The sequence below is a fragment of the Candidatus Paceibacterota bacterium genome (assembly GCA_035452965.1).
In the GTDB taxonomy this organism is placed as follows: domain Bacteria; phylum Verrucomicrobiota; class Verrucomicrobiia; order Limisphaerales; family UBA8199; genus UBA8199.
Genome location: DAOTCE010000001.1, coordinates 403,700 through 519,042, shown reverse-complemented (window position 1 = coordinate 519,042; position 115,343 = coordinate 403,700). Strand labels below are relative to the sequence as shown.

Sequence of the window (115,343 nt, the reverse complement as noted above, 5' to 3'; positions counted from 1 at the left end):
TGCCCGATTTTCCAGTTGCCCGGCTCCGTGAGGTAGTTGAACCTCGCCGCCATGTTCGAGCTGCTCAAGACCGATGCGACCTGCAAGGCGCGCCTGGGCCGGTTGACCACGCCCCACGGCGTCGTGGACACACCGGTTTTCATGTCTGTCGGCACGCAGGGCAGCGTCAAGGCCATTGACCCGCGCGAGCTGCGGGAGATGGGGACCCAGATCATCCTTGGCAATACGTACCACCTTAACATCCGGCCCGGGCTGGACATCATCCGCGCCGCGGGCGGGCTGCACCGGTTTATCAACTGGCCGGGGCCGATCCTGACCGACAGCGGCGGGTTCCAGGTGTTCAGCCTGGCGACCATTCGCAAGATCCAGGCCCACGGCGTCGAGTTCCGGTCGCACCTGGACGGCTCCCTGCTGTTTCTCGGGCCCAAAGAAGCAATGGCGATTCAGGCGGCGCTCGGCTCGGACATCGCGATGGTGTTCGACGACTGCCCGCCGCACACCAGCACGCCGCGCGAGCTGCGCGCCGCCGTGGAGCGGACCATGCGCTGGGCCGCGGAATGTCGCGAACAGCCGCGCGCGCCGGGCCAGCAGGTCTTTGGCATCGTGCAAGGCGGCACCAATCCGGTGATGCGCGAGGAGTGCGCCAGGGCCCTGGTGGCCTTAAAGTTCGACGGCTACGCCATCGGCGGCGTCAGTGTCGGCGAACCGGAGCCCGAGATGTTGCGCGCGGTCGAGATGACCGAGCCTTTCCTGCCGGCCAGGCAGCCGCGCTATGCGATGGGCCTGGGCACGCCGGCGCAAATGGTAGAGCTGGTCGCGCGCGGGGTGGACATGTTTGACTGTGTCCTGCCAACGCGGGTGGCGCGCAACGGCACCGCCTTCACCCGGAAGGGCACCATCAGCATCAAGGCCGGCGCCTGCAAGGCCGACTTCCGGCCCATCGAGGATTACTGCGACTGCTTCGCCTGTTGCCACTTCACCCGCGCCTACCTGCGGCACCTTCTCAACGTGAACGAAATCCTGGGGCTCCGAATGTTAAGCGTCCACAACACACGGATGTATCTGCGGACGATGGCCCAAATGCGCGAGGCGATTGCGGCGGGGACCTTTGCCGAATTCCGGCGTGAGTTTGTAGCCCGCTACGTCCCGACGAAGAAGGTCTTGTTGGCCCGCGCCGCTGAAGCCGAGCGGTAGGCTTGGCGCCAGGAAAGGCGCAAGACGGGCCACCGGGGCGGCAGCGCGGCGGACAAAGCAGGGTAGGCGTCCTCTCGCCCGCCGGTTCGCCGGGCGTCCCGCCCGGTGATTCCAGAAATTTGGCGGCAGAACGCCGGCATTTCATGTTGACACTCCCGGCAGGGGCACGATAATCGCGCCCTCACTTGCAGTGTTATGAAACGTTCCGGCTTGGTCGTGGTGGTTTTGCTGGCGCTGGCGGTGCGCCCAGCGCAGGCGGATTTCGTCTATTACAGCGGCGGTTTCCAGAACGGGGGGCTGATCCCGGATGGGAATGAGTCCGGGTGGGCGGACACGCGGTCGGTGAGTGGCCAGGTGGGGACAATCGCGGGCCTGAGCGTGGCGCTGACCTTGACCGGGGGGTGGAATGGGGACCTCTATGCCTCCCTGGTGCATAACAGCGGGTTCTCAGTGCTGCTGAACCGGGTTGGCAGTTCCTCCGGCAACGACACGGGCTACGGGAATCCCGGGATGAATGTGGTGTTCAATGATGCGGGCGCTGGCGGGAACATTCACTGGTATGGCGGAGGGAGTGTGCCGACGGGGCCTTACGCGCCGGACGGGCGCAACATTGATCCAAAGTCTGGAGGCGGGACCATTGCCGGGACAACCCCGACGGCGCTGCTGAGCTCGTTCAACGGATTGGATGCCAACGGAAGTTGGACTTTGTTCATCTCGGACGTGTTGGGCGGGGATCAGAGCAGGGTGACACAGTGGGGACTGGATTTCGAACTCGCGGCGGTGCCGGAGCCCGGGAGTTTGGTGGAGGGGGCTATGGCGGTGCTGTTCTTGGGCGGAGTGATTGGTTTCTATCGGCTGAAGAGGCACAAGCTTCAGCCGGCGCCCGGCTGAGCCGGGTTTGTCTGATCGGCACACTTGTTCATCCGCACTCCTGCAGGCAGCAGGAAGCGACTGCGGATGGAATGTCGCCGCCTTGCTTCCTGTCAGTAAACCAAGACCTCTGCAAATCAACCCCCGCAGTTCGCTGAGTCCGCCTTCGGCTGGGTGTTCGGTGCCATATTACCTCAATCCATCAACGCAAACCCCTATTCCAGGACCGAATAGCCGTCTTAATGGATACCTGCGCCATGTCCACTCTCAGATAGTGGTGGTTCCCAAGCACATCCGACCTCACGACCTTCCAAAACCGGAATTGCCGGTGTGACAACGGTGTGACACGCGTGGCCGGTTACACCTTGCTTGCGGCACAGGTCTTGAGTCCGCCTGCCCGGTAAGACGATTCTGACCGATACTGGCCAGAAGTGCTGGTTTGCCGAGGGAAGGCCGGATCGAGTTCCCTGAAACCGGGCAACAGGGCCTGTGGTGCGACCTGCCCAATTCCCTGGTCGGCCGCTTACTGCCTGACGCCACTCAAGGGCGGGAATCCTACCAGTTGTCGCCAATTGTGGTTGACGAAATTGGCTGATTTTGGTTCCCTATATGTTAAGAAAACCCGAATCGAGCAAGTGTTTGGTGCGGGCTGATTCTCAGGGCAATGACCGCAATCATGGAACACGCTCGGAACGAGGCGTTCTGGAGCAGTTTTATGCCCCGGCACAGGACGCTTGTAGTCGTCGCTGGGGCGTGGCTTGGCCTTGCGCTCATCCTCGCCACGCATGCCGAATTGCCTACAAATCAGTTGCCCGCAGGCCAATTGCTTCCAACGGGGGATACCAACACGGTCGCCACTTATGACGGCGGCAGCATCACTGCTGGCGACCTCGCCGAATACTCGGCCGAACCCCACTTCCTCGCCGACGCGGAGCGGAACGCGCCCACCAACGCGATCAGCCTGGACGAGAAGGTCGCCCGGCACCTGGCGGCGCTGCGCATCCTGGTCGGCGAGGCCCGGCAGCGGGGCCTGGACCAGGAGCCTGGGTGGAAGTTGCAGGCGAAGCTCATGGAGCAGCGCGTCCTGAGCCGGACCCTGATCGAAGAAATACGCCAGGGCGTGTTCTTGAGCGACAAGGAAGTCGCCGACTACTATGAGGCCAACAAGTTCAAGCTCCTGACCATCCAGGCGATCGAAGCCCGGCGGATCGGGATCAGCGCGCAGAAGCACGGGGACCAGGCGCTGGCGCGGGCGAAGGAGGCCCTGGCACTGATTCGCGGCGGACAGGACTTCGGCGCCGTCGCAAAGCGGTACTCCGACCTCGACCTGAAGACGGCGCAGACCAATACCTACCCCCCGGACCTCTGGGGGAAAGAAGGCGTAATGGCCCTGGCGGAACTCGGCGAGGGCAAGGTGAGCGATCCGCTGCCGGTAGCCGACGGATTTGAGTTGGTCAAGGTCGTGCAGATGCAACTCCCGGCGAATATCAGCCGGGAAGAGGCCATGCACTTCGCACGTCAAGTGCTCGCCGGAGAATTGGCCGGGCGGCGCATGGAGGAGATGATGAAGGCTGCGGAGACTGCATTCCCCTTCGTAAACGTCCAGACCAATCCGCCGTCCTCAAATCCCAACCATCAACTATCAACTCCTCACCTATCAACTAACGGGGTGTTGCGTTGCGGTCAGTTCGTCCTCACGGAGGAAGACATTGGTGCGTTGGCCGGGGAGCGTGCCTCTCTCGGCATGCCCACTCAGGAACTGCTGGAGATGATCAAGCGGGACCACGGCCAGCAGATCCAACTCGGCGAAATGGCGCGGGGCATGGGGCTGGACAAGCGGCCGGGCTTCCAGCAGCGGCTGCGTTACGAGCTGAATAAGCGGCTGGCCTACCAGTCAACGATGGCCCTCATCCCCGAATACCTGGCCGGCCTGCAGTTTGAGGAGTCGCGCCTGGCGGACCATTACCAGGACCAGTGGAAGGGAACGGTGGACGCGAGGCTTGATTACGACGTGCTCGTGGTGCCGCTGGGTGTTGCCGCTGACGCTTCGGCCGAGGACCGGGAAACGGCCCGGACCAACGCGCTGGCAAAGGCGAAAACACTGATCGCCCGGTTTTGGGAAGGCACGGCGTTCGAGCAACTGGCCGGCGGCGACGCGAGCCTGCAGTTGATCACCGGCCAGAGCCGCCTGTTTCAGGCCGGCTCGATGCTCGAGCCGCTGGTGGCCGGTTTGCAGCCGGGCCAGATTGCCCTGGAGCCCTTTGAAGATTTTGGCGGTTATTGCGTGATCCGCGTCAACAAGTACGAGGCGAGCCGCAAGACGCCCTACGAGATGGCACGGCCCTACATCGCCGAACATTTCCGCCGCCAGGTTGAGATGGACCTTCGACGCGATTTCGAGCCGTTCCTCTTGGAGCAGAAGCATTTCAAGTTCAAACCTGCGGCCGCCGGCCCGGCGGCCTCCGATCCAAAACCAATGGGCGAAAGTGGGAAGTGAGCAGTTGATATGATTATTCGACACTCAATAAGAACACCCATCACTGCTGCCTTGGCAGGGATTTTGGCGCTGAACGCGACGCCGGCATCGGCATGGACGCACGATACGGGTGAAGTGGATCCTGAACTCGGCGGCTCCTGGTATGCGTGCGGCACGGCATACGCCACCGCTGCCGGCACTGACTCCGGGAAGTATGCCAGGTGGTATCCGGCATGGGATTTCCGCGGACGTTTCCGAATGGATATCAGAGTCCCATGCGCGACGAACGACCGCGGTAAGGACGTAAAGCATCATGTTCGACGGGTGGATGGCACGGAATATCAAGCCGTCACCTTCACCCAGTGCGGTCGGTCTGGGTGGTATAATCTGTTCCCTGATACCAATTGGAACGGTGATGCGGATAGATACAGCCGTGTATATTTTTATGCATTTAATGATACTGTGTATCCAAACTGCTACAGTGGCTACAACGCTGTGACGGCTGGCGAGGGTCGTACCTACGGCGAGAAGTGGGATTACATCAACGATTGGGTCTGCCTGGGCGGTTACAGCGGCGTGATCGGTGACAACGCCACCGGCTGGACGGAATCCGACATCTATCTTTACCCGGCGGTGGACACCACCCACGGCAACGTCTTCAACTACGGCGGGAAGGTACCGGGCCGGGTCCAGACCGGGGACTGCAACTGGGAGAACAAGCTGGATTGGAAGGGCAACGCGGCCAGTTACGGAAACTGCGACAACTGTTACTCTTTCGGGTTTGCATGGATGTATTCTCCCAGCGGAGCGAGCCCCAAGTTCCTGATTGGGGCAGACGATGACCAGAGGACCTATGTGAATGGCACGCTGATCTCGTCGGGCACCAGTTGCTGCAACCGGGATAACTTCGAGACCGGAGGAATCAGCATGCCGAGTGGCTGGAGCCGGATTCTATTCAAGGTGCGCAACGGTGGTGGCGGCTTCAACGGCACGGTGAGCCTGCGCAACGGGGGCGACCGGGGATGGAATGAAGGCAGCGTGACGCGCTACAGCAGCAGCTACGGCCTGGGCTACGAACAGGACGACTGGTACCCGCGCATTGACGTGTCTAACTTCTATGGCGGCAGCAATCCTCAGCCCAATGGGAACTACTACGGCAATAGCACGACGGTGGCAGCCAGCGGGACCGCCTCGGTGACGGGGCCTGTGCCGCTCTGGAAGGTGATGTTCTTTGACTGGGGTTACGGCATCAGCGAGCGCAATTATACGGACGTCAGCTCCAGCGGAGTTTCCTGGTCACACACGCAGACGGGGGTGACGGGTCACCGGCGGTTCCACTTCTTCTCCGTCAGCAAGTCCAAGCGGTGCTCGTTCCAGAACAGCGGGGTGACCGGTGGCTGGAACTTTGCGGATGGGGGGGCGGCCAACTACATGGACGTGTACGTGGACAACGTGGCGCCGCAGAATCCCAGTTTTTCCAGCGTAGCGGCGGCCAGCACCACCCAGATCAACCTGGCCTGGGCGATGCCGCTGGACCAGGGCGTTGGAATTGCGGCCGGTTCGACTGAGGCGGCTGACGAAGCGTCTGCCACATCCGCCAATTACTACCGCCGCGGCGACGTGGGGATGAAGATTTATCGGGGGGGCTCGACTACAGTCTATGATTGGGGCACTGAAACCTCGGCTAACGATACAGGACTGACGGCCAACACCGCCTACACCTACACGATTGAGGCGCGAGATAACACGGGTAGCGGACGCGGATCCTGGCACAATTATACTGGCCAAAAGGATTCCCGGGTAGTCTGGACCTTGTCGGTGCCACCAACAACCAGCACAGTGACGCGCGATGCTTCATTCATTTGCGCCCCGGGCACGGCTGTGAATTGGACAGCGGTGGGTGGTTTTGGCCCCGGCAAAGTCCAGTATTACCGCTATGTTTGGAATCAGTCGCCCACGCATAGTTGGGCGGACAACGAAACGCAGTGGACCACGGGGGCACTTGCCACCACGCCGACAAGCGGAGGAACCTGGTATCTGCACCTTAAGGGCTACAACGGGGCCAATGCGGGGAATGGCACGCTGGACTATCCGGTTGTGGTGGCTAATGGCACAGAGAAATGGATTGGCGGCAACGGACCCTGGGACACCACTACTCCGGGTTTCTGGGAGGACGCTACGCCCAATGCCGCCAATTACTGTGACGGGCATGATGTGCTTTTCGATGATAGCCCTTGCAGCAGCTTGAATCCCCTTGCGCTCCAGGCGGCTATCTCTCCGGCGAGCTTGGTCAATAACTCCACAAGCAATGACCCGGTTCCCGGTGAAGACCGGAGCTCCTCCTCGACTCGGCCAATCAGGGAGAGCAGCATCATGCGGACTACTCCGGGTGGTCACACCGTCAACACGGTGGCAATCGCCGACAGGCGGGCTCCGGGCGGCGCGGCCACTACCGCTACTGACCCGACCACTGCGGTCGCCATGAGCGTGACCTCCACCTTGTCCACTGACACCGGCGGCTCCGCCTTGGCCGGCAACCAGACCCCGTTCGGCACAGGCACCACTGACTTGGTTGCCCCCCGCGCCGCGGGTGCAGCGGCAACACCGGAAACGCTGACGGCCAATACCAAGGTCACTCTCGTTGATAGTGCCAAGACAGGAAACATCGAGCCCGGCAGCGACCTCGCCGGCTTGCAGCAGGGTGGCCTGTCCGCTCCCGCTCAGCCCGAAGTCTATGACCCGATAGCGGCGTTGGAAGCACTGGCAACCCCGGCGCCTGCCAACGCGAGTGGCCAGGCACTTGAGTTGGGAGTGCTGACGGGAACCAAAGTTCTGGCGTTGCAGACCGAGGGGGACACCACGACTGTGGAGTTTTCGCAGGACATCCTCGGCAGCGAGGAACTCGGCACCAAACTGGATGAGGCCCGGCTGACCCTGATTCTTAACCAGGTCAGGGCCACGCTGCGGCAGTTCGGATTGGACGGCAGCTTCCGGCTGCAAACCGGCGGGAAACTCTTGTGCACCTACCTGCCGCCCGCCACGCCGGTGGAGCCGGAGCCCGCTGTCAAAGCCGCCGCGCCCAGCCTTAAAGCCAGCAGCGGGCTGGGAGGGAGAAACATCTGTATTGGTCCCAGCCACGGCAGGTTTTGGAATGGGAGCGGCTGGTATTGGCAGCGGTCCGATCCCTGCGGATACGGGGAAGCGGTGCTGGAAGACCTCAACTCCATAAGACTCATGCAGTTCCTCTACCAATACCTCACGCAGGATGGGGCAACGGTTCATGTGCCCCGCGAGCTTAACGAGAGCAACTGCTGCAACGGCTACGAGGGACAGCCGTGGTGGAAAATGGCGGCGTATTCGTGGCTGCGGATAAACGGTCTTCCTACTTCTGTCTGGGCGAATGCCAGCGGCGTCGGCGGCGAGGAGACCGCCACCGGAAGGAGCAGCGACGACATCCGTGCCCGGCCGCGCTTTGCCGATTACCGCGGCTCGGAGATCTACATTGCCCATCACACCAACGCCGGGGGTGGCACCGGCACGGAGACGTTCCGTGATACGGCGATGGAATATCCGGCACATGAAACCGCGAGCTACAACCTCGCCCTGAACGTCCACAACAATACCATTGATGCGATCCGCGAAATGTATGACGGTAGCTGGGCGAACCGGGGGGTGAAGGACGCCGCCGGTGGCTTCGGCGAGATCCGCATCCCGAACCGCCCCGCCTGCCTGATCGAGTTGGCCTTCCACGACAAATGCGGCGGGGATGCCTCCTACCTCACGGACGATTTCTTCCGCTCGGTCGCGGAGTGGGGGCTCTACAAGGGTGTTTGTGCGTATTTCGGCACCAGCCCGACCTGGGACAAGTATTCTGACGAGTATGTAAGCGACACGATTCCCTCGACGATGAACGCCGGCCAGAGCTACAGCGTCAGCGTGACGTTCCGGAACCGCGGCGTGCTCTGGCGCGAAGGGCGGGCCTTCCGCCTGGGCGCCGCCGGCGATAGCGACCCGTTCACGCCGACTACCCGCCATACGATCTCGGGAGATGTGCGGCCCGGAAACACATACACGTTCACCTTCACGATGACCGCGCCGGCCACTCCCGGCACCTACACGACCGACTGGCGGATGATCCGCGAGGGGGTAACCTGGTTTGGTGCAACGCACAGCGAGCAGGTGACCGTTATCAGCACCGCTCCGACCATTACGCAGCAACCGGTCAGCGTGACCAAGGACCCCGGCCAAACCGCCACGTTCACTGTGGTGGCCAGCAGCACAACCACCCCAAGTTATCAGTGGAGGAAGAACGGGGTGAACATCTCCGGCGCGACCTCCTCGACCCTCACCCTGGCCAATGTGCAGTTGTCCGACGCCGCTTTCTATACCGTGGTCGTCAGCAACGACGGGGGCTCGGTCACCAGCAGCCAGGCCCAGTTGGTGGTGACAAGCTCGCCGGTGGCCGCCGGCACTGGCGACGGGCTCCAGGGCCAATACTTTGACAACCAGGATCTCACGAGCCCCGTGCTGACCCGCACCGATGCGACGATTGACTTTGCGTGGGGGGAGGGTTCTCCCGACGCCAGCATCGCCGTTGACACCTTCTCAGTGCGCTGGACCGGCCAGGTCGTGCCGCGCTACACTCAGGACTATACCTTTTACACCCGGACGGATGATGGGGTGCGCCTCTGGGTCAACGGTTTGCCGCTGGTTGACAGGTGGGTGGACCAGGGCCCAACCGAATGGAGCGGTTCGATCGCCCTGACGGCCGGGCAGGCTTATGACATCCAGATGGAGTATTATGAGAACGGCGGCGGGGCTACTGCGCAGTTGAGCTGGTCCAGCGCCAGCGAGGCCAAGGCGACGATTCCTCAGACGCAGCTTCATGTGACCGCTTCGCCCCTGATTGTCGTGCAGCCCCAGAACCAGTCGGTGGTCGTGGGTAACGGGGTGACGTTCAGTGTAACCGCGCAGGGAGTGCTGCCGTTGACTTATCAATGGCGGTTCAACGGCGCGGACATCTCCGGGGCGACACTCAGCAGTTACACGAAGAACCCGGTGCAGCCGGCGGACGCCGGCATCTACTCGGTGGTGGTCGCCAACGCCTACGGCAGCATCGTCAGTGCCGGCGCCACGCTCACGGTCCTTGTGCCGCCGAGCATCATAACCCAGCCCGCCAGCCAGACCGTGGATCAGGACGGCGCCGTTTCGTTCAGCGTGGCAGCAACCGGCACCGCGCCCCTGACCTACCAGTGGCGGTTCAACGACGCGAACATCTCGGGCGCGACGCTCAGCAGTTATACGAAGAGCAACGTGCAGCCGGCTGATGCCGGCGGCTACTCGGTGGTGGTAAACAACATCGCCGGCAGCGCGACCAGCGCCAATGCGCTGCTGACTGTGAGCCCGTCCCCCAGTATCACCACCCAGCCGCTGAGCCAACTGGTGGGGCTTGGGAGCACAGTCAACTTCGCCGTCGCGGCCACGGGCACCGGGCCGCTGACCTACCAGTGGCGTAAGAACGGCGTGGACTTGATCAATGATGGGATCTTCTCCGGGGTCACCACGACCACTCTGACCCTCACCGGGGTCCAACGAACGGACTCGGGCACTTACAGTGTGCTCGTTAGCAACCCCAACCGCTCCGTCGTGAGCGTGGACGCGTTGCTGACGGTAAGCTGCCCGGGTGAATCTATCGCTATTACGCTCGACAGCACCGTGGCGCCGAAGAGCGTGACCAACAACTCGGTCATAGACTACACGATCGCCGGCAATGGCAAGATCTCCGGGGCGGCTGGGCTGACCAAGGAGGGCAGCAGCACGTTGACCCTGAGCACCGCTAATGATTACAGCGGCGCGACAACGGTAATTGGCGGCAGGCTGCTGGTGAACGGTTCTATTGGCAGCGGGGCGGTCACGGTGGCCGATGCTGCCACCTTGGGCGGCAACGGAACGATTGGCGGCGCCATTACGGTTGAGAGCGGCGGCTTGCTCGCCCCGGGCGCCTCCATCGGGGCTATCGGGATGCTCACCGCGAGCGGCGACGTAACTCTCGCCAGCGGCAGCAAGACGGTAGTGGAGGTCAACCGCTCCGGCCCCAGCAGTGACCTGGTGACTGGCATCGGCACGTTGACAATGGGCGGCACGCTGCAGGTGGCCAACACCGGCGAGGCACTTGTGCCCGGAGATGCGTTCACCCTGTTCAACGCCACAACCAGGAGCGGTGGGTTCGCCGCGATTGGCCCGGCCAATCCGGACAACGATGAAGACCTGGCGTGGGACGTGCCGGCGCTCAACACGACCGGGGTGCTGCGGGTGCATCACAGCCCCGACGCGATCAACACCAACATCGTCCGTGGCTGGAACACGTCCCTGAAAATCCGGTGGAGTGCTTTATTCCCCAATAAGGACCGGGACAACGACCCGGTGGTGCTGGAGCGATGCAAGGCCAGCACCAAGGGCGCGACGATCACGACCAACGCCACCTATATCTTCTACACCCTGGCTGCCAACGAAAGCGACGATTTCGATTACGTGGTTGCGGACAACCGCGGGGGCAAGCGCACAAGGAAGGTTGCGATCACCGTGGTTCCTCAGGGGGGCCAAGTGCAGACTCCGACAGTGCCGCCGAGTGGACCCGTGACGGTGACATTTGCAGGGATCCCCACTTTTCCGTATCAAGCGCAGCGGGCGACCAACCTCGATTTCAGCGTTGGACTGTTGCGGACTTGGACAATCACCGCGCCGTCGACGGGGGTGTTCCAGATCGAGGATGATTTCAGCGACCTGGGCCTGCGACCTTCCGCGGCGTGGTATCGGCTGAAGTATAATCCGTGATCCTCGAGACAAGCATGCGGGAATGTTTGCCGGTCGGGGAACTCTGGTGGGAGGTGACACTTCCACAGGTTGGTATCGCCGCCCGCCTCGGCCTGTTGCAGCCCGTAGCAGCTCTGAGGCTGCCGGCATCAGGAACGCTCGCCCCGGCGCGTGATGACCGAAGCACTGCGGCGTTACCGGCGTAACGGGCGTTAGGCCGCCGTCGGCTGGGTCCTGAACCCAAGCGTTTCCTTAAGCCAGCGGAAGGCGGCGCGCAAGCCCGCCTCCCGGACGCCCGCAAGGCCGTAAATGGAAACCAGCGCCTCTTCGTGCCCGCGGTAACGCGGCGGCAAGAGCATCACCGCAGTGATTCTCCGGCCTTCCACCCTCAGGATCTGTGAGTAGAACATGCCCTTGCCGATGGCGTATTGTCCTTCAGGGAGCGTCAGCGCGCGTCTTGGCAGCACAAGCCAGGGACGATATTGCAACACCAGGCCGCCCTGGTCGTCCCGCCGCAGTGTGCCGTAGGTGCGGGCGGGAACACGATTGATCTCGCGGGCCAGCAGCATCCGGTTGGCCGCAGGATCAGGCAGGAAACGCTGGCTGCGCAGCGTGACGATGTCCCAGATGAAGACCAGCCCAAAGTGCGACAAGCGGAACGACCAGCCGGCGATGAAATAGGCAATCCCGATGATCACCAGCGCCCAGGCGGCGCCCAGCCACGGATTGAAATACGCGGTGGCTGGAATCGTCAGCAACACGAACAGCCGGAATCCCTTGAGCGCCGTGTCCACGACCGCGAAGGGACTGAGCAGAATGAGGATGTTGATGGCGTTGGAGGCCAGGAAGACCAGGAAGAAGGCGAGCATCGCCATGGGTATCAGCATGCCATTGCCCAGCCAGGAGAGGTCAATTGCGGCCAGAAAGCCATTTGTGCCCGACAAGGCAGCCTCGGGCGGAGCCGGCGGAGCGACGGCAATCACCAACGGCACGAAGGCGCCGGTGGCAAGCAGGCCGCTAATCTTGTGCTCGAGGGCATCGGCCACATCCAACGGCTTCTTCAAGAGCCTCGGCGCCGTGATGCCCAGAGTGTCCTTGAGAAAACAGACCGTGACCAGCACGAAGCCGGTAATCCAGAACCACGGTTGCGCAAACCAAGGCAGCCGCGCCCTTTGCTGCGGCGTCTTGGCGTGAAAATATCTCCAGGCCCCCACCGTGCTCACCCCCAGCAGCGGGGAGATCGCCACGCCCGTGATCTCCGAGACCGCATGCGCCAGCGCCACGCCCGGCACCGGGGCGTTCGTGAGCGCCGTCGCTTCTGCCGGCACCGCGGCGCGCGCTCCCCACGGACACCCGCAGCCGCTGATCAAAGCAATCATGCCGGCCAGCAAACTGAATCGTCTCATGCCCAGAGCCTCCGCCTTTTCCCGCCCGCTGTAAAGCAGGCTGTGAACGGCCAGTCGCGACTTCTCCGCCTTCCCTCGCGCAAGCTCCGTCACCCTTTGGTCAGGAGGCGGCCTGCCGCGACTTGCGCCGGCTGTAAACAAAGAAGAAGAACCCTGCCAGACCGAGAAAGAACGCGGTCCCGGCCGCCATCTTCACCTCATACCACAGCAGCGACGTGATGTGCCGCGCGGGAAAGAACGCCAGCATGATCCCCAGCAGAGTTGTGAGCAGCCCCCCGCCTCCGGCGAGCAAGAGCACCGGCCGGCTGTAGCGACTTTGCTCCCGCTCGTGGCGGAACGCGACTTTCAACAGCGCTACAAACATGTACACAAACGGCACCAGTTGCACCACCACCGCCATCGACAGCATCGTCTGGAACGCCTCCTGCACCCCCGCGCCGGCGAAGTTCATCACTACCAGCGCCAGAGAAACGCCGGCATGCACCAGGATTGCCGCATGCGGCGTCGCATACCTCGGATGCAACCGCCCCAGCCAGCTTGGCAGGTATGCGTCCAGTCCGGCCACGAACGGAATCCGCGCCGCCCCCCCCAGCCACGCCGAGCCGATCCCCGCAATGGACAAGCTCAGCATCAGCGCAAACCCGGGCACAATCCACCCGATGCCCGCTTCCCCAGCCATTTGGCCTACCGCCTGCATGATCCCTTGCAGCACGTTGATCTGGTCCTTGCCCACCGCCACGAGCAGCGTCAGCGTCGCCGCGATGTAGAGCACTCCGCAGATCACCCCGCCCGCGGCCACCGCGCCGGGCAGCGTCCGTCGCGGCTCCCGGATCTCCTCACCCATCACCGACGCCAGCTCGAGCCCCACCAGCGCAAAGCAGATCACGCCGAATGAGTTTAGCACGAACTGCGGGTCAGGCGGGATGCGGAAGTCCGCGCTGGTGAGGGTCGTCCCCGTCTTCGCCCATAACAGACAGCCCAGGACAATGAGCGTGCCGGCCGCGATCCCGGTGCCGATGCCGCCCACGTTATTGAGCCACTTGCCCACGCCCAGGCCCACCACGTTCAGGACGACCAGCACCGCCAGCAGGATCACCGACACCGTCAGGGCAAACCACTTGCTGTCCGCCAGGCCCTCGTGGCTCGGCCCCAGGACGTACACCGAGACCCCCACGAAGTAGAGCAGCACGGTTGGGATGTAGAGCATGTTTGTCGTCCAATAGCACCAGCCCGACAGGAAGCCGTGGAAATCGCCGAACTCCTTCTTGGCCCACAAGTAAACCCCGCCCTCGCCGGGATAGCGGTGCGACAGTTCGATCACGGCAACCCCTTGCGGCCAGAAAAACAGTGCGAGCGAGATCCACCACAACCAGACGGTAATCCCGCCGTTGGCCGCGATCGAAGGCACCACGTTCAGGTTGAACACGGCCACCACGAACAGCAGCACCAGGTCGCGTCGGCCCAGCACCCGCTTCAACTGCGGGTGGCTCACATCTTGTTTGTGGGCGGGTAACGCCCCTTCGCTCTTCACCATGGTCCGGGCGATTATGCTGTCCAGCAGATTGGCACCAAGCCCAAACTTGAAGTCGGGGTCCTTGAGGGCGCACCAGCACTGCCACCAGTCCGGGTAGTAGCGGCAGGCCCGGCAGGCTGTCCGTCGTCACAGGGACCGTGGTGTATGGATGCGCTCGGTTACCAGCGTCGCACGGCCTCGCTCCAACAGCGTTCGCAGATGCAGGCGCGGCGTTGGGCGTGTTCCGGCACCCGGTCCAGCAGCTCGCGCGGGAACCGCTTGGCGGCGCACCAGCATTGGGCGTTGCTGGAGACTCCCGCAGCCAGCTGGCATTCGTTCGGCGCCCCGCAAAGCGGGCAGCGCGTGGGATCAATCGCGTTCCCGTCGCCCGGAATCGCCGGCATGACCTGCGGGGCGGCGGCGTTCATGCACACGGGAGAGTGATGCGGTGGGATTGTTTCTGATACTTGCCGGCGCGTGCGGAATAGCTGGTCTGGCAGCGTTCGCCTTTGAGAAAAACCATCTGCACGATGCCTTCGCCGGCGTAGATGCGGCAGTCGGCGGCGCTGCTGTTGGAGAACTCCAGCGTCAGGTGCCCCTGCCAGCCGGCTTCGGCGGGCGTGACGTTGGCAATGATGCCGCAACGGGCGTAGGTGCTCTTGCCCAGGCACAGCGCGCTGACGTCTTCCGGCAGATGCAGATGTTCCACCGCCACCCCCAGGCCGTAGCTGCGTCCGGGCAGGATGAAGAAACGGCCGTGGGCTTCGCGATGCAGCCGGGCCGGCTCCAGGCTGGCAGGCGAGAAGCTCTTGGGATCTACCACCTTGCCTGGCACGTGGCGGAAGATTTTGAATTCCTTGGGCGATAGCCGCAGGTCGTAGCCAAAACTGCACAAGCCAAAGGAGAGCACCGGATGACCTGCGACGTGCCGCACCAGTTTCCTGGTGAAGGGCCGGATCATGCCCTTGCGGGCCAGCCGCGTGATTTGGAGATCATTCAGAATCATAAGCCGGGTGAACCATCGGCCGCGATCAGGCTCGCGCTGTGATCGCCCCCGCAAGGTTCCTGGGGCGGGCCGTCGGCGCGAACCGGACGGACCTCCTGCCGGATAGGCTCGGGCGCGCCCAATGCTCGAAGCTGCCGGCGCAATTCGTCGAAAGCTTGCTCGCTCAACGCGCCCGGTCCGACTGTCGTGCGCAACTGCAACGGGACTCCCGCAGCTCGCAACAGCTCCAGGCTGGCGAGCACTTTGGCCGCGCTCTGGCCGTCTCCCGTGAGCTGGGCGTAGCGTTTGTCCAATGGCGCTTTGACGTCGAGACCGACCCAATCGATCCACGGCAGGAGCAGTCGCAGGCGGTCCGGGAAGACACCCGCCGTGTGCAATCCGGTCAGCAGGTCTTTGCCGCGCACGGTTCGCAGGGCTGCTTCGAGCCCGCGATGCAGCGTGGGTTCGCCGCCACTGAACACGACGGCTTCCAGAAAGCCCCGCCGTTCCTCCAACAGCTCACACACCCGCCGCCAGCGCCAGGAAGTCGGCTGGTCAAGGGGCCTGAGTGCGGCGTTGTGGCAATAGCCGCAGCGCCATGGGCAGCCTTGCGTGAACACGGTCAGCGCCAGCCGGCTGGGGAAATCCACCGTGGTCAGTGGCGAGACCCCGGCCACGGGCAGGAGTTCATTCGCCGAAAGCCGCGCCGGCGCTTCCATGTCGAGCGCGGTGGTCATTTCGCAATTGCGAATTCGGCTTCCGCCGAAGCATTGGCGGGTTCGACGAAGAAGGTTCGCTCGCTGAATTCACTTTGCTTCCCCCGGTTGAACTGCGAATAGGGGCGATAGTAGCCCATCACCCGCGTCCAGATTTCGCAGGGCTGCCGGTGCGTTTCGCAGCGGGGACAGAACTCGTGTTCGCCGGTGAGATAGCCATGCTGCGGGCAGATGGAGAATGTCGGCGTGACGGTGATGTAGGGAATGCGGAAGCGCGTGAGCGCGCGACGCACGAGTTGCTTGCACGCCCGCGCGCTGGATATGCGCTCGCCCATGTAAAGATGGAACACCGTGCCCCCCGTGTAAAGCCGCTGAAACGGCTCCTGATGCGTCATGGCGGCAAACGGGTCGTCCGTGGCGCCCACCGGCAGTTGGGAGGAATTGGTATAGTAGGGCGCGTCGGGTGTGCCCGCCTGCAGCATGTCGGGGAAACGCTTCCGGTCCTCCCGCGCGAAACGATAGGTCGTCCCCTCGGCGGGCGTGGCTTCGAGGTTGAACAGGTGGCCGGTCTCCTGCTGGAACGCGACGATGCGGGCGCGGACGTGGTCCAGCAAGCGCAGGCCCAGTTCAACGCCGGCGGGCGTGGAGATGTTCTCCCGGTCGGAAGTAAGATTGCGGACGCATTCGTTGACGCCGTTGACGCCGATGGTGCTGAAGTGATTCCGCAGCGTGCCCAAATACCTCCGGGTATAGGGATACAACCCCGCCTGCATGCGCTCCTCGATCACGCGCCGTTTCATCTCGAGGCTTTGCTTGGCCAGCTCCAGCAAGCGGTCCAGCTCCACGAACAATCGCGTCTCGTCCTGCTTGTACTTGTAGCCCAGCCGCGCGCAGTTGATGGTGACGACGCCCACCGATCCGGTCTGTTCCGCCGAGCCAAAGAGGCCGTTGCCGCGCTTGAGCAGTTCGCGCAAATCCAACTGCAGCCGGCAGCACATCGAGCGCACCATCCCCGGCTGCAGCTCGGAGTTGATGAAATTCTGGAAATACGGCAGGCCGTATTTCGCGGTCATCTCGAACAATGGTTCGGTGTTGGGATGATCCCAATCGAAGTCGTTTGTGATGTTGTAGGTTGGAATCGGAAAGGTGAACAGCCGTCCTTTGGTGTCGCCCGCGGTCATCACCTCGATGAAGGCGCGGTTGATCAGGTCCATCTCCGCTTGCAGCTCCCCATAGCAGAACGGCATCTCTTCGCCGCCAATGATCGGCTGCTGCCCGCGCAAATCGGCGGGGCAGGTCCAGTCGAAGGTCAGGTTGGTGAACGGCGTCTGGGTGCCCCAGCGCGACGGGACGTTGAGGTTGTAGATGAATTCCTGGAGGCACTGGCGGATTTCCTCGTGGCTCAGCCCATCCTTGCGCACGAACGGCGCCAGGTAGGTGTCCACCGAGCTGAACGCCTGCGCCCCGGCCCATTCATTTTGCAGCGTGCCCAGGAAGTTCACCATCTGGCCCAGGGCGGTTCGCAGATGTTTCGCCGGCGCGGCTTCAACTTTGTTCGGCACACCATTGAATCCTTCCCACAACAACTGCCGCAACGACCAGCCCGCGCAGTAGCCCGCCAGCATGTCCAGATCGTGAATGTGAAAATCGCCCTCGCGATGCGCCCGCTCGATCTCGCCCCCATAGACATGATGCAGCCAGTAGTTGGCCGTCACCTTGCCCGCCACGTTCAGAATCAGCCCGCCCAGCGAGTAACCCTGGTTGGCATTGGCGTTCACCCGCCAGTCCGCCGCGCTCAGGTATTCCGCGATCGAGGACACCGTCGGGACGAGCGGCTCGCCCACGTCGCGCGCCAACCGCGCTTTGCGACGTTCCTCCCGAAACAGGATGTAGCCCTTGGCCACCTGATGTTGGCCCGCCTCCATGAGATGCGCTTCCACCAGGTCCTGGATGGACTCAATGCCCAACGCCTCGCCCCGGGCCGCGCGGGAGACCACTGCCTGCACCACCTCACTCGTGATCCGGAGGGCGGCGGCTTGCGCATCGGCGGGCAGGGCCTGGGCAGCCGCCAGTCCGGCGTCGGCCTTGAATGCGGCCTCGATGGCCAGCAGGATGCGGCTCTCCTCGAAGGGGACGACGCGTCCGTCGCGTTTGCGGACGGTGAAGTGCCGTCCCTGAAGCGGGTCGAGTTGCGCCAGCCGAAGCTGGCCGTCGAGTTGTTCGTGCAGCATATTGGGCAATGTCGTTGAGCGGCTGCCAGGCCGCGTCTTTTGTCGGAGGGAAGCTCGACTCGCGGTGAATGCGGGCATGAAAAACCCGACTTCACTCGCGAGGGAGTGAAGGCGGGCTGAAACACAAGCTCGACTTTTCCCTCATCCTGTCTTTGGCGATACAGTCGCCCGTGTCATCCGACACGGGACTTGATGAGCGTGAAAAAGCAGGTCTTCTGGCTTCGAGGTCAATCTATTTTGCCGGCCTTACCAATCCCGCTCGGCGGGATCAGTGGCCTCGCTGGCATTTCGTCGCTCGTTACAGCGGCGCTACCGCGCGGGATTCTCACCCGCTTCCCTATTCTCCCCAGCTCTTGCTTTGGGGCACTTTGTTCACATTTACCCACCAGTAATAGGTGGGTAGTTCAAAGAACTGCACAATTAGTAGCGGTTCGACGACAGGTGCGTCAAGCTCGACTTTTCAAAAGGTTTTTCGCGGATTTGCGCGGATTTCCCGGAAATTCCTATGGTGATCCACCGTCCCGGACGCCCCTTTTTGCCTCCAGCACCCTCACCGGACAGGCGAAGGCGCCTTTATCGTGGTGTCGCACCCCGTTTTGGGCTTGCGGCTGGCTGGAGGATGGCTTGTTAGTGCGGTCAGGATACGGTGTGGTTCCCATGGGGGTCGGGCCCCATGGGAACCACACCATGGCAGCACCATGCCGTCACCGTATACCCAAACCAAGAGTGCCGGGGTCAGCGGGAAATTGAGGGAACAGGACGGCGAGGCGGAATCCGTTGGGAGGCGGGGACGTGCTGCAGGGTGGAGTCGGGTGGGAATGTCATTCGAGGTCGTACAGGGAGTTGTCGGCGGAGAGGAACCCGGTGCCGGGCGCGACGTTGGCCGCACCGTCTTCGTTGTCGGTGAAACACTCGCGCAATGATCTGGCGTGGCCGTCGCAGAAGGCGGCGTTGCTTTTCTTCAGGTGACGAAAGCCCTGCGTGCCTGACCAGCGGCCGCGAAAGGAATCATCGCCGGGATTGGGCCACGGGGCGCGCATGAACTTGTTGGCGCCGGCCACATACTGGCCATCGCCAAAGACGAGCGTCTGGTTCGGGCGCCGCACCTCGGCCGCCTTGGCGGACGGTTGGATGTTCTCATATTCGCCGTGGCCGAGGTAGCTCGTGTTGTAGTTGTAGCCGGTGTAAGGGTCCACGAGCCAGTTGGCGCCTCTCGTGAGCGACGGGCATTGTTGAATCTGCTTGTTGCCCTGGCTCTGCCAAAGCAGGCCGGGAATGACCGCCGGCGGACTTCCCTGAATCGTGGTCAAATCCCACGAGATGGCAGCCATCGCTCCGTTGATGGTCCCATACCAGTAAGCAACGGGATAGAAGCCTGCATTGTCGTCCACGTAGACGTGCGCGGCAATGCCCATTTGGTGGAGGTTGCTCAGGCAGTGGATACGTTTCGCCGTGGCTTGAGAGCGGCTCAACGCTGGCAGCATGAGCGCCGCCAGCAGGGCGATAATGGCGATGACCACGAGCAACTCAATCAGGGTGAACCCCCGCCGCCGAACCGGCGGGACATCGCCAGAGAGCCCCGGCGCAGCCCTTCCAGGGTCCACGGGATGGGCGGGCGCGTCCATCCCTGGCGAAGTCCGAAGCCTGCTGGCGTGACAGCTCACGGCCGGTTCAGTCGCAAGCGGTAGAACGACCGTGGTTGCGGCGGCGCCGGGTCGGACAGCGTGACGGTTTGAGCATCCGCCGGCGTTGCGTTGGTGACGTTGTCCCAGTTCACCCAGTTGGTCGTGCGTTCCAGCGTGTGGGCCCAGCCTGCCACCGGGGTGAATTGGAAGCCGTAACCTCCAGCGGCCGGGCTCATCGCCAGTTGCGGCGGTGTGACTACGATTACCGCGAACGCGGCGGAGGCGTCAATTCCCTGCAGGATTACCAGGCCGGTGTTCGCGCTGAACTCGAAAGGCGCGCGCGTCCAGTTGGTGCCGTCCCAGCCCAGCACGTCCAGATCGGCGCCGCTCGCGGTGTAATGCGGAGCGACGTTGATCGCGACGTCCGCGTCGAAGGCCACTTCGTTGGTTTCGATGGCGGTGGCAACGTGCAGGTTGACGGCTTCGAGCTTCGTGCCGGAAAGGGCCGCGAGCGCGGGCTCGTCCCGGAACCGTGACACCGTGGCCAGCGCGATGTCCGCCACCTCATGGAAGGTCAGTGCGACGGCGTTCACGGCCGGGTTGCCCGGTTCCTGGAAGCAAAGCGTGCCGGTTCCGTTGATCGTGTTGGCGGGCGCGACGCAAAGGCTCTCGCCGAGCACCGCCGGGCGCACGTCCGAAAAGGCGTCCACCTCCCCGCCGTGGTATCCCCCAGCCGCCGCCGAGACACGGATGTATTGAATGGAATCAAACCCGGATTCAGCGAGGTCGAAGCCCGTGCCGCCGCCCGAGCCGGCATAGAGCTTCAGGGCGTCATACGTCGGCAAGGTGACGTCCGTGGCGCCCAGCAGGTCGTTGAGCGCCGGATTCACCGGCTTGGTGAAGTCCGCTTGGCTCATCGTCCAGCCGCTGCCGGTGGCGTCGTGCAGGGCCGGATCCCACCCGAAGCCCTGCGTGGGAAACGCCGTGTCGCAGAACGGCCCGTTCGTATAGGTGTACCAGTCTTCGCCGTCGGGGCTGACCGATACGAGCATGGGCTCGATGGTGATGCTCCCAACCAGGTGGGAGGTTCGCAGGTCCGAGGCCTCGCTGGTATAGCCGCTGCTGACATAGAACGAGTTGCCGAACACCGCGAAGTCAATCCCGTAAGGATTGGCGGGATCGTCCGTGACGGGATGATCGAAGGCCACCGTGACATGGCCGTAGGTGTATGTGCCGCTGGCGCCGGCGCGGTTGAGCGTGACGAGGCTCTTCTGCCCGTCAATGTCGGTGTTGTAGGGCGCCGCGACGAGATTGACGCGAAAGCGGTTGGTGCCGAGGATCGGATCGCTGTTGAGCATCCACACGCACGGCTGGCCGACCACGCAGGCGGGATCGCCGTAAGCCCCCGGCCCGAACGGCCCGGAGGAGCCGGCCACCGCAACCGCGTAGGGACTGAGGGATTCCGCTGCGGGTTCAGGCTTGGCAGGCGCGCGCTTATGCAGGCCCCAGGCGATACTGCCTGGGGCGTCGGGATTCAAAGGGTCAAAGTCGCCGGCGGCGACTGACCAGCCTATCCACGAGCCGTCCCGCAACAGGAGATTCGCCAGGCCATCAGCGGAGTACTGCCACTGGCCGTGGTTGCCGGTCCAGGGCCCCACCGGGTTGTCCGGCATCCAGTAAGGGCTCGTCCCACGATCCGGCGCGTTGGTGAAGCCGCCATTGCCGCCCGATTCGTGCCACAACTCCCAGGTTGGCCCCTGAGAGCCGCCCCAATAAAGGTCGGCAGGGTCGAGGGCTTGAAAGACATCCGCGGCGGCGGCGGGGAGCGTCACCAGGCCGTTGGTGAACGCCGAGGGCGCGTTGGCGAGCGACAGAGCGGCGAGAATGTTCGTGCCGTTCCGGAGGCCGAGGACGTGGTTGTTGTTCAAGTCATAGCCGAATCCCGGAACGGTTTCGCCGGGAGTGCCCGCGCCGCTGACCACCGCGAACAAACGCGGGTCCGCGGCCACGATGGCGCTGAACATGTCCTCGCCGCTGGCGGTCCCGTTCCAGCGAAAGCCCCAGGCGATGGACTTGGCCGCGACCGGGTTGGGGACCTGCGTGTTGTTGCACACTTCGGGCGCGATCCAGTGAACGACCATCGCGGCGCGGTTGGTGCCGCTGCCGGCCCAGAACCGGAGGTCGTCCAGCGTAAGCGCGGGTGCGTTGCCGGCGGCCAGCAACGCCAGAAGGACGCCGCCGGCCAGGCCAGCGAGTCTCAAGCGCGGTCTCTCCGGGCGCATACCAGCAGAACTCCGCTGAGGAGGAACAAAGTGAGAGTGGCAGGCTCCGGAACCGTGGCCGCCAGCGGCTCGCCGGGCTCTGTTCCCGCGAACCCAGGGGCGAAGCTGTAACCATCCCAAACTCCATCCGCCAGGATGCGTTCCCCCGCCCCAACCATGGAAGACGCCCAGGCCTCGGCCGTGGTGGCTTTCAGGTAGTAAGCCCAAAACCCGTTGTTCCAGCCTTCGATCCAGTGATCGGCGGCGTCGCTGGCGACTCGTGAATCATCGGGATCGCTGTCAGTTGCCAACCCGCCGCGGTCGAACATCAGCGCCGGCGCAACGCCGAATCCACCGCTCTGGTTGAGGTCATAGCCGAGACCGAGAACGGAGGTGCCCCAAACGAACTCGCCCAGGTGCGCAAAGAGACGCGAGTCGGCGCTCACGACGCCCAGCAACATGTCGAGGCCGGTGGCCGTGCCGTCCCAGCGATAGCCCCAGAGCAACGATTCGGCGGACTTGCCGTCGTTCCAATCGATCACCAGGGCGGCGCGGTTCGCGCCGCTGCCGGCCCAGAATTGAATGTCGTCAAAGGTGGCCGCGGACACGGGCCACGCGCCGCACGCTGTCGCGATGGTCATCGCCAGAGCGCGGATGGCCTTGTGTTTCACCGGTCGGATGTGTGTGTTCTGTTTCATTGGTCTGATCTGTTTGGCTCGTGGCCAGACACCCGGGCACGCCGGGCACCCAGCCGATTTCAACGGCGAGACCAGACCGGAGAAGCGCGTTCGCCAGGCCGCGCGGCCCGGAAACACAAACGCCTTCCTCCGGCAAATCACGAAGGAAGGCGTCACAAAGTGAATTCCCGCCCTGAGGGCGGACTGGCCCCATCCTTCTCTTTGCGGAGAAGCGACCCCGCCTCTCGCGAGGCCGAGCCTGATGAGCACCCTCCAGCCGATATCCTGGCTTCGGGCATCGAACCTTGCTTCCGCCTTCCCGTCCCGCTTTGCGGGGCAGTGGCTTGATGGTCGCTCGTAGCCCGTTACAGTGGCGCAACCGTCCCCGATTCACACGGGGTTCCCTGTCACTGGAGAATGTTCCTGCCGGTCAACCGACCGGCATTGTCAAAGAGCACCCCCAGCATAGCAGCGGCTGGCTGCCCGGCAAGCGCGAAGTTCAAGCAGGCCCAAGCAAGGGCGCCCGCCGCAGCGCTGCGGCGGCGCTTGACAACTGTGTGCGCAACGTGAAAGGATACTCCCGGCGCCAACGTAGCTCAGTCGGTAGAGCAGCGCTTTCGTAAAGCGCGGGTCGTCAGTTCGATTCTGACCGTTGGCTCCATTTTCTATTTCCTGTGGCAGTGCCGGACGGCATCCAGAACCTCGAACAGCTTGAAGACCGGCTCAGCGAGCCGCCCCCGGAGGTGGTGCAGACACTTCGCCGATTGGAGGGAGATCTCGTGGTGCTGGGAGTCGCGGGCAAGGTGGGTCCGAGCCTTGCGCGCATGGCTCGGCGGGCATCGGACCTTGCGGGTGTCCGGCGGCGCATCGTTGGCGTGGCGCGCTTCTCGTCGGTTGGCGTTGAGGCCGGACTGCGGCAGCATGGCATCGAGACCATTCACTGCGATCTATTGGATGATGCGGCGGTGCGGCGATTACCGGACGCCCCGAATGTGCTGTACCTGGCCGGGATGAAGTTTGGCGCGACAGGCCAGGAGTCGCTCACGTGGGCCATGAATACCCACTTGCCCGCTATCGCCAGCCGCAGGTATGCCCACAGCCGGATTGTCGCATTCTCAACCGGCAATGTTTACGGGCTGGTGCCGCCCGCCGGCGGCGGCTCGCTTGAAACCGATATTCCCGCTCCGGTAGGCGAGTACGCGATGAGTTGCCTGGGGCGCGAGCGGATCTTCGAGCACTTCAGCCGCGTGCACGGCACTCGGATGGCAGTTCTCCGGCTCAACTACGCGTGCGACCTGCGTTACGGCGTGCTTGTGGATCTTGCCCAGAAGGTGCTCGCGGGTATAGCGGTGGATCTCGGCATGGGCTGGTTCAACACCGTCTGGCAAGGCGACGCGAACGCGATCACCCTGCGCTGCTTCGACCAAGTCTCCTCGCCACCGCTGATCCTTAACGTTACGGGGCCGGAGGTGCTGAACGTGCGGGAAACCTGCCAGAAGTTGGGCGAGTTGTTGGGCCGGAAACCAGTGTTTGCAGGGACGGAAACGCCGACCGTGCTGCTTAACAACGCCCGGCGGGCGTTCGACCTGTTCGGCAAGCCGCGGGTCAGCGCGGACCAGTTGCTTGCCTGGGTTGCCGCCTGGCTGCGGCAAGGGGGAATCACGTTAAACAAGCCAACCCATTTCGAGGCTCGCGATGGGAGATTCTGAACTGGATGTCTCTGCCACCTGACATCCAACAGGCTTTGCAGCGCGGCCTGGTGATTCCAGCGTGTCCCCTTGCGCTCAACGCAGGGCGCAAGCTGGACGAGCGGCGGCAGCGGGCGCTGTTGCGTTACTACGCAGCGGCAGGAGCGGGCGGAGTGGCGGTGGGCGTGCATACGACCCAGTTCGCCATTCGCGAGCCGGGCGTCGGCCTGTTTCGGCCCGTGCTGGCGCTTGCCGCCGAGGAGTTCAGCCGGGCAGACGCGAGGCGGACCGAGCCACTGGCGCGCATCGGCGGCATCTGCGGCGAGACGTCGCAGGCGCTGCGCGAAGCCGGGTTGCTGCGGGAGCTGGGCTACCACGCCGGCTTGCTGAGCCTGGCGGCATTGAGGGACGCGAGCGAGGACGAGCTGATCGCGCACAGCCGGGCGGTGGCGGAAGTGCTGCCGGTGGTGGGCTTCTACCTGCAGCCGGCGGTAGGCGGACGCGTGCTGCAGTTCTCGTTCTGGCGGCGGTTCGCGGAGATCGGGAATGTCGTTGCCATCAAGATCGCCCCCTTCAATCGCTACCAGACGCTGGAGGTGGTGCGCGCCGTGGCGGAGTCGGGACGGGAGGACATCGTGCTTTACACGGGCAACGACGATAACATCGTGCTCGATCTGCTCACGCCTTACCGGTTCACGGTGGGCGGGCGGGTGGTGGAGCGGCGGGTTGTGGGCGGTTTGCTGGGGCATTGGGCGGTTTGGACGCGCGCGGCGGTCAAGCTGCTGTGGGAATGTCACCGGGCAGTCGAGAGCGGCGGGGCGGTGCCGGCGGAACTGGTGCGGAAGGCTTCGGAGGTGACGGACTGCAACGCGGCGTTCTTTGACGCGGCGAACGGATTCGCGGGCTGCATCGCCGGGCTGCACGAGGTGCTGCGGCGTCAGGGCTTGTTTGAGGGTATCTGGTGCCTGGACCCGCGCGAGGGGCTGAGCGCCGGGCAGCGCGAGGAGATTGATCGGGTCTACGCCGCCTACCCGCACTTGAATGACGACGATTTTGTCGCCACCCATCGGGAGCGGTGGCTGAGCGACTGAGCGGGAGGCGCCGGTTGCCGCGAGGTCCATCCACCCGGCGAACGCCGCGGCGGGAATAGCCACCCGGCCCCATGCTGACTTGCGAAAGCTCCTTTCGCGTGGAAGAGTAGGGGCCTTAAATCGAGAGACAATTGCAGCTTTACGGACTATGGTTCAAGTGACAGACAACCCGACGATGACAGAAACAGACCAGTATCTGGAGGCGTTCGAGCGGTTTGCTCCTCGGGCCGGGCACCCTGCGTGGGTCCTGCTTTTGCGCAAGGCTGGCATTGCGCACTTTGCCGACGAGGGTTTTCCGACGCTCGAACAGGAAGACTGGCGCTTTACGAACGTAGCCCCCATCGCCAAATTGCCCTTCAAGCCCGTTCTAGCAGACTCGCGCGACGGGTTGTGCCAAAAGGACCTTGAGGCGTTCACCTTCGGGAGACTGGCCGTCGCGCGGCTTGTTTTCGTCAATGGCCACTACGCGGCAGGCTTGTCTTCGCCCGGGGCACAGCCCAGGGGCGGGAGGGTCGGCAGCCTGGCGGCCGCGCTGGCCGGCGACACTGCATTGATCGAACAGCACCTGGGCCGTCACGCGCAGAGCGAGGGCAATCCGTTTGCGGCTCTCAACGCAGCTTTCTTCCAGGACGGCGGCTTTATTCACATCCCGGCCGGCGAGCGCCTGGAGATGCCGGTTCACCTCTTGTTCATCTCGACGGCGAAGGAGGCCGGGGCGACCGCGCATCCGCGCAACCTGATCATCGCCGAGGAGGCCAGTCAGGTGACCGTGCTGGAGAGCCACGTCAGCATTGGCCAGGCGCCCTGCTTCACGAACGCCGTGACGGAGGTGGTTCTGGGAGAGGGCGCGGTGGTGGAGCACGCGAAGTTCCAAGATGAAAATCGGACTGCCTTTCATATCGCGGCGGTGCATGCGCAATTGGGGCGAAGCTGCAACTTCACCTCGCACTCGATTGCCGCCGGCGCGCGCCTGTCGCGCAACAACATTCGCACCGTCCTGGCGGGCGAAGGGGTGGAGTGCACTCTGAATGGACTTTACCTGACGCGGGGCGATCAACTGGCCGACCATCACATGGTGGTGGAGCACGCCCAGCCGCACTGTAACAGCCACGAGTATTACAACGGCATTCTCGATGGCCGGTCCAGGGGCGTTTTTCATGGGCGCATCCTCGTGCGGCCCGCGGCGCAGAAGACGGATGCCAAGCAGACCAACAAGAATCTCCTGCTCTCGGAAGACGCGACCGTGGACACCAAGCCGCAACTGGAGATTTACGCCGATGACGTGAAGTGCACGCACGGAGCGACGGTCGGGCAATTGAACGAGGAGTCCATTTTCTACCTGCGCGCGCGGGGCATTGGCACCGATACGGCGCGGCGGATGTTAATCCACGCCTTTGCCGGTGAGATCATTGAGCGCGTCCGCTACGCGCCGGCGCGGGAGGAGTTGGACCGGCTGGTGTGGGAGCGGCTGGAGCAGAACCCGCGCGTGGGAGAGCACAAAGGTGTTTGACGAACTGAGCGATCTCTACCAGCAGGTTATCCTCGACCACTGCAAGCGGCCCCGCAATTTCCACGAACTGAGCGGCGCGACCCGCTCGGCCCAGGGGCACAACCCTCTGTGCGGCGATCAGTTGCAGCTCTTCCTGACCATGGACGGAGAGGTCGTCAAGGACATCAGCTTCCTCGGCTCGGGCTGCTGCATTTCCAAAGCCTCGGCCTCGCTGCTGACCGAAGCCGTCAAGGGCAAGTCCCGCGGTGACGTGCACAAGATGTTCGAGCAGGTCCATGAGATGGTGACGACCGGCCGGGTAGCCGGTGACGTGGGCAAACTGGCGGTTTTTGCGGGCGTGCACAAATTCCCCGCGCGGGTCAAGTGCGCCATCCTTTCGTGGCATGCCGTCATGGCGGCTCTCAAGGGCGAGGGTCTCCCCGTCAGCACCGAGAACGACGAGACTTGAGGGACGAGACAGCCACGTCTTTATCGGTTATATTTCAGCCCATTGACAGCATGAGCAGCGATGAACCAGTCATATTGACCCGCGATGTCGAGGCGGCCATCATCCCGATCGGCGATCGCGTGACTTTGCAGAAGGGCCAGCAGGCGCAAATCACCCAAACCCTTGGCGGAAGCTACACGGTGATTGTAAATGGAAACATGTTTCGCATCGAAGGCAAGGATGCAGACGCGCTCGGCCTGGAAGTGGCGGCCAAACCTCCCGGCAGCGGCGGCCCGGTCACCCAGGAGGGGCTGGAGAAGGAGATTTGGAATCAGTTGCGTTCCTGTTACGATCCCGAAATCCCCGTCAACATCGTGGATCTCGGCCTCATTTACGATTGCCACCTCACGCTGCTTGCCGCCGGGAGCTATCGCGTGGATGTGAAGATGACTTTAACAGCGCCCGGCTGCGGCATGGGCCCCATGATCGCCCAGGATGTGCAGAACAAAGTGCTCAGCCTGGAGGGCGTGGACGACGTGGCCGTGGAACTGGTCTGGGACCCGCCGTGGAACCAGGGCATGATGACGGAACAAGCCAAATTGCAGCTGGGATTGCTCTAAGCGGAATATGACTACCGAAGCCGCCGTGCCGATGCAGCGGAAGAAAGCAATAGACTGGGCCGCCATCCGGGCCGATTTCCCCATCCTTCAGCAAAAGGTCCATAGCCGGCCCTTGATCTATCTTGACAACGCGGCGACCACACAGAAGCCGCGAGCCCTGCTGGAGGCCCTGCGCCATTATTACGAACGGGACAACGCCAACGTCCATCGCGGGATACACGAATTGAGCAATCGCGCCACTGCGGCCTTTGAGGCCGCGCGCGCGCGGGCCGCGAAGTTCATTAACGCCCGCAGCGCGGAAGAGATCATCTTCACACGCGGCACCACCGAGGGGATCAACCTCGTCGCGCAGGCCTGGGGCGCAACGCATATCAAGGCCGGCGACATCATCTTGCTCACCGAAATGGAGCACCATAGCAACCTCGTCCCCTGGCAGTTGCTGGCAGAGCGCACCGGTGCCCGGCTCGCTTACCTTCCGGTCACTGGTGACATCGGCTTGCTCGACCTGGGTCGCCTTGACGAGTTCCTCACCCGGAAGGTGAAGCTGTTTGCCATGACTCATATCTCAAACTCGCTGGGCACGATCAACCCGGTGGCGGAATTGTGCGCGCGCGCGCGCAAGCTGGGAGTGACGACCCTCGTTGACGCGGCGCAAAGCGCCGGGCATCGGCCGATTGATGTCCAGGAAATCGGCTGTGACTTCCTCGCCTTTTCGGGACACAAGATGTGCGGGCCGACGGGTATCGGCATCTTGTACGGGCGGCAGGCAACGCTGGAGACGATGCCGCCGTATCAGGGCGGCGGCGAGATGATCCTGAACGTTGACTACCACCAAAGCACCTGGAAACACGCCCCGCACAGATTTGAAGCCGGCACGCCAAACATCTCCGGCGCCGTGGGGCTGCACGCGGCAATGGACTACCTCGACCGCATCGGGCGGCGCGCTATCGCGCAGCACGATCAGGAACTGGGCGCTTACGCTTACGCTGAACTCTCCCGGCTCAAGCAGGACATCCGGCTTTTCGGCCCGCACATCGGCCGCGCCGGGCTGGTGAGCTTCCTTTTGAAAGACATTCACGCGCATGATGTGGTCACCGTGGCTGACCAGCGCGGCGTCGCTCTGCGCGGCGGCCACCACTGCAACCAACCGCTCATGCGCAAACTGGGCGTTGAATCCACTGCCCGAGCCAGTTTCTATCTCTACAACACCACGGAAGAGATTGATTGCCTCGTGAAAGTCCTGGGCGAGATTCAACAGTTCTTCGGCGCCGCCTAGCCTGGCGGCGGGGGCTCTGCAAGGCCCGCAAGCCGATCGGCCCGGCGGCAAGCAAGGAGCGCGGAAGAATGGACAGTGCTGTCCCATTATGTTCCTCGCGCGGGGAGGACTCCTGGCGCTCGCTCACCGCGGAACTGGCAACCGCGCCGGAAATCCCCTGTGTTGACCTTATCCGGCATCCACGGCGCGCGCGGCGGCAGCGCGCCCCGCCGCCGAGGCACTAGGCAATTCCTGGTTCAGCATGGCATTGAGGCTGCTGCCGGGAAAGCGTGATTGACTTGGCGTTAAGTGTACTGGCCTTCGTGGCCGGCGGATTAGTTCTGGAATTGTATGCCGCCGACGGTTCCCCGCTTGGGCGGCGGGACGACGAGGGTTTCCGCTTTCACACCCAGGCACCGAATCGCACCGAGAGTTGTCCAGGCGAGCAACCGGCCTGAGTCGCCCAGCACTGCTGGCCGGTTGTGGACGAATTTGTCTCCCGTCGGGGAGACAAGATGGTCCGGCCCCCTGACCTGTTGTCGCGGAGCCGGGAAGCCATGCGAAATGTCCCCCGCCGGGGATTGCGAGTGCTGTTGTGGAATTCCGCGTGTCACAACAGACTTCCGCAGCCCTGACGGGGGACTGCTCTTCGCCGGAACCAACACTCTCAGCCGTGGACACCTGCGGTCAGATAATGCGCTTCCGGGTGCCCAACGCTGAGAGAGAGAACCACAGCACAGGCAATGGGGAAGGAACCACCCTCTCTGGGGTCGGGTGGCCCTTCCCGCGGCTGCCGTTGGCGCGAGAGCGTCCGCGTGGGGCTAACGCTTGCGAGAGCGCAAGCCGGCAAGGCTAGCCACGAGCAGGAGCACTGGCGTGGTGGGTTCGGGAATAATGTCCACCTTGAAAGCGCCCATGCCGTCCAAATAATCAGTGGACCACTGGTTGAGCCTGAAGGTCAGAGAGTAGTAGTCGGGCAGCAATTCGAATGTTGCACTGCTCCAGGCCGGATCGTTGAAAGCCTCATCGATGTTAAAGGTATGGCGGTTCATGTTCGCAGACACCGCAGGGGTTTGCCAGCCGTACAAACCATAGCTGTATATCGTGAAGCTCTCGGCCGCATACTCGAAATCGGTGACGTGGAGAAGGGCTCGCTGGCCGGGGGCTATCTGGAATGTGAACGGACGGTCGAAATCCTGGCTCGTCCAAGTGTAGAAGTTGAAAGTCTGCCAGCCCGAGCCGGGAGTGTAGTCGCCTGCGGACGATTGCAGGGTGGCAAGCGCAAAGAGGACGGTGCAGAGGAGCAGTTGGCGAATCTGAGTTTTCATAAGGTGCCAAAGTAAAGCCACGTGTGAGGAGGAAATAAAGGCGAAATTATGATGGCATTCGAACAACAACCGAAGGAGAGCGACGAGGCGTTTGCCGCCTTCAACCTTTACCTGAGCCAGGGACCGGAACGGTCGCTGGCGAAGACGGCTGCGAAGCTGAGCCGGAGCAAGGTTTTGATGGAGAAATGGTCGAGCAAGTTCGATTGGCCGGCGCGTGTGTCGGCTTACAACGCACACATGGCCCTGGTCGAGCGTGAGGCCGCCGAGGCCATCACGCGGGCGAAAGGGGTGTCGCGGTGCGAAAGGGGCGAAATGAAACGGCCGTGTCAGCAAAAAGACGCGGGCGAAAGGGGTAGACTGGGCTGCCCCATACGTCAGACTGCTGCGTTAGCCAAGTGCCGCCAGCCGCTAATACAGTCCCGTATTCCTGGGCCAAGCATCCGCCCTGGCAGGCACGCTGTCCATATTTTGGACAGTGATGCTGCCTGCCTGCCTTTCCCAGTCTCCTCTGGCTGGGTGATACGGTGCCGATGTGGAGGGGCTACGGTGTGGTTCCCATGGGGGTCGGCCCCCATGGGAACCACACCGTAGCCGGACCGCATTGACAGGCTATCCGCAAGCCAACGACGGGGTGCGATTGCCATAGTGGCGCCCTCGCCCGTCTGGCGGGGGTGCTGGAGATAAGCAGGGAGGTGCGTTTAACGGACTCCGCCGACGGCTGCTCCGTCTCAGACTATTTCATCGCGTCGAAAGTCTTCTGGAGGATTTGCCAGTCCTTGAGGCCCTTAAACTTGGCACTGGCCTGCTGGTTCAGGGTGGCCTCGTTTGCGTTCTTGGTGGGCTTGGAGACTCTGTAGAAGACGCCAAAGTAGCCGGGGAACGGCTCGTCGGCGAGCTTGTAGGCCGCGATTTCGCTGGTGACATCGTGATCTGTGGGGACCGTGTTGAAGACGCCGCCTTTGCGTGGGTTGGCGGCGTCAAAGGCGCCTTCGTAGAATTCTACGCACTCGCTGAGGCACTCGATGAAACTGAAGCCGTCGTGGTCCATGGCTGCTTCCAGCATTTGGAGCAGGTGGTTAGGGTTGGTGCTGGTTGTCCGCGCGACCAGGGTGGCGCCTGCGGCGATGGCCTGCTTCATCGGGTTGATGGGGTAATCCACCGCGCCCCAGACGTCGGTCTTGCTCTTGAAACCTCGCGGCGAGGTGGGCGAGGTCTGTTTCTTGGTCAGGCCGTAGACCCAGTTATCCATGGCCACGCAGGTGAGCTTGATGTTCTTGCGGGCGGTGTGGGTAAAATGGTTGCCGCCGATGGAGAAGAGGTCGCCGTCACCGCCGAAAACAAAGACGTGGAGGTCGGGTCGGGACAGGGAAATGCCGCTGGCAAACGGGAGCGATCGGCCGTGGATGTAATGCGCGCCGTAGGCTTGAACGAAATACGGAAAGCGGCTGGAACAGCCAATCCCGGAGATCGTGGTAAACTTCTCCTGCCACAGCTTGCGCCTTTCAATCAGCTTGAAGTAGAGCGCGAGGACGGAGAAGTCGCCGCAACCGGGGCACCACGTGGGATGATCGGCAGCGATTTCCTTCTTCGTCAGCGGCTTGCGCTCGGTCGGGGGCGGGGAGACGGCCGCGTTGGTCGCGTGGGCAGGAGGTTCGGTTGCAGGAGCGCTCATATTTCTCAAAGGCTAAAGGGTGATGCGTATTCAGTGATCACTAACCGGTTACTGGCGGCGCGCGCCGGCGGCGATGTCGGCGCGGGCGCGTTCGAGGATTTCTTTGACCTTCCAGGTCAGGCCATCGGTCTTGTTAATGCCGCGAATCCTGGGGTTGCAGAAGCGCGCGCGCAGCAAGCCGGCCAGTTGGCCGTAACCGTAAAGGCCCTCGTCGTTCATTTCCACGACGCGGATGGCCTTGAATCCGGAGAAGATGCTTTCCAAACCCGGCGGCAGAGGATGGAGATACTTGATGTGCAGGGCCGAGACGCTGTCACCGGCCGACCGGGCGCGGTCCACCGCCTCGCGGATCGGGCCTTGCGTGGAACCCCAGCCCACAAGCAGGAGGTTGCCTTCGGGCGGGCCATACACTTCGGGGGTCGGCAAGGTGGCGGCCAGCGCCTGCAATTTTTTGCGCCGTTTGGCGGTCATCGCCATGTGCAGACCCGGGTCGCCGGTCGGGTGACCCTGTTCGTCGTGCTCCAGGCCGCCGGCGATCGGATAGCGGCCGCTCAGAATGGGTGTGCCGGGCACAACCCGGGGAGTCACGCCGTCCGGGGAGGAGAGGTCGTAAGGGACATAGTCGGCCACGGGAGAAAGATCGGGCGAGATATCCTGGCAGGCTTTCTCCAGGTCGGGTGCGGCAAAGGCCTCAATGCGGGTGGCGATCGCCTGGTCGCTGAGCACGAATACCGGCACGTTGTACTTGCGGGCGATATTGACCGCTTCGATGGCGGTGTAGAAACAATCCTCGACATTGGCGGGAGCAACCACCACGCGCGGGGCGTCGCCGTGGCTGCCAAAACAGGCGAGGTTCAGGTCGGATTGTTCGACCTGGGTCGGCAGTCCGGTGGAGGGGCCCCCGCGCTGGACGTTAATCACCACCAGCGGCACTTCTGCCATCACCGCCCAGCCGAGCGACTCCATCTTCAGCGAGATACCCGGCCCGCTGGAGCCGGTAACAGCGACGCGTCCCGCGAAGCCGGCGCCGTTGGCCATGGAAATCGCAGCGATCTCGTCTTCGCATTGCACGAACGTGCCGCCATACTTGGGCAGCTCGCGGCGGAGGATTTCCATGACATCCGACCACGGGGTAATGGGGTAGGCAGCACCAAAGCGAACCCCCGCGGCAATCACTCCATAGGCCAGCGCCTCGTTGCCGTTCATTACCACCTGGTGGCCGTCCTTACCCTGGCTCTCAACGAACTCAAAGGTCTGCAGGATGTTGCCGAGCGAGTGGTTGTAACCGGCGCGGAACGCCGCCAGCGCGTTGTTCAGCACGGAGAGGTCTTTCCCGCCAAACCGCTCGCTGATCAGCGCCTCCAGTTTCGGCGCGTCCAGGTCAAAGATTCTGGCGACGAGTCCGAGGGCAAAGATGTTCTTCCCTTTGTCCTTGGCCGTGCCGCCGATGGCCTCAATGGTCAGGCTGGAAATCGGCACACCCACGTGATGATGCTGGGGCTGCCACTCGGGCTTGGGCTCCACATGGTCCGAGTCGTAGAGGACCACCCCGCCCTTCTTGAGCGAGCCAATGTGGTCCTCGTAGGAATGCTGATAAAAAGCCAGCAGCACATCGGCCTCATCGCCCGCGCTCAACACTTCGCCCGAACCGATGCGCACCTGGAAGATAGACGGACCGCCGGAAATGGTTGATGGGATCGTCATGAAGGTCATGACATCCTGCGCGCTGCGGCCCGCCAACCGTGCCAGGAACCCGCCAATGGCCTGGATGCCATCCTGGGAATTGCCCGCGATACGAATCACTGCCTCGGAAATCCTCGAGACCTTTGCCCCACCGCCACCCTCCAGGCCGGTTGCTGCTGCATTGCTCATAAATTCTCTTAATCGAAGCTCACCCGCGCCGCGCAGAGTTAGAAACTGCGTTCAAATCAGTCCCCGTAACCATTGCTATAAAGTACTGTCATTCTACCCGGCGTGTCAAACCCTAACCATGCCGCCGCCGCGAGGTCCGGTTGAACCTCACCGCAGCGCCGCCAGCGCATCCAGGAAATCCTCGGGTCGCGGCGCCTCAAAGCTCAGGCACTTGGCTGTTCGAGGGTGCAGAAACGCGAGCCGGTGGGCGTGCAGCATCTGGCGGGAAGCTGTGTAGCCGGTGAGATCGGACAGGCGCTGGTTTTGGCGGTTGCCGTAGGTCGCGTCGCCCAATAGGGGGAAGCCGAGGAATTGAAAGTGGACCCGGATTTGGTGGGTGCGACCGGTGTGGAGTAGCGCCTCGACCAATGTTGCTCCCCGCAGACGCTCCAGCACGCGGTAACCAGTGTGGGCCTCGCGTCCGTATTCGTCGGTCACGGCCATGCGCTTGCGGTGGGAGGGATGCCGGGCAATGGCGGCACGGATATCGCCCCGGTCGCGCGGCAATTCGCCGCAGAGGATCGCGTGATATGCTTTCTCCACTTTGCGGGTGGCGAATTGGGCGGAGAGCGCCAGGTGGGTCTCGTCGTTCTTGGCGACGACCAGGCAGCCGCTGGTTTCCTTGTCCAGGCGGTGCACAATGCCCGGGCGGGCGACCCCGCCGATGCCGCTCAACTGTCCCGCGCAGTGGTGAAGGAGCGCATTGACAAGCGTGTGTTCCTCGTGGCCGGCCGCCGGATGCACCACCAGCCCCGGCGGCTTGTTCAATACAAGCAAAGTCTTGTCTTCGTAAAGAATGTCGAGCGGCATCGCCTCGGGCCGGGCTTCCGCCGCCCGGGCCTCGGGCCAGTGAACCTCGACCTGTTCGCCGGCGCGTGGAGTATGCGTTGGCTTGATGGTGCGGCCGTTGACCCGGATGTGGCCCTGCTCGATCAACCGCTGGATCGCGCCGCGCGACACGGCGGGGAACTTGCCGCGCAGAAAAGTGTCGAGCCGCCCCAACGGAAGCGAGTGTTCGATGGTCAGAACCTCAGTGCGGGAAGACATGGCAGGTTGGCATACGCCGGAGGTCGGGGCTTGCCGGTCCGATCACTCCGACGGGCTGGCGGTCTTGGACTTGCGGTCGCTGCTCCAGGTAATGAGGAAGACCAGCCCCACGCCGGTGCAGATCGCGCTGTCAGCCACATTAAAGGCGGGGAATCCGACTTCTCGCCCGCTCGGCTGCTGGACATAAAAATAGATGAAGTCAATTACATGACCCGCCCACAGCCGGTCAATGAGGTTGCCGACGATGCCGCCGAAGATAAACCCGAAGGCGACCTGGCTAAGCAGCGTGCGCGAGTCGAAATGATGGCGGCTGAGGAACAAGGCCAAAAGGGCGACGACCGCCACGCCGGCCAGCAATTCGTTGTTGCCGCTCAGCAGGCTCCACGCCGCGCCGGTATTTCCCCAGTGCACGAACTTGAAGAAGCCCTCGATTACGACCTTCTCCTGCGCGTAGCCGAGAAAACGGAGGACAAGCTGCTTGGTAAACTGGTCGAAAGCGATCACCAGCAAAGCAATCATCGCTATGCGGCGGTTTGGCGTCCGGAGCAGCGCATTCAATGGATTCATTCCAGTGTTGAGTCCCGATTTAACCGGATGCCCCGTAAAAGACAATGGAAAACAAGCGAAATGCCTGTTGACTTGGGCGCTCGATTTGCTAACTTCACCCCTCTTTTGATCAGCTTTTGAGATGAAGACTCATTTACCGAAAGTGAATTTGGACCAACGCAAGTGGCATGTGATTGACGCCAGCGGCGCCGTCCTGGGCCGCCTGGCGGTGCAAGTGGCCGACGTGTTGCGGGGGAAGAACAAACCTGTCTATACACCGCACCTTGATGCCGGCGATTTCGTCGTGGTCATCAACGCCGAAAAAGTGCTCCTTACGGGCAAGAAGGAGACCGACAAGAAATACATGAGCTACTCGGGCTGGAAGAGCGGGGATAAATACCGGTCGGTCGCCCAGGTCCGGGCGCGGCAGCCCGAAAGGCTCATCACCCACGCGGTGCGGGGCATGGTTCCCAAAAACCGGCTTGGCCGGGTGCTGATGACCAAGTTGAAAGTGTATAAAGGCGCGGAGCATCCGCATGCCGCCCAGCAGCCCCAACCGCTGGCTCTCGCGAAGTAAAGCTGACCCATCCCGATATCCACCCTTAACGCTCCCCTGGCATGTCCGACATAAAACTACCTGAAGGCAAGATTCCGCTGCACCTCGGCACCGGCCGACGGAAGACCGCGCTGGCGCGCGTGCGCCTGGCCGCCGGCACCGGCAAGATCGTGATCAATGGCCGGCCGTTCGAGAATTACTTTGCACTCGAGTCCCAACGGGTGCTTGCCGCCCAGCCGCTGACGGTGACCGGTTCGGCGGACAAGTTCGACGCTCAAGTCACCGTCCAGGGCGGCGGTCCCAACGGCCAGGCCGGGGCAGTCCGACACGGCCTCGCGCGGGCGTTGCTCACGGTGGACGCCAACCTGCGGCCGATCCTGAAGGCCGAGGGCCTGCTCACCCGGGACTCGCGCAAGAAGGAGCGCAAGAAGTACGGCCAGCCGGGGGCGCGCAAACGCTTCCAGTATAGCAAGCGTTAATCGCGCTGGATATTTTCCCGCCCCGCTGGTTCAATCCGGCGGGGCTTTTTTTTGATGAATGCCAAACAAGTAGCTATTGTGGGTGCGTCGGGTTACTCCGGCGAAGAACTCGTCCGCCTGCTCCTTTCGCACCCGCACGCGGAACTGGCCGCTGTCACCTCGCGCCAATACGCCGGGCAAACGCTGGCGCAGATCTTCCCGAGGTTCGCTCACCATCCACGAGCCAGGACGCTTCGCTTCAGCGAGCCCAAGGCCGAATTGCTCGCCAAACAGGCGCAGGTTGTTTTCCTGGCCCTGCCTCACGGTGTCGCCGCGGAATTCGCCGTCCCCCTGCTCCAGCTTGGCTGCCAGGTTATTGATCTGAGTGCGGATTTCCGCGTCAGGGACGCCGCAGTCTACAAGGACTTCTATGCGCACGACCACCCGGCGCCGGCATTGCTCACCCAGGCGGTTTACGGCTTGCCGGAAGTCTATCGCGACCAGATCAGGAAAGCCTCGCTGGTGGCCTCACCCGGCTGTTACCCAACCAGCATCCTGCTGCCGACGGTGCCTCTGCTGAAGGCGGGCCTGGTCGAGCCCACTGGCATCATCGCCGACTCACTGAGTGGCGTCAGCGGCGCGGGCCGAAAGGCGGAGCTTGATTACCTGTTCGTCGAATGCAACGAAAGCGTGCGGCCTTACGGGATTCCCAAACACCGGCATCTTTCCGAGATCGAACAGGAGATCTCGGCTGCCGCCGGCACTCCGGTGGTCATCCAGTTTACGCCGCATTTGATTCCCGTGAATCGCGGCATCCTCACCACTCTGTATCTGACACCGGCCGACCCGGCGCGTGATTCTCAATCCTCGATCCTTGACCAGGTGGGAGCCTGCTATCAAACCGCCTACGCCAAAGAGCCGTTTGTGCGGTTGCTGGAGGGCAAGGCCCTGCCCGACACGAAGCACGTTGCCGGCACCAACGTCATTGAAATCGCCTGGCGCCACGACCCGCGCACCGGACGGCTTATCGTGATGAGCGCCGAGGACAATCTGGTCAAAGGGGCCAGCGGCCAGGCCATCCAGAGCATGAACTTGATGTGCGGATTCCCGGAGACGGCGGGTTTGATATGATTGCTGCCGCTCGCGCTATTTCAGCTTTGGCTGTCGCGCTGTCTGGCATCGTGTCCGCGGTTGGCGCCGCGTCCTCAAGCCGACCATCTTTTCCCGACCCCTCCGCACTACCGGCGCAACGTGACTTGCCCGACCCCCTCCTGATGTTCGACGGGCGAAGCGTGAGTTCCCGCAACCAATGGTTCAAGGAACGCCGGCCCGAATTGCAGGCTCTGTTCCAGCACTACATGTACGGCGCAATTCCCCCGAATCCGGCGCGCACGCGCAGCAAGGTTCTGGGCGAATACGGCGATTTCCTGGGTGGGAAAGCGACGCTCAAGCTGTTGACGTTGGAAACGGGCCCCGCCACCGCGCCGCGGATAGACCTGATGCTGGTCGTGCCCAATGCACGCCGCGGTCGCGTGCCAGTGTTTCTCGCCATGGACTTCTGTGGCAACCACGCCTTGACGTTCGATCCACGCGTGCCGCTGGCCCGCGGGTGGATGGGCAATTCGTGCAAGGAATGCAAGAACAACGCCGCCACCGAGGCCTCCCGCGGATCGCAGGCCACCAATTGGCCCCTCGCGGAGATCGTTCGGCGCGGCTACGCCCTGGCCGCGTTTCACAGCGCCGACGTGGACCCCGATCGCAAGGAGGTCAGTGACGGCATCTACGCGTGGCTGGCCGGCGGCGATAAGGCCAGGAACAATCCAGCCCACCGGGGGACTATCGCCGCATGGGCGTGGGGTTTCCACCGCTGCGTGGACCACCTGGTCACTGAGCGCAGCCTGGATCCGCGCCGCATCGCGACCGTGGGCCACTCACGCAACGGCAAGACCGCCTTGTTGGCGGCAGCGTTCGACGAGCGTATCGCAATCGCGTACCCGCATCAGGCCGGCTGCGGCGGCTCGGCGCCGAGCCGGGGAATGACTGGCGAGTCAGTGAAGGCCATTAACGACCGGTTCCCGCACTGGTTCAACGCGTGGTTCAAGCAGTTCAACAACGCCCCGGAGCGGTTGCCATTCGACCAGCATTGCCTCGTGGCTCTGTGCGCCCCGCGTCCGGTCCTGTTCTCGGCGGCGGAGGAGGACCAATGGGCCAATCCGGCCGGCCAGTTTCAAGTGCTCCAGGCCGCCAGCCCGGTTTATCAGTTCCTCGGCAGCGAGGGATTGGCCGCCCGGGAATTCCCGCCGCTGCACCACCTCGTGGACAGCCGCCTCGGCTTTTATGTGCGCGAGGGCAAGCATTCCATGACGGCCGACGATTGGACCGTGTTTATGAACTACGCCGACCGCCAATGGCGGAAGTGAGCGATCATCTCCGGCGCGCAACAACTCTCTACTGGTAGAATGAATGCGAAATTAACTGCAGTCTCAGGCTCCATCGTGGCCCCGCGTGGCTTCCGCGCCTCGGGCGTCTTCTGCGACATCAAACGCCTTGGCACCGGCAAAGGCTCCGACAAAGGCAAGAAGCGCGACCTCGGCCTGATTGTGTCCGAAGTCCCCGCCGCTGTGGCCGGGATGTTTACCACCAATCAGGCTTGCGCCGCGCCGGTCAAGGTCTGCCTTGAACGCGTGAAGAAGGGCCGGGCTCAGGCGGTCGTCGTCAACTCCGGCAATGCCAACGCTTGCACCGGCAGGCAAGGTTTGGAAGACGCGCGCGCGATGGCGCGCTTCACCGAGCAATCGCTCGCCTTGCCGCCGGGCTCGGTGCTGGTCGGCTCCACTGGCCGCATCGGGGTCACCATGCCCATGGACAATGTCCGTGCCGGCATCGTCGAAGCCGCCGTCACGCTCGGTTCCACCGCGGGGCACGCTGCCCGGATCGCCGAAGCCATCATGACCAGCGATACACGGCCAAAACAGGTTGCGGTGGAAATCATGCTGGGAGGCAAGCCTGTCCGCCTGGGCGGCATCTGCAAAGGCGCCGGCATGATTCAGCCGGGCATGAGCACCACCGGCAAGCGGCCCGGGGCTGTGCCGCTCCATGCCACGATGCTCTGTTTCATCACCACCGATGCCGCGGTCGAGGAATCGGTCCTGCAATCGGCGCTGCGCGAGGCCGTCGCCAAAAGCTTCAATCGTATCACCGTGGACGGGGACATGAGCACTAACGACACAGTCCTTTTGCTGGCGAATGGCCTCGCGGGCAACCGGAAGTTCCGGCCTGGAACGGCAGCCTTTGCCCTCTTCCAGGCGGCCTTGAGTCACGTTTGCCTCGAACTGGCCAAGATGATCGTGCGGGACGGCGAGGGCGTGTCGCGATTCGTCACCGTGCGGGTCAACGGCGCGAAATCCTTCGCGGATGCCGATGCTGCCGCGCGAGCCGTGGCGAACAGTCCGCTCGTGAAGACCAGCTGGCACGGCGGCGATCCGAACTGGGGCCGGATCATTGCGGCGCTGGGTTACAGCCCGGCGACTGTTGTTGAGAACAAAGTGGACATCGGCTACAGCGCGCCCGGCAGCCGCAGGATTCTCTGGAGTCTCAAACGCGGCCAACCGACGGCAGCCACCTTTAAGGCCCTTTGCGCCGCCGTGGCGCCAAGGGAGTTTGATCTCCATGTCCATCTCAATCTCGGCCGCGCTGGCGCCGTCATCTATGCGGCTGACCTGACCGAAGAGTACGTGGACTTCAACAAAGGCGATGTGAGCGATCCTGGCTCGCTCGGCGGCTGAGAACAGCCGCTTTGGCCCACAATCTACAGGTTGTGAGCCAGCGCGACAGGCAGGCAGACAAATGAGAACCACGTTTTCCACAATGTTGGCGGCTATGCTTGCGACAGCCTGCATGCTGGTTGTTCAGCCGGCAGGAGGCGCATCGGCGGGGGGCAGTTTGGCCTTCACCGCCGCAGGCGCCAAAGAACTCGAATTCAATACGGGCGTGTTGAAAGGCAAGCTGCGGGCGGGGGGCAAGTCCACCGGTCTGTCCTCGGTCGTGCACCTGCCAACGGGCCTGATTCTGGACTCGAGCATGGGGTTGCTTGGCCATTACCGCGTTTTCAGCGCCAACCAGCGCTACGGTAACGCCGCTTGGGATTGGCCCAGCGACGCGAGGCTGCGCCCGGACGGCAGCGTGGAGGTGTGCTGGACTTCCGCCGAGGACCGTCCTTTCGAACTGCGCGCGAACTACCGGTGGGCGGCCCCGGACACCTTGGATCTGGAAACGATCGTGCAGGCCAGGACGAATCTCGCGAAGTTTGAGTCCTTCCTGGGTTCCTACTTCTCCGGAGGTTTTACGAACTCTTGCGTCTATGCGCGCTCCAACGGCCAGGCGTGCCTCATTCGGGCGGACAAGAGCATCGGCATTTGGCAGGCTTTCCCGCGCGACGATGAGGCCGTGTCTACCATCCAGGACGGACGCTGGAAGTTCCCGCCCAGCCCGGTTGACTGGGTTATCCGGCCTTACCTGGTCAAACCGCTCGGCGTACGTCGTTGCCCGGCGAACGAACTGCAGGCTTTGCTGATGTCACCGCCCCGGGATTGCTTTGCCGTCCTCACCCCCTTTGAGACGGAAGGCCATCGCTCGATGTATCTCTCGCTCTTTGGCAGAGATTTGAAGACGGGCGAGACCGCCCGGGCGCGGGCACGGTTGGTCATAGGAACAAATCTGTCCGGGGAAACAATTGAAAGCCTCTGCGCCGCGTATTTGCGGCAAAGCCCGTAAAGGGATCTATTCACATGCAAAACCTCATTGCCAAGGCCGACACGTTGCTGGAGGCGCTGCCTTATATCCAGCGATTCAACGGTGCTACCTTCGTCATCAAGTACGGCGGCAGCTTCATGGACTCGCCGGACCCGGCGGTTCGCAACGGCGTTGCGCGCGACATGGTGTTTCTGGAGGCGGTCGAGATAAACCCGGTGGTTGTCCACGGGGGCGGCAAAGCGATCACCCGCGCCATGGAAAAGGCCGGCCTCAAGGCCGCGTTCCTCCAGGGCCAGCGCGTCACGGATGAGGCCACGGTCCGGATTGCCGACCAGGTGCTCTCCCGGGAGATCAACCCTGAAGTGGTTGCCGCCATCGGCTCCCTGGGCGGCTTTGCCAAAGGCTTCGCCGGTCCGGATATCTTCCGGTGCCGCAAGGCCCGGGTGACAGGCCAGGATGGCCAGGCCCTCGACCTCGGCTACGTCGGCGAGGTGATCGGCGTGAACACCGCGCCGCTGCTCGAATGCATCGCCAAAGGCGTCACCCCGGTCATCAGTCCGACCGCCCGCGGCGAGGACGGCAAGCTCTACAACTGCAATGCCGATGTCGCCGCCGCGCAGGCGGCGATTGCCCTCAAAGCCCGGCGGCTGGTCTTTATGAGCGACGTGCCGGGCCTCCTGCGGAACCCTAACAAGCCAGACAGTGTCATCTCCCGCCTCAAGATCAGCGAGGTGGAGGGGTTGAAGCGGAGCGGCGTCGTTGACAAGGGGATGATCCCCAAAGTGGACAGTGCCGTGGCCGCCATCCATGCGGGCGTGGAAAAAGTCTCCTTCGTGGATGGCCGTGTTCCCCACGCCGTCCTGCTGGAGATCTTCACCGATGAAGGCGTCGGCACCGAAGTCGTTCCCTGAGCCGATGGCACCCCGCGCAAGCGGATGAACCCGCGGCTGACTGGAGAAAACCGCAGGAATTCCGGCGTTGGAGACCGCTCAGGCAGCGCTGACCACGCGAGCAGGGCGTGGTAAAAGCCCTGCCGCACGGCACTCAGCCTATTCGTCTGATTTGACCTCTTGCTGCCGCTGGAGCAGGAATTCGCGCCAGGCGTCCAGGCCCTGGCCGGTTTTGGCGGAGGTCTCGAAGACCCGGGCCTTGGGGGCGACGCGCCGGATGTTCGCCAATGCCGCATCGCGGTTGTAGTCGCACGCCGCTGCCAGGTCCACCTTGCTGATGATTACCACGTCTGCCGACTGGAACATCGGCGGGTACTTCAAGGGCTTGTCTTCCCCCTCAGTCACGGACAGGAGCACAACGCGCAGGTCCTCGCCCAAGTCGTAGGAAGCCGGGCAGACCAGGTTGCCGACGTTCTCGATAATGAGCAGGTTGCGGCCGGTCAGGTCGAGGCGTTTGACGGCGCGGGTGACCATTTCGGCTTCGAGGTGGCAGACGGTGCCGGTCGTGATCTGCACTACCGGCGCACCCGACTCGCGCAGGCGCTGCGCGTCGTTGTCGGTCGCCAGGTCGCCCACGATGACACCCGCCTTGAGGTCCGGTCCCAACTTGCGCACGCTCTCCCGGATGAAGGTGGTTTTGCCAGAACCGGGCGAGGAAAGCACGTTCAACACCAGCAGACCGCGCGCTCGAAAGTAGCCCCGGTTGCGCTCGGCGAGGCGGTCGTTCTGGTCGAGTATCGCCCGGCGCACCTCGACGGTCCGGCGAGCTTCACCCTCGGCCGCAGGCTGGTGTTCCTGGTCCGGATGGTCGTGCGGATGGGTATGGGAATGGGGATGAGTATGCGGGTGCGGATGGTCGTGGCCGTGGTGGTGTCCGGGCCCGTGTTCGTGCTTGTGTTCATGGTCATGGCCGTGGCCGTGTTCATGAGCGTGTTCGTGGTGATGAGCACTTATGCCCGCCGGCTTATCTCCGGGCAAGCCGCATCCGCAGTCTTTACACATTAGTCAATCTCCAGAGAGGCCAGCTCCATTTCCCGGCCGGCGCGAAGTTCTCCGCTCAGGCAGTGGCAGTTCGGGCACTCGGGCAACATATTCTCGGACGGGAACTCGCGCGTGCAGGTCTCGCACCAAAACCGCGCGGGCACATGCTCGATAGCCAGTTGCGCGCCTTCGGCCGGGGTCCCCGGGGCCAGGGCTTCGAACGCAAACTCCAGCGCGTCCGGCACCACGCCGCTGAGCGCTCCGATGCGCAGACGAATGGTATGCACACGGTTGGCGCCCGCCTGGCGCGCCTGGTCCAGCGCGAGGCTCAGCGCACTTTGCATAATGGACAATTCGTGCATGGGCTCGACTATCCAAGTTATTGGGCCTCCGCCGCCCTGACAAACGAATTCGGCAGCGCGGGCCAAAGCTGCATCAAGCTCCCTGGTTGGGTGGGGTCGTTTGGCCGAAAGGTTCGTGTTGGCGCGGAAACAGACGCCTCGGCGCGGTGTCCCTGCCAATTGATGGTCAGGCTTAACGCACCCCTCAGCCCGGGCGCCACGCGCCACATCCGGGCAAGCGTCTCCGCAAGCGCGCGTTGGCTTGTGGATGGCTGGTTGATCGCTTGTCAGTGCGGTTATGCTACGGTGTGGTTCCCATGGGGCCCGACCCCCATGGGAACCACACCGTAGCATCTCCATATTGGCACCGTATCACCCAGCCAAGGGAGGCGGAGTCAGCGGGGGTTGGAGGAGGCAGGCCGGCAGCATTACTGTCCAAATTTTGGACAGTGCACGGATTGGCAGTCGATGGGGCCATGCGGGCTGTGCGGGGGAAAGCCGCATGGGGCAATTCCTGGAGATTCGTGATTGGATGGTAATGGTTTCCGGGCGCCGAGGGACTCGAAAAGGTTGGTAAAAGCAGGTATCAGATGAGTAGCCAGATTCCCCATTGGCAAGAAGATGGCAAGCCGGCGGCAAAGCGCGGACGGGGGTGCTCGCCGTGTAACGAACACTTGTGCATGAGGGGCGGGTTCGGGTGAGGCAACGTGCCCGGTTCTGGCGGGGTGGGACCGATTCCCAATTGGAGCTCGGCAGCGGGAGCGAGAGAATTGGCTTACATCCGGGCGAAGATGCGGTTGGCTTCCTCGAGGGTTTCCCTGGAGCCGATGTCGAACCAGAGGCCAGGGACTTTCCAGGTGTAAACGGGCAGGCGCGGGTAGAGCCACTGAATCAGCCGGCCCGGTTGATCGGGATTGTTGCCCTCGGCAACGTATTGTCGGATGAGCGGCAGCGTGGCTTTGGGGTAGTAGTAGAGGGCGATACCGGTCAGGGTGCTGGTGGGGTGATTCGGCTTCTCCTCGAAGAAGGTGATGCGGCCGTCGCCGTCGAGGGTGATGGAGTTGTATTTCTTGATCTGCTCCAGATCGCCGACGTCATAGACCGCCAGGACCGGGGCGCCCTTCTCGCGGCAGAGCCGGCCGAAATCCTGCAGCGGTGTGCTGAAGAGGTTGTCGCCCGCGACGACGATGATGTCGTCGGTGACATTCTGGCTCTGGAGGACGAAGTGGATGTCACCAATGGCGCCGAGCTTGTTGGTGTCGTCGGTGGAACCGTCGTTGACGATAGTGAAGTCGAGCTTGGCCTTGCGCTCGCGGTAATCGCCGGCCCACTGCTGGAAGTGGCTGGTGAACTTGGCATTCGTGACGACGTAGATGCGGTCGAGGCCTCCGATGGGGGCGAGGTTGTCCAGCACGTAGTCAATCATCGGCTTGCCCGCGACCGGCAGGAGCGGTTTCGGCTGGGTAAGCGTGAGGGGGTAAAGCCGGGTGGCGTACCCGGCGGCGAGAATAACTACTTTCATTGGCTCTCGAAAAGGCTTGGGGCAATCTGGCGGGCCAGATCCTGGCAACGCGCCAGGATTTCCTCCGCGGACTCGCAAACGAGAGCGAAAGCGGCCAGGTCGCGCGCTTCGCTCAGCTTCAGGCGGCGGATAAGGAACTTAATCGGCGGCACCAGCGAGGGCGCGGCGCTCAGTTCATCCACTCCCAGGCCGAGCAACAGAGGCACCAGCACCGGATCGCCGGCCATCTCGCCGCAGACGCTGACACGCACCTTGTGGCGATGGGCGGCGTCCGCGGTGGTCTTGATGAGCCGCACGATGGCGGGATGAGTCGGCTCGTAAAGGTGAGCGATCCGCTCATTCATGCGGTCCACGGCCAGCGAGTACTGGATCAGATCGTTGGTGCCGATGCTGAAGAAGCTGACGCGCTTGGCGAGGGAGTCAGCAACGATGGCGGCCGAGGGAGTTTCGATCATGGCGCCGACCTGGAGGTTCTCGTCGAAGGGAACCTTCTCCTGGCGCAGCTCAGCTTTGTATTCCTCGAGCAGGGCATTGGCCTGTTTTAGTTCGTCGAGGCTGGAAATCATGGGGTACATCACCCGCAGGTTGCCTTCGGCGCTGGCGCGGAGAATAGCGCGGAGCTGGGCGCGGAAGATGTCGCGCTCCTGCAAAGAGATGCGGATGGCGCGCCAGCCCAGGAACGGATTCAGCTCGGTGGGCATTTGCATGTGGGCCAGGAACTTATCCCCGCCCAGGTCCAGAGTGCGGATCACCACCGGCAGCGGCTTGAGGGCGGCGGCGGCGGCGCGATAAGCTTCGTATTGCTGTTCTTCGCCCGGCAGGCGGTCGCGGTTGAGGAAGAGATACTCGGTGCGGAACAGGCCGACGCCTTCGGCGCCATTGGCCTTGACCTGCTCGGCGTCGGCAGCTTGCTCGATGTTGGCGTTGAGCAGGATGCGATGGCCATCCAGGGTGACGGCGGGTTCGGAGAGGAGGTCGCGCAGCCGTTGCTGCCAGGTGGCCTGCTTCAGGATGAGCTGGCCGTACTCGAACAGAGTCTGGTCCGTGGGATTGACGATGAGGATGCCATTGTGGCCATCCAGCAGGGCATACTGGCCTGTGGTCAGTTGCTCGCTGACATCCTTCAGCCCGACGATGGCCGGGATGCGGAGCGAGCGCGCCATGATGGCGGTATGGGAGGTTTTGCTGCCCACATCGGTGGCAAAGCCGAGCACATTGCGCTTGTCCATCTGCGCGGTGTTCGAAGGCGTCAGGTCGTGGCCGATGACAATGCACGGCTCCTTGAAATGGCGCAGGTCGGCTTCCTCCTCCAGGCCCAGCAGGTTGTTCAGAACGCGGGTGGTGACGTCCCGCATGTCGCTGGCGCGTTCCCGCAGGTATTCGTCTTCAATGGCGGAGAGGGTGGCGGCGTAGCGTTCGGCGACGGAGTAGAAGGCATGTTCGGCGTTGACCTTCTGCTCCCGGATGAGGCGGACCACTTCGTCGAGGACTGTGCGATCCTCCAGCACGAGCAGATGCGCCTCAAAAATGCTGCCCTCCTCGGCGCCCATGGCTGCGCTCACCTTGCGCTGGATGTCCAGGATCTGCTGCCGGGTCTGAGCCAGGGCCTTCTCCAGGCGATTGATTTCCTCGGGAACATCTTCCTCCGCCACCCACACTTGCGCGACGTGCGGCCGCGTGCCGCGCAGCAGAACGATCTTCCCGCGGCATACACCGGTGGAAACCGGAATGCCCTGGAAGGTCTTCTCTCCCTTGGTAAGGGGCGCTGGCATGGATAATAACTACTCGACGCAACCTGGGTTGGAAAGAATTTCTTTACCACCGGGCAACCGCGCGCGCGCCTTGACCTTAATGGCCTCCCCAGGAAGACTGCGGGGGGATGCGCCCGAGCGCAAGCCCGCCGGCCGTAATCGCATGCTATCGGCGCTTGGCTTTTCCTTCGCTGCGGCATAGGCTATAGCCTTACCGACATGAAGAAGAACAGCGCAAAGGTCCGTTCCGGCCTGCTCGCCGCGGGCAACTGGATCATAGATCAGGTCAAGATGATTGATGTGTATCCGCAGCCGGAGCAGCTCGCGAATATCCGCAGCCAATCCGAGGGCACTGGAGGCGCTCCCTACAATGTCCTGATTGATCTCGCCAAGTCCGGCCCTCCTTTCCCGCTCTCCGCGGCGGGCCTCGTCGGCCAGGATGCCCTGGGCCAACACATCCTGGATGACTGCCGCCGCCACAAGATTGATGTGCAACACCTGCGAACCACCCCCAAAGCGCCCACATCCTACACCGATGTGATGACCGAAGTGGGCCACGGACGGCGGACGTTCTTCCATGCGCGCGGGGCAAACGCGCTCTGGCGCGGCGACGACCTGGATTTCAAGAAAATCAACGTCCGCATCTTTCACCTGGGGTATCTGTTGCTGCTCGACGCGCTGGACCAGCCGGACCCGCGGTTCGGCACCAAGGCCGCGCGCCTGCTGGCCCGCGCACAGGCGGCCGGAGTCAAGACCAGCGTGGACGTGGTCAGCGAAGACAGCGACCGGTTCGCTCGCATCGTCAACCCGGCGCTGAAGCACGTGGATTATTGCATCCTCAATGAGATCGAGGCGGGCAAGACGACCGGATTCAAGATCCGGCCGCCGGGCGGCCCGTTGGACACGGTAGCATTGCGACATGCGGCCGGGGCGCTGCTCCAGCAGGGGGTCCGCGAACTGGTGGTGGTCCATTTCCCGGAAGGGGCATTTGCCCGCACGCGCAAGGGGGAGGACTTCTGGCAGCCGTCGCTCAAACTGCCCCCGAAGTACATCGCCGGCACGGCCGGGGCGGGCGATGCCTTCTGCGCTGGCGTGTTATACGGGCTGCATGAAGGATGGGAACTGCAGCGGTGCCTGCTGACGGGGGTGTGCATTGCCGCAGCCTCGCTGGCGGATGCCACGTGCACCGCGGGCGTCAAATCGCTCAACTCCTCGCTGGCCCTCGCCCGCAAGCTCGGCTTCGGCGAGCCCTTGAACGGGACCGACTAGGCTGTCCGGCAAAGCACGCCTGGGGGCAGGTGCGGCAGCCCAATTCGACGCCGCGTGATGGGTATTGCCTCATGCCGTGCGCAAGCGGTAATCCTATGCGCTCATGAGCGCAAATGCTACGCATTCTTCGGGCGGACGCCGCAAGTTTCTGCTGACCGGGCTAATCTCCCTTGTCGCCGGGCTGCTCGGTCTTCGCAAAACCACCGCCGCCGCCGTCACCTCCAGCGGTGATCCGGTCACCACTCGCATGCGGCTGGGGCAGCCCCCCGGCCAACCCCTCGACACCATGCTCCTGTTCGAGCGCGGCGACGAGAACAACGGCCGAGCCATGACCCATGAAGTGCTGTCGCTCATCCACCAGGAAAAGGGCAAGCACTCGTATCCCTGGACGCTGTATGCCAGCCTGGAAACGCACCACGAGACGGGCGACGCCTGCGTTGTCTGCTCCCGCCTGCACAAGCACGGCCCGGGCTGGTCCACTGGCCTGCATTCCGAGGTCTTCAACCATGGCCGGGGCGTGGCTTTGGGAGTCAATATCGAGATGAGCAATGATTACCCCGGCGCCGAGCAGACAGTGATCGCCGGGCTCAACATCCAGGCCGTCGGCGGCCCCGTGCCCATGCAATACGGCATTCAAATCCACGACGGCGCCAATCACTTCCAGACCGCCATCCACCTCCCCGGCAAAGGCGCAACCGGCATTGACCTGCCCGGCGCTTTCCAGACGGGGCTAAACCTGCACAACAACAACATCCGGCTGAATGAAGGCGCGTGCGTCGAGCTGGATGGCAAAGGCAAGATCAAGCTCCGCTACCGGAAAAACCGCATCGAGTTCCTTAACGGCGACCACTGTTTCGCCCACCTGGACGTCAACGCCAAAGACCACGCGCTGTAGCGTTGGCGCTCAGGTGGCGGTGTCAGCTCCCTCCGGCGGGGGGCTGCTTGTTGCCGGTTTCGCCGCTCTCTCCCGCCGCGGCGAGCGGTTTGGCAGACCACTCCTCCACCAGGCGGTAGCTGACCGCCAGCAGGGTGGGTCCAAGGAAGACCCCGATGAGCCCGAAGGCAATCGCTCCGCCCAGGACGCCGAAAAAGATCAAAACGAACGGCATGCTGCTCCCCTGGCTGATGAGCCAGGGCTTGACGAAGTTGTCGAGGTTGGCGACGACCAGACCCCAGATTACCATGAAGATGGCCCAGCCGGTGGAGCCCTGGTTAAAGAGCCAGAGAGCCGCCGGCCCCCAGACAAGCGCGGTGCCTACGACGGGCACGACGGAGACGAAGAAGGTCAGCAGCGCCAGCAAGGCGGCGCCGGGCAGGCCGGCAATGAGGTACCCGATCCCCGCCACAGTGGCTTGCGCCAGGGAGGTCCCGAGAATGCCATAGACCACGCCGCGGACCGTCTTGCCCGCCACGCCGAGCAAATGTTGGCCCCGCTCGCCCCCGATGCGTTGAACCGAGGCGGTCAAGCGCTGCCCGACCGATACTCCGTCGCGGAACAGGAAGAAAGCGATGAAGATGCTCAAGGCCAGTTCGAGCAGACCCGCCAGCAGACCCCTTCCCAGCGCCAGCCCGGTCTTGAGCACACGGGCAGTCACCGGCTCGATGAAGCGCTGCGCCTCCGACCAGAGCTTAGCCGTGTCTTGTGCCAGGCTCTGCCAATACTCGGTGGCCCGTTCTCCAACAACAGGCACCTTGGCCAGCCACTCAGGCGGGGCGGGCGGCCCGCTGCCAACCCAACTGCGCGTTGCCGCGGTAAGTTCCTTGAGATTACTGGCGAGCGTCGTGCCTACGATCACAAAGGGCACCAGGAGCACCAGCACCATGCCCAGGGTCATCAGGGAGGCGGCCAGCGTCCGCCGATTGCCGAGCAACTGGAGCAACCGGTGGTGAAGCGGCCAGGTTGAAAAACAGAGCACCACCGCCCAGAGCAAGGCCGAAGCAAATGGGCGCAGCACGACCAGGCAGCCGACAGCCAAGGCCAGGAGGACAGCCCAACCAAGGTTCTGTTCCAACTTCGAGCGCAGTTTGTTCATAGGCGTAGGTCCAACGGATCGGCCGAACCGCCAGGCTGCCCCGCCCGGCATCGCGCCATTCCCGTGGCCCCTTTGCAGAGAATAGTGCATCGCCGAGACGATGCACAGCCTAATCAGTGGAAGACCGTCGTGACGAAGCGCCTGACACCCTTGGTGAACGTAAACTCGGACACCGAACGCCAGGACGTGCGGAACGACTCGGCGACCCGGGCAGCAATCACGCCCAGGTCCCCATCGCACCGCACCAGCGGAGAGGGTTGCCGGCGCCGATTGTAGTCAAGGTAGCTCTGCGTCTCGGCGACATAACAGACGACGTGCACCTCGTTCGGCATGTAGACCGCCACCAGCCGGGGGGAGTAGCCTTTCTCGCGCAACAGATCGGCGGCCAGCGTGGCGAAGTCGTCGCAATCGCCGGAACGGCTGGCCAGAAACGCCTCGGGTTGGCGGACCTGCCGGTTCGCCTCAAACTTGAAGTCGGCGAAGTATGCTATCAGCCGCTCCGGCGTCAGCTTGGGGTCGGCCCGCAATTCCGCAAGGGTCACCGCCCTCGCCCATCCGGCCGACAGCAGGCAGCCGAGGAATGCCAGACTGCCGAGCAACGACACGAAACGCCTGGGTAAACCCGTCCAAGGTCGTGTTGGACCGGGCCGGCTGAATCGCTGAAACGAGACGATGGGCACTGCGGTATCTGTCTAACAGGAACCATCATAATCAGATCGGAGCACCGAAGTCAACGCCAAATGGCATCTGGTATGCTAATGAAGCATATTCACTTATCTAAAATATCACTTGCAGCCGCCACGGACCAGGCGGAGGTTACCTGCAGGTCAAGAGGGAACCTGAGAGCAAGAACACGAAACGTGAACCTAAGAGAAAGGCAAGCAGTATGAAGATACGAAGCAGAAACATGATGCCATGGCTGGCTGCCGCAGCCTGCCTGACTTTGGTCCTTGGCGCCAAAGCGGTGGGCGAGGCAGATAGTGCCAAGGCTTCACCCTCTCAGAAGGAGTGTTCCGATTCCCAAGCCAGCGATCAGCAGACGCGGTCTGGGGATATGTCGGCCCAGAGTTCTCACCCAGTCCGCGCCGAGGGCGCGCCAACCCAGTGCAACAAGGCCAGCGGCATTCTCGGCATGGATGTGCGCAACCAGAAGGATGAGCGCCTTGGGCACATCAAAGACCTGGTGATTGACTGGAAGAATGAACAAGTCTCCTACGCGGTCATCAACACCGCGTCCAAGGGACTGCTGGGCATGGGTGGGAAATTGCTGGCGGTGCCATTGACCGCACTGACGGCCAGTTCCGACCACAGTCATCTGATCCTCAATGCCGACAAGGAGAGGGTCGAGGCGGCAACTGGCTTCGACGCGAACAACTGGCCCAGTGTGCACAATCCAAGCTGGGGCGCTGAACCGTTCTGGCAAGCCCAAACCGGGAAGTCCGCCCTCCCCAGCCAACCCGCTAAGGCATTGGACATAAAGGCAAGCCCGGGCACGAAGTCGGAGCCCGATTCTGAAATGGATCGGGGCGAAGAACCCGATTAAGACCGTTAGCCGGGACCGGACGCAAGTCCGAAAACGCGATAACCATCCACGGCATTCCAGGCCGGAATGCCGGCCCCCCCTCGCGGAATACCCGCCGTAGCTTCTGCCGGCTGCAAGTCGGCAGAGCGGCGGGCGAGGTGGGGCGTGCGCTCATCTGGCGCGGGCTGATCGAACAAGGTGAACCCTCACACGCTCCGGCGGCGTTCAACCAGCCGGACTGCGCCATTGCCACAGGCGCCTGCCCCGTTTTCGCGATTGGCAGGCGGCGCTCGGACTGGCATAAGTTCGTGTAGAAACTTATAGACATGTCCGCACGCGCGATTACCAAGCTCTTGTGCCTGACGACGCTGGCCCTTGTGGTGCTGGGCAGTGGCTGCTCGATCAAGCGAATGGCGGTCAACAAGGTGGGCGACGCCCTCACGGGCGGGGGCGCCACGTTCGCCTCCGACGACGACCCCGAGTTGGTGAAGGCCGCAGTTCCTTTCAGTCTCAAGCTGATGGAAAGCCTGCTGAACGAGAATCCGCGTCACGAGGGGTTGCTGCTGGCCGCCTGCAGCGGGTTCACCGAATATGCCTACGCCTTTGTGCAGCAGGACGCCGATGAGGCTGAGGACGAGGATTTCACCGCTGCCGAAGAAATGCGCGCGCGCGCCCGGCGCCTGTATCTGCGCGCCCGTAACTATGGTCTGCGCGGCCTGGAAGTCCGGCACAAGGGCTTCGAGCAGGCCCTTCGGGCCGACGCCAGGAAGGCAGCGGGCGCGGCGACGAAGGGAGACGTGGCCTTGCTGTACTGGACCAGCCTGTCCTGGGCGGCGGCCGTCTCCCTTTCGAAGGACAATCCTGATCTGATCGCCGACCTGCCGCTGGTGGAGGCGATGATGGATCGGGCGCTGGCGTTGGACGAGGCGTTCGACCATGGCGCCATCCATGGCTACTTCATCACCTACGAGATGAGCCGTACCGGAGGGACGGGGGATCCCGCCGCCCGCTCGCGACAGCATTTCGAACGGGCGCTGACGCTCAGCGGCGGCCAGCAGGCAAGCCCCATGGTCTCCTTCGCCGAGGCGGTCTGCGTGCAGCAACAGGACCTGAAACAGTTTGAGTCCCTGCTGCGTCAGGCGCTGGCCATCAACCCGGACGCCAGGCCCGAGTGGCGCCTGGCTAACCTCGTGATGCAGCGCCGCGCCAAATGGCTGCTGTCCCGCACCGACCAGCTCTTCCTCAACGCCAGTCCTGCAGGGGAGCAGCAATCCGGCCCCCAGGAGAAGTAACTACCGATGAACACAGATATACCCAGGTCCAATAACACCCCCAATAGAGCCGCCTCTCAACTATCGCGCCAGGCGCCCCACCGTTCCGAACCACTGTGCCCATTTGTGTCCCTCCGTGCTTTGATCCGGGTCACCGTCTGGGTAGCCCTGAGCCTGGCGCTGGGTGCCCCCAACCTCCACGCGGCTGGGAAGACCACCCGCCTGAAACTTGGCACGATTGCCCCGGCCGGCACCTCTTACCACAAGAGCCTCCAGTCCATGGGCGAGAAATGGCGCAAAGCCTCGGACGGCGCCGTGCAACTGGTGATCTTCCCCGGCGGCACGCAGGGAAGCGAAGCGGATATGGTGGGCCTGATGCAGACCGGCAACCTGGACGCCGCCATGATCACCGCCGAAGGTCTGTCGCAAATTGACAAGGACGCCACGGCGTTGCAGATCATGCCCATGGCTTTCCGCAACCTGGAGGAGGTGGATTACCTCAACGAAAAGCTGCGCCCGAAGCTCGAAGCAAAGTTGTCCGCCAAGGGCTACCTCGTGCTGTTCTGGAGCGACTCAGGCTGGGTGCGCTTCTTCTCGAAGTCGCCCGTGGTGTATCCCGATGACCTGCGCAAGTTGAAGGTTTTCTCCTGGGCGGGCAATGCCAACCAGTTTGACCTGTGGAAAGCCAGCGGTTTCAGCCCGGTGGAGCTGGAAACTTCCGGCATCGCCCAGGGGCTGTTATCGGGCACCATCAGCGCGGTGCCCACCGTTCCTATCTTCGCCCTGGCGGCGCAGTTGGACACGCAGGCCAGGCACATGCTCGAAATCAACTGGGGGCCGCTTGTGGGCGCCGCGGTCGTGACGAAGAGAAGTTGGAACCGGGTGCCGGCCGCCGCTCGCGACGCCATGCTCAAGATCGCCGACGAAACCGGCCAGCAGATCAAGACCGCCGGTCGGGCGGAAAACGACGCTGCCGTGGCTGCCATGGTCAAGCGCGGACTGGTCGTCCACCCAATGACGCCGGAAGCGGAGGCCAAATGGCTGGATGCCATCGACAAGGTGAAGGACCAAATCCCCGGCAAGATTGTGCCGGCAGACACGTTCGACGAGGCTCAGCGCCTGCTGAAGCAGCGTCGCGCCGGAACGGCAAGTAAATGAAGGGCTCGAAGCCGCGTGGAGGCCGGGTGCGCTCGGCGAGGGCGCCTTGGGACCAGGTTGAAAGGACGTGGTGAGCACCATCGCCCTCCCTGGTTCGGAACTGCCTGGCGCGCCCGATCCGGCGCAGCGCACGGGCCTGCGGCGTGTTGCTTGCCTGAGTGAGAACCTGCTCCTCGTGATCGCGCTGGCGGTCATGCTCTTGCTGCCGGTCGTCGAGATCCTCCTGCGCCACTTGTTCAACACTGGCGTCTCGGGTTCCAGCGCAATCGTCCAGCACCTGACGCTGATTGTCGGGATGCTCGGCGGCGCGGTCGCGGCGCGGGAACGGCGCCTGTTGGCGCTCTCGCCTGTGCAGACCTTGCTCAGCGGCCGGGCGCGCGCGGCGGCGCAGATCTTCAGCAGTGGCTTTGCCGCGGCGATTTGCGGCTTCCTGTGCGTCGCCAGCATTCAGTATGTGCTGGCGGTGAAGCCGCTGGGCAAAATTCTCGTGTATGGCGTCCCGGTCTGGGTCGTTCAGCTGATCCTGCCGCTGGGCTTCGGCCTGGTTACGCTGCGCTTGATTTGGCACGCGACGGGGACCTGGCTCGGACGCGGCCTTGCCTTGTCGCTGGCGGCGGCGCTGGCAGCCGTGGCGATCTGGTCGCCGATCTCACCGGCCCAGGTGGAAGTTCCCGCCCTGATCGCGCTCGGGATAGCGACGTTGCTGGGCGCGCCCGTGTTCACTGCCCTGGGCGGCGCGGCGTTGATCCTGTTCTGGGGCAACGAGCTGCCCATCCAAGCCGTCCCGCTCAAGCATTACAGCCTCACCACCAACGACCTGCTGCCCAGCATCCCCATCTTCACGCTGGCGGGCTATTTCCTCGCCGAAAGTGGCGCTTCTAAACGGCTCGTGCGCGTGTTCCAGGCGCTGGTCGGGCAGTTTCGCGGGGGCCCGGCCATCGTCACTGCGCTGGTCTGCGCGTTCTTCACCTCATTCACCGGCGCGTCCGGCGTGACGATTCTCGCGCTGGGCGGCGTGCTGATGCCGGTGCTGATGGCCGCGCGCTACTCCGAGCGCAACGCCTTGGGCTTGCTTACGGGCGCCGGGTCGCTGGGCATGCTCTTCCCGCCCTGCCTGCCGCTGATTCTCTATGCCATCGTCGCCAACACCAGCGCTCACGCCAACCTGAGCCTCAAGGAGATATTCCTCGGCGGCATCGGCCCCGGCGTCCTGCTCGTCATCATCACCGCCTGGTGGGGCATCCGGAAGGGATCCAGGGAACCCATGGACCGGCCGACCTTCCGCTGGTCCGAAGCCCGCGGCGCGCTCTGGGACGCCAAGTGGGAGCTGCTCATACCCGTCATTGCGATTGTCTCGCTGTTCACTGTGCCGACGATCGTGGAAGCGGCCGCGGTGACGGCCACCAGCGCGCTCATCATCGCGACCGTCATTCATCGTGAGCTGCGCCCATTCCGGGACCTGCCGCGCGTCATCACCGAGTGCGGCCTGTTGGTCGGCGGCGTGTTGTTGATCCTGGGCGTCGCGCTCGGCTTCACCCACTACCTCGTGGACGCGCAGCTCCCGGACAAGCTGGTCGAGTGGGCCACCACGGCGGTTAAATCCAAGTGGCTGTTCCTGCTCGGTCTGAACATCATCCTGCTCTTTGTGGGAGGGCTGGTGGAGATTTACGCGGCCATCATTGTCGTGGTGCCCCTGCTGGTGCCGCTGGGCGTGGCATTCGGCATAGATCCCATCCACCTGGGCATCATCTTCCTGGCCAATATGGAGTTGGGCTTTCTTTGCCCGCCGGTTGGTCTGAACTTGTTGCTCTCCTCGTACCGTTTCAACAAGCCCATGCCCGAGGTCATCCGCGCCACCTTCCCCATGCTTCTGGTCCTGCTCATCGGCGTCCTGCTCATCACCTACTTCCCTCCCCTCACCACCTTCCTGCCAGGGTTGTTCAGGTAAAGCGCAGGAGTCGGCCGGGATACGACCAGAAGGGCTGTTCAAGGGTTCTTGGATGAAGGCGGCCGCGGGCAGCCGCCGTTCAGGTCGCAAACGAAGCTCCAGCCCGGGGTGGCTCCGAAGGTTTTGGGGAGCGCCGGCAAAACCTCCTTGCCTGGGCGGTGTTGGTAGTACAATGAATTGTTGGCAAATGAGAGTGACACAAATGAGAGTGGTGCTGGCGGCACTGGCGATGGCAGGCTTCGCGCTCGTGCTCTTTCTTCAACAGCAACGGGTGGATCGGTTGCGCGCGGAGAACTTAGAACTGCGGAACCAATTAACGGAGGCAGCGGCCACGCGCGCGAGTGCGAAAGCGGAGCCGGCTCCTGCCACAGACACCGCCCTGACGCAGCAGCAGCGGACGGAGTTGTTGCGCCTCCGGGGAGAAGTCACGCGCTTGCGCAATGAGGCGCGCGGCGCCGCTGCCGCCCCGGCGGGCGCCGGCGCATCCTCAGCCAGCGACCAGCCGGCAGCCGGGCTGGCTCCCTTCGTGGCTGCCGCCACAGCCAACGTGGCCAACGGTGAGAGCTTTGCCACCGGCGGCTGGCTCACTGCGCCCGGCTTCCGCACCTTCTTGCTGGCAACACCCAGCCTGGGCAAGAATGATTCCGGGGTCACAGGCGTCAACATCGCCATGTGTTTGCTCAAAATCCCGGAAGGCGAGGTGCCCGAAACGCTTCTGCAGAAGCTCGACCGCCCGTCACCGGCAGAACCACCTGTGTTCACGGGGACTGACGTCGCGTTCTTTACCGATCTGGCCGCGTCGGGCGAGAGCTCTCACATCCTCTCCCGCCCACGCATCGCCACCTCGGACGGTGAAACGGCGAGGCTGTTCATTGGCGAAAACCGCCCGAATCCTGACGGCACACAGCGCCAGATCGGCACCACCATCCAAGTCTCGCCCGAGGTCGCCGCCGACGGTCAGACCATCCGGATGGCCATCAACCTGGAATATACCCCGCCGGATGAAAAGCCATTAAAGCCCTAAGAAACCGGGCCCGTCGCGTGTCATTTTAGCGTGAAACCATTCCATTGCCTCTTCGCGCCAGCCGCTGCCGCCTTGGTGCTCGCCGCAGCCGCAACAGCCCCTGCCGCGCCTGCCAATGAAACGAGCCCTGCCCGCCTGCGTGAGCTGCTAGTGGCCGCCAACTTTGACGAAGCCTTGAAGCTGGCCAAACCGGCCTCCCGACGGTCGGATCAGGCCAACGGCTCCGAAGGCTTCATCCAGACCAACACCCCCATCCTGCTCGACTGGGACCTGTGTATCACCCGGGGCGGCACCAATGCCGCCACCGCCCGTCGCCCCACAGACGTTAACTCTGTGCGCGAAGCGTCTGGAGTGCGGGGTATCCCCCCACTCTCGAAGCTTGTGGTAGCGCCGACAGCGCCCCGCCCTCACATCAGCCGCTACCCCTGGCTCGAATTTGTCCCCGCCTCCAACGGCCCTGCCGCCAAAGTGCACCTGCAGGTTGATTCCTATCCCAGAACCGCGTGGAAGATCCGGTTGCAGTGGGTGGACCGGTTCGGCGCCTTTGTCGTCGTTCACCACAAGCAGGAACAGGTCATCGAAAACTCGGGCACCATCGAGAGAATCCCCCACCTCGAGAATCTCACAGCCACCTTTCCCTCGAGTCCCAAGGCCAAGGGGGCGCTCTACCAGATCAGCATCGAGACCTCCTGGACCGAGCAAGGCAACCCCGTCCGTTGGGACGAAGCCATGCCGCTCACGCTCGACCTGCCGACGGCCGAGCAGTCGCTGGTCTTCCGTGCCGAGTCGCTAACCCTGCAAAAGACCAACGACTCGGTCCAGGCGTCCGTGCTGGCTGGGGTCGTCTCCTGGCCGAAGAGCCGCTGGCGCCTGGCCCTCAAACTCTCGGACGCGGAAGGCAACGAGGCCGGAAGCGCAGAGCACATCGTTGAGAACCTCGGCGTGATCCTCGGGTACCCGCTCCACTCCTGGGAGACCTTCCAGTTTGCCATTCCCGGCGGCCTCCAGCTTCTGTCCACGGCGCAGCGCTGGACGCTCCGCATCGAGGCCCTGCCCCGGGACCCGGGCAAATAGCCATCCATCCCGCGAGCACGGGCTCCTACTGCCTCGCCTTGGCGTCCAACTCCTCCAGCTTCAGCCGCACGCTGACGATGTAGGGCAGCTCGCCCTTTGTCCAGTGGCCGTAGGTCGTCGTCACGATCGTCCCGTCCGGCAGCACCTCCACGCCGGGGTACGCGCAATCCGCCCCCTTGGTGTTGTGCATCAGCCGCACGCGATACTGGCCCTCCGTCCCCCTAACGATGTCCTCGTAATTGCCCACCCACGCCACCCAATCGTTTCTGGTCGGCGACTCCAGCGTGGTGTCGCGGAATGAGATGAACAGCCGGCCGTCGGGCGCGTACTTGGCGGTGTGCCGGTCGCCGGTCAGCGCCCCGGGCAGCTCGCGCGGCTGGGTCCACGTCAGACCCTCGTCCCGGGTGAAGATGACATAGCTGTTCTTCTTCCGCAGGTTCTCGCGCAGCAGCACGGCAATCTCCTTGCCGTCCGGCGACCGCACCGCGCCCGGCTCGCACAATTTCACGTCCGGCAGCATGGCGATGGGGATTGGCACGCTCCAAGTCAGTCCGCCGTCCGTGCTGCGGGTTTGGTACACAAAGAAGCACCACGGTTTGGCGGCGGGCGAGCTATATTCGCTGTGGGGGCTCTTCGCTTGGTGCTTCACTTCGTTGCCGCCTATCAGGAATCGCCCGTCGTCATGGAACAGGGCCATGTAGTGGCCCGGCCCGGTCTTCAATGGCACGCACGAAGCCATAGCCACCACGCCTCCAAAGTTGCCGATTGGATTCAATTCACTCCAGTTCCCGCCGTCATCCTCGCTCACCGCCATCCGGATCGGGTAGAGCCCCGAGAACATGATCAGCCGCTTCTTGCCGGCGGCATCCACCGTCCGGTAAATGGTCGGCACCTCCATCGAAGTTACCCAGCTCTTCGGCACCGGCAACCGCTCGCTCCAGGTCAGGCCCCCGTCCATGCTGCGCTTATACACAATCGCCCCGCGCCCGTGCGCCTTGGGATACACAATCAGCATCGTCTTTCCATCCTCCAGCAGCACCGTGGTCGGGTGCCCCAAATACTGCCCCGCCTCCCGGTCCACGATCACCTGCCGCTGCGTCTCCTTCGACAGATCAATGATGGGTATGGAATATCCGCGCGGCGGCGTCTGTGCCAGACCGGCAACCACTCCCAGGATCACACCGGCAACCAGGCAGGAGAATATCTTCATGAACGCAGGTTCATGCCAAGTCGCCCGCCGCCTCAAGCCAAAACCGTCCGGTCCCCAACGCCGGAAACGCCAGCGCCCCCGCAAACCTCGAGTCCGTCTTGGACTGCGGTGGCAGAGCGGAGCGACGACACCGCTTTTCCTGATCGTTCGCCTGCCCCAGCGCCGCCGCACCACCCCAAAGCGCCGTGGTCGCTGCGCTTTGCCGGCGCACTCCGAAAGCCGTGGCTGCGGCATCAGCCGCCCGCCACCACCCGCTCCGGGCTTGACGCCGTCCGGCCCGCCGCTCCAAAGTCGGCCACGACGCTAATTCGTCCTACAGTTGTGGCCTTGCCTGAGTTCAAGTTCCCACGTCACAATGGCAGCCGATGACCGCGCCTCGTTGCCCCCCTCCACCCCGGCTCTTCTGGCTGATGTGCGGTGGGCTTGTCGCGGCGGCAATCGCCATCCCATTTGCGCGACGTGATGACTGGGTCGGCCGACTCTCCTTCATTGTGCTGGCCCTTGTCGCGGTCACGCTCTGGGCAATCCTGCTTAACGGCTTTGTCCGATCCATCCTTGCCTGGGCTCGTGACACACCGGTTGAGCCGGACGACCCCAGAGTGGGTGAGTGTTACCCGGGACACATCTACATGCTTTCCTGGAATCATGAGTCTATTGCAGTGCGGACCCATGCCGGCGACCCAGTGGTCCAGGTCCCGCTCGCCCGGCTTGGGGAGGTCATTGACCTTGACGCGCTCCTGCTTGCGGATGACCTCACGGTCAGGACACCGCAAACACCGGTTACCTTTCCCAAATCGCGATCCGAACGCCACAAGCTCCTCCGGCTGCTGGGCGATGTGGCGAGGTCCGGCGGCGAAGTGCAAGGCGAGGTCGAACTCAGAGCGGCGAAGTTCAGGCGTCAATCCGCGACCTGGTTCCCCATCTCGTTGCTGACGGCCGCTCTGTTACTGCTGCCCATCTTCCTGCTCCCCGACCCGGAACATGTGAACCTCTTGTGGGCCGTTGCTGGCATCGCTTACGCGTTGGCCTGGGGGTGGGCCCTCCGAAGATTTGCGTATGCTGGCGCGTGCTTCTCCGGCGCCCGAAAGCTACGGGCCATGCTGCGGCCAAAGGCGACCACCGATCCGACACACGCGAGGGGCTAAGCCGTCTCCATGCTGTTCCCCCTCACCCGCCCTAAAGGGAACCCTCTCCTCCTCCGAGGGGGAGAGGGCCGGGGTGAGGGTCTGTCCAGTCCTGGAATCGTGCGCTTCCAAGCTGGAAGTGATCTCACTCAATCCCGCGGCCGGGTCAGCGCCTTGCACTCGCTGACCGGAACCCGCATGTCCATGTCGGTCCCGAAATCGCGGTGATCGAGATACTCGGCCGCGCCGCCCGCCACGCGCCCCAGTGCGAAGGTGACAAAGGGCAGGTCCGCCGCCCGTTCCACCGTGATCTTCTTCTCCACCAACAGCGGCCAGGCGCACCCCAGGCACACGCAGGCGAGCGCGGCGTCCACGTTTACCGCGTGCACCTTGGTCGTCACGCCCTGGCTCATAAGCGCGCGCGTGAGGCGGTGGTAGAAGTCGAGGAAGACGTTGTACCAACCCTCCTCCTCCAGGCAGCGGCTGATCACCCGCTCGCGCGGATCGTAGTTGACCGCCTCCTGATTGAACACCGGATGCCCCAGGCAGGGCACCTTCTCGATCTCCACTCCCGCGTCCTTGGCCGCAAGCTTCCGACGCTGGTAATCGGCCGCCTGCGCCTGCGCCAATTGATCGAGGTCCGGCGCCTGCTTCCGGTCATACGGATCGGTCAGCCCGGTGTCGCGGAAGATCCGAATCAGAAACCGCGCCGCCTCCTTGCCGTTGCCTCCATGGACCGAGCCGATGGCCCCCAGCGTCGCCATCATCGCCGTGTTGGGCTCGTTGCCCGCCGAGGCCGCCAGCTTGGCCCCCTGCGCCGAAATCGTTCCCGGCCCGTTCGTGATCGAGGCTGTCAGGCACATCTCGAAGAGCCGGGTCTCGAACTCGTGCGCGGGCGGCGACCCGAGCCACGAAAGCAGCACGCTGTAAGCAAATGAACCCGGCCGCTGCATCAGCGCCGGAAGTGAGTATCCGTAGATCCGCGGCGTGGCGCCGTCGTTGGCGGACGCGTGCGACGCGTGCCGCAGCGGCTGGCGCGTCACCACCCTCCCCAGACCGCCCTTGAGTTGCTGAGCCAGCAGCTTGTCGTAGGGGCTGGGGATGCGCCCCGGCCGCAAGGCCAGCCGCTCCGGCAGCTTAGCCGCCAGCGCGCCCAACTCGACGATCCACGGGTTCAGCGCCAGCGGGCGCAAGGGCTTGAAGTCCGGCTTGATGCGCAACGCCTCCATCAGCACCTGCGCCGCCGGCACCAGCGCGTGCAAGGTCGTCGCGCGCAGGCCGCGCCGGGTCCGTCGAAGACTCCGGCCCGCGGCCTTCGGATCGGCCGGATCAAACGGCGCCACGCCCAGATACTCGTCGAACAGGCGCATCTTGTCCGAGGCCGACGTGCAACGGCCCTCGACCACCGCGCCCGCGTGCCCCAGCGAGATGTTGCGTCCCTCGGCGAACGCGCCGGCCACAAAGACCAGCAGCGGCTTGGAGTACTTGCGCTCGGTCATGAGCTCGATCGCATCGCGCTCGTAAGTCCCGCCGGGCTCGACGTAGAGCACGATCACCTTCGTCCGCTTGTCCCGCTCGGCCAGCACAAGGAAATCGCGCAGCGGCGTCAGAATCAACGGGTCTTTACCTGTCGAAATGCCAAAGGAAACCCCCAGCCCCGCCGACTGGAGATAACCCGCGATCGTGTTCACCATGTTGCCCGAGTTCGAGATGATCGTCGCGCTGCCGGGGATGAACGATTCGGCGGGGGTGTCGCCCCCCACCGCCCCCACTCGGACGCCCGCGCGGGCATTGATCAGACCCAGCGTATTGCACCCGATGATGTCCATCCGCGCCACGTTGCACACGTGCCGGAGCTTGGCGGTTACCTCGACCGACACGTGTTCCGTAATGACGAAGATCGTCTCAACCGTGCCCTCGCCGTTTTCCACCACTTCCTTGACGTCGCCATACACGGCCTCCGGGGGCGAATACACGATCACCTTGTTGGGCCGTTCCCTGGCCGGGAGCGCCTTCATGAGGTCCTCGAACTGCCCGAATACGCGGATGTCCCGGCCGCCGGGCACCCGGATGATCTCCTGGTCCTTGCCCAGCGCCCATCCCCCCACGATGTTGTCGCAATACTGCTGCGAGACAATACTGACCTTCATCGCCTCGCGCCCCGTCACGTTCGAGACGCCCACGCGGTCGCCTTTGTTCAGGAGGCTGCAAAGAGTCGTCGCGATCATGATCTGCCTTTCTGCTTGCGCTGCTCGCACGCGCGCATGAGCGACACGGCGTATTCCGCCACCAGCGTGATTGGCGTGTCGGGGCCGAAAAACACCCGGGGCAGGTTCAGGTTGGCGAGCGTCTTGTTCAGCGCCGCCATCCCCTGCGCCAGGTGCGCCCCGCCCCGGCCCACCACGACCGGGATCGAAACGGGGCCCTTCGCGTCCACGCATTCCTGCAAGGCGTCCGCGATGGCGGAGAAAGTCACGTCAATCAGCGTGTTGTTGGCCTTGCCGCCCAGGATCAGCAGCAGCGCGCAGTGGTGCAGGTGGTGCTCGAAACAAAGCGCCGCGGTCTTCTTCATCCGTTCATACGGCGGGTTGCCGCCGAAGTCCGATAGCAGGATCGGCTCCCCGCCAAGCTGGGTCAGCGTCTCGGTGATGATCGTGCTGGCCCCGCCGCCGAAGAGCAGCGGCAGAATCTTGGTGCCGCCCAGCGACGACACATGCGCCTGGCCCTGGTGGCTCGCCGCCGCCAGCGCATTCATCTCCGCCTCGAACGGCGTCGCCTCCGACGGGTATTCCGGCCAGGCCAGGCCCAGGTCGCGCGCTTTGAAGTTGTGCTCATCGAAGGTGGCCTTGAAGTCGCACGCCCAGATCTGGCCGTCCTTGGTCACGCGCCACGGATTCACCTCGCAGCTCAGCATCCCTGTCGAGATGAACATGTCCCAGAGATTCACAAATACGATGCTCAGCCGCGAGTTCAGCTTGCCCTTCACGCCAAGCTCGGTCAGCGCCTCCGAGACCTGGTAGGCGTTGAGCCCGCGAAACACGCTCAGCGGCACCGTCACCTTGTCCTCCTCCGAGATCGCCTCTACCTCCATCCCGCCCCGGAGCGACACCGTGAACGCGGGCGAAAGCGTGTGGGAACTGTAGCTGATGGCGGTGAAGATCTCCAGGTCCGCCGGCACCGCCTGCACAATGTAGGCGCCGCGGGGGTTTTGGCCGTGTATCTCCTCGGCCGCCACGTCCCGCAGGACCCGCAGCGCGTCGCGAAAATTCTCCACCCGCCGCACCAGGCCCGCCTTCCCGCGCTTCCCGGCCAGCACGTCCGGCTTCACAATGCCCGCCCCCCACCGGCCCAGCCTCTCTCTCAGCTTGGACTCGGTCACCGGCTCGGAGAGATGTTCGGGCACGGGGATCTTGTACAGCGGGGCGAAGTGCTCCAGGAAGACCAACTCGCCTATTCGAGTGCTTGTCATGTCGCGGATATGGGCCAACTGATTGTTGACGCTTTAAGAGTCACGCAGAAGTGCCTGCAGTTGATTTCTACCCGGCCAGTTTGGGGCTACACGGGCTTCCTGGTCAAGCACGCTGACCGCACCCCGCGGCCGGCCCGGGTTGAATCCAGGAAAGCGCCAGCCAGCTGGGAAGCCGAAGCGGAGCGTCGGCCTGTAGCCGACCGGCCCCCGCGAGGCAATGGACTTTGGACCCAAGACCCAAGACCCAAGGCTCCCTTTGAATTCCTTCGCTTGAGCCGGGGCCGTTCAGCGGCTATAAGCAGTCTTGGCTCATGAAATACCTCTTGCCGCTCTGGACGACGATTGCCTGCCTCGCTGCCGCTGTGCTCGCAGAAACCCCGGCCTTCTCCGCCCCGCCCCCGGCGCCGGCCCGGCAGCCCCGGCCAAACCTCGTGTTTCTCTTCGCCGACCAACTCCGCTACCAGTCCTGCGGCTTCGCCGGCGACACCCAAGCCCGCACTCCCAACCTCGACTCCCTCGCCCGCCAGGGTGTCGTCTTTCGCAATGCCATCTCCGGCCATCCTGTCTGTGCCGCCTACCGCGCCTCGCTCCTCACCGGCAAATACACCACCTCCACCGGCATGGTCATCAACGAGCTGCGCATGAGCACCAACCACACCTTCTTCGCGCAGGTCCTCACCCGCCACGGCTACGACACCGCCTACATCGGCAAATGGCACCTCTGGGCCAACGAACTCGGCAACCACTACGACCCCAAAAACTCCTTCACGCCCCCCGGCCCCTACCGCTTCGGCTTCGACGGCTTCTGGGCCGCCTTCAACTTCCACCACGAGTACTTCGACGGCTACTACCACACCGATAGCCCGGAGAAGATCCCCATCAAAGGCTACGAACCCGACGGCCAAACCGACCTCGCCATCGCCCGCATCCAACACTGCGCCGCCACCGGCAAGCCCTTCGCCCTGTTCCTCTCCCTGGGCACCCCGCACGACCCGTGGAACACCAACAACGTCCCGGCCAAGTTCCTCAACCTGTTCGCCGACGAAGGTGGCAAACCCCGCTTCACCCTCCCCCCGAACTATAAGCCCGACAACGACCCCTACTCCGACAACTGGGGCCGTTTCCGCGGCCCGCGCGAACGCCAGTCCATCCCCCGGTGGCTCCGCGTCTATTACGCCATGACCGCCAACCTCGACTGGAACATGGGCCGCCTCCTCCAGGCCATTGACGCCGCCGGCCTTCGCTCCAACACCATCGTCGTCTTCACCTCCGACCACGGTGAGATGATGGGCGCCCAGGGCCGCCGCGCCAAAAACATCTTCTACGAAGAAGCCGTGCGCGTCCCCTTCATCATCCGCTGGCCCGACCGCATCCCCGCCGGCGCCACCACCGACGCCTGCCTCAACACCCCCGACATCATGCCCACGCTGCTGGGCCTGGCCGGCCTGCCGGTCCCGGCGAAAGTCGAAGGTATGGACCTCAGCCACTGCGCGCTGGGTCGGCCCGGGCCCGAACCGGAAGCGGCCTTCATGCAGAACACGGGCGCCTGCGCGTTGTGGGAAGACGGCTACGAATGGCGGGCGCTGCGCAGCAAGCAATTCACCTATGCGATCTACCGCAAAGACCGCAAGGAACTCCTGTTCGACAACCTGAAGGACCCCTCTCAGCTCCGCGACCTGGCGGCAAGCCCCGAGCACGAACAGACGCTCAACCGCTTCCGCGCTCTGCTAAAGACCCGCATGCAGGAGCTGGATGACAACTTCGCGGCCAGCACTTGGTATCGCGACCACTGGGTCCAGGACCGCATCATCAAATACGCGCGGTAACCGTGACAGCCTGTTTGGAGCAGGGCCGTCGGGGCGGCGCGGCCTCGTCCCCGCAGGCGGAAGCAGTGCCGCATGAATGCTTGAGCCCCGTCACCCCGGCTGCTACCTGAGAGAAGATGAAACGCGCCATACTTTCACCATTCATTGGCCTGCTGGCCGCGCTCAGCCTTTGGACGGGGTGGCCCCAGGTCGTCTCAGCCGCGCCCGCCAACGCCAAGCCCAACTTCCTGATCATCCTCGCCGATGACATGGGGTTTTCGGATGCCGGCTGCTATGGCGGCGAGATTCACACGCCCAACCTCGATCGCCTGGCGGCCAATGGGCTGCGCTTCACCCAATTCTACAACACCGCGCGCTGCTGGCCGACCCGCTCCAGCCTCCTGACGGGCTACTACGCCCAGCAAATCGGCATGGACCCGCGCCGGGGGCGCCTGCCAGCGTGGACCCGGGTGCTGCCCCATTACCTCAAACCCCTCGGCTACCGCTGCTATCAGTCGGGCAAGTGGCATCTGACGGGCGCGCCCAAACCAGTGGCCGATGGCGGCTTCGACCATTCGTATCGGTTCGAAGACTGGGACCGCTACTTCTCGCCCGCGAAACACTTTGAAGACGACCACCCGGCCGCGCCGGTCAAGCCGGACAGCGGCTACTACGCAACCACCGCCTTCGCCGACCACGCCCTCGGCTACCTCAGGGACCACGCGACCAACCATGCCGCCAAGCCCTTCTTCCTTTACCTGGCCTTCATCGCGCCCCACTTCCCGCTGCATGCTCCGCCCGAGGACATCGCGCGCTACCGCGACCGTTACCGGGAGGGCTGGGACGTGATTCGCGCTCAGCGGTGGGAGCGAATCCGTCAAATGCGCCTGCTCGACTGCGCCCTGCCGCCGCTTGATCCCGGGTTCACCCCGCGCTACTTCAAGCCCGAAGTCCTGGAGCAGCTCGGCCCGGGCGAAACGGAACACCCGGTGGTGTGGGAGACGCTGACAGCCGAACAACAGGCCTTCCAGGCAACCAAAATGGCTGTGCATGCGGCAATGGTGGACCGCATGGACCGCGGGATTGGGCGTGTGCTCGATCAACTGCGGATCATGGGCGCCCTCGACAACACCTTCATCTGCTTCCTGTCCGACAACGGCGCGGACGCCACACTCCTGGTCCGCGGCGAAGGGCACGATCCGGGCGCGCCCGCCGGCTCGTGGCGGTCATTCCAGTGCCTTGGACCCGGGTGGGCGAGCGCCTGCAACACCCCGTTCCGGTGGCACAAGATCTGGGTGCATGAGGGGGGCATCGCCACCCCGCTCATCGTGCATTGGCCAAACGGGATTAAAGCGCGCGGAGAATTGCGGCATGACCCGGGTCATGTCGTTGACTTCGTGCCGACGCTGCTCGATCTGGCCGGTGCGCGCATTACGAACGTTTGGAACGGGATTGAAGCCCCTCCGCTCCCGGGCAAAAGCCTGGTGCCGGCGTTCCGGAAGGACGGCACGGTGAAGCGCGAATTCATCTTCTTCCACCACGAAGGCAATCGGGCCTTGCGCGTGGGGAATTGGAAGGTGGTGTCGGCCCGTGAAAATGACAACCGGTGGGAGCTTTACAACCTGGGCAAAGACCGCAGCGAGTTGCACGACCTCGCCGCGCGGCAACCGGAGCGGGCGAGCCGGATGGAATCCCGCTGGAAGGAATTGGAGCGGACCTTCCGCCGCCAATATTCGGAGGCCACCACGGAGTCGTCGCCGTGAGGCATTCTCCCGGGCGCCTGGGCGAATACCAGGCGACAGGACGCTTTCGGGGCAAAAACCGCGCCCCCCAAGGGAGTCTCACCGTATCCGCACCGTATCCACACCCTATCCACACCGTAGATACAGCCTTGACACCTTGGCGTGTCCCGGGCGCAATTCAGCCGGGATTGCCGGCATAACCCACTGATATTTAGTGACTTATGCTGGTTTGCCGCCCCACCCGTCAGAATTTCCCGCTAAAAGCCCGGCGACTGGGACAGGCGATAATAGCGGGAGGGGAAGCTGGCCGGCTCTGAGTACGGGAACTGCAAGGGAGCCAGAGCGGGAGAATTGGTGAAGATGCCCTGCCAGTGCGTCAGGTTGGTTGAGACTTCAATCCTGCAAACCGAGATGGGAGCGGAAACACAGTCAAACGACAGCCCCTGGTTGGTGGCGGGGCCCCAGTTGATCAACCGAGGCGCGACCGCGTTAGTTTGCGTGATTCGGTAGAAGCGCGTGGGGGATTTTGCGGCGTTGGTATCCGTGTAGATCAAAGCCAGCGTATCGGCGGAGAAGTTGTTGGTGACATACACCGTCCGCCACAAGGCAAGGTTGGTCGAAGCCTCAACCCGGCAGCTCATGGCGGCATACGCAATCTGAACGTTCCCGTCGTCGGTGCGGGCAAGCAGCCCATGCGACGGAAAGGCCAGGAAATTCAAACCCGTGATGTTGGAGGTCAGCGTGACAGATTGGGCGCCCGGAGCAAACCCATACCCGCCCAACGACGGAGTCACGGTCAGGTTCGCGCCGAATTGCAGGTCGTAATTGGTATAATACCCGCCAGGGCCAGTGAAACTGAGGTTGGTCCCGATGGCCACTCTAACGCCGGGCAGCCCGCTGTTGCCCTGCGTAATCCGCCCGCTGACGAACAAGGAATCCAACACGGTCAGCACCGCCGGGAGGCTGGTGACCGAGCCGTGGACGTTGGTGACAATCACATCATAACTGCCCGCGCCCGTGCTCTGGACGTTGGCCAGGGCATACGCGGCCAGGGTCGCGCCGGCGATGTTGGTCCCGTTGAACCGCCACTGGTAGCGCAGCGAGTCTCCCGAAGCGACCACCGTGAACGCAACATCGCTGCCCTTGCTCACTGTCTGGCTTTCGGGCTGAGTGACAATGGCCAGCAGGCTCACCAGCTCGTAAGCTCCAATATCGGACAACCCGCCTTGCGGCTGCGGGCGGGAGATGCCGCGCTGGTCGGTTGCGGGGCTGAGACTCGCGGGAATCTTATCAACCGCCGGGCTGGTGTTGGTCAGGATGGCCAGGGTCCGCGTGACGCCGCCGTTTGCGGCAAGCGTGGCGCTGATCAGAGGATCGGTATTCTGCACGCTGGTGCCGCCCAGGCCGAGGCTGGCATCCGAGCTTATGTTGTAGCCGCTATCGGTGATTCGGTTTGCACTTGTGTCGTAGGCGTTCTTCCCGGTGGAAGCAGCAGCCAGGATGGTGCTTCGCAGGACGAGACTGCCGGAGACGTGGGCGATGTCGCCGCCTTCCGCCAGCCCCGCGCGGCCTGCGCTCCCGACGCCCGTCGGACCGCTGCCCCCTGAGCCGGCGGCGCCACCCGCGACGCCGCAAGCGGAGAACGTGCAATTCACCACCGCGCCAACCCCGGCATTGTATAAGCCGCCGCCGAAGCCGTTGCCGCCGTTACCGCCATCCCCACCGCGCCAGCCGGTTGCCGGTCCGCCATCGCCGCCAGCCCCGCCCGTGACAACGTTGTTGACGAAGGTGCAGTTAGTGAGAGACCCGCCGCCGATAAAGACCGCGCCGCCGAAGCTGCTGCCACCGTCGTCGCCGTCCTCCCCCCAACCCGTATCCTCCCCCCCGGCTGCGGGACTATCCCCGCCCCGGCCTGAGTTTCCGTCGAAAGTGCAATTGACGATAATCGTATTGGCCGCGCTGTAGATGGCCCCGCCCGAGCCGGCTGCGCCGGCACCACCGTCTCCGGGATCGCTCGGAAACGCCCCCGCGCCGCCGGCGCCGCCATTGCCGCCGCTGCCACCGGTCACCGAGTTCCCGGCGAAGGTGCAATTGCTGAGCGAAAGGCTGCCCAGGCTGCAAATAGCACCGCCATAACCGGCGCCACCGCCGCCGCCACTGCCGCCATCCCCGCCCTGGAAGCTGCCGTCGCCGCCATCGCCGCCATTGCCGCCGTTGCCGCCGGAAGCCTGGTTGGTCAGAAATTGGCACCCAATGGCGGTTGAAGCGCCGAGATTGTAAATAGCGCCACCCGCGGCCGGGGCGCCCGCAGTGCCGCGGCTGCCATTATCGCCATAGCTGCCACCACTGCCGTTGGCCCCAGCCGCTCCATCGGGGCCTGCGGCGCTATTGCCTGCAAGGATACAGTTAGTGAGCAACAGGCTGGCCCCGGGCGAAACGTAAACGGCTCCGCCGCCGGGATCGTTCCCGCCTACGAGCGTCAGGCTGTTAAGTGTCAGGCTGACATTCGATTGCACGGTGAACAAGCGCAGTTGGCCGTTGCCGGACAAGGTCGCTCGGTTTGGTCCACCGTCCAGGACCAGGTTGCTGGAGACAGTGAGCGTGTTCGTGATGACAATCGTGGAGCAGTTCGTGAGCGGGAAATAGCCGCCCCGCGCCACTGCGGCCACGAAGTCTTCGTACTGCGAGCAGTTGTTGGTCAGGGTGACCGTGACCTGGAAATCCTGGGTGCTGCTCACGGAGGTACTCGGTTCGGTCACCACCTCACGGATCGTATAGAAAGGAGTGGCCGCTTGGATCGCGGTCGGCCTCCAGGTAAAGACGCCGCTCGTCGGGCTGTTGTTGGTTATTTGCGCGCCCTCGGGCGGATTAACGAGGCTGAACACCAATGGGCTATCGGGATTCTCGGTGGCGCGGGCATGGTTGGTGAAGATGAGCGTCGTCCCCTCGGCGACCGTCTGCGGCGGGATTGGATCAATGACAACCTGGTTCACAGGGGGCGCCACGTTGGTGCTGACGGTCACACTGAAGGAACCGGCGCCGGGCAGGAACCCGCCGCCGGAAACCAGGACGGTGACCCTGTTATTCGTGCTCGGCACCTGCGCCCCCGTTGGGGTCCAAGTGAATACAGCATTGTTCGGCTGGTTTCCGGGGATAATGCTTGCCCCGCTGGGAGCTTCGGTGAGGTTCCAGATCAGGGTGTTGGGATTAACGGGATTCGTCACCGAGACTATGATCGTGAGCCTCGGATGGAGGGAGACATTCAGGTTCGTGTCATTGATGCGGTTAATGACAAGCATCTGGCCTCGAGCCGTTTGTGCGCAAAGCAGCAACCCGCCCAGCAACAGAAATACCTGCACGGCAGTTGCCAGGAGGCACCCCGGGACCGGGCGGCGCGTCCGGCCCGCCCGTGTCACTTGTAGCCAGTTGTTCACGAATCAGTCCTTTTCACACAGGCGTCAACCCGGGCGAGCGGGCGGCTGCGCTGCGGTCCGGCCAGTCCCCACACGAGGGAAGTTACCGGGGCTGCCGCCACAAGTCCAATTCCAGCTAGAAATTACCTTTATTCTCGGCCTGCTCAGCCTTATCGGCCTTCTTGAGGCGATGCATTTCGTCGGCCCGCAATTCCTTCTCGGTCGCCCGCACCCCTGGCATCTTGTTCTTCTCCGCCGTTGCCGCCAGCGCCGCAATCTCCGGCGTCGGCAGCACCGTCGGCCGGATCAGCACCAGCAGCTCCTTGCGGGTCTCGTCGGCGTGCGTGCTCCGGAACAGGTAGCCCAGCAGCGGCACGTCCTTCAGGAACGGCACCCCGGAAGCGCTCTTGTTCTTGTCGGTCTCAATCAACCCGCCCAGGATAATCGTGTCGTGGTCGCGCACCGACACCTTGGTCGAAGCAACCTTGGAGCTGGTCACCGGCACATCGCCCACGTTCTGGATGGTCACGTTGCCCAGGAAGCTGTCGATCTGCTGTCGAATTTCCATCACCACCAGCCCGTCCGGATTGATCAGCGGCGTCACGTCCAGCGTCACGCCGATCTGCAACTGCTGAATCGAGGAGTAACCCCCGTAGGCCCCGCCCCCATAGTAGCTGGAGGTCGGATACGGCCGCGATTCACCCACGAACAGGCTCGCCGGTTCATTGTGCGAGGTCTGGATCCGCGGCCGCTGCAAAATCCGCGCCCGGCTGTCGGCTGCCAGCGCCGTCACTGTCACATCCAAATCCTGCCCCCAGTTCATCAGGTAGCTGAACCCCTGGGGAATGAGGGAGTTGGTGCCCCCGCTCACGAAGGATTCACGGTTAAGGAAATTCTTGTTATTGATGGCGCCCACCCCGGTCCACTGGCCCGAGCTCTGCGGGTGTTGCAGATAGCTAAAGCCCAGGTCCCGGCTATCTGTCAGGGTCACCTCGATGATCACCGCTTCGATCAACACTTGCGCCAGGACCACGTCCAGCTTGGCCACAATCTCCTTGATCGTCTTCATGTCCTCCTTCGAGGCGTAGATCAGCAGCGAATTGGTCCGCTCATCCGATATGATCTTGGTCTGGCCCAGCACCACAATGTCCCCCTGCTGCGCGGCTTTGCCGATGAGGTTCTGCAAGCGCTGCGAAAAGGAGCTGCCCGCCGCCGGCGTCGGTGTGCCCGCGCTGCCGGGCGGAGTGACCATCCCGGGGGTGGTCTGGCCTGGATAGCCCCCCATGGTGCCGGGACGGTTCATCGTGCCCGCGCTGCGGGTGGTGCGAGAGCTGCCCGAGGTGCTGGCGCCCACCGTGGCGCCCGTGCCGCCGGTGCTCAAGCTGTTCAACGCCCCGGCGATCTCGCTGGCCTGCGCATACTTGATCGGGATGACCTCCGACACATACTCCGATGGCACCGCCACGTCTATCTTCGCGATCAGCTCCAGCATCCGCTTGACGTTCTCGGTGTAGTCCCGCAAAACCAGCATCTGGCTGCCATCAATCGGCAGGATGCCGTTGGGAATCTTGACGAAAGGCTGCAGCACCGCGGTCATCTCGCTGGGCTTGGCATACTTCAACTGCACCACGTGCGTCACATACTGCCCCATCTCCGGCATCAGCGCCGGGCTGTTTGTGTCAAACGCCGCCCCGGTCGAGCCCCCCTGGGCCTCCGGCACCGCCTTGACGAATTTATCTCCGATGCTGACCATGGTGATGCCATTGAGGGCCAAAACCGCTTCCAGGGCCTGGATGCCCTCGCGCACCGTGAGCTGACCCCGCGTGGTCAGGGTGATGGTCGGGGCTGGCAGGGTCGCCGCGCGCAACACGGTGCGGTTGACCATCATGCTGTAGATGTCCAGCACCTGCGTCAGATCAGCCGAGCGGAAGTCTATCATGCCCTGCGGCAGCGGTTCCTCCAGCGACTGAGGGGTGGCCCCTGGCGGAGAGGATGGAGCCGCCGCGGGAGAGCCGGTCATCCCGGCCCCAGGAGCAGGCGTGATGGACGCGGCCGGCGCCGTGGCGCCCGGCGGGAGCGCCGTGGTCGCGGCGGGCGCCACACCGGGCACAGGGATTGTGGTCGCCGGGCTGCCGGGAAATGCTGGAGGCGCCGCATTAGTGCGGCTCGCCGCGGCCCGGCGCATCATCTCCTGAAGCCGTTGCTGCCGGTTTGTGTCCCGGCTGGGGAGTGCGGCCGGAGCGGGCGGCACCACGGACGGTTGCGTGCTGGCGGCGGCTTGAACCGGGTTGGAGGGAACGGCACTGGTGGAGCCGGTCGCAACAGGGTGCACCTCCGCCTGGGGGCTCGGTTGTGCGTTCGTGTTGCCCAGGGGAGGGGTGGCTGGAGCGTCGGAGGCTTTAGCCGGCGCTACATCGGAAGGAAGCGCGGACCAGTCCGCTGCCGCCGAGGCGTTTGCTGGAACAGCGCCTGTTCCTGAGATGTTTGGGACTGTGGGGACGCTGGCCTTCCCGGACGGTTGTGCGTTGCTGGCCTGCCCCACAGCACTATGGAGCGCCTGCTGGAGGAGCTGGTCCGCATTGGTCCCACGGTTTGCGCCGGCGGCGGCGCCCGGGGGGAGCGGTGCGAACGCGGGGGTTTGGGCCCCCAGAACGGAGCCGGTCAGAAACACAGCAAGGAATGTTGTTTTCACGGTCATTTAGCTGTTGAAGTTACCATTTTGGGAGCTGCTGTTCGTGAACTGGCCGGAGCCGCTTTCTTGGGCGGATTCTTTTGATAGCTGGCCACCAGTTTGATTGTGCCGCCGAGTTGTTGCCGGGGGGCGTCCGGACGCAACGACAAATCCCGGACGCGGATCAGCGAATTGCCGGACCCCAGGTTGTACAGGAAGTCCACGAGCTGCGCCTCTCCCGATTGCACACTGATCAACTGGGTGAGTTCCAGGAAGAACTGGTTGGTTTGGTGCGTGGTCTTGCCGAATTGCTGAATGCCCACGCCGCTGCGCGCCTGCTGATCCTGGATCGTGCGGGCGAACTGGTTCACCTGATCCTCCGCCGGCACATCCAGACCTTCCTTCGCAAACGTGGTGATGCCGGATTGGTATTTCGGTGCCTGGTCAATCTCGGCCTTCCAGCGCTCGAGCTTCTTCAATGCGTCGGCCCGCCGTTCCTTGGCCTTCTTCAGATCGGAGAAATGCGGCACGACAAACCACAAATTCAGGACGACGAACAAAGCGGCGCCCACCACGACCACAAGGCGCTTTTCAAAGGGACGCAGGTTAAGGCGGTCCAGGTAACCGGTCATAACGCCTCCGTTCGTTTGAGCTCCAGCACGCAGTGCCAGTTCACTTCACTGCCCCGAGTGTCCCAGGTGACATGCTCGCCCGCGCTGGGATTGAACAAAGGCTGGCCGTTGGGAGCGACCTTGCGAATGTCCGCATCGAAATCCAAAAGCCGCTTGGTCTGATCGGCCGGCGCCTTGCCGCTGAGAGTGAGCTTTCTCCCGTCGGCGAAGTTATAGCCTTCGAGTGTGACGCCATCCGGCAGCAGCTCGGCGACGGCCTTCCAGCAGTCCAGCGCGGCAAACTTCAGATCCTGGCGGTCTTTTAAAACCTGAAACTTCGCCTTGAGCTGCAGTGCGTTGGTATAAACCGGCCCGCGCTCCGCCGCTTGCTGCTCAACCCGGCCGGTGCGATAGAGTTCAACCTGGAGCCGGGCGAAATAGACCAATACGCCCGCCAGGTAAAGGGCGACGACCGCGCCCAGCCCGCGCATCCAGATGCGATCCACGAATTGCTGGTGGTAGCGGGTCGAAAACTCGGCGGGCAGGAGATTTGCCTGTTGTCCCGCCTGGGCGGCGCGCGTGGCCGTCAAGGCGGCGAGCCCAGCCACCGAGAGCGGCGCGATGACCTCGACGTTCTGCTGCAATCCCTCGCGCAGGGCCGGTTCCCACTCGGCCGCGCTCGCAGCGTCGGCCACCAGGTGCCAGGTGGGCGGCGCCGTCAGCCAGCCTTCCAACTCCCCGGCCCAGGCCATCTGGAGCAACTGTTCTTTGAGGCTTTCCGGGCGATTGGCGGGCGGCAGCGTAATCAGATCGATGTTCTGCAGCACGCCGGCATACCACCAGGCTACCAGCGCGGCGTTTCTGCCCCCCGGCGCCTCCGGGTAGATCCACGCGCCATCATTGGTGATCGCGGTCGTCTGCAGCTGATCGAGCAGGGGCAAATCCAGCCGGTCGGCCAGGTAGCCCTGGCCTTCAAGCTGGCCGAGAAACGCTTCGACCTCATTGCGCGCGACGATCATCACGATCACCGTTTGCAGGGGGCCTTCGACCTGCGGCAGCACGTGGATGCCCCAGACAATCTGCGTGAGGGGCATCGGGGAAAGCTTCTCCAATTGCAACTCGACCATGGCGAGGGTCTCGTCGAAGTCGCTGGCGGGGAATTGCGCCACACGCAGGAAGACCCGCTCCGGCGGCAGCCAGGCGATGTTGAGTTTGCGCTGCCAAAGCGTGCGCCAATCCTTGGCGACGAGTTTGGGCGGCAAGAGCCCGCCGGCTGAACTGGTCTGTTCGCGGGTCAGCACAAAGCCGCGGCCTTTGGCGTCGAACTGCCACAGGCGCCGGGCTTCAGCGCCGACCTGGAGAACGTTGCAGGCATGCACAGCCCTCGTCGCGGCCTTTTGCCTGGCGGCGGCTTTGGGCGCCGCCGCTGGTTGGTCGGCCTGGCCGGCCTTCGCCGATTTCGCCTTTAACAGCCGGGCGATCAAAAACCCAGCCAGGCACAGGCAAAGCGCGATGATGCCCACCGCCGGGTAAAACGCGGGATTGGCTTGCAGCTTCCGCAGGGTTCCCGCGATTCCAACCTTCGCTTCAGCGGCTGGCGCGGCATTGGTGCCCGCACCCGTCCGCGCGATGACGTTGGTGGCGTTGGTCTTCGCCGCGGGCCGCGGCAAGGCAAGTGCCTTGTTGGTTCGAACACCGCGCGCGGCGGTCAGCGGAATATTGGTCCTGACACCCGGCTGCGGCAGCGGCAGCGGCGCGGCGTTTGTCTTCGCAACCGCGCGCGAGACGGCCGCATTGGTCGCCGGCTGCTTGCCAGCCTGGTCGGATGATGGTCCGCAGCCGGTCAAAGTGAAGGCCAGCAGCCCGGCGCCTGCCAGCAACCATCCGCCCAGGCGAGAGGCGCAGCACGCCATTGCGCCATTGCCCCGGCGACCCGTTGGCCGGGTGGCGGTCAAATTGTTGCTCCGGTCAGGATTCACTTTTTCATCCATGCGGCCGTTTTGGTATCTTCGGCCAGGGCGTCGAGATGTTCCTCGATTTGGGTTACACGCAACACCTCTTCAATGGTGGTCTGCGCGTTTCGAACTTTGTTCCAGCCATCGGTCCGCAGCGTCCGCATGCCGAAGTCAATGGCCTTTTGGGCAATAGTCGTGGCCGGCGCGCGGTTGAGGATCAGCGGCCGCAGTGACTCGTTCAGGATCAGCAGCTCATAGATGCCCATCCGCCCCTGGTAACCCAGTTGCCGGCAGTCCTCGCATCCGACCCCGTGCCAGAACTTCGCCGTCGCAATTTCCTCCTCCGGGAAACCGATGCGGCGCAGGTAATCCCGCTCGACCTTCTGCTCCTGCTTGCAGTGGGGACAAATCGTGCGCACGAGGCGCTGGGCCATGACCGCCTCGACCGAGGAGGCGACCAGGAAGGGCTCGATGCCCATATCAATGAGGCGCGTGAAAGCGCTCGGGGCGTCATTGGTGTGCAGCGTGCTGAAAACCAGGTGCCCGGTCAGCGCGGCGCGGATGGCAATCTCCGCCGTCTCCAGGTCGCGAATCTCGCCGACCATGATCACGTTCGGGTCCTGCCGCAGGATATGGCGCAGGCCCATGGCGAACGTCAGGCCGATCTCCGGCCGCACGGCGATCTGGTTGATCCCCTTGAGCTCGTATTCGACCGGCTCCTCGATGGTGATGATGCGCTTGTGCACCGAGTTGATCGTGCTCAGAAACGCGTAGAGCGAAGTGGACTTGCCCGAGCCGGTGGGGCCCGTGACGAGGAAAATGCCGTGGGGCTTGACGATGATCTCGCGGATGGCCTTCTCCTCCAGCGGGGAGAAACCGAGCTTGTCGAGGCTCAGGAAGATCTTGCCGCGCGTCAGGAGCCGGAGCGAGACACTCTCGCCATACACTGTCGGCACGGTGGAAACGCGGATGTCAATCTCTTCGCCCTTGATCCGCACATTGATGCGGCCGTCCTGGGGCAGGCGCTTCTCGGAGATGTTCATGCCGGACATGACCTTGATGCGGGAGATCAGCGCGGCCTGGTAGCGCTTGAGCTGGGGCGGCATGGGCGTCTGGTGCAGGATGCCGTCAATGCGGTAGCGAATGCGCAGCTCATCCTCCGCCGGCTCGAAATGGATGTCCGTCGAGCGGTCCTTGTAGGCCTCCCAGATCACCTGGTTGACGAACTTGATGACGCTCGCCTCCTGGTCGCTCTCGGTGATTTCCTTGTCCTCGCCGACCAGCAATTCCAGGGGTTGGTCGTCTTCGGCCATTTCATCGAGGGTCTCGGCGCCGACGCCGTAATACTTCTTGAGCGCCTTTTCGATTTCGGCCTTGGTGGCCAGCGCAAATTGAACCGGCCCGCGGGCGTCGAAACGAACGGAGTTGAGCATCGCCGTGTCGAACGGATTGCTCACCACCACCTGCAGCATGCCGTCGGCGACCTGGGTCGGCAGCACGGAGAACTGGAAGGCGACCTTGGTGGAAATGCGGTTCCGCGCCTCAGCGGACACGTTCACCTTGGGCAGGTCGAGATAAGGCCACTTAAGGGCCGCCGCCAGTTGCTGGAGGAAGACATCCTCGGCCAGGCCGCGTTCCCGGCAAATAAAGGCCAGCAGCGTCTCTTGCGAGCCGCTGGCGACTGCCACTTTCCAAGCCTTGCTCCATTCGTCGAACTGCTCGGAAGTGGCCAGGCCCATCTGGGCCAAAAACTGTTTCAGTGATAGAAACGCCATCTGTCAACACGCCGTGTCTGCCATCATCGTTATTCTGAAACACGGCAAACTAAGGAAAGTTCCGGATAGGGTCAAAGCATTTACCTGGCCAAGCGGAGTGGCGGAAGCCTGGGAAACCTTGCCTTTCAGGGCCGCCTGTCGCCATCCGGGAGAATGGGCGGCAGGGCCCGCCAGCGCGGCCGCAAGCCGGCGAAACGGGGGAGGAATGGGCTGGACGGGAGCAGGCGGTTGTGTTGTTTGTATCAATGGTCCTATTATGAGACACTTCGCCACCATCACCGTCATTGGGCGCGACAAGACTGGCGTGGTCGCCCGCATCACCAACTTCCTGTTTCTGCAGAAGGCCAATATCGAGGCCCTCGAAGAGCAAGTCACCCGCGGCCAGTTCAGCATGACTGTCCAGGCTTCCTGGAAGGAGCGCGACCTGGACCGGGCCGCCATCGAGCGTGGCCTGAAGCTGCTGGCGGTCGAGTTGGAGATGGAGATCAAGGTCCGCTTCACCGAGCCGAGCCGCCGCCAGCGGATGGCGCTGATGGTGACGCGCGAACCGCACTGCTTCGAGCGCATCCTGGGCGCGATCAAGTCCGGCAAGCTGAAGAAGGCTGACCCGGCCCTGGTGTTGTCGAACCGCCGCGAGCTGGCGCCGCTGGCGCGGAGGCACCGGCTGCCGTTCGTTCACATCCCGTGGGAGAACCGGCTCAAGGCGGAGCAGCAAGCGTTGCGCGCCCTGGACGAGCATGCGGTGGATTTCATCGTGCTGGCGCGTTTCATGAAGATTCTCTCCCCCAACTTCGTCTGGCGTTACAAGAACAAGATCATCAACATCCATCCCTCGCTCCTGCCGAGTTTCCCCGGGCCGCAGGCCTACCGGCAAGCCTATGAGCAGGGGGTCAAGATTATCGGGGTCTCTTCCCATTTTGTGACGATGAACCTCGATGAGGGGCCAATCATCGCGCAGGACTGCTTCGCCGTCCGCCCCCAAATGACCCTCAAGCAGATTGTCGCCTCCGGCCAGCAGCTCGAAGCCGCGACCTTGCTCAAGGCCGTGAAGCTCTATCTCGACAAGCGGCTGGATGTGTATTGGGGCATTGTCAAGGAGGTATGAGGATCCGCCTCAAGGGCGAACCAGCCGGCGATCCGCCCGCCAGCGGCCTGCGGCCAGCCGGAACACCTCCGGCACCCACCCTCCCCCGCCCCCGCAAGGCGCGGCACTTCTCCTGGCGACCGTCCTGGCCGGGCATCCTGCACCTGCTCGTCCTCTGGGCAATCGTGGTGGTGGTATGGGGCCTGGCGCACGACCGGCTGAGCCCCGGTTCCTGGAAGGTCCCGTTGAATTACTCCGGGGACAGCCTCCAGATGTTGACCTGGATACGCGGCGCCTCGGAATTCGAGTATGTGCCCTTTGCCAGCCGGGCCAACAGCCGGCTCGGCGCGCCGTATCACGCCAACTGGGACGATTATCCCATGTACGAACCAGTGGTGACGTTCCTGGTCGGGATGGCCGCCCGCTGCACTGACCTGGCCACCGGGTCGAATTGGGGCATCCTGGCCAGCTTTCTGGCCTCGGCTGCCTCGTTCTACGTCTGCTGCCGGATGCTCCGCTGGCGGCGGGAATGGGCGGCGGCGGGGGCGTTGCTCTTCGCCTTCAGCTACTACCACACCTGGCGCGGACTCGGGCATTTGCTCCTGTCCTATGACTACACCGTGCCGCTTGCCATCATGGGTGTGTGGCTGCTGACTGCCGGGAAGCGCCTGCGGCTGGGCGACCGGGTGTTTTGGCTGTGTGCGGGCACCGCATTGCTGCTGGGGATGGGCAACCCTTACAACCTCAGCATGTGGCTGCAATTCCTCGGTTTGGGACTAGCGGTGCGCTACCTGCTCCAGCGGCGGAAGAGCGATCTGGCAATCGGGCTGGTCATCGTGGCGGTAGCCGCCTTGGGCTTCCTGGCGGTGAACGCGCACAACATCTTCTACCAGATGGCGCACGGGGAAAACCAGTTGGCAGTGCCCCGGCCTTACAAACAGCTCGAGCTCTACGCGCTCAAGCCGCTGGAGCTGGTCTTGCCACCGTGGCAGCATCGCCTGGCCTGGCTGGGCGACATCTCCCGCGAGTATGCGGCGGCGGCATGGGTCCAAGGCGAAATGTTCTCCCCCTACCTGGGAGTGGTGGGGCTGGGCGCGCTGGCATGGCTGGCGATTGAATTCGGGCTGCGGGCGTTGAACCTGCGGAAGGCTCCCCGGCGCCTGCCCAGCCACGCCCCGCTTTGCTTGTGGGTGACTCTCTATTCGGCCGTTGGCGGTTTGAACTGCCTGCTGGGGCTGGCGTTCGGCATACTGTATTTCCGCGGGAGCAACCGCTACAGCATCTTCATCTCGGCCATCGTCCTGTTCTTCCTTGTCTCCCGCATGTCGCGGCTGGTGCGGGGCTGGAGCCGCGCCGCCAGCTACGCGCTCGCGGCGGGCGTGGCCGGGATCGGCCTGCTGGACCAACTGCCCCCTCCGTCGAAGGAGGCCAACGAGGCAGTCGCCCGCGCGGTGCAGAACGATCAGGCGTTCTGCCTGGCCCTGGAGGAGACCCTGCCGCCGCGCGCAATGATTTTCCAGTTGCCGCTGATGAACTTCATTGACGGCGATCCCATCGGCGACATGCACGCTTACGAACACATGCGCCCTTATCTCTGGACCCGGCACCTGCGCTTCAGCTCCGGGTCCGTGCAAGGCAGGCGCCGGGAAGACTGGCAGGAGCAGATCGCGGCCATGCCCATCGCGCAGGCCGCCAGGGAACTCGAGCGCCTCGGCTTCGCGGGTCTCTATTTCAACCGCAAGGCCTACACCGACCGCGCGGAGGCCATGCTCCGGGAGCTGGCCAAAAGCGGCCGGGGACAACTCATCGAAGACGAGGCCCGGGAACAGGTGTGCGTGGTCCTCACCCCCTCGCCACAGCCGGCCTGGCCGCATTCGGACGACGCGGCGCAGATCGCTTACAAAGGCAACTGGTCCTTCGGGAGCTACGGCCTCCGCGACCGCGGGAACCTCCCCGCGTGGTGGGCCTGCGACCGCAAGGCATCGCTCTACTTTGTGAGCGAACACCCTGAGCCTTGCTCCTTTCACCTGACCGCCATTGTGGCGGTGGCCTCCCCCCGCCGGGTGGATATTGAGTTTCAAGGCCGCACAGTCTGGAGCCGACAACTGGAACCCGGGGAATCCCAGTTGCTGGACCTGCGCCTGCTGGCCCGGCCGGGACGCAACTACCTGCGCTTCATAAACGACCGCCAGGTCGAACCCCCCGTCGGGCAGCCTCATGCCGTCCGGGTCGCCCAGTGCCTCATTGACCTACAGATCGTCAAAGAAAGGTAAGCCCCGTCGTCTGCCGCTTTCTGATCCGCGCGCAAGGTATTGGCAATTCCGCGACCCTGCACTAGCTTGGGCCCGTGCGAAGATTTCTGATTGGCCTGCTCGGTGTTGTCGTGGCCGCCGGCCGGCTTGGGGCGGCTACGAACCCTGCCGTTAGTGTCACGAACCTCGCTCCGGCCGCGGCGCCGGAGGCGAGCGGGGCGGTGGAGAAGGAATTCAAGCGGCTGATGGAGGCGGATGACGCCGCCCACGCCGAAGTGGACCAGTGGATTCTCGACAACGACGCGGCCGTTGCCCAGGGCGGCGGGATGTCGAAAGCCGACCTCCAGCACCGCATCCGGGAGCGCCTGGCGCTGATCCGCCAGGCCTACGACGACTTTGTCAAGCGCCACCCGGACCATGCCCCCGCCCGCGTCGCGTATGGCAGTTTCCTGAACGACCGTCATGACGACGACGGCGCGCGCGCTCAGTGGGAGCAGGCGCTCGCCCTCAATCCCAAAGACCCCGCCGCGCTCAACAACCTGGCCAATCTTTACACTCATACCGGCCCGATCGAGAAGGCTTTCGAATACTACGCGAAGGCCATCGAGCTTAGTCCGCGCGAACCCTTGTATTATCAGAATCTCGGGGACGCGGTCTTCGTGTTCCGCCAGGCCGCCATGGATTATTACGGCCTCACCGAGCAACAGGTTTACAACAAGGCGCTCGAACTCTTCAACCAGGGCTTGAAGCTCGACCCCGCCAATTTCCCGCTCGCCTCCGAAGTCGCGCAGACCTACTACGGCATCAAGCCGCTACGCCTGGAAGACGCTTTGCGCGCGTGGACCAACGCCCTGGCTCTGGCGCGCGACGACATCGAGCGGCAGGGCGTCTATGTGCACTTTGCCCGGCTCAAGCTTCAGACCAACCGGTTCACCGAGGTCCGCGCCCACCTCAACGCGGTGACCAACGACCTGTATGCCGTCTTGAAGAAGCGCCTGGTGCGCAACCTGGAAGAGCGGGAGAGCCAGGCGAAGGGAACCAACACGCCGCCGGCGGCATCAGCGAAGCAAGAGTGACCTCGCGAACGGGTCGTTCGCACGGTTATACACACGCTGGAACCGGCCCGCTACAGCCGGAACTGGCGCTTGGTCTGGAGAGCTTTCTGGAGGGCTTCCTTGACGGCGTCGAGCCGGGCGGGCAATTCGATGGGTTCGTTGGCGTGGCGGCTGGGGAACTCGAGCTGGCGCTGATGGTACTTCACCTTCATCTCGACGAACTTCAGCCCGTGGGCCGTGGAGATCACGACGACGCGGTCGGACTTGTTGACCTTGCCGGCCTTGAGCAGCTTAAGGAGCACAGCGAGCGCCACGCCGGTGTGCGGACAGTTGAACATCCCGGTGCGGTCGCCCAGGGCGGCGGCGTCGGCCAATTCCTCTTCGGTGGCCTGCTCGACGATGCCGTTGAACTGCTTGAGAGTGCGGACGGCCTTCTCAAAGCTGACCGGGTTGCCGATCTGGATGGCGCTGGCCAGCGTCTTCTGGGCCTTGACGGGTTCGAAGCTCTCGAAGTTGCGCAGGTAGGAGAGGTAGAGCGGGTTGGCCCGCTGCGCTTGCGCCACAACGATGCGCGGCAGCTTCGCGATCAGCCCGAGGTCCTTCATCATCAGCAGCCCTTTGCCCAGCGCAGAGACGTTGCCCAGGTTGCCGCCGGGGATGATGATCACGTCCGGCGCCTCCCAGTCGAATTGCTGGACGATCTCGATGCCCACCGTCTTCTGACCTTCGACCCGGAGCGAGTTCATGGAGTTGGCCAGGTAGAGGGTCGGGTCTTTGGTGATCTGCTGCACCAGCTTCATGCAGCCGTCGAAGTCGGTGTCCAGGTAGAGCACCAGGGCGTCGTTGGAGACGGGCTGGATCAACTGCGCGATCGAGATCTTGCCCCGCGGCAGCAGCACGACGGATTGGATGCCCGCCGCCGCGCAATAGGTTGCCAGCGCCGCCGAGGTATCGCCGGTCGAGGCGCACGCCACGGCCTTGATCGGCGCGCCTTCCGAGATCATCTGTTTGACCTGGGAAACCAGCACCGTCATACCGAGGTCCTTGAATGACCCGCTATGGGTGTTGCCGCACAGCTTGATCCAGAGGTCCTCCACCCCGATCACCTTGCCGAAACGCTCCGCCCAGAAGAGGTTCGTGCCGCCTTCGTAGAGCGACACGACGTTATCGTCGCTGATCTGCGGGAGGATCCACTCCTTCTTGCCCCAGACGCCGGAGCCATAAGGCCATTCGTTGCTCTTGTAGCGGTCCTCGAAAAGCCTCATCCAGGCCGCCGGACTGCGCTTCGCCAGCTCCGCCGCATCATGCTGCACCTCCAGCAGTGAGTGGCACTGATGGCATTGGTACACGATGGAGTTCAGCGGATACGTGGTTCCGCATTGCGGGTTGATGCACTGAAACCAGGCTCGATAGGACATGTTGTTGTTCTTTCACTTGCCGCCGCGGGCCAATTGCGCCGGAAACGGCATAAGCCAAAAGCAGCTGAATGATGCCAGCGGGGGATTCCAATTCAAGAACGGAACAGCGGCCGCTTGGGCGGAACCGGATGCCACGGCGAGGCGCCCTTGCCAACAGTGGCTTGCGGACGAGGCGGAGCACCGCGGCGGCAGAGCGCGGCGCGGGCTGCGCCAGGGCCTGGCTGGAGTTCAACCTCGTTGGCCTTGTCAGGGAGTTCCCCGACACGAAGGTTCTTATTTTCCTGACTACTGGGGGGAGTCCCTTTCGGGCTATTCTCGCACCGCTCTTCGGGTCAGGAACCGGCCGGCGGGCGGGTCAACTCAGGGCAAGCGGAATGAGGCAATACTGAAATGAGCACTCGGATCACAAGAAAAGCAAAGGCCGCATGATGAAAGCGTTAACTCAACAAGGAACCATGACCGTGCAAGACCAACAAACGTTGATATGCGAAGGCGGCGAACGAACGCAGCTGCCCGCGCCGGAATCACACGAGGCCTGGCCGCGGTTGGGAACTGCGTTCGTGCCCGAGCCGGTCTTCCCAATGCCCGCCGGGAAATCCGGGCCGGAACCCGGAACGGGACCCAGGGCCGCGGCCAGCTCGAAAGCACCCGGGCGGGAACCGGCGCCGCGCGATCCCAAACGCAGCGCCGCTGGCGGAGACGCGACCTTCACCCTCTATCTGCGCGAAATCGGCCAGTTGAAACCGCTGACGCCGCGGCAGGAGACCAGACTGGCCGCCCGGGTCAAGAAGGGTGACAAGCAAGCGCGAGCGCAAATGATCAAGGCCAGCCTGCGCCGGGTGGTCAAGATCGCCCGCGACTACGACAACATCGGCCTGCCGCTGCTGGACCTGGTCAGCGAAGGCAACGTCGGCTTGATGAAGGCCGTCGCGCAGTTCGACCCGGCGAAGGGCGGCACTTTCTCCGACCACAGTTCGTGGTGGATCCGGCAGTCAATCAAACGGGCGCTCGCCAACCATTCCAGGACACTCCGGCTGGTTCGCTGAAGCGGGGAGGCGGTTTTGCCCCCGCCCCTTACTTCTTGAGCGGACCAGGGAACGCGACCAGGTCGGACCGGGTCTTCCCGTTCTCCGTGATGCGCGGCAACGTGTAAACCATGCCGTCTTTCCCGATGGTGATGGCGTTGACGTAGAGCGGGCGCTGGCCGTTCTCGTAAAACACCGCGCCGTGGTCGGTGTACTTGCCGGTCGCGATGTTGTAGGTGATCAGGTGGAGGTCTTCGAGGCCCTTGGCTTCGCCCATCGCCGTCTTGGCCTTGCCCGCCAGCCGTTTGCCGTCAATGTAGATCGGGGCGCCGGTCAGGTAATGGATTGTCTTGCCGTCCGGACCGAGCATGAAGCCGAGGTAGCCGTAGCTGAACTGGTCGAACATGCCGCAGCGTTTCGACGGTTCGGACGTGATGCGGTCCAGCACCTCGAAGCGAACCTGGCGGGGGTGGAACCGGAAGAGGTAACCCGAGTTGCCGTGGACGCCGTAGATCATGCCATCCTGTTCACGCCAAAAGGTCTGGCGCCAATTGTAACCCATGTGGCCGGGGTTGGTGGGGTCGTAAATGCCGAAGTAGTCCTTCTTCATGTCCTCGCCTTCAACGGCGGCGACGGCGTCGGTCCTGGCGTCGTAACGGAGGATGGTGCCTTCGGAGGTGGTGAAGTAGGCGGAGCCGTCGGACTCGTCCACGGCGATGGAGCGGCAGACGGTGCGGTAATCAGGGCCGACGCCATCCTCGCCGAGGGCGCACATCTTGCCGAAGCTCTTCTGGTCCCGGGCGGCGACGTCGTAGCGGTAGAAGATGCCGCTAGGCCACGTGAGGGCGAAGAGGCGGCCGCGCCGGGTGTCCATGCTCATGGTGAGGACGCCTTCGCGGCCGGGGCAAATGCCGTAGTCCTCGAACTTGCCGGACTTGAGATCATAGGAGAGCAGGTGGCCGCCGGGGTAGGGCTTGTAGCCCGCGGGCGGGATGCCCATGGTTTCCTTGCCCTCGACAATGCTGTAAACGCCGACGTGCGTGGCGAAGTATAGCTTGCCTTTGGCCTCGCAGAAGTTCACGTGGCTCTTGCCTTGCGGGATCGCCTTGGTGCCCTTCTCGCCGCAGGCCTCGGTCAGGTCGCCCAGGTCCTTGATTTGCTGCGTCCTGGGATCGAGGCAGAACATCCTGGCGCCCTGGTCAATATTCTCCGAGCTGAGCACGTAGTAGATTTTGCCGTCGCTGCCTGTGCCCATTGCGTTATAGCTGTCGTGGCCCAGGGCGAAGCCGGAGTTGTAGGTCCTGGCGATGATCTTTTTGCCCTTGTAGGCCTTGCCGTCGGGGACGACCAGTTTCGGCGCGCTGTCGCTGGCGCCGCAGGCCAGGGCCGTGGCGAGCAGGAGAAGGGGGATGAAGTTCAAGGGGTTGACTGAGTTAAGTGTGGTGCGTGCTTTCATGATTTGGTTAACAGGTTCGTTCTAACAGGCGCTGCCGGTTGGAGCCGGCGGCGCCGGCTCGTGGGATTTGCGGCCATAGACCTTCGCGTAAGACCGGCAGAACGGGCACAGGTCGCCAAAGGTCTTCACAAACCAAAAGGCGAAGCCGGCCTGCCGGCGTCGGGCCCGCCGACAGACGACACAATTCGCGCAGAACCGGGCCAGCGCGCGGGTTCTCTCGGTGACAAGTGTTCCGCTCACGATGTCTTTGGCCCCGGCCAGGTCGGTTGCATGGTCCCGGCGCCAGGCCCGCCCGGTTGCGGGAGCGCCAGCGACAAACCCGCCCCCGCGAGAGGTGCTTTCTCCCGGAGATGCCGGTGCGTGATGCTGTCTTGCACAGTGGAGTTCCGACGTTGTTGCCCGACTGACGAGGCCGATTCTGGAGGGATATCACTCCCAGTCAACCGGATTCTGCCGCGTCCTCCCGCCAACTGCAGCGGCTCGTTGGGCGGCAATGTCCGATGCGACAAGGACTTCGGAGGACTATTGCTTTCTCTTCCTGCCCGCCGGCTTCCTCCGGACTTCCTTCACTCGATAGTCCACCATCCTCTTAATCAAAGCGAATGGGACCGGCTTATCGAGCGGGAATTGGATAGAACCCTTTGCGCTCTCGTAATCGGTCAGCTCCGCAGTGAACGCTTGGATGGCCGAAGGCGTGGGATAGAACCCGATGTGGTTTTTGAACGCTGCGAAGTGCACCAGATTTCCGCCCAGGACAAACGTCGGGATCTGGTACTTGATCGTTTCCTCCGCGTCAGGCGCAGCATTCCTGATCACGCTCCGTAATCTCTGGAGCGTCGCCTGAACGTCCCGCGGGAAGCCCGCTATGTACTCGTCAATGTTTTTGGGTGGTGCGGCTTTCATGCTTTGGCGCCCGCAATGGAGTCCGTTGGTGAGATGGTCATGTTTCCAGGAACGCTTGCCCGGCGGGGGCATTACGTCCGCCTTTTGCGTGCCGTTGCAGCAACCGCTCCCGGTCCTCTCGATTCATCACACGGCAAATCGCTCCGGGGTGCTGGATCCTGAGCTTGCGTGCCATGACCCTGCTTAGGCAAGCCTCACGGCCCGGTCAAGCTAATCACGCGGGCACTACCGAGTTCCTCAATCCTCAGTGGGTTGCGGACCCGACTCACCCAACCGTGAAAGCGGCAGGCCGGGCAGTCTTCGGCACGTCGCAGCCCCAGGCGCAGATTGAGGTGGCGTGCCAAGGACTGCCCACCCTGCCTCCACCGGTTACCGCAGTCCGGTGATGCTGTCCCCTATCCCTGAACCGGGTAGCCGCCCCACAGGAAACTGGCGTTGTGTCCATTTTTGAGACATTGGTGGTTGCCAAGTGCGGCCTCCAAAGCCGGAAGTGCCGGTGCGACACCGCTCTGAAACCCGAGATGCCCCGGTGTGTATCCCATGGGGATCGCTCCCCATGGGATACACACCGGGGTCCCGCTGGATAGGCGCCGTCCCATCGCCGTGGCTGGCGTGGGCGTGGGGTGGCCCGGAATTGGGGGATAAGGGGAGCCGGTCGTTGTGGCGCGGCGGGTTGCGCGAGGCGGAGGTCTCGGTATTATGCGGCAGGTATGACTGGCATAGATTGTATTGCAGCGCTGAGGGCACTGGGCGAATTGAGCCGGCTGCGGATTATGCGGCTGTTGCTCAAGGAGCAGCTTGAGGTGAACGCGATTTCGGAGCGGCTGGGGATGTCGCAATATAATGTGTCGAAGCATCTGCGGATTCTGCGGGAGGCTGGGTTGCTGGAGGTCGAGAAGCAGGGAAAGCAGCGGGTATACGGGGTGATTTCAAGCCTCAAGAGTCAGCTTACGGCGAATAGAAACGTGCTGGAATTGGGGTACTGCACGTTCCGGTTTGACAAGTTGCCGAAATAGGCCGGCTTGAATTGCCGAACTTACGGCTCGGTGTCGGCTTGTTCCAGGACAGCGAGTATTCGATTGAAGGAGTCGCGCACGTGGGCGTAGTCCCGCACGTCCACGGTGAATCTGCCGTCGCGATTGGGCCTTGTGGCGACATGCCCATCGGCAAAGAGAATGTCCGCAATGCGTTGCTGGTGATGGGTGCGGGGTTTGACGTTGAAAACAGCCAGGTCATCCGGACACAGGAAAAGGGTGTCGATCGCCAGCGCGCGAATGGGCAGGCCATTGCGGTTCAGGCCAAGGCTGTCGAGCTTGAGGTGTTCGGTTGGAGGAGGGGCCGCCGGGTTGTCGAACAACTGGGTATTGCCGCCGTGGCGATAGTAGTAGCTGCCCTGGGCCTGATTGGTGCCGACCTTGTTCAACTCGGCCTGGGCGTCCAGCGGCTGATCGCTGCTGGGGCAGAACAGGACCTTGGGCTGCGTGGCGAGGTAAGACTGCAGGAGGAGGCCGAGAGCCGCCGGGGCGCCGCTTCGCAGCGAGAGGAGACTCGTGGGGGCGCCGGTGGAGGGGTAGAACTCGGCGGGGTTGGTGAAGGGCGGGGCTTTGGGGCCGAAGGGAATCCTGCCGTCGAAATCGGGGGCGTAGTTGTGTATGGCGATGCCGATCTGGCGCAGGTTTGAAACGCAGGCCGCTCGCTTGCCCTTTTCCCGGGCCGATGCCAGTGCGGGCAGCAGCAACGCGGCGAGGATGGCGATGATGGCGATGACGACCAGCAGCTCGATGAGCGTAAAGGCGCGAGTGGATGAAGGCGCGGAGTTCATCCGGTTCTCTCAGGGCAGTCGCCGCGCGCAGTAGTAGCGGCGAGCGCCGCTCGCCACAGAATCGGCAAAGGGCGTCATCCCGCTGATATTGGTGAGGCTGCCCAGGCTGGTCCAGTTGGATAGCGGAAGGATGGGGTTGGTGGCGGAGAGGATTTCGATGGCGAGGCCCGGCTCGCTTCTGAGGGTGAACTGGAATTGGCTGTTGGTCCAGACGGGGTCCAGCAGAATGGGCTCGAGGGTTGAGGAGAGGCGGACGTTGTCCAGATCCCAGTAGCCGCCTTCGAGGGCAGGGTCCACGGTGGAGAGCATCTGGATGCCGATGTGGCGCCCGGCCCAGGCGTCGCCGGGCCTTACAGCAGAAACGTTGACGTGGAAATCGAGGAGGTGCGTGTTGTTGCTGAAGACGGCGGTGGTATTGGTGAGCGAGACGGCGGCCACGGTGACCCGGTTGCTGTTATCGTCCCGGTAATACAGGCTGAGTTCCAGCGCGGCGCCCTGTTGCATGCCGCCGCCGGTGCCGATCACACCCACGGTAAGCTGGTAAGATCTGCCGGCTTCAAAGGTGGCGTCAAACTCGTGCGTCGGCGCCGGGCTCCGCCAGTCGGTCGAGTCGTAGTCCTGGAACAGGGCGACCTCCGGCACGACGAACAGCCAAACGGCCTGGTTGCCGTCGCAGTTGTCAATGTGGCCGGAGGTGTTGGTGAGGGGGTTCTCGAATAGCCCGACGTTGTAATCCCAGAGGAACCCGCCACTTTCAACATACCAATCGGGCTTGGGAACCTTCTGCCAGGAGTCAACATTGACGCTCACATAGGGGGCGTCCGGGGATTCAAACGAAGCGTTGGGAACGAGAATCATCTCCGCCCGCGATCGGTTGCCGCAGGCGGCGAGAATCAGGCCCATAGCCATGCATACGAGGAACCCTCTGCTCATGCGGCCGGCGATCATAGCAGACGGAATCCTCCCGGACGAACACAAATGGCGCGCGTCCTACGGCGAGCGGCGGGGCCGCAGGCGGACCGCAAGCAGACCGCCAAAGCCAAACAACAAGAGGGTCGCGGAGGCGGGTTCAGGGACGACGCTCAGGCGGACATTGTCGAAATCCCAGTTGCCGAACGAGGTCATTTCGATGGGGATAGTGGACGCCAGCTCTATGCCGATGTACTGACCGGCCCAGGCATCGCCCGCCTGAACGGGTGGAATGTTGACAGAGAAGTCAATCAGGTTGAGGGGCGATGTGTCGGGAAAGGTGCCGGCGTTGTAGGTGATAGCGGTTGAGCCTACCGTTACCCGGTTGTCCAGGGTGTCACGGTAGTACAGGCTGAGCGTGAGGATGGAGCCCAGCGCGAGGCCGGGTTTTCCGAAGACCCCGACCGTCAGGTTGTAGGCGTTGCCGACCTCGAAGGTGGCGTTGAAATCGTGGGTGGGTGAGGTGCTGTAGTCCTGGAACAGCGCGACCTCCGGGACGGCGAGCAGGTAGCCTGCCTGGGTGCCGACGTGGTTGACGTAGGGATTGACGTCGAAAAATACCCCAGCCGTGCCCAGCCAGGGAATTCCGTATTGCCCAAAGGCCGGAGCATACCAGGCGGGTTCGGGATTCTTTTGCCACGAGTCAACGAATGTGTTGACGTAGGGGTAGGTGCCCGGCGCGGCCTGAAACTCGAAGGAGTAGTTAGGAACTGCGATGGGCTGGGCGCAGAGCGGGAGAGCCATGATCGCTAGCGCCGCGCCGCAGTGCTTGGATCTTGAGTTGAACATGTGCGCGACGGTGCATATGATGCCGCGCAGTGTCAAGTTTGTCATTGTGCGATTATGAATAGCCCATTGAATTCAGCCAGTCAATTCGGGCACGGAATCCCGGACCCCGCCAGGACGACGGCAGCCCGCTTCAACCTGGACGGAACGGCTGTGGATGTGTTTGACCTGAAGACGCTGCTGCTGACGCGAGGAATCAACGTGCCGGACGAAGTGGTGCGGCAATTTGGCCAGACGCACCGGCTGGCGCCAACGAGCCATCCGTTTTGCTGTAACTGCCTGCTGCTGCCGGGGAAGGTGCCGGCACACATGTTTCATATTGGGCCGGGGGCGGACTTCAGCCTGACGGTGAATGAGGCGGGGGAGCCTTGGCTCACCTATCGCGGGCAGGAGGTCACGAAAGTGGACTTCCCGCCCGCGACGAGCTTCTACGAGCGGAGCAGCAGCAAGGGGTTTCCCTTTCAGTTAATGGCGGTGTTGCAGGGGCTGGACGTGGTGTCGTTTCCGTACCTGTGGCCGTGCCAGTTTGCGCTGGGGGGCCAGCCGTGTGACTTCTGCTACCAGGGCAACATGACGTTGGACCTGAAGCGGGCCGGGCAGCCGCTGCCGCCGATTGCGTCCCCGGAGGATGTGGCGGAGGCGGTGGAATACGGCGTGCGCAGTGAGGGCATCCGGGATGTGCAATTGACGGGCGGGTCGGAGGTGGACTCGGCGTGCGGGGAGGTGCCGCTGGTGGCGGAGGTGCTGCGGGCGATTGAGCGGAGGCTGGGCCTGAAGAATATTCCGGGGGAGATTTACGTTTACACGAGCGCGCCGCGGGATCCGGCGGCGGTGAATGCGCTATTTGCCGCGGGGGTGGGCCGGGTGGCTTATGACTTGAACGTGTGGGACAAGGCGATCTTTGAGGAAGCGTGCCCGGGCATTTCGCGGCACGTGGGGCGGGAGCAGCAACTGCGGGCATTGGAGTACGCAGCCCAGCGGCACGGGCCCAACAAGGTGTGCAGCGCGTTTGTGGTGGGCTTGGAGCCGGTGGAAAGCTTGCTAGCGGGAGCCAAATATGTGGCGGAGAGGGGAATCGTGCCGCTGTTCTCGATCTGGCTGCCGCACTTCCGGCCGGTGCGAGGCTCGACCACGCCGCCCGGCCTGGACTACTACCGGCGCGCGCGCGAGGGGTTTGTGGAGCTGTTCAGGAAGCACAAACTGCAGCCGCCCGGGGGGGCGGGGTTGAATGTGTGCATGTGCCGGGATTTGTGCCTGCGGCAGGAGAGTTGAGCGCAGGTCCGCAAGCACACCCCGCCGTTCGCCCCAGGCGGGTTTGACAAGCGCTCAGACAAGCGAATAACCGTTGACGCTCGCCTTAAGCTCCGCCGATGATGGCGGCATGAGCCAATTTACACGTCCACCAGCTTCACGGCGCGAATTCCTGATCACCTCCACCCGGTTTGCCGCGGCCTCCGCTTTGGCCGGCATGGCCCTGCCGCAGGTGCATGCCGCCGGTTCGGACCTGATCCAGGTGGCGCTGGTGGGTTGCGGCGGGCGCGGCACCGGCGCAGCGGCGCAGGCCCTGAATACCAAAGGCGGCCCGATCAAGCTGGTGACAATGGCTGAGATCTTCCCGGACCGACTCAACACAAGCTACGAGAACCTCAAGGGCCAGGTCGGCGCGCGCATGGATGTCCCGCCCGAACGCCGGTTTGTGGGGCTCGATGCCTACCAGAAGGCTCTTGATTGTCTCAAGCCCGGAGATATCGCCATCTTCACCACGCCTCCCGCCTTCCGGTGGGTGCATTTCGGCTATGCGATCAGGAAAGGCCTGCACGTGTTCATGGAGAAGCCGGTGACCGTGGATGCGCCCACCACCAGAAAGATGTTCGCTCTGGCCGATGAGGCCGATAAGAAGAACCTCAAGGTCGGTGTGGGTTTGATGGTGCGCCACTGCAAAGCCCGGCAGGAATTGCTCAAGCGCATACAGGGCGGTGAAATCGGCGACCTGGTGCTGCTGCGGGCTTGCCGCCTGGGCGCGCGTGCGGGTTGTGTCGGCCGCCGGCCCGCCGATACCAGCGAACTCATGTATCAAATCCGCCATTTCCACGCCTTCCTCTGGGCTAGCGGCGGCCTCTTCAGCGATTTTAACATTCACCAGATTGACGAATGCAGTTGGATGAAGGGGGCCTGGCCCATCAAGGCCCACGCCAACGGCGGACGCAACTTCCGCGGGGATTCCGTGGACCAGAACTTCGACAATTACTCGGTGGAATACACTTACCCGGACGGCACCAGGCTGTTCTTCAACGGGCGGGCGGAAACGGGCTGCCACGATGAATTCGCCAGTTACGCTCACGGCACCAAGGGATCGGCTATCATTTCGACGGCTGTGCATACCCCGGGCCGCTGCCGCATCTTCACAGGGCACAACTTCACTCGGGCGAACATGAGCTGGGCTTTCCCGCAACCAGAACCCAATCCGTATCAATTGGAATGGGATGATCTGGTGCAGGCCATCCGGGAGGACAAGCCGTACAACGAAGCCAAACGGGGAGCAATCGCCAGCCTGGTTACTTCCATGGGCCGCATGGCCGCCCACACCGGCCAGGAGATCACCTACGACCAGATGCTCGAATGCCCGCACGAATTCGCACCCGGCGTGGACAAGCTCACCGGCCAATCCCCCGCCCCGGTCCAGGCGGATGCGAAGGGCGCTTATCCGCAGCCCGAGCCCGGCGTGAAGAAGGATCGCGAGTATTGACGAAGGCAGGCTGAGCCTCAGCCATCCCGGTCAACACCAGAGGCGCCTTGGCGGACGCGCAACGAAGGTGCTGCCTCCACCAGCAAACCCGAAGAGCGCGGCTTGATGCGCAAAGCGATTCGGGGCAGTCTGTCCGCGTGGTTATTGACGAAGCACGATTCTCCCTCTCACCCGGCCGCTTCCTCTCTTCAGTCGCCCGGACGTTCCTTGTGGTTCTGTGTGCGAGCGGCGGCCTGGGCGCGGAGGAGTTGCTGCCAGAAGGGGACGCGCCGGCCGCTCTGGAGAGCCGTCACTTTCCCGACCGCGTCCACGAGTTCGTATGGCGGAACTGGCAGGCCGTCGAGCCGGCAAAGCTGGCGAAGATCCTGGGGGCTTCGAAGCGGGACATCACGGCGCTGGCCACATCCATGGGGTTGCCACCCGGCGCCAAAGTGCCCCGCGAGCTGAGGGAGAGAGGCTATATCACCCTCATACGACGAAATTGGCATCTCCTGCCTTATGAGCAACTGCTGGAGTTGCTGGAGATGACGCCGGAGCGGCTGGCCTTCATGCTGCGCGAGGAGGATTTCTTGTGGATCAAGCTGGGCCGTCTGAAACCCAGGTGTGAGCCCCTCCGCTACCGTCCCCCGGACGAAGCGGCACGGCGCCGCGCTGCCGAGATTCGCCGACTCGTTGAGGCGGATTTTGGCGAGGAGCTCCGACGCCCGGCTGAAGCCCGCTTCGAATTCGTCCGGCAGCTGAGCCGGCCGATGGGCCCAGCCTCGCAGAAGCCTGTGGCCGGCGGACCTCGCTCCTTGCGGTTGGTCTATTCCTACGTCGCTTTGTATGGCGATCCACTGCTGAATCCCAGGCTGGACCCTTATCCGGACGGATTGCTGGAGCGATTCTCCGCGGCCGGGATCAACGGCGTCTGGCTGCACGTCGTCCTGCGCGACCTTGCGCCCGGCGGCACAACGTTTCCCGAGTTTGGCGCCGGCCACGAACGGCGCTTGTCCAACCTCCGGGCCCTGGTGAAACGGGCGCGGAAGCACGGCGTGGGGGTCTATCTCTATCTGAATGAGCCCCGCGCGATGCCCGCGGCGTTCTTCAAGCAGCGTCCCGCGTTGGCCGGTGTGCGGGAAGGCGAATCCACCGCGCTCTGCACGGCGCAGCCGACGGTGCGCCAATGGATGGAGGACGCGCTGGCGTTTGTCTTCGAGCAGGTGCCCGGTCTGGGGGGCGTTTACACGATCACGGCGTCGGAGAACCTGACGAGTTGTGCTTCGCACGGCGACTGGCGCTCTTGCGAACGCTGCAAAGCCCGCAGCGACGCGGACATTATCTCCGAGGTTGCGGCGGTGATCGAAGCGGGAGTTCATCGTGGCAACGCCGGGGCGCACGTGCTCCTGTCGGACTGGGGTTGGAGGGGCCATGGCAGCGCGCCGGATATCATTGCGCGTCTGCCGAAATCGGTCTGGTTGATGTCGGTCAGTGAATGGAGCCTGCCGATTGAGCGCGGCGGGATCAAGAGCACGGTGGGGGAGTACTCCATTTCGTCGGTCGGTCCGGGTCCTCGCGCGCTTGCGCACTGGCAGGCCGCTCAAGCAGCCGGGCTGAAGACAGGGGCGGAGATTCAATTCAACAACACGTGCGAAATCGCCAGCCTGCCTTACCTCCCGGTGATGGACCTCGTGGCTGCGCATTGCCACAAGCTAACCTCGGCGACGAGGCTGGATGCCATGCTGATCGGCTGGACCATGGGCGGGTATCCTTCGCCCAACCTGCAGCTTGCCGAGCGATTGACCCGCACCCCTGCGCCAGAACCCGATAAGGTGTTGGATGCGCTGGCGCGGGAACGGTTTGGCCCCGCCGGCGCCCCGCATGCCCGCAAGGCGTGGACCCTGATGAGCGATGCTTTTTGCCAGTATCCCTTTCACATCAGCGTGGTTTACACCTCCCCGGTCCAGCGCGGTCCCGCGAACCCGCTTTATCCCGTAAAGACCGGCTACAAGGCGACCATGTGGGGGATTCCTTACGACGATCTGGATGGCTGGCGCGGACCCTACCCGCCGGAGGTGTTCGCGGCGCAGTTCGAGAAGATCGTCGCGGGCTGGCAGCCGGGCATTGCCGAGTTGCGGCTGGCGGTGGAGAAGTCATCCCCATGCCGGCGACGTGAAATCGAGGCGGACCTGCGACTGGCTCAGGCCGCAGCCATTCATTTCCAGTCCGTGGCCAACCAGGCGCGCTTCATTCTAGCCCGCGACGCGCTCGCCCGCGCCCCGGCGACCATCCCACCCGAAACGCGCCATCGTTTGCGGGCCGAGGTCGCGCGCTGCCTCGAGTCCGAGATCAGTTTGGCTCGTCAGCTCTTCACTCTTACGCGGCAGGATTCGCGAATCGGCTTTGAACCCTCGTGCCAGTACTTCTACCTGCCATTGGACCTGGTCGAGAAGGTGATCGCCTGCCGGTGGCTGTTAGGACAGTTCAATTGAAATTGCTCCTCCGCGCCGGCCTGTCCTGGGCGCTGCGGGAGTGATTCGCTTTCCGGAGCCCCGGAGGGCGGCCCGAGAATAGCCCAAGGCAAGCCGCTGAGGCCGCCGCCCTGGGTGAACGACCTCCCCACCCAATGCCTTTTCCTTTCCGGTTTGGCGTGCCGGGGGCACGCCAAACCGGAAGGGAAAAGGAGGGTTGTTTGGGCTGCGGGACCCAGGGCGGCGCGCTTGCGACCGCAATCACAGTGGTCTGTAACCCATCAACGTCAAAACCGAAACGCATAGCGGCCGTTCGCTCCACCCACTTAGACAATTTCATCGCGGGTCATACTCTGCGGCGGCTCTGACCAAACTGCTCAACGCCGGTCGGTCAATGTCCTGAACACGCCAGATCGGCACAAACCGCTTGGCCTTGCCGGAACCTCGCAGCAGTTTGACAGGATCGGCGATGGCTGAACCGTGGACGAATCCAAGGTGGACGCAATCAGGGCGTGGCGTGATCAGACAGACTGCTCCTTTGATGCGACCGCCAAAAGCGGGTCGGTGGTAGGACAGACTGCCCCACAAGACAGTCTCAGTCGTCTCCGGGGCAATCCGCCGAATCAGCCGCCGGAGCGCTCCAACAATCTGCTTCTGCCGACGTGGCAAACTGGCCAAGAAGATACCGACCTCTGTTGCTGACGAGTGCGTTGGCATGTCGAAAGCGTTTAAGGACCCAAGCTCAGCGACCCGGCGCACGGGACGCAACGGTCACAACCGCGACGCTCCCGCCGGAGTCGCGCGGCGCATGGTTAGGCGTCATTGTCAGTCTGCTGAATACTCTATCCTGGTGACGCGGCCTGCCTCAAGCGTGAGAAAGATCCCCTCGCAATTCGGCTCGCGTGAGGTTTCGGGATTCATGAAGAATCCCAATCCCTCTGGTGTGTCATTCAGAATCGTCGGGCGCTTGCGTGGCCCGTTTGTGGGGTATCGCTGCTCCATCGCTGCGAGCACCTGTTCGCGCGTCATACCCACCTGGATGTCGCGGTAGAATCTCTTGTAGGTGCGAAAACGGCCGTCAACCAACTCCGGGTGGAACGCCAAGAACACGCAGCCCGCCGGCGCTATGAACACCAACGCGAGCACGAGCATCATCGCGATGACAAGGCCACTCTTGGCGCGGGACGCGATGACGATGGCAGCCAATGCTGCGATCGCACCGACAGCGGAAATCAGGATGAATGGATGGACTCCAAAGCTCATGGTACGGGAATGATGCCGTCCTGGCTCACCGGCGCCGGGCCAGTGATGTCCGATTGTTTACGGAGATGCGATCCCGGCGTTCCGTCAGCAATTGACCCATCGCTACGGTGTCATTTTCCCGTGAGGCAACAAGCATCGCGTTCCGGGACTGAATGTGACTGCGGGGTGATGGGCGGGGCACGGCAGGCAGGTGTCAGGGGCCAACGCCTGTGAGGTCAATGGGGCGAAAGCCGAGCTTGAAGGCAGGGGAGTCGGGCCGGAGTTGGAAGTCGTGCTTGCCGGGGACGACAAAGAGCGGATCGGCTAAGAGCGAGTGTTGGTCATGGCCGCGTTCCCGCCACTTTTGCCAGGTGCAAGGGCCCAGGCGCAGCTGGTCGGGCTTGGCGTCCGGGCGCGCGTCGAAGTAGAGGTTCGAATCCATGAGGTAGTTGTCGCCGGATAAGTCGCCGGCGAGGAGGTGGCCGGAGTCGAAGTAGACGATGTTGGTTACGAAGCTGAAGCTGCGGTGCGGCTCGGGGCGGGTGCGCTGCACCTGGTGGTCGCGCGCGAAGGCGAAGATGTTGTTGCGGATGATGTTGGTTTGGCCGTAGTGCTGGTGGAACCCGCCATGGGTGGTGCGGTAGACGATGTTGTCCTCGGCCAGGATGCCGCTGGTGCCTTCATCGAAGTAGATGCCCCAGCCGCCGTAACGGGTGGCTGCGATGTCGTGCCACAGGTTGCTGCGGATGGTGGTGCCGGGCTGCCGGCCGAGGGTGTAGATGCCGCCCATGTCGCTGAGAATCGGGCCGTCGCCGCTGGATTTGGCCCCGATGTGGTGGACGTGGTTGAGGGCGACAAGGTTGTTGCTCGCCAGGGCGGGGCCGTAGCCCCAGGTCCAACCGATGGAGATGCCGGTGTAGTAGAAGTCGTGGATGAGGTTGTGGGTGATTCGGTTGCCGGGCGATTGGCCGATCCAGATGCCCACGGCGCTGGCAAAGAACTTGCCGCCATCGTGGATGTGGCAGTGGGTGACTTCGTTGGCGCCGCTCTGCTCGGCGGAGCTGGCGCGGAGGTGGGTTTCGCCCAGTTTCAGCCCGCCGGCGCCGAGGTCGGAGAATTCGCACCGGGCAATGCGGTTGGACTGGCAGCCGCGGGCCAGTTCAAGGCCGTAGTTGCCGAGGTTTGCGAAACGGCAGTCTTCAAAGGTGGCGCCGCGCAGGCCGTCGCCGTACACGGCGCCCGAGACACCATAGGCCGCCTGGGCGAAGCCGCCGACCTCGGCTGCCGGAGGGGGCCAGGCATTGGGCTTATTTGTGGCGCTGTGGAGGTCTGACGGGAAATGCCACTCGGTGTGCGAGAACGTGAGGCCGCGCAGCGTGATGCGCTTGACGTATTGGCCGGCTTCGGGGCGGCTTTCGAAGCGCAGAACCTGCGGCAGCACGGGGGCGACGGCGTGGACTGCGTCCAGCGTTTCACCCGGGCGCGGCAGGTAATACAACGTGCCGGCGCCGGGGGCGAGGCACCATTCGCCCGGCTCGTCCAGAAACTCGAACGCCCCTTCGGCGCAGTAGAGGTCGCCCGGCGCAAGCTCGAAGACGGAGCGCTTGCCGAAGGTGACGATGCGCTCCTTTTCGTCCACGCTCACGACCGGCAGGCGGGATTCGACCCAGCGCGTCATGGCGAGGACCTCGGCGTTGGTGAGGGAGCTCCAGGCTTTGAGGTCGCCCTCACGGAAGCGGAAGCGGCTGTGGCCTTTCTCCCAGCTCTTCGTTTTGTCGGGGAGCTCGGCAATAGGCAGGTATCCGCGGTTGGGATGCCGCGCGCGGGTGGCCCGCTGGCCATTGACCCAAAGCTCCCGGAACAGCCACTGGCCGACGCGGACTTCCGGGATGTCCGCGGTCCACAGCTTTTTGCCTTCAATGGCGGCCTCTCGCCAGCCAGTGATGGAGCGCCCGGCACTCAGGATGGGTTTCGCGCCGGGATAGGCCGCAAGCTCAAGACCTGAATCTTCCGGTGTCAGCACGAGGGGCTGGGTCTGGAAATGCGTGCCCTCGCCCACAAGGATCTTCATGGGCTCTTGGCTGGGGCTGCCGGCCTGCAGCCTAGCGGCGCGGACGGCTTTCAGCGCGGCGGACAACGTGGCGAATGGGCCATCGGTGCCGCGGCGGTTCGGCGCGGACAGACGGCCGGACCAGGCGTCCTGCCCGTTGGTGGCGACGAAAAACAGGCCTTGGGCGGGCTTTGGCAGGGCGGCAGGGCTGCCGTCTTGGGTTCCTGACCGAAAGCAGCCAGCGCAGAGGCCGAAGAGGATTGCCGTCAGACAAAGGAGGTTTTTCATTGGAGGGCTTCTGCAGCGTCAATCGCTGGCGTTGTTGCTGATGTTCACCGCGGCCTTGGAGCGGTTGGCGATGCGGGGTTTGCCGGCGAAGATGTTGTCCGAGATCACCGCGCGCCGCAGCTTTTCGCCCAACTCGATTTGCGGTTTGTCGGCCTGGAATTCACAGCCGCGAACGAGCACTGTGCCGCCGGCGATTTGCAGCGCGTGCCGGCCTTCGTTGCCGCGATCCCACTCGACAAAGGTGCAATCGCTGAATCCAACCGTGCCTTTGCCGGCGACCTTCGCGATCTGATTGCACGGCCCCCAGTAGGCGCAGTTCACGAAGCGGACGCTGCCCGAGTTACCGGCTTCGACGCGGACCATGGTGGGGTCGGGGCCGTGGAAGGAGACAAACTCGCCGTTGGAGATCAGGAGGCCCATGGGGGCGCAGTTTTCGACGACCAGGGCGGTGTAACAGTCATCCGCGCCAATGCCGAGGAAGTTGCCGTTGCACAGACCGGTGCGGGTCTGGATGAACTTGTAGCCGATGTTGTAGCCGAAACAGAAGGTGTTGAGGACATATTGCCAGTCGCTGCGGCCGAAACTGAACGCTTCGCCATGTTGCAGCTGCCATTGCAGGAGGCGCGGCTTCATGCTCCACCAGGGGTTGAAGTGCACGTTCTCGATCCGGCCGATGTCCATGATCACATCCACCATGATGCCGCGGCGCAGCGGCTGGCCGTGAACGTCGCGGATCAGGTGCCGCTCGTTGTGGCTGGCGTCAATGCCGTTGTAGGGATTGAGCAGTTCGACGGCGAGCACGGCGGGGTTCTTCCCGCGCATGGCGATGGCCCAGGGATAGGGCTTCGGCTCCTCCGCCGGGTCCTGCTCGGGATAGTAGATGACAACGCCTTTCAGTGTCGCGTTGTGATTCAGGGTAATGAAGGCCGGGCCGTCCTCTTTCCCGCGGTTTTCCGTGACGTGGAATGTCGTGCCGTCGTCGGCAGGTTTGGGTGCGCCCGGGTTGCGGATGCCGATGTGGGACGGCACGGATTCCCAGACCCCCTTCAGAGTCACTGCGTTCGGCACATTGAGGTGGCCGGCGAAGAAGTAATTGCCGCGCGGCGCATAGACCACGCCCCCGCCGGCCTGCCCCATGGTGTCCAACGCCTTCTGGAAGGCTGCCGTGTCGTCGGTCTTGCCGTCGCCCCTGGCCCCGAAATCGCGGACCGAGCAGGTATCAGGGTTGGGCGCGGCGCCGGCCAGGCTTGCTGCGCACAACAGGAGAAGAGTGAGTTTCAATTGCGGCTACTTTTGGGGGGCTTCGACCTTCACAATGCCCACGTCAATGTATTGGCCGCCGCCGGTTTGACGGCAGTGCACGGCGATTACATTGCTGCCGGGCTTCAGCGCCGCCTTGGCGGCCGGGGAGATCGCCGTCCGCTCGTAATCCGCGATGAAACCCGGCACACTCGCGGCCAGGACACCGTTGATGTACACCTCGGCATCCTCGTCGTGGTGAATGAGCAGGCGCAGATCCTCCGTCTTGCCTGCCGGGATGGTGGCTTCGCGGCGCAGCCAAATGTCGCTGGTGTTCCACTCCGTCCGCACCACCGCGCCCGGCGTCCCCCGGGTGCCGAATCCTGCCCGCCCTTCCCTCCACGCGCTGGCGTTGAATCCCGGCTTGGTCCAGTCATCCGCGGGCTTTTCCAGGGTGTAACGCCACGTCACCCGGTCTGTCAGCGCGGTTGGCACGACCTCCGTCACCCGCGGCCGCGGTGGGAGCTTGCCGCGATTGACGGCGGCCAGTTGCTTCACGTCCATCTTTACCCGCGCTCGGTCGTAGGTCATCAGGCCGTTGACTTCAATCTCGACATCCGTGGTCTGGGTGTAAACAGCGGCGGACAGTCCTTTCTCGTCAATGAGCGGGAACAGCTTGGCGATGAGGTCAATGTAGGCAGAGGTCAGCGTCTCCTCGTTGGTGAAGCTCCGGTAGCCCCAGTTCTTCTCGTTTTGCCAGGTATGGCCGCGCACCGGCAGGCCCAGGCCGCCGAATTCCCCCAGCACCACCGCCCGTTTCGTCTCCGGCTCGGGCGACCCCGGGCCGGGGTATTTGTGCATGTCGTTGATATCCCCGACGCCGCGGTCGGCCCAGCCGCTCGTGTTGATCACGAGCCGGGTCGGGTCGAGTCCCTTGACCATCTCAACGATCCGGGCGGTGTCCCACTGCCCCCAGCCTTCGTTATACGGGACCCAGATGACGATGCAGGGATGGTTGCCAAGCCCCTTGACCAGCGCCGTGAGCTCCTGCTCAAACTGCCTGGCTGATTCCGGCGTCCGCGCAATGTCCGGATCGTTGTGCCCGATGTACTTGTCGCCGCTGGGCATGTCCTGCCAGACCAGCAGGCCGAGCTTGTCGCACCAGTAATACCACCGATCCGGCTCAACCTTGACGTGCTTGCGCGCCATGTTGAACCCCAGTTTCCTGGTCATCTCGATGTCGTAACGCAGGGCCTCATCGGTGGGCGCGGTGTAAAGGCCGTCGGGCCAGAATCCCTGGTCCAGCGGGCCAAACTGGAAGTAGGGCTTGTTGTTGAGCATCAGGCGCGTGAAACCTTTGTCGTCCTTCCCCAGCGAAATCTTGCGCATGCCAAAGTAACTTTCAACCTTGTCAATGGTGCGACCCCCGAGCTGCAGCCGAAGGCTAAGGCTGTACAGATGCGGGTCTTCCGGCGACCAAAGCCGGGCGTTCTTGACCGGCATCTTGATCCTTCCCCCTGCCGTCACCCAGGCCTTGTATACCACCTTGGCCCCGTCCCGAATCGTCGCCTCGACCGTGCACACGCCCAGCGCGGGAGTGGTGACGGGCTGGACGGTCACCGCTTCGTTGTCCACATCCGGCGTGATCTTCAGATCGGTGATGAAGGCAGTGCCGACCGGCTCCAGCCAAACCGTCTGCCAAATGCCGCTCGTGGGCGTGTACCAGATCCCATGCGGCTTGCGCACTTGTTTGCCGCGGGGCTGCGTTCCGGCATCCGTCGGGTCCCAGACCATCACGATCAGCTCGTTCTCGCCGGACGGCTTGAGGGCGTCGGTAATCTCGAAGCTGAACGCGTCGTAGCCGCCTCGGTGCCGGCCCACCTCCTTGCCATTGACCAGGACGGTGGCCTCGAAATCCACTGCGCCAAAATGAAGGAGGACACGCCGGCCCTGCCACTTGCCGGGCACCTTGAAGGTGCGGCGATACCACATGCGCTCGTTCTCGCTGACCGGCCGCATCACCCCAGACAGCGCCGACTCCACCGGGAAGGGCACCAGAATCTGAGTGTCGAACGTGGCGCGCGCAGCGTCCTTGCTCGTGATCGCCAGGTCCCAGAGGCCGTTGAGGTTGAGCCAATCGTTGCGCACCATTTGCGGGCGCGGATACTCGGGATGGGCGTTGCGTGGAGAAACGTCCTTGGCCCAGCGCGTCTTCAACGGCCCTGCTGCCGGCTGCCACGACGCGCCGCCGGCCAGCGGCACAAAAAGCAGAAGCGCAAGCATGCCCTGGACATTGCGTAGGATATTGTGATGCATAGGGATCTGGTTCATAGTTGATTGTTCTTCATTCCTGTTTCTATTCCGCAGGCTTCCACTCCCGTGCGTTCTGGTCCGATCCGATCACCGGAAAGGCGGTGATGCGCAATCGGGCAGCGCCCATCGGAATCAGCGTTATGGTATCAACGGGTTCCACTGACTTCACCGGGCTGGGCTGCAACTTGCCCACCAGGCCGAGTGGGTCCTGTTTCCAGGCGGGAATCCGCCTGGCTTGTGCCTGCAGCTCAATGGGCGCCGTGTCCGGCGTGAACGGCTGGGCCGGCACCGCGCGTTCCTTCCAATTCACCAGCTTGAACGACTTTGCCGGATTCTTCTCGTTGAGCACCAAGCCGTAATTCCAGCGTGTGGTTGGAAAAACCTCCCATTCCGGCCAGGCCTCGGTGCCCCCGCAGCGCTGCCACCGTTCGCCTATCTTCAGCGAAAAGGTCAACGGGCCGCGGTCCACCGACACCGCATTTTGGTTCTTCTCCCACTTCCGCACCGACACCTCCATCGGCAGACGAACACTGACCACATCCCCGTCCCGCCACTCGCGTTCCAGCACCACGTAGGACAGAGGCTTGGCCGCACACTTGACCGACCGGCCATTGATCTTCACCGATGCGTTCTCGCACCACTGGGGAATGCGCAGATACAGGGGGAACTTCACGCTCTGCATGGTCGAGAGCTTCAGCGCGATCGTGTCGCCAAACGGATAATCCGTCTCCTCGACAATCTTCACGCTGGCGCCGGGTCCGACCTTGGCGCTCACCTCGCTGGCGGCGTAAAGGGCGGCGCATAGCCCGCGATCGCCGGTCGCCAGCCAAAGCTCCTCGGCGTAATAAGGCCAGCCGTGCGACACGTTGTGCTGGCAGCAGCGATACCGCTCAAACGGGCTGTAGGAAAACATCGTTCCCTTGTTCTGCACTCCCGGGGCCTTGTTCTCTTTGTCGAGCTGAATCTGGTTCGGGCAGGTCAGGTAGTGCAGCCCCTTCCAATCGGGCGTCAGCGCCGCCGGCATCGAGTTAAACGCGATGTACTCGCAGCGGTCGGCCCAGAGCGGGTTCCCCGATATCTTCGTGAGCATCGCAAAACTGTGCATGAACTCGACAATGCCGCACGTCTCAAACCCCTGCCGCGGGTCCGTGTAGCCGGGGCGGCAATTCTCGTCCCCGGCAAACCCCCCGCCCGGGAACTGCCCGTAAAGGTCCATGACCGTCGCGTAGTTGTTCTCGGCGGCGCGCAGGAACCGCTCCTCCTTCGCCTGCATATAGTAAATGCCCGGCGCGCGAAAACCCTGCGCCACGTTCACGTTGTGCCAGTCGTGCACCCCGCTGGTCCAATCCTGCATGTTCTCGTGGATGCGCCGGGCCAGGTCCAGCAGCCAGGGCTCGCCCGTGCGGTTGTACAGCCAGTAAATCGTCTCGAGGTTGTCCCCGAAACGGATCTTGGGCCAGTAGCCGGCGCCGAAGTTCTCGCTGGGCTGCGTGTTGAGCCACAGGAAATACTTCGTCAGGAACGGCAGCACCCGCTCGTCGCCGCTGAATTCGTAGAACGACTGCAGCACGTTGCACATGACCATGTGCGGCCAAAGGTCCGGCTTGCCCTTGAGCCCGGTCTTGTTGGCGCGCGGCCCGAACCAGCCGTCGGCTTCCTGGCTGGCCAACACCGCATCAACCCACCTCCGCGCGTTCTTCGTGATGGCCGGGTCGCCCAGCACATAGCCCAGGTCCCCATAGCCCTTGAGCCAATACGGCAGCTCTTCCCAGCCGCTGTGGCCCTGACCCTGCGGGTCCGCCCATGCATTGCCCTCGAACTTGCACCACTTCGAAATCTCCTCCAGCCGCCCCGTCATCCCTTTGGCCTCGAGTTCGAGCTGATGCCGCAGCCAGCCGCGCGGCTTGATGCTGCCGATCGGCAGCTTGATCAGCGGGCTGGGCATCAGCGGCTCCCGGTTCCCGGTGTACAAAAGACCCGCCGAGGCCGCCGCCGGCACCGGAACAACCCGCACGCTGGTCGGCGGGTTCGCAGCGCTGCAAACTGTCGGGAAGTGCATGTTGCCTACCGCGAGCAGGGACGTCGCCCCGGCAACCGAGACGAATCTCCGCCCGGCCTTTGCCCAGTCAATAAGTGCTTTCATGAATTCCAAGTCGAGTTGTCTTCGAGAACCGCAGAGATTAAACAAGCCCCGTGTGCTGCAAGTCAAGCGAAGTGCGGAAATTGGGCTCGCGTTGGACACATCTTGTCCCCTCCGCCACCACGCGTGATTTGACAAGGGATCCACTACGCCAACCGGCCCGGGCCATCAGCCTCTCACTCAGCGGAGAAACGGAAGCCTCGATCCGCGAGAGAAAAACCTGCTTGCCAAAGCATGCCCCCCTCACCTCATTCCAGGCGATTGAACCGGATGCCACCCGGAACCAGCCCCCGCTCTCCCAGGGAGTCTCACCGTATCCTAACCGTATCCACACCACATCCACACCGTAGATACAGCCTTGACATCGCGGGCGGATTTCAGCGTAACACACTGCCATTACAGAACTTATGCCAGTTCAGGCCCACAACGGCCCTCCGGCCCGCCCAAAATGTGATAACCCATTAAAATGAATGAACTTACACCTTTTTCCCGTCCAATTGGCATCTTTAGCAACTGGCAGTCGCGTCGCGCGAAGCAACCCGCTCCCGGCACACTGGCCGGCTCCCGAGTGTCGTTGACTTCTCCGGAGTAAATTTGTTGACTAACGGTGCCATGTTTTCAGGAAGTAGCGCCAGGCACATCACCGCGGCGGCGCTAGCCGCGCTGATGCTCTTGGCCGATGTGGCCGGCCGGCCCGCATCAGCGGCCGCTCCCAGGCAACAAGCGCTGGACGAATGGCGGAGCCTCACCGCTCCATCCGCGCCGATGCCTCGAGTCTTCGTGAAGGGCGACCGCCTGCGCTTCTATTTCCAGACCCCGACCAGTGTCGAGGAATTCAGCGCGCGCTGGAGCCGGCATCGCATCCCCAACGAAGGTTACCAGGTCAGCTCAGCCGTGCTGCGCTGGCACAAGAAGCTGGCGCGCATGCCGGCGGGCGAGCGGGACTGGCGTGAGGCGACGGTTGTTGCCGACGCCGAATGGCGCCGGCTGGCGACGAACCTGGTCGAGGTGCTGACACCCGCCTCCCCGGGGCACGGAATCTACTACCAGGGCCTCCAGGACGAGCGCCTGCTGTATCGTGATGCGCAGGGCAGTCCTCGGTTCTCCTCGGCCGGGGATCAGCCCGAAGGAGTCATCATTGACCGCCACCTTTCGATGGAGGATACTATCGGGACGCTGGCCCGCTCGGTGGAACAGGATTTGACCCGCAGCTACCCGGGCAAGTCGCTCTTTCTTCTGCTGGCGCCTGATGCCCGGCGTTTCCCCCAGGCGCTGTTGCTCGACCGTAAACGGGGCCAATGTGTCTGGCTGGTTCCGGCCGCCTACTATGACGCCACCGAACGCGGGCTGGGGCTTTCGGCGACCGCCCAGGGAGTCAGCGCCCTCTTGTTTGAGAGCCACGGTTTGGCCCTCGTCAAAAACCCCGTTTCGAGCCTGGTTCGGCTGGGGGACCTGGGGCTGCAGACCGTAGTCCGCTTCGTCCGCTTCCCGTACCCCAAACCCAGCTACCGGTATCCCCCGGCCGACCGTTCCCAGGGCATGGACCTGGCGCAGTGGGAAGACTGGCTGGATCGCTATACCGGCACACGGCAGTTGGACGGCGCGCTGGACCTCCTGATTGACGGCGAGCGGTTCTTCCCCCGCCTCAAGCAGGCCATCGCCAACGCCACCAACCACATCCACTTCGACATTTACATCTTCGACAAAGACGACGTGGGAGTCGCGGTGGCTGACCAACTCAAGGCGCGTTCCAGGCAGATCGAGGTCAAAGTCATTCTCGACCGGCTGGGGACCATCAGCGGCGGCATGGTCCCGCCCGGCACACCGCTGCCGGAGGGTTTCGTTTTACCCAACTCCATCTGTTCCTACCTGAAACAAGACTCCCGCGTCCGCGTGCGCCCGTTCCTCAACCCCTGGTTCTCCTCCGACCACACCAAGGTCTTGCTGGTGGATGGCACCCACGCGTGGATCGGCGGCATGAACCTGGGGCGCGAATACCGCTTCGAATGGCACGACCTGATGGTGGAATTGCAGGGGCCGGTCGTCGCCACACTCGAAGATGAATTCCGGCGCGATTGGGCCCACGAAGGTCTGCTGGGCGACTTTGGCTACGTCGCCGAGCTGACCCGCGGCCCGCGCAAGCCCCCAGCCTCCCGTCCCGAAGACCGCTGGATCCAATTGCGGCTCCTGCCAACCAAGACCCTGTGGAAGCCATTCAATTCGGCCGTGCAACACGCCATCGCCAAGGCCAAAAGCTACATCTACCTGGAACACCCCTACCTCTTTGACAAGCGGGTCATTATCGCCCTGGTCCGCGCCCGCAACCGGGGAGTGGACGTCCGCGTCGTGCTGCCGCGCGTCAACGATCTCAAGTCCGGCGGACGCAGCAACCTGGTCGTAGCCAACTACCTCCTGGAACATGGCGTGCGCGTCTATTTCTACCCCGGCATGACCCACGTGAAGGCGCTGATGGTGGACGATTGGGCCTGCGTGGGCTCCGCCAACCTCAACCACCTCAGCCTCCGGGTTTGCCAGGAACAAAACGTCGCCACCTCCGACCCCGCTTTCGCCGCCCGGCTCAAGCGCGAGCTCTTCGAGGAAGACTTCGCCACCTCCTACGAGCTGACCGAACCGGTCACCACCGAGTGGATTGACTTCCTGGTGGACCTCCTGCTCAAAGGCGTCTAGGGGCGGCGTGACCCCGGCGCGGTGTTCGTCACCGCAGGAGACGTGAGGCGTTTCACCATTTTGGAGGCGGCTTGCCGGACTTGGGGATCCCGGTCTTCCATAGCGGCTCGGAGGTGAGGAAGACAGGTATTCGTGCCAACAGCGGGCACCATGTAGCCGGCCATCCAGTAACAGATGCGTTCCCGAAAAGGTTGATTGGTATCCGCCAGCGCCGCAGCCAGGTGAGAAAACGCCGGCGCGCCCATCATGCTGAGAGCGGCGGTTGCCCGAAGTGCGGCGTTGGGCCGGGCCTTGTCCCGCATCATGGATTTCAACTCGGGAATGCAGGCAACAGCGTTGCTGCTGAGAAACTCGAATCCGCGGACGGCTTCGTCCCCTCGTCGTTCGGCTCGCCAGGTCAGGAAGTGGATGGGGTTCTCGTCTGGCGGAAGCATCGGCAGCGCGTATGGCGGCTCGTACTGAATCCATTCCAAAAGAAAGGGGAGAGCCTTCGGGCCGATGGCCTGGACAGCCCGGACGACCTCGTCGAGTCGAGAAGGGTCCCGGCCGCCCTCGAGTTCAGCTTCGTAGCTCGCAAGCCATTCGGACAGCGACCGGCCATTCTGGCTTGGCTCTGCACTTGGCTCGTCGTGACGTGTGCGAAAAGCAACGAAAGCAACCAAAGCAACCAGTGCCGCCAGGCTCGCAACGACGACGAGGAGTATCTGCGGCTTTCGCACTGGCGAATGGTGTGGCGAAATCACCCCTTCAGCAACGTTCAAAAAGCGAGGCACTGACCAATCATGGTATGGCGCGGAGAAATGGTCCCTGCTGCGAATGGCTGATCTGTTTGTTTCCCCTTCCCGCTGGGAAGCCTTTGGCATTGCCCTGGTGGAGGCCATGGCGATGGGCCTGCCCCTGGTCACTTCGAGCCAAATCAGCCTGGCGCCGGAATTACATGAGGCGGGTGCGGCCTTGATGGTACCGGTCTCGGTGGAGCCGCTCAGGCAGGCGATCGCCACCATTGAAGCCGACCCCGAACGGCGGCGAGCGCTGAGCCTGCGGGCCAGGGCCTGGGCGGAGAAGACCTGTAATCCTGACCGCGCCGGCGCCCGGTTCCAGGAGTTTTACCGGGCTATCCTGGACAAGCCACGGATGGCTGCGGGGTGAGTCTCTTGACCTAAGAGACTAACTGATTGCGTAGTTGCTCTATTGCGCCGCACACAGCGCCCGCCCATAGGCCTGAATTGGCGGCTCGCCGTGGCTCTTGACGTATTCCGCATCCATGTAAGCGGCAAAGGTCGTCACACTGCGGATGCCTCGCGCGGCATAGACCTTCAGGTCCGCCTCGAGAACCCGCTCATCGAACGGAAGCTTGACCGCGGGCTTCTTCCATGAGGAGAAGAGGGAGACGTCGAGCCAGTACTCGAGCACGTGCGCATCGGCGGCAGAGAAAACCTCCAGGTTGGCGTTCAGCGCATCCAGGTCCGGCCTGTTGGAGGGATCGGACAACGGCTGCCTCCAACTCCGAGTGAAGGGTGCGAACTCCAGGAATATGCCGCGCTCGGGCTTGACCTTCACCGGGGCGCTCATGGTGTGCGTGTATGCCAGGTGGGCCAACCGGGCTTTTGGATCAAGCTTCCGGATCGCCTTTATCATCCGGTTCTCCACGATCAGGGCCTGCTCGCTGTCCGAGAACCCCCGGCATTTCGGGCAGCGGCACCCCCGTTGGCCGTCGTCGCACCACAGGAAGTAGCGGTGGGTCGTGGGCTTCAGCGCCCGGCACGTCTTCACCGCGTTCCGGCACACGATCGCCAACGCTCTCTCCGAGTGGACGCATAAATTGCCGTCTGGATTGCGTTTGCCCTCGTCGTCCATCCGAAACAATTCCGGTGACCCCGCGAAGAGCGACCGGGGCAGAAGCTGGAACATCGCATGCATCTCGTACTCGACCTGGAGTCCGAGCTTCCGGCACTTAGCCAGGAACGCCTTTCCGGCGTCCGTGCCGACAAACTCGATGAGTGTTGACGGCGCCGCACCGAGCGCCATCACCGTGAGCCCGGCCCTGGATGCCCGCTCCGGCCAGTCGGCCAGCGTCAAGTCAGCCGGCGAGATAACGACTCCTCGACTCCGAAACCGCATCTGTGCCCTCCCCTGATTCATTCCGGCTCCCCAAGCGCCGGCCGGGATGTCGCCGCCGGCGAATACCCCGGCTGCGCCGATAAGTTTGATGAAATCGCGTCGTGTCAGCATGGTTAAACTGATGCCCTGATAGTTGGCATGAATGCTGGCGGACGCGTAAACAGACTGCTGCGTCCACCGGAATTGTGCTTAATCACAAGTCGAGTTCTATCGCTCAAGCCTCCGGAACGCAAGTCGCCGCCTGCGCACCCCCCCTCCCCGGAGGTCGGGCTGTATTCTTTTGCCCAGCTTCAGCCTTGGGATTAAGATGGCGCGCAGGATTATGGCTGGCCTGTTTTCTTCGGCGACCCTCGAGCAGATCCGCGCTGCCAGCGACATCGTGGATGTGATCGGGTCGTACTTGCCGCTCAAGCGCGCCGGGGCCAACTTCGTCGCCCTCTGCCCGTTCCACAAGGAGAAGACTCCGAGCTTCAACGTCAATCCCCACCGGCAGATCTTCCATTGCTTTGGCTGCCACAAGGGCGGCGACGTGTTCGCCTTCGTCAAGGAATACGAGAACATTGATTTCCCGGAGGCGGTGCGGCGCCTGGCCGACCGGGCGAAGATTCCGCTGGAGTACGAGAAGAACGCCGGCGAGCAGCACTCGCGGCATCTGAAAGATCGGCTGCTGGAAGTCCATGAGCAAATCGCGCAGCGCTGGCAGAACGCCCTCGCCAACGAGGCTTCCGGCCATCTTGCACGCGATTACCTCGCCAAACGCGGCGTGTCCGAGGAAGCCGTCAAGCTCTTCCGCCTGGGAGCCGCGCCGGACCTGTGGGACGACACGGTCAACTGGGCCAGGAGCAAGGGACACGAACTTGCGCTCGTGGAGCAAGCGGGCCTGATCCTGCGCCGCCAGGAAGGCGACGGCTACTACGACCGCTTTCGCGGGCGGCTGATGTTTCCCATCTGCGACGAGCAGGGGCGGGTGATTGGCTTCAGCGGGCGCGTGCTCGCGGGGGACGAAAAGACCGCCAAATACGTCAACTCACCCGAGACGCCGATCTTCACCAAGAGCAAGGTGTTCTTCGGCCTGGACAAATCCAAGCGCGCCGTCCTGGAGGCCGGCCACGCCATCGTATGCGAGGGGCAGCTCGACCTGATCGCCTGTTTCATGGCCGGCGTGCAGAATGTCGTCGCGCCCCAAGGCACGGCTTTCACCGCCGACCACGCCCGCATTCTCAGGCGCTACGTCGAGGAGGTCGTCCTTTGCTTCGATTCGGACGAGGCGGGGCAGAATGCGGCGGTCCGGTCACTGGACAGCCTGCTGGCGTCCGGGCTGGCGGTGAGGGTGGCCGTGGTGCCCGCACCCCATGACCCGGACAGCTTCATCAAGGCCTCGGGCGGCCCCGCCTTCAAGCAGCTCGTCGAGCGCGCCGAAGGCTTCTTCGACTATTACCTTAATCGCCTGACCGCCCTCAACCAGGTCACCACTGACAAAGGGCGCCTGGCGGTGCTGCGCGGCATGGCCGAAGCCGTGCACAAGACCGGCAACGCCGTCCTGATTGACAAATACGCGCAGAAGACCGCCTTGCGCCTGGGCGTAACGCCGGACGCTGTGCGCGCCGAGTTCGGAAAGCAGTCGCGGCCAAAGACGCCGGCGCCCGAGCTGGCCGAAGCGCCCGCCGAAGAGCCCGCCGGCCCCCGGCGGCCCGCACAGACCGAGTTCTGGCTGTTGAAACTGCTGCTGCTGCATGACGACCTCGCCGACTGGGCGGCGGCGCACCTGGACCCCGCGTGGGTGCAGCATCCGCTCGCGCGGCAGATTATCGCCCGGCGCCTGGCGGCTCAGGCAAATCAAACCTGGACCAGCCTGGCCGCCTTTGTGGACGAGTGTGACACACCGGAGATGCGGAGCCTGGTGACCGAAGCCACTACCGAATCGCGCCCGATCCCCAATCCGGCCCAGCAACTCCGCGATGTCGCCCAGCGTTTGCGCAACCAGGCGCTGGATCGGCAGTTGGCGGCGTTGATGCAGCGTGCCCACCAGCCGGAAACCTCCGAGGCCGCCCGAAACGACCTGTTGCGCCAGCAGCAGGAATTGCGACAGCTCAAGCGCCAGCCCATCCAGGGGTAACCGCCGACGCCGGCCAGCGCATTCGCACCGTGATCGGAAAGGCGTGAAGCCAGCAATCTCGCGCAGGGCCCGACCGGTTCCCTGGCAGGCCAACGGCCTATGGTGAGTGGATTGGGCCGCCTCTTGCCGAGTGCAAGTCTCTGCTTGACCCATTGCCGAAGTGGCGGTTACTTTGGCGCTACTAATCGGGTTTACCAAACCTGCGAACCAGAATAACAAAGCAAACAACGAAAGGGTAGTTAATGAGAATTAGTGGATGGATACTGACAGCAATCATGACCGCTACGCTGGCACTTGCCGGTTGCAGCAAACCGACGGGCAATGTTGACACCTCGGCGCTGGAATCGAGCTTCCAGTCCGCGGAAGCCTCCGTAAAGGAAAGCGCCGATAAGGCAATCGCCGCCATCAAGTCCGCCGATTACGCGGGAGCTGTGGCGGAACTGAAGAAACTCGCGGAGAACGCCAAGCTGACGCCCGAGCAGAAGCAATCCGTCAACGACTGGATCGCCAAGGCCCAGAACGCCGTTGGTGAAGCCGTCGGCAAGGCCGCCGATGAAGCCGGCAAAGTGGCCGATGATGCTGCCAAGGCGGTCAAAGACTTGCCAAAGCCGTAGATCCGCTGCGAGCTGGTCCCTCAAACTAAAAAGACCTCTTGCTGTGGCGCGTGTTCCCACCGGAGCACGCGCCACTGCTCTTTCTCCCGGGAGCCGGACCGTCCCGGCTGCTATCGGTCGAACCAGCCGAACTTCTGTTTGTTCGCCACGTAGAGCAGGCCCAATATGCGCATGCTCACTGCGAGCAAATAGACCCGGATCAGGCCCCAAACGGCCCGCAAGCCAAATGTCAGGAACATCACCTGCATATCCCTGGTTTGATACCCGATGCTCTCGGCGCCGCCTGCCAGGGCGTCCCCCAGCAACCGCAGCAGATACACGCCGACCACGACCGTGCAGGTGACCAGGTAGCCCAGGGGGACTTTGAGAATGGCCGGGATCACAACCAGCGGATTAGCGGCCAGGGCGGTGTCCTTCATCGCCACGGCCAGGAATGCCATCGGGAAATAGAGACACCCCAGCAGCATCGCGGCAATTTGGAGGGTGGCCGGCGCGTCATACCACTCAAAGAGCCTCAGCACGAAAAGGGCTAACGGCAGCCCAAAACATATCAGCACCGTCATGCCCAGGCGCAAGGCACCGCCAAACACATCGTCCAAACCGGGCAAGTCGGGCATTTCCTCCTCCTCGTTGGCGGTAGCGTGGATGATATTCTGCAGGAAAGAGAAGATGTAGCCGTAGGCGGCGATCATGAGCGGGATAGACATCCAGAATCCGGTGAAGCCCTCGGCAATCGAGATCACCACGGCGCTCACTATCAGCATCAGCACGCCGCTGCCGAGGAAGGGGTAGGCAAACGCGCCGGGAAGCCGGGCGAAGAACCCTCTCGACGCCGCGGCACGTTGCAGCGTGACTCGCGCGGGCACGCATTCCGCGCCGCATTGGCGGCAGTGCTTCTTGTGCGCGCGGGTGGTGACACACGCCTCACAGAACAAAAGCTGGCAATGTGTGCAAAAATGCCGGCCGGGAACCTTGGGGTGGAGTTTGCAAGGGCCGGAGGGCGTGGCGATGGGAGGAGGCGCTGCCTGCGGCGGAACGGCCAGAGGCGGCGGCGGAGTCGGAATCCGCGCGACGGTGCCTGGCCTCGCGACGCGGATAGCCCCTGCGGACGCCACGGCGCGCGGCGGAGGCAATGGCGGCGAGGCGACTCCCGCGCCGGCGGGCGCGTCGGCATAGAAGAGGATCTCCAGGCTGCCCAGGTGCAGTGTTTGACCAGCCTGGAGCGCCGCTTCCTTCACCGGCGCGCGGTTGACATATGTGCCGTTGGTGGAACCCAAATCCCGGATCACCGCCTTGCCGCCCTCCACCACGATCTGGCAATGGGTACCCGAGACCGAGGGATCATCGAGCGTGAAGTCGTTCGCGGGGCCGCGCCCAAGCGAGTTGGTGCCTGACTTGAGGTTGATCTCACGGGCGTCGGGTGAACCGGGCTGCACAATGAGTCGCGGCATAGTCGTCGGCAGTTGAATTAACGGAACCGGCGCCCTTGTCAAGTGACCTCTGCATGCCTCCGCGGTTCCCACCGCCCCGAAGGGCTAATTCGGATCCGCGGGGATATGTTGACCACACTTGCCAGCCGTGGAAAGCCGGTTAAGCTGCCCGCATGAAGCTCTGTCGCCTGCTCTGCGCGCTGCTGTTCCTTTGCGTGGGTTCTGCCGCTGAGTTGTGCGGCCAGACGGCCGATGCCGAACGCAGACAGTTCGCGGCGATCAAGGCCAAAGCGGATAAGGGAGACGCCGAAGCCCAACTCAGTGTGGCATCCTTCTACGCGCGCGGAATCGGAGTCACCAAAGACCCGGGCAAATCCACGAAGTGGCTGCGCAAGGCCGCTGAACAGGGATTGGCCCGCGCCCAGAGGCTGCTGGGTTGGAATCTTGCCAACGGTGTGGGCGTTAAGATGAATAGGGTCGAAGCCGCGCAATGGCTGCGCCGGGCCGCCGAGCAAGGGCTGGCAGAAGCGCAGTTCGATCTGGGCACGTGCTACGCCAACGGCGACGGGGTCGAGCGGAATGCCGCCGAAGCGGCGGCTTGGTACCGCCAGGCGGCCAATCAGGCGCTGCCGGACGCGGAAGCCGAGTTGGGCAACTGTTACCTGGAAGGCAACGGCGTGCCAAAGGACATCCCGGAAGGAGTCAAATTGGTTCGCAAAGCAGCCGAGAGAGGATTTGGGCCGGCGCAAAACACGCTGGGGCTTTGTTACGCCAGGGGCAATGGGGTGACGAAGGACCATGTGGAAGCCTATAAATGGTTCAACCTCGCGGTGGCCAAAGGGGGCGCGCTGGCCGATGACGCCAAGGTAAACCTGGCAGGAGTTGAGCG

General features: G+C 63.5%; 82 protein-coding genes, 1 tRNA gene, 1 pseudogene and 2 riboswitches (1 of these 86 cut by a window edge). Of the genes and pseudogenes, 42 read left to right on the top strand and 42 right to left on the bottom strand.

Annotated elements, in window-relative coordinates; genetic code table 11:
• Window positions 1-51 precede the first annotated feature (51 nt).
• The 4 genes from tgt to P5205_01905 all read left to right on the top strand — a co-directional run bounded on the left by tgt (window position 52) and on the right by P5205_01905 (window position 11,374).
• Entirely contained in the window at window positions 52-1,194 is a 1,143-nt protein-coding gene (gene tgt, locus P5205_01920) for a tRNA guanosine(34) transglycosylase Tgt (protein ID HSA09103.1), read from the top strand.
• 195 nt (window positions 1,195-1,389) lie between these two features.
• Window positions 1,390-2,085 carry a PEP-CTERM sorting domain-containing protein gene (locus tag P5205_01915; protein ID HSA09102.1) on the top strand — a complete coding sequence of 232 codons (696 nt, stop codon included), beginning with the start codon at window positions 1,390-1,392 and terminating at the stop codon, window positions 2,083-2,085.
• A 655-nt stretch (window positions 2,086-2,740) separates the two neighbouring features.
• A complete protein-coding gene (locus tag P5205_01910; GenBank protein ID HSA09101.1) occupies window positions 2,741-4,561 on the top strand; it encodes a peptidylprolyl isomerase in 1,821 nt (606 codons plus the stop codon).
• 51 nt (window positions 4,562-4,612) lie between these two features.
• On the top strand, window positions 4,613-11,374 hold the full coding sequence (locus P5205_01905; protein HSA09100.1) for an immunoglobulin domain-containing protein: 6,762 nt from the start codon (window positions 4,613-4,615) through the stop codon (window positions 11,372-11,374).
• A gap of 191 nt (window positions 11,375-11,565) precedes the next feature.
• Here P5205_01905 and P5205_01900 read toward each other — a convergent pair whose 3' ends face one another.
• The 9 genes from P5205_01900 to P5205_01860 form a co-directional block, all read right to left on the bottom strand.
• Entirely contained in the window at window positions 11,566-12,759 is a 1,194-nt protein-coding gene (locus P5205_01900) for a hypothetical protein (protein HSA09099.1), read from the bottom strand.
• A 100-nt stretch (window positions 12,760-12,859) separates the two neighbouring features.
• Complete coding sequence (locus tag P5205_01895) at window positions 12,860-14,293, bottom strand: APC family permease (GenBank protein ID HSA09098.1); 1,434 nt, start codon at window positions 14,291-14,293, stop codon at window positions 12,860-12,862.
• Between the two features lie 158 nt (window positions 14,294-14,451).
• Window positions 14,452-14,700, bottom strand: coding sequence for a cysteine-rich CWC family protein (locus P5205_01890; protein HSA09097.1), 249 nt, complete (start codon window positions 14,698-14,700; stop codon window positions 14,452-14,454).
• Window positions 14,697-15,278, bottom strand: a complete 582-nt coding sequence (gene dcd, locus P5205_01885) for a dCTP deaminase (protein ID HSA09096.1) — start codon at window positions 15,276-15,278, stop codon at window positions 14,697-14,699. The genes P5205_01890 and dcd overlap by 4 nt, the downstream gene beginning before the upstream one ends.
• Window positions 15,275-15,994: an anaerobic ribonucleoside-triphosphate reductase activating protein gene (locus P5205_01880; GenBank protein ID HSA09095.1), complete on the bottom strand. Its 720-nt coding sequence runs from the start codon at window positions 15,992-15,994 to the stop codon at window positions 15,275-15,277. The genes dcd and P5205_01880 overlap by 4 nt, the downstream gene beginning before the upstream one ends.
• Window positions 15,991-18,204 carry a ribonucleoside triphosphate reductase gene (locus P5205_01875; GenBank protein ID HSA09094.1) on the bottom strand — a complete coding sequence of 738 codons (2,214 nt, stop codon included), beginning with the start codon at window positions 18,202-18,204 and terminating at the stop codon, window positions 15,991-15,993. The genes P5205_01880 and P5205_01875 overlap by 4 nt, the downstream gene beginning before the upstream one ends.
• Before the next feature lie 187 nt (window positions 18,205-18,391).
• Window positions 18,392-18,590: riboswitch (cobalamin riboswitch) on the bottom strand.
• Window positions 18,591-19,025: 435 nt separating this feature from the next.
• Window positions 19,026-19,829, bottom strand: a complete 804-nt coding sequence (locus tag P5205_01870; GenBank protein HSA09093.1) for a prepilin-type N-terminal cleavage/methylation domain-containing protein — start codon at window positions 19,827-19,829, stop codon at window positions 19,026-19,028.
• A 35-nt stretch (window positions 19,830-19,864) separates the two neighbouring features.
• On the bottom strand, window positions 19,865-22,090 hold the full coding sequence (locus tag P5205_01865; protein HSA09092.1) for a hypothetical protein: 2,226 nt from the start codon (window positions 22,088-22,090) through the stop codon (window positions 19,865-19,867).
• Entirely contained in the window at window positions 22,087-22,788 is a 702-nt protein-coding gene (locus tag P5205_01860; GenBank protein ID HSA09091.1) for a hypothetical protein, read from the bottom strand. Before P5205_01860 ends, P5205_01865 begins: the two co-directional genes overlap by 4 nt.
• Before the next feature lie 236 nt (window positions 22,789-23,024).
• Window positions 23,025-23,221, bottom strand: a riboswitch (cobalamin riboswitch).
• Window positions 23,222-23,352: 131 nt separating this feature from the next.
• On the opposite strand from P5205_01860, the gene P5205_01855 reads away from it, so the two are divergent.
• The 7 genes from P5205_01855 (at window position 23,353) to P5205_01825 (ending at window position 29,379) form a co-directional block, all read left to right on the top strand.
• Window positions 23,353-23,428, top strand: a tRNA-Thr gene (locus tag P5205_01855).
• Between the two features lie 13 nt (window positions 23,429-23,441).
• Window positions 23,442-24,476, top strand: coding sequence for an NAD-dependent epimerase/dehydratase family protein (locus P5205_01850; protein HSA09090.1), 1,035 nt, complete (start codon window positions 23,442-23,444; stop codon window positions 24,474-24,476).
• A 5-nt stretch (window positions 24,477-24,481) separates the two neighbouring features.
• Complete coding sequence (locus tag P5205_01845) at window positions 24,482-25,546, top strand: dihydrodipicolinate synthase family protein (protein ID HSA09089.1); 1,065 nt, start codon at window positions 24,482-24,484, stop codon at window positions 25,544-25,546.
• A 148-nt stretch (window positions 25,547-25,694) separates the two neighbouring features.
• The gene (gene sufD / locus P5205_01840) at window positions 25,695-27,056 is read left to right on the top strand and encodes a Fe-S cluster assembly protein SufD (GenBank protein HSA09088.1); all 1,362 of its coding nucleotides are present in this window, start codon (window positions 25,695-25,697) and stop codon (window positions 27,054-27,056) included.
• Window positions 27,049-27,504, top strand: a complete 456-nt coding sequence (locus tag P5205_01835) for an SUF system NifU family Fe-S cluster assembly protein (protein ID HSA09087.1) — start codon at window positions 27,049-27,051, stop codon at window positions 27,502-27,504. Before sufD ends, P5205_01835 begins: the two co-directional genes overlap by 8 nt.
• Before the next feature lie 50 nt (window positions 27,505-27,554).
• Entirely contained in the window at window positions 27,555-28,103 is a 549-nt protein-coding gene (gene sufT, locus P5205_01830) for a putative Fe-S cluster assembly protein SufT (GenBank protein HSA09086.1), read from the top strand.
• Window positions 28,104-28,110: 7 nt separating this feature from the next.
• Window positions 28,111-29,379 (top strand): cysteine desulfurase, encoded by a 1,269-nt coding sequence (locus P5205_01825; protein HSA09085.1) that lies wholly within the window; start codon window positions 28,111-28,113, stop codon window positions 29,377-29,379.
• Window positions 29,380-30,179: 800 nt separating this feature from the next.
• Here the strand turns inward: P5205_01825 and P5205_01820 are convergent.
• The 5 genes from P5205_01820 to lspA all read right to left on the bottom strand — a co-directional run bounded on the left by P5205_01820 (window position 30,180) and on the right by lspA (window position 35,883).
• On the bottom strand, window positions 30,180-30,686 hold the full coding sequence (locus P5205_01820) for a PEP-CTERM sorting domain-containing protein (protein ID HSA09084.1): 507 nt from the start codon (window positions 30,684-30,686) through the stop codon (window positions 30,180-30,182).
• A gap of 733 nt (window positions 30,687-31,419) precedes the next feature.
• Window positions 31,420-32,358, bottom strand: coding sequence for a thiamine pyrophosphate-dependent enzyme (locus P5205_01815; GenBank protein ID HSA09083.1), 939 nt, complete (start codon window positions 32,356-32,358; stop codon window positions 31,420-31,422).
• 48 nt (window positions 32,359-32,406) lie between these two features.
• Window positions 32,407-34,230, bottom strand: coding sequence for a 2-oxoacid:acceptor oxidoreductase subunit alpha (locus P5205_01810; GenBank protein HSA09082.1), 1,824 nt, complete (start codon window positions 34,228-34,230; stop codon window positions 32,407-32,409).
• Window positions 34,231-34,377: 147 nt separating this feature from the next.
• Window positions 34,378-35,316: an RluA family pseudouridine synthase gene (locus P5205_01805; GenBank protein ID HSA09081.1), complete on the bottom strand. Its 939-nt coding sequence runs from the start codon at window positions 35,314-35,316 to the stop codon at window positions 34,378-34,380.
• A gap of 42 nt (window positions 35,317-35,358) precedes the next feature.
• A complete protein-coding gene (gene lspA / locus P5205_01800; protein HSA09080.1) occupies window positions 35,359-35,883 on the bottom strand; it encodes a signal peptidase II in 525 nt (174 codons plus the stop codon).
• Window positions 35,884-36,004: 121 nt separating this feature from the next.
• On the opposite strand from lspA, the gene rplM reads away from it, so the two are divergent.
• From rplM to argB, 7 genes are all read left to right on the top strand, one after another.
• Complete coding sequence (rplM, locus tag P5205_01795; protein ID HSA09079.1) at window positions 36,005-36,439, top strand: 50S ribosomal protein L13; 435 nt, start codon at window positions 36,005-36,007, stop codon at window positions 36,437-36,439.
• Window positions 36,440-36,480: 41 nt separating this feature from the next.
• Window positions 36,481-36,897, top strand: coding sequence for a 30S ribosomal protein S9 (gene rpsI, locus P5205_01790; protein ID HSA09078.1), 417 nt, complete (start codon window positions 36,481-36,483; stop codon window positions 36,895-36,897).
• Between the two features lie 54 nt (window positions 36,898-36,951).
• Window positions 36,952-38,007, top strand: coding sequence for an N-acetyl-gamma-glutamyl-phosphate reductase (gene argC / locus P5205_01785; GenBank protein ID HSA09077.1), 1,056 nt, complete (start codon window positions 36,952-36,954; stop codon window positions 38,005-38,007).
• A gap of 125 nt (window positions 38,008-38,132) precedes the next feature.
• On the top strand, window positions 38,133-39,296 hold the full coding sequence (locus P5205_01780) for an acetylxylan esterase (protein ID HSA09076.1): 1,164 nt from the start codon (window positions 38,133-38,135) through the stop codon (window positions 39,294-39,296).
• 39 nt (window positions 39,297-39,335) lie between these two features.
• Window positions 39,336-40,661 carry a bifunctional glutamate N-acetyltransferase/amino-acid acetyltransferase ArgJ gene (gene argJ, locus P5205_01775; protein ID HSA09075.1) on the top strand — a complete coding sequence of 442 codons (1,326 nt, stop codon included), beginning with the start codon at window positions 39,336-39,338 and terminating at the stop codon, window positions 40,659-40,661.
• Window positions 40,662-40,755: 94 nt separating this feature from the next.
• A complete protein-coding gene (locus tag P5205_01770) occupies window positions 40,756-41,649 on the top strand; it encodes a hypothetical protein (GenBank protein ID HSA09074.1) in 894 nt (297 codons plus the stop codon).
• Window positions 41,650-41,663: 14 nt separating this feature from the next.
• The gene (argB, locus tag P5205_01765; GenBank protein ID HSA09073.1) at window positions 41,664-42,539 is read left to right on the top strand and encodes an acetylglutamate kinase; all 876 of its coding nucleotides are present in this window, start codon (window positions 41,664-41,666) and stop codon (window positions 42,537-42,539) included.
• Between the two features lie 138 nt (window positions 42,540-42,677).
• On the opposite strand, the gene hypB is transcribed toward argB, so the two are convergent.
• The 4 genes from hypB to ptsP form a co-directional block, all read right to left on the bottom strand.
• On the bottom strand, window positions 42,678-43,580 hold the full coding sequence (gene hypB / locus P5205_01760) for a hydrogenase nickel incorporation protein HypB (GenBank protein HSA09072.1): 903 nt from the start codon (window positions 43,578-43,580) through the stop codon (window positions 42,678-42,680).
• Window positions 43,580-43,921 carry a hydrogenase maturation nickel metallochaperone HypA gene (gene hypA, locus P5205_01755; GenBank protein HSA09071.1) on the bottom strand — a complete coding sequence of 114 codons (342 nt, stop codon included), beginning with the start codon at window positions 43,919-43,921 and terminating at the stop codon, window positions 43,580-43,582. The genes hypB and hypA overlap by 1 nt, the downstream gene beginning before the upstream one ends.
• Before the next feature lie 754 nt (window positions 43,922-44,675).
• Window positions 44,676-45,422, bottom strand: coding sequence for a nucleotidyltransferase family protein (locus P5205_01750; protein HSA09070.1), 747 nt, complete (start codon window positions 45,420-45,422; stop codon window positions 44,676-44,678).
• Window positions 45,419-47,194 (bottom strand): phosphoenolpyruvate--protein phosphotransferase, encoded by a 1,776-nt coding sequence (gene ptsP / locus P5205_01745; GenBank protein ID HSA09069.1) that lies wholly within the window; start codon window positions 47,192-47,194, stop codon window positions 45,419-45,421. The genes P5205_01750 and ptsP overlap by 4 nt, the downstream gene beginning before the upstream one ends.
• Before the next feature lie 198 nt (window positions 47,195-47,392).
• Between ptsP and P5205_01740 the strand changes: the two genes are divergently transcribed.
• Together P5205_01740 and P5205_01735 are read left to right on the top strand one after the other, a co-directional pair.
• Entirely contained in the window at window positions 47,393-48,442 is a 1,050-nt protein-coding gene (locus P5205_01740) for a carbohydrate kinase family protein (protein HSA09068.1), read from the top strand.
• Window positions 48,443-48,545: 103 nt separating this feature from the next.
• Entirely contained in the window at window positions 48,546-49,337 is a 792-nt protein-coding gene (locus P5205_01735; protein HSA09067.1) for a hypothetical protein, read from the top strand.
• A gap of 22 nt (window positions 49,338-49,359) precedes the next feature.
• Here the strand turns inward: P5205_01735 and P5205_01730 are convergent, their stop codons facing one another.
• Both P5205_01730 and P5205_01725 read right to left on the bottom strand, forming a co-directional pair.
• Window positions 49,360-50,475 (bottom strand): AI-2E family transporter, encoded by a 1,116-nt coding sequence (locus P5205_01730; protein HSA09066.1) that lies wholly within the window; start codon window positions 50,473-50,475, stop codon window positions 49,360-49,362.
• 113 nt (window positions 50,476-50,588) lie between these two features.
• Window positions 50,589-51,080, bottom strand: a complete 492-nt coding sequence (locus P5205_01725; protein ID HSA09065.1) for a transglutaminase domain-containing protein — start codon at window positions 51,078-51,080, stop codon at window positions 50,589-50,591.
• 281 nt (window positions 51,081-51,361) lie between these two features.
• On the opposite strand from P5205_01725, the gene P5205_01720 reads away from it, so the two are divergent.
• The 6 genes from P5205_01720 (at window position 51,362) to P5205_01695 (ending at window position 58,472) form a co-directional block, all read left to right on the top strand.
• Window positions 51,362-52,018 carry a PRC-barrel domain-containing protein gene (locus tag P5205_01720; GenBank protein ID HSA09064.1) on the top strand — a complete coding sequence of 219 codons (657 nt, stop codon included), beginning with the start codon at window positions 51,362-51,364 and terminating at the stop codon, window positions 52,016-52,018.
• A gap of 305 nt (window positions 52,019-52,323) precedes the next feature.
• A complete protein-coding gene (locus P5205_01715; GenBank protein ID HSA09063.1) occupies window positions 52,324-53,289 on the top strand; it encodes a TRAP transporter TatT component family protein in 966 nt (321 codons plus the stop codon).
• 105 nt (window positions 53,290-53,394) lie between these two features.
• The gene (dctP, locus tag P5205_01710; GenBank protein HSA09062.1) at window positions 53,395-54,426 is read left to right on the top strand and encodes a TRAP transporter substrate-binding protein DctP; all 1,032 of its coding nucleotides are present in this window, start codon (window positions 53,395-53,397) and stop codon (window positions 54,424-54,426) included.
• Between the two features lie 70 nt (window positions 54,427-54,496).
• Window positions 54,497-56,374: a TRAP transporter large permease subunit gene (locus P5205_01705; GenBank protein HSA09061.1), complete on the top strand. Its 1,878-nt coding sequence runs from the start codon at window positions 54,497-54,499 to the stop codon at window positions 56,372-56,374.
• A 187-nt stretch (window positions 56,375-56,561) separates the two neighbouring features.
• Window positions 56,562-57,398, top strand: coding sequence for a hypothetical protein (locus P5205_01700; protein HSA09060.1), 837 nt, complete (start codon window positions 56,562-56,564; stop codon window positions 57,396-57,398).
• Window positions 57,399-57,428: 30 nt separating this feature from the next.
• On the top strand, window positions 57,429-58,472 hold the full coding sequence (locus P5205_01695) for a hypothetical protein (GenBank protein HSA09059.1): 1,044 nt from the start codon (window positions 57,429-57,431) through the stop codon (window positions 58,470-58,472).
• Between the two features lie 25 nt (window positions 58,473-58,497).
• On the opposite strand, the gene P5205_01690 is transcribed toward P5205_01695, so the two are convergent.
• Complete coding sequence (locus P5205_01690) at window positions 58,498-59,682, bottom strand: sialidase family protein (GenBank protein ID HSA09058.1); 1,185 nt, start codon at window positions 59,680-59,682, stop codon at window positions 58,498-58,500.
• A gap of 365 nt (window positions 59,683-60,047) precedes the next feature.
• On the opposite strand from P5205_01690, the gene P5205_01685 reads away from it, so the two are divergent.
• A complete protein-coding gene (locus tag P5205_01685; GenBank protein HSA09057.1) occupies window positions 60,048-60,827 on the top strand; it encodes a hypothetical protein in 780 nt (259 codons plus the stop codon).
• Window positions 60,828-60,955: 128 nt separating this feature from the next.
• Here the strand turns inward: P5205_01685 and P5205_01680 are convergent, their stop codons facing one another.
• Window positions 60,956-63,034, bottom strand: coding sequence for a citrate/2-methylcitrate synthase (locus P5205_01680; protein HSA09056.1), 2,079 nt, complete (start codon window positions 63,032-63,034; stop codon window positions 60,956-60,958).
• Window positions 63,031-64,275 carry an ATP citrate lyase citrate-binding domain-containing protein gene (locus P5205_01675; protein ID HSA09055.1) on the bottom strand — a complete coding sequence of 415 codons (1,245 nt, stop codon included), beginning with the start codon at window positions 64,273-64,275 and terminating at the stop codon, window positions 63,031-63,033. Before P5205_01675 ends, P5205_01680 begins: the two co-directional genes overlap by 4 nt.
• A 311-nt stretch (window positions 64,276-64,586) precedes the next feature.
• Here P5205_01675 and P5205_01670 point away from each other — a divergent pair, with 311 nt between their 5' ends.
• Complete coding sequence (locus P5205_01670) at window positions 64,587-66,101, top strand: sulfatase (GenBank protein HSA09054.1); 1,515 nt, start codon at window positions 64,587-64,589, stop codon at window positions 66,099-66,101.
• Window positions 66,102-66,217: 116 nt separating this feature from the next.
• Window positions 66,218-67,843, top strand: coding sequence for an arylsulfatase (locus P5205_01665; protein HSA09053.1), 1,626 nt, complete (start codon window positions 66,218-66,220; stop codon window positions 67,841-67,843).
• A 236-nt stretch (window positions 67,844-68,079) separates the two neighbouring features.
• Here the strand turns inward: P5205_01665 and P5205_01660 are convergent, their stop codons facing one another.
• The 5 genes from P5205_01660 to P5205_01640 all read right to left on the bottom strand — a co-directional run bounded on the left by P5205_01660 (window position 68,080) and on the right by P5205_01640 (window position 78,247).
• Window positions 68,080-71,256 (bottom strand): choice-of-anchor Q domain-containing protein, encoded by a 3,177-nt coding sequence (locus P5205_01660; GenBank protein ID HSA09052.1) that lies wholly within the window; start codon window positions 71,254-71,256, stop codon window positions 68,080-68,082.
• A gap of 115 nt (window positions 71,257-71,371) precedes the next feature.
• Window positions 71,372-73,927: a secretin N-terminal domain-containing protein gene (locus P5205_01655; protein HSA09051.1), complete on the bottom strand. Its 2,556-nt coding sequence runs from the start codon at window positions 73,925-73,927 to the stop codon at window positions 71,372-71,374.
• A gap of 2 nt (window positions 73,928-73,929) precedes the next feature.
• Complete coding sequence (locus P5205_01650) at window positions 73,930-74,538, bottom strand: hypothetical protein (protein HSA09050.1); 609 nt, start codon at window positions 74,536-74,538, stop codon at window positions 73,930-73,932.
• On the bottom strand, window positions 74,535-76,508 hold the full coding sequence (locus tag P5205_01645; protein ID HSA09049.1) for a hypothetical protein: 1,974 nt from the start codon (window positions 76,506-76,508) through the stop codon (window positions 74,535-74,537). Before P5205_01645 ends, P5205_01650 begins: the two co-directional genes overlap by 4 nt.
• Window positions 76,493-78,247 carry an ATPase, T2SS/T4P/T4SS family gene (locus P5205_01640; GenBank protein ID HSA09048.1) on the bottom strand — a complete coding sequence of 585 codons (1,755 nt, stop codon included), beginning with the start codon at window positions 78,245-78,247 and terminating at the stop codon, window positions 76,493-76,495. Before P5205_01640 ends, P5205_01645 begins: the two co-directional genes overlap by 16 nt.
• A 256-nt stretch (window positions 78,248-78,503) precedes the next feature.
• On the opposite strand from P5205_01640, the gene P5205_01635 reads away from it, so the two are divergent.
• From P5205_01635 to P5205_01625, 3 genes are all read left to right on the top strand, one after another.
• Window positions 78,504-79,352, top strand: a complete 849-nt coding sequence (locus tag P5205_01635) for a formyltetrahydrofolate deformylase (protein HSA09047.1) — start codon at window positions 78,504-78,506, stop codon at window positions 79,350-79,352.
• Window positions 79,349-81,604 carry a hypothetical protein gene (locus P5205_01630; protein HSA09046.1) on the top strand — a complete coding sequence of 752 codons (2,256 nt, stop codon included), beginning with the start codon at window positions 79,349-79,351 and terminating at the stop codon, window positions 81,602-81,604. The genes P5205_01635 and P5205_01630 overlap by 4 nt, the downstream gene beginning before the upstream one ends.
• Window positions 81,605-81,678: 74 nt before the next feature.
• Complete coding sequence (locus P5205_01625) at window positions 81,679-82,659, top strand: tetratricopeptide repeat protein (protein ID HSA09045.1); 981 nt, start codon at window positions 81,679-81,681, stop codon at window positions 82,657-82,659.
• A 50-nt stretch (window positions 82,660-82,709) separates the two neighbouring features.
• On the opposite strand, the gene thrC is transcribed toward P5205_01625, so the two are convergent.
• On the bottom strand, window positions 82,710-84,056 hold the full coding sequence (gene thrC / locus P5205_01620) for a threonine synthase (protein ID HSA09044.1): 1,347 nt from the start codon (window positions 84,054-84,056) through the stop codon (window positions 82,710-82,712).
• A gap of 719 nt (window positions 84,057-84,775) precedes the next feature.
• Between thrC and P5205_01615 the strand changes: the two are divergent.
• Window positions 84,776-85,090, top strand: a pseudogene (locus P5205_01615) (sigma-70 family RNA polymerase sigma factor).
• A 40-nt stretch (window positions 85,091-85,130) separates the two neighbouring features.
• On the opposite strand, the gene P5205_01610 reads toward P5205_01615, so the two are convergent.
• Window positions 85,131-86,537 (bottom strand): hypothetical protein, encoded by a 1,407-nt coding sequence (locus tag P5205_01610; GenBank protein HSA09043.1) that lies wholly within the window; start codon window positions 86,535-86,537, stop codon window positions 85,131-85,133.
• Between the two features lie 522 nt (window positions 86,538-87,059).
• Window positions 87,060-87,440 carry a DUF1801 domain-containing protein gene (locus P5205_01605; GenBank protein HSA09042.1) on the bottom strand — a complete coding sequence of 127 codons (381 nt, stop codon included), beginning with the start codon at window positions 87,438-87,440 and terminating at the stop codon, window positions 87,060-87,062.
• A gap of 710 nt (window positions 87,441-88,150) precedes the next feature.
• Here P5205_01605 and P5205_01600 point away from each other — a divergent pair.
• On the top strand, window positions 88,151-88,456 hold the full coding sequence (locus P5205_01600; GenBank protein ID HSA09041.1) for a metalloregulator ArsR/SmtB family transcription factor: 306 nt from the start codon (window positions 88,151-88,153) through the stop codon (window positions 88,454-88,456).
• 20 nt (window positions 88,457-88,476) lie between these two features.
• On the opposite strand, the gene P5205_01595 is transcribed toward P5205_01600, so the two are convergent.
• From P5205_01595 to P5205_01585, 3 genes are all read right to left on the bottom strand, one after another.
• Window positions 88,477-89,262 carry a DUF1559 domain-containing protein gene (locus tag P5205_01595; protein ID HSA09040.1) on the bottom strand — a complete coding sequence of 262 codons (786 nt, stop codon included), beginning with the start codon at window positions 89,260-89,262 and terminating at the stop codon, window positions 88,477-88,479.
• Between the two features lie 9 nt (window positions 89,263-89,271).
• Window positions 89,272-90,165: a hypothetical protein gene (locus P5205_01590; protein ID HSA09039.1), complete on the bottom strand. Its 894-nt coding sequence runs from the start codon at window positions 90,163-90,165 to the stop codon at window positions 89,272-89,274.
• A gap of 87 nt (window positions 90,166-90,252) precedes the next feature.
• Complete coding sequence (locus P5205_01585) at window positions 90,253-91,065, bottom strand: PEP-CTERM sorting domain-containing protein (GenBank protein HSA09038.1); 813 nt, start codon at window positions 91,063-91,065, stop codon at window positions 90,253-90,255.
• Between the two features lie 9 nt (window positions 91,066-91,074).
• Between P5205_01585 and P5205_01580 the strand changes: the two genes are divergently transcribed.
• The 3 genes from P5205_01580 (at window position 91,075) to P5205_01570 (ending at window position 96,234) form a co-directional block, all read left to right on the top strand.
• Window positions 91,075-92,289 carry a radical SAM protein gene (locus tag P5205_01580; protein HSA09037.1) on the top strand — a complete coding sequence of 405 codons (1,215 nt, stop codon included), beginning with the start codon at window positions 91,075-91,077 and terminating at the stop codon, window positions 92,287-92,289.
• 109 nt (window positions 92,290-92,398) lie between these two features.
• On the top strand, window positions 92,399-93,763 hold the full coding sequence (locus tag P5205_01575; GenBank protein ID HSA09036.1) for a Gfo/Idh/MocA family oxidoreductase: 1,365 nt from the start codon (window positions 92,399-92,401) through the stop codon (window positions 93,761-93,763).
• Between the two features lie 137 nt (window positions 93,764-93,900).
• Entirely contained in the window at window positions 93,901-96,234 is a 2,334-nt protein-coding gene (locus P5205_01570) for a hypothetical protein (protein ID HSA09035.1), read from the top strand.
• An 804-nt stretch (window positions 96,235-97,038) separates the two neighbouring features.
• On the opposite strand, the gene P5205_01565 is transcribed toward P5205_01570, so the two are convergent.
• The 5 genes from P5205_01565 to P5205_01545 form a co-directional block, all read right to left on the bottom strand.
• Window positions 97,039-97,476, bottom strand: coding sequence for a hypothetical protein (locus tag P5205_01565; protein ID HSA09034.1), 438 nt, complete (start codon window positions 97,474-97,476; stop codon window positions 97,039-97,041).
• 193 nt (window positions 97,477-97,669) lie between these two features.
• Complete coding sequence (locus tag P5205_01560) at window positions 97,670-99,793, bottom strand: right-handed parallel beta-helix repeat-containing protein (GenBank protein HSA09033.1); 2,124 nt, start codon at window positions 99,791-99,793, stop codon at window positions 97,670-97,672.
• Window positions 99,794-99,811: 18 nt separating this feature from the next.
• Complete coding sequence (locus P5205_01555) at window positions 99,812-101,074, bottom strand: glycosyl hydrolase family 28-related protein (protein ID HSA09032.1); 1,263 nt, start codon at window positions 101,072-101,074, stop codon at window positions 99,812-99,814.
• A 6-nt stretch (window positions 101,075-101,080) separates the two neighbouring features.
• A complete protein-coding gene (locus tag P5205_01550) occupies window positions 101,081-103,363 on the bottom strand; it encodes a glycoside hydrolase family 2 TIM barrel-domain containing protein (GenBank protein HSA09031.1) in 2,283 nt (760 codons plus the stop codon).
• Between the two features lie 25 nt (window positions 103,364-103,388).
• A complete protein-coding gene (locus P5205_01545; protein HSA09030.1) occupies window positions 103,389-105,488 on the bottom strand; it encodes a glycoside hydrolase family 127 protein in 2,100 nt (699 codons plus the stop codon).
• 609 nt (window positions 105,489-106,097) lie between these two features.
• On the opposite strand from P5205_01545, the gene P5205_01540 reads away from it, so the two are divergent.
• Window positions 106,098-108,173 (top strand): phosphatidylserine/phosphatidylglycerophosphate/cardiolipin synthase family protein, encoded by a 2,076-nt coding sequence (locus tag P5205_01540; GenBank protein HSA09029.1) that lies wholly within the window; start codon window positions 106,098-106,100, stop codon window positions 108,171-108,173.
• Here the strand turns inward: P5205_01540 and P5205_01535 are convergent.
• Window positions 108,170-108,934 carry a hypothetical protein gene (locus tag P5205_01535; protein HSA09028.1) on the bottom strand — a complete coding sequence of 255 codons (765 nt, stop codon included), beginning with the start codon at window positions 108,932-108,934 and terminating at the stop codon, window positions 108,170-108,172. The two genes, P5205_01540 and P5205_01535, sit on opposite strands and share 4 nt — an antisense overlap.
• Here P5205_01535 and P5205_01530 point away from each other — a divergent pair.
• Window positions 108,876-109,322 (top strand): glycosyltransferase, encoded by a 447-nt coding sequence (locus tag P5205_01530; protein HSA09027.1) that lies wholly within the window; start codon window positions 108,876-108,878, stop codon window positions 109,320-109,322. The two genes, P5205_01535 and P5205_01530, sit on opposite strands and share 59 nt — an antisense overlap.
• A 39-nt stretch (window positions 109,323-109,361) precedes the next feature.
• Here P5205_01530 and P5205_01525 read toward each other — a convergent pair whose 3' ends face one another.
• Window positions 109,362-110,405 (bottom strand): DUF4838 domain-containing protein, encoded by a 1,044-nt coding sequence (locus tag P5205_01525; protein HSA09026.1) that lies wholly within the window; start codon window positions 110,403-110,405, stop codon window positions 109,362-109,364.
• 211 nt (window positions 110,406-110,616) lie between these two features.
• Between P5205_01525 and dnaG the strand changes: the two genes are divergently transcribed.
• Window positions 110,617-112,410: a DNA primase gene (dnaG, locus tag P5205_01520; GenBank protein ID HSA09025.1), complete on the top strand. Its 1,794-nt coding sequence runs from the start codon at window positions 110,617-110,619 to the stop codon at window positions 112,408-112,410.
• A gap of 275 nt (window positions 112,411-112,685) precedes the next feature.
• On the top strand, window positions 112,686-113,024 hold the full coding sequence (locus P5205_01515) for a hypothetical protein (protein ID HSA09024.1): 339 nt from the start codon (window positions 112,686-112,688) through the stop codon (window positions 113,022-113,024).
• A gap of 110 nt (window positions 113,025-113,134) precedes the next feature.
• Here the strand turns inward: P5205_01515 and P5205_01510 are convergent, their stop codons facing one another.
• Window positions 113,135-114,475 (bottom strand): FHA domain-containing protein, encoded by a 1,341-nt coding sequence (locus P5205_01510; GenBank protein ID HSA09023.1) that lies wholly within the window; start codon window positions 114,473-114,475, stop codon window positions 113,135-113,137.
• A gap of 152 nt (window positions 114,476-114,627) precedes the next feature.
• Between P5205_01510 and P5205_01505 the strand changes: the two genes are divergently transcribed.
• A protein-coding gene (locus P5205_01505; GenBank protein ID HSA09022.1) for a PEGA domain-containing protein crosses the window boundary here: on the top strand, window positions 114,628-115,343 show its 5' portion. 355 nt of this gene lie beyond the right edge of the window; the window shows 716 of its 1,071 coding nt (coding positions 1-716); it begins with the start codon at window positions 114,628-114,630; its stop codon lies beyond the right edge, outside the window.

What these genes read in the sequence shown, in the direction of transcription:
- tgt (HSA09103.1), top strand. Translation starts at nt 52, where the DNA reads ATGTTCGAGCTGCTCAAGACCGATGCGACCTGCAAGGCGCGCCTGGGC.
- P5205_01915 (HSA09102.1), top strand. Translation starts at nt 1,390, where the DNA reads ATGAAACGTTCCGGCTTGGTCGTGGTGGTTTTGCTGGCGCTGGCGGTG.
- P5205_01910 (HSA09101.1), top strand. Translation starts at nt 2,741, where the DNA reads ATGGAACACGCTCGGAACGAGGCGTTCTGGAGCAGTTTTATGCCCCGG.
- P5205_01900 (HSA09099.1), bottom strand. Translation starts at nt 12,759, where the DNA reads ATGAGACGATTCAGTTTGCTGGCCGGCATGATTGCTTTGATCAGCGGC.
- P5205_01895 (HSA09098.1), bottom strand. Translation starts at nt 14,293, where the DNA reads ATGGTGAAGAGCGAAGGGGCGTTACCCGCCCACAAACAAGATGTGAGC.
- P5205_01890 (HSA09097.1), bottom strand. Translation starts at nt 14,700, where the DNA reads ATGAACGCCGCCGCCCCGCAGGTCATGCCGGCGATTCCGGGCGACGGG.
- dcd (HSA09096.1), bottom strand. Translation starts at nt 15,278, where the DNA reads ATGATTCTGAATGATCTCCAAATCACGCGGCTGGCCCGCAAGGGCATG.
- P5205_01880 (HSA09095.1), bottom strand. Translation starts at nt 15,994, where the DNA reads ATGACCACCGCGCTCGACATGGAAGCGCCGGCGCGGCTTTCGGCGAAT.
- P5205_01875 (HSA09094.1), bottom strand. Translation starts at nt 18,204, where the DNA reads ATGCTGCACGAACAACTCGACGGCCAGCTTCGGCTGGCGCAACTCGAC.
- P5205_01870 (HSA09093.1), bottom strand. Translation starts at nt 19,829, where the DNA reads ATGGACGCGCCCGCCCATCCCGTGGACCCTGGAAGGGCTGCGCCGGGG.
- P5205_01860 (HSA09091.1), bottom strand. Translation starts at nt 22,788, where the DNA reads ATGAAACAGAACACACACATCCGACCGGTGAAACACAAGGCCATCCGC.
- P5205_01845 (HSA09089.1), top strand. Translation starts at nt 24,482, where the DNA reads ATGTCTCTGCCACCTGACATCCAACAGGCTTTGCAGCGCGGCCTGGTG.
- sufD (HSA09088.1), top strand. Translation starts at nt 25,695, where the DNA reads ATGGTTCAAGTGACAGACAACCCGACGATGACAGAAACAGACCAGTAT.
- sufT (HSA09086.1), top strand. Translation starts at nt 27,555, where the DNA reads ATGAGCAGCGATGAACCAGTCATATTGACCCGCGATGTCGAGGCGGCC.
- P5205_01825 (HSA09085.1), top strand. Translation starts at nt 28,111, where the DNA reads ATGACTACCGAAGCCGCCGTGCCGATGCAGCGGAAGAAAGCAATAGAC.
- P5205_01820 (HSA09084.1), bottom strand. Translation starts at nt 30,686, where the DNA reads ATGAAAACTCAGATTCGCCAACTGCTCCTCTGCACCGTCCTCTTTGCG.
- P5205_01815 (HSA09083.1), bottom strand. Translation starts at nt 32,358, where the DNA reads ATGAGCGCTCCTGCAACCGAACCTCCTGCCCACGCGACCAACGCGGCC.
- P5205_01810 (HSA09082.1), bottom strand. Translation starts at nt 34,230, where the DNA reads ATGAGCAATGCAGCAGCAACCGGCCTGGAGGGTGGCGGTGGGGCAAAG.
- P5205_01805 (HSA09081.1), bottom strand. Translation starts at nt 35,316, where the DNA reads ATGTCTTCCCGCACTGAGGTTCTGACCATCGAACACTCGCTTCCGTTG.
- lspA (HSA09080.1), bottom strand. Translation starts at nt 35,883, where the DNA reads ATGAATCCATTGAATGCGCTGCTCCGGACGCCAAACCGCCGCATAGCG.
- rplM (HSA09079.1), top strand. Translation starts at nt 36,005, where the DNA reads ATGAAGACTCATTTACCGAAAGTGAATTTGGACCAACGCAAGTGGCAT.
- rpsI (HSA09078.1), top strand. Translation starts at nt 36,481, where the DNA reads ATGTCCGACATAAAACTACCTGAAGGCAAGATTCCGCTGCACCTCGGC.
- argC (HSA09077.1), top strand. Translation starts at nt 36,952, where the DNA reads ATGAATGCCAAACAAGTAGCTATTGTGGGTGCGTCGGGTTACTCCGGC.
- argJ (HSA09075.1), top strand. Translation starts at nt 39,336, where the DNA reads ATGAATGCGAAATTAACTGCAGTCTCAGGCTCCATCGTGGCCCCGCGT.
- P5205_01770 (HSA09074.1), top strand. Translation starts at nt 40,756, where the DNA reads ATGCTTGCGACAGCCTGCATGCTGGTTGTTCAGCCGGCAGGAGGCGCA.
- argB (HSA09073.1), top strand. Translation starts at nt 41,664, where the DNA reads ATGCAAAACCTCATTGCCAAGGCCGACACGTTGCTGGAGGCGCTGCCT.
- hypB (HSA09072.1), bottom strand. Translation starts at nt 43,580, where the DNA reads ATGTGTAAAGACTGCGGATGCGGCTTGCCCGGAGATAAGCCGGCGGGC.
- hypA (HSA09071.1), bottom strand. Translation starts at nt 43,921, where the DNA reads ATGCACGAATTGTCCATTATGCAAAGTGCGCTGAGCCTCGCGCTGGAC.
- P5205_01750 (HSA09070.1), bottom strand. Translation starts at nt 45,422, where the DNA reads ATGAAAGTAGTTATTCTCGCCGCCGGGTACGCCACCCGGCTTTACCCC.
- ptsP (HSA09069.1), bottom strand. Translation starts at nt 47,194, where the DNA reads ATGCCAGCGCCCCTTACCAAGGGAGAGAAGACCTTCCAGGGCATTCCG.
- P5205_01740 (HSA09068.1), top strand. Translation starts at nt 47,393, where the DNA reads ATGAAGAAGAACAGCGCAAAGGTCCGTTCCGGCCTGCTCGCCGCGGGC.
- P5205_01735 (HSA09067.1), top strand. Translation starts at nt 48,546, where the DNA reads ATGAGCGCAAATGCTACGCATTCTTCGGGCGGACGCCGCAAGTTTCTG.
- P5205_01730 (HSA09066.1), bottom strand. Translation starts at nt 50,475, where the DNA reads ATGAACAAACTGCGCTCGAAGTTGGAACAGAACCTTGGTTGGGCTGTC.
- P5205_01720 (HSA09064.1), top strand. Translation starts at nt 51,362, where the DNA reads ATGAAGATACGAAGCAGAAACATGATGCCATGGCTGGCTGCCGCAGCC.
- P5205_01715 (HSA09063.1), top strand. Translation starts at nt 52,324, where the DNA reads ATGTCCGCACGCGCGATTACCAAGCTCTTGTGCCTGACGACGCTGGCC.
- P5205_01700 (HSA09060.1), top strand. Translation starts at nt 56,562, where the DNA reads ATGAGAGTGACACAAATGAGAGTGGTGCTGGCGGCACTGGCGATGGCA.
- P5205_01690 (HSA09058.1), bottom strand. Translation starts at nt 59,682, where the DNA reads ATGAAGATATTCTCCTGCCTGGTTGCCGGTGTGATCCTGGGAGTGGTT.
- P5205_01685 (HSA09057.1), top strand. Translation starts at nt 60,048, where the DNA reads ATGACCGCGCCTCGTTGCCCCCCTCCACCCCGGCTCTTCTGGCTGATG.
- P5205_01680 (HSA09056.1), bottom strand. Translation starts at nt 63,034, where the DNA reads ATGATCGCGACGACTCTTTGCAGCCTCCTGAACAAAGGCGACCGCGTG.
- P5205_01675 (HSA09055.1), bottom strand. Translation starts at nt 64,275, where the DNA reads ATGACAAGCACTCGAATAGGCGAGTTGGTCTTCCTGGAGCACTTCGCC.
- P5205_01670 (HSA09054.1), top strand. Translation starts at nt 64,587, where the DNA reads ATGAAATACCTCTTGCCGCTCTGGACGACGATTGCCTGCCTCGCTGCC.
- P5205_01665 (HSA09053.1), top strand. Translation starts at nt 66,218, where the DNA reads ATGAAACGCGCCATACTTTCACCATTCATTGGCCTGCTGGCCGCGCTC.
- P5205_01650 (HSA09050.1), bottom strand. Translation starts at nt 74,538, where the DNA reads ATGACCGGTTACCTGGACCGCCTTAACCTGCGTCCCTTTGAAAAGCGC.
- P5205_01645 (HSA09049.1), bottom strand. Translation starts at nt 76,508, where the DNA reads ATGGATGAAAAAGTGAATCCTGACCGGAGCAACAATTTGACCGCCACC.
- P5205_01640 (HSA09048.1), bottom strand. Translation starts at nt 78,247, where the DNA reads ATGGCGTTTCTATCACTGAAACAGTTTTTGGCCCAGATGGGCCTGGCC.
- P5205_01635 (HSA09047.1), top strand. Translation starts at nt 78,504, where the DNA reads ATGAGACACTTCGCCACCATCACCGTCATTGGGCGCGACAAGACTGGC.
- P5205_01630 (HSA09046.1), top strand. Translation starts at nt 79,349, where the DNA reads ATGAGGATCCGCCTCAAGGGCGAACCAGCCGGCGATCCGCCCGCCAGC.
- thrC (HSA09044.1), bottom strand. Translation starts at nt 84,056, where the DNA reads ATGTCCTATCGAGCCTGGTTTCAGTGCATCAACCCGCAATGCGGAACC.
- P5205_01610 (HSA09043.1), bottom strand. Translation starts at nt 86,537, where the DNA reads ATGAAAGCACGCACCACACTTAACTCAGTCAACCCCTTGAACTTCATC.
- P5205_01605 (HSA09042.1), bottom strand. Translation starts at nt 87,440, where the DNA reads ATGAAAGCCGCACCACCCAAAAACATTGACGAGTACATAGCGGGCTTC.
- P5205_01600 (HSA09041.1), top strand. Translation starts at nt 88,151, where the DNA reads ATGACTGGCATAGATTGTATTGCAGCGCTGAGGGCACTGGGCGAATTG.
- P5205_01595 (HSA09040.1), bottom strand. Translation starts at nt 89,262, where the DNA reads ATGAACTCCGCGCCTTCATCCACTCGCGCCTTTACGCTCATCGAGCTG.
- P5205_01590 (HSA09039.1), bottom strand. Translation starts at nt 90,165, where the DNA reads ATGGGCCTGATTCTCGCCGCCTGCGGCAACCGATCGCGGGCGGAGATG.
- P5205_01585 (HSA09038.1), bottom strand. Translation starts at nt 91,065, where the DNA reads ATGACAAACTTGACACTGCGCGGCATCATATGCACCGTCGCGCACATG.
- P5205_01580 (HSA09037.1), top strand. Translation starts at nt 91,075, where the DNA reads ATGAATAGCCCATTGAATTCAGCCAGTCAATTCGGGCACGGAATCCCG.
- P5205_01575 (HSA09036.1), top strand. Translation starts at nt 92,399, where the DNA reads ATGAGCCAATTTACACGTCCACCAGCTTCACGGCGCGAATTCCTGATC.
- P5205_01565 (HSA09034.1), bottom strand. Translation starts at nt 97,476, where the DNA reads ATGAGCTTTGGAGTCCATCCATTCATCCTGATTTCCGCTGTCGGTGCG.
- P5205_01560 (HSA09033.1), bottom strand. Translation starts at nt 99,793, where the DNA reads ATGAAAAACCTCCTTTGTCTGACGGCAATCCTCTTCGGCCTCTGCGCT.
- P5205_01550 (HSA09031.1), bottom strand. Translation starts at nt 103,363, where the DNA reads ATGAACCAGATCCCTATGCATCACAATATCCTACGCAATGTCCAGGGC.
- P5205_01545 (HSA09030.1), bottom strand. Translation starts at nt 105,488, where the DNA reads ATGAAAGCACTTATTGACTGGGCAAAGGCCGGGCGGAGATTCGTCTCG.
- P5205_01540 (HSA09029.1), top strand. Translation starts at nt 106,098, where the DNA reads ATGTTTTCAGGAAGTAGCGCCAGGCACATCACCGCGGCGGCGCTAGCC.
- P5205_01525 (HSA09026.1), bottom strand. Translation starts at nt 110,405, where the DNA reads ATGCTGACACGACGCGATTTCATCAAACTTATCGGCGCAGCCGGGGTA.
- dnaG (HSA09025.1), top strand. Translation starts at nt 110,617, where the DNA reads ATGGCTGGCCTGTTTTCTTCGGCGACCCTCGAGCAGATCCGCGCTGCC.
- P5205_01515 (HSA09024.1), top strand. Translation starts at nt 112,686, where the DNA reads ATGACCGCTACGCTGGCACTTGCCGGTTGCAGCAAACCGACGGGCAAT.
- P5205_01510 (HSA09023.1), bottom strand. Translation starts at nt 114,475, where the DNA reads ATGCCGCGACTCATTGTGCAGCCCGGTTCACCCGACGCCCGTGAGATC.